Source organism: Vibrio sp. B181a (assembly GCF_030248375.1).
GTDB lineage: Bacteria > Pseudomonadota > Gammaproteobacteria > Enterobacterales > Vibrionaceae > Vibrio > Vibrio campbellii.
Genome location: NZ_JAHGAD010000081.1, coordinates 1 through 107,022, shown reverse-complemented (window position 1 = coordinate 107,022; position 107,022 = coordinate 1). Strand labels below are relative to the sequence as shown.

The window sequence follows — 107,022 nt, the reverse complement described above, 5'->3', positions numbered from 1 at the left end:
ATTCATGATCAATCATCAAAGGTTGATCCCATTGTGGGTTTACGTCACCAGATTCGCCGATGGTGCGACGCTTGAATTTCTCCGAGTTAATTTCACGTAGTGGGCGCGAGATGTTCAGTTGTGCACTATCACCACGTGCCGAGTTCCAAGTGATGTCCATGCCTAGGACAAAAACAGATTTAGACATTTGTTAGGTCTCCAATATGTGTGTCACCAACTTGCCGTAGGTATCGGGGAAGGTGAATTTGGTTCCATCACGGACGAGCGAGCCGACAACGGTTTCAATGTCGCCCTCATGGAATTCGATTAAAGAGTTCAGGATTTTCCCGTACTGGCGACGCATCCAGTGAGCCGAAGCCAACAGGTCTAGCGCCGCACGTTTAGTCGGGACAGGTTTTGTATTGAATTGTTTTGCAGTAGAAATCGACGCTGCGAAGTCGTTGATGGCCGCGAATGCGCCAGCAGGATTCAACAGCACATCGATGTTCCATTTTTTAAGTTCAACTTCTGAGCGGTACCAAACCAAACCCGTGTTCGCGAGTTTCTGCTCAAGAGCCTTGTTGTAGATACGCCAGTAGATGCGAGAAGTACGAGAGCCGACAGAGTATTGCTCTTTGGTGTAATCAGGACGGCCATCACGAAAGCCCGCAATCGTATGGTCAACATGCAGAACCGGATTACGGCCACGCTCAGCCGTACGGAAAGCATCATCATTCCAAGCTTTGCGCGCGTATTCACAATCAAAGATACCGTCGTAATCATCGTAAGCGAGATCGACACGCGCGAGTGTTTGAACACCAAGAACGTTAGTAAGCCAATCATGCAGCGACCAAGGCGCGCGACGAGCAAACACATGCTTACAACCAGTGCCATTAATTTGGAAATGCACCGTGTCATTGTTGCCACCAATACCCACGAAACCACAGAAGTCTTCACCGTCTGGTGAGGTCAACTTCATAGACTCAGAATAGAACTGAAAGCCAAGGCCACGAGGTGCAGAAAGCGACAAGCCAAGCACCTGATTGGTGAAGATGCGCAGGCAATCTTCTAGGTAATTGCGGTAACAGATATCAAAGGCGTTGTTGTACGCTTCAATCTCTTCAGCAGTGCCTGCGATGGTCGCATTAAACTGAGGTGGAGCAGGGAACTTAGGCGCCTTACAGTGACGTTGTAACAGAGATTTAGGCGCTAAACCTTTGTATTCCTCATGCTTGTGAAGACGTTGAATCGCGTTGTGACAATGGCGTAAGTCCTTGACTGCAAATGTAAAACATAGGTAGTCAATATGAACAGACTGCTCATCGAATTTCTTAAGGATGTTAGTTGCAGTAGTCATCGAAGACCCCTAAATCAACGCGTTCTTGGTAAGTAGTGTTGGTGATAGACACCAACTCATAAGAGACAAATTCAGACGAAGCCCAAGATTCGAGATGAGACATAGACTTAAGTAAATCCCATTCTTCACAGCCTTTGACCAACACAGAAACCGTGTAGTCAGGCAGCAAGTCGTAATAGATGGTTTGGGCTTCGTTCATGGGTTATGCCTTTGAACTATACTTAGTGACACCGTCACAGTTTTGATTGTTTTGGTTTTCAATCTGTGAGTTAACAGCGTGAATTAATCGACGAGTCATTTCGCAATCGGCCAGAGCTCGGTGCGCGGTTAAGTCAGACACATCAACTTGTTGTTGAGCACAGGCGTTAGTTAGAGATTGCCACTTGTAATCTTCATGGTGTTCATTCCAAACACCGAAGAACTCGGCGTACCAAAGCATTGCGCACTGAGGAACGCAGAACTTGAAAAACAAATCGTGAACAGTTTGGACGTAAGCAGCGTTACAGTGCTTATCCAAAGATTGGATGATTAAGCGCGTATCAAAATCTGAGTTGTAGATGATGATTGGACGACCATTAAGAAGCGGGAGAAAGTAATTTGAAAAGACTAAATGAAAGTCGGGCGCGTCTTTAACGTCTTCATTGGTGATGCCATGAATCGCTGTCGCGTCAGCAGGAATAGAACAAGTTGGTTTAACAAGTTCGTTCACGATGACTTTGCCAGAATCCGCACAGATAGCAGTGAACTCAACAATTTCTGCGTCAGAGCCTAAGCCAGTAGTTTCTGTATCGATAATGATCGCATTTTCAGTAGACAGTTTTTTCATAGCAACACCTTGACTGTTTAGAGTGACCACCAAGGCCAGACGAGAGCGTCAAGGGCAAACGCCCAAACCAAGGTAGTCAAATTCCGATTTAACGGAATCCTAATTCCGAATTTCCGGAAGTTCAAGATACGAAAAATCGGAACAGATGAGCTAGAATGTTGGAAACGGAGGAATTTAGATGTATCAAAGTGAACTGTTAGATGCCTACAAAAAGGCTCAAAACTACGTACAAGACAAACAAATAGCAGCTGATTTGAATGTGCAAGCGTCTAGAGTTAGTGAAATGCGCAAAGGAAAGCGCTATATCTCTGATTCAGAAGCAGTTTTTCTGGCGAAAGCATCAGGAATAGACCCAGAGATTGCATTGTTAGGTTGTCACGCTGATCGCAACGAGAATCCAGAGATTCGCGGCATGTGGGAAAACATCGCAAAAAAGTATAACGGGCTTGGATTAGCAGGAATTTCAATGGCTTGTGCAGGATTTGCCGTAGCGTTTTCAAGCCCAGTGGGATCCTCAATTCAGTGCGCATTATATGTGTTATGTTAAATGAAATATCAACGTACGCCAAATCTTCTCTAGATTGGTCTCCTATCCCTCTCAGATTTTAAAATACGGCGCTTTTTGATAGTGTCATTAAACATAATGGTGATTTACCATAAAATACTTAATATAGATCTTAATAATCTTACGATTGTTAAGATCTATATTAACGCGCTACGCGGTTTCAACTAACGATTGAATTGCTTCGTAGATCTCTTGCCGTCGAACTGGTTTTGAAACAAAACCGTCCATGCCGGCTTTCATGCATGTAGTTTTGTCACTTTCCAGTGCGTGAGCTGTTAACGCGATGATTGGAATATTAATGCCTTTCTGTCTGATTAGCCTCGTCGCTGTTATCCCATCCATAATTGGCATTGAGACGTCCATCAAAATGATGTCGATGTTTTGCCTTTGTTCTTCAAGAAATGCGATTGCTTCTGCGCCGTGGCTAGCAATAAAAACATTATGTCCTAACTTGTTTAAGATTAGTTTAATTACAAGTTGATTAGACTCTGTATCTTCGACAACAAGAAGGTTCACTGCTTTTGATGGATGATTGGGCTCTATCTTTACCGGTCTATCTTGATTATTTCTCGTTAACACAGGTATCTTAATTTCAAAGTGTGATCCAACATTCTCTTCACTTTTAACGCTGATTGTTCCTCGCATCATTTCAACCAAATGTTTGGTGATAGCAAGTCCAAGGCCTGTACCTCCAAACCTTCGAGTAATCGAACTGTCTCCTTGATGGAAAGCAGTGAAAAGATGTCCGATTTTTGATTTAGGGATTCCAATTCCGGTATCCACCACTGAGATTACAAGCTCACCATCACGTTCAATAACCGAGACGTTGATACCACCAAAATCAGTGAATTTGCTGGCGTTCCCAATTAAATTGAAAAGTACTTGAGACAACCGGGTCGAATCGATCCAATATTGCTTGTTATTATCCAAGTTACATTGGTATTCGAAACTCAGGTTTTTACTTATAGCTACCTGTTTTTGTTGGGAAATGATCAATGTTACCGCGTCACGCAAGTTTGTCCATTGTTCGCTTAGACGAAAGCTTCCCGACTCTATTTTGGACAAATCGAGGATATCGCTAATTATCGCTAATAACAGATCTGCTGAGCACTCCATTTGATTCAAAACTTCAGATTGGCTTTCTGTTAACGTCGACTGTCTTAATATGTCGAGCATACCCAAAACCGAGTTCAAAGGGGTTCGAATCTCATGACTCATCATAGCGAGAAATTCAGATTTTGATTGGTTAGCGCGTTCTGCTTCTTCTCTTGCTTTCGCAAGTTGCGAAGTACGCACCTCTACGATACGTTGTAACTTTTCTTTCGTTTCAATATCGATTACCGCCCTTTCTATCAAAGGTCGAAAGCGCCTGAGGGTTTCTTTGTTTTCGATACTAAAGTGCCCTTTTTGTGCGCCAACAAGTATGATGATAGTTTGCGTAACTTCAGAGCGAATACCAGTTAAAAGCATGGAACTTACCTGACTTTTAATAAAGGAGTTAAGCCCCTCAAACTCCTTTAACCGCATTGGTTCAAACAGCAAAATACATTCACCATTGAGCGCCCTCTCCGATGCGTTACCCGGTAACCAGCTAGCTCTATCAAAGACGCTATTTGTCGATAGAAGTGTTTTGAAATTTTGTTGATTGCAGTCACGGGTAATGACGATGAAGTCATCAAAGTCGATGTATTTCTTTAGAACGCTGTTGAGGCCGGAAAAAATTTCGTGGCGATTACGAGCCTCACTCATAGCAGAAATGGCTGATAAGATTGCTTTGTTTTCGTCAGCTAAGAGTTTCTCTCGCTGTCTTGCCTCTTTTAGTTCGACAAGTGCCTCTTGTAACGCTTCTTGTTGGTAAATCTCTAAATATTTATCTTTCATAAGGTTTATGGAAAATTGCCGATGATATCATCAAGTTTCCATGTCCATTTTCGCCACCTATAAATCTTCCTTGCTCACCAAAAGTAAACGGGCAAATAAAAGGTAGGTTCTCTAATTCCTGGTTAATTTGTTCACAAACGCTGTTTATGTCCTGCTTTAAGTGCAGCATAGGACCAGCACAAAAGATATTGATTACCCCTATTTTTCGAGACTCTTCTAACTTTTGATTAAATGCTGCGTTCACTACTCTTGCGGCTCTTGCGACAAGATGCTGACGACTTCCCTGCATCAACGTCAAAGATTCGCCTTCTTGGATACTTGTAAAGAGCTCGATACCACCTTGTTTGGTCTCTCTTATTGGATGTGAGAGTTTGTAGTAAGGTCTATCGTAAAGATGCCCAGCGATTCTCCCCAATGGATAAGCACTTGAGTTGGTAAATAGAAAGCTTTCTTTGTCGGATTGTGTCTCTTGGTGATTAGTCCACTCACGGTAGACATCGAGAGCGGGTTTATTATCTATCTCTAGTAAGATGCGATCTTTCGTTTTCGTCGCAATACCCGTTATCCCCGTTGGTGAATGCCCAGCACTAAAAGCGATATCAACGGGCTGTGATGAGTAAAATAGCGTCAGGCTAACACCGTTTTGCTGAGCGTCTTGAGAAGTAATAATCGACCAGTTACCTTCGATATTATTATCCGCAGCCGACCCTCCAATGATAGGGACTAGCGTCCCAAACCTTTCATCAATACATTCAATGATGGTTTCTTCATGGCCAGGGGTTGCGTGTAAAAGGATGAGATTCGGCACCTCTCCTATTCTATCTGCATGCACCAATGCCATGTTTAATGCAGCATCTACACTCGCTTCAACATTTGCTCCAAAAGTTGAGATACCCGTACCATATGCGTGCTGGCCCGAATCATAAATCGCGAGTATCGCAATCACCGGCCCTTGGTGATAACCATGATTTGTCATTATCGCTTGGCAGGAGCTAGCACCGTGAACGGTTGTCTCGGGGAACAGCTCAACAAAAGCGCTTTGGATTACTCTGAAATCGTACTCTTCGGTGTAATAACAGACGATATGCGAAAGGTTATCCTCAGTCAGCTCAGAGCGAAATCGTTTGATAGCTAAATATTCGTCGGTAATATGAGTAAATAATGATTGGCACTGCATACGATTTTATTATTGGTTATCACTTTACTGTTATACCACTGCGACAATTTAGTGCTAAGCATGACGGTATTAATTGCATAAGAAGATGTAATTATCTCGTGTCAGATCTGATTTATAAATGAACTTGGACAATGTTTTCGTTTAATTTGAAATTAATTGTCTTCTTCTCAGAAATACTATTCCAATCGATGTCACGAAATTCATCATCGATATTAATAAAATCCCCCGTTTGATTTAGATCAATTTTCAGACTGTCTGTTTTTGAGCTTTCGATCGAAAACCCTTTCGAAGTCTTATTTATGATTATTTTCTCAGCACCAATTGTTACATCACATCGTTGTTTTTGTGAACAATCTACCTCTCTGTTCGTCTCGTAAGTAAAGGTGCGCCAGAAAAAGGCACCAATTAAAAGACTGAGCATGATTAAGATTTGTGCAAGTCGTGCCTTTGTTAACTTTTGTGCGGCCATAATTCCTAATATCCTTGTTACAAACTTCAAACTTTTTAAATAAAAAATGATTTCCAGAGGCCTTGTAAGGTTACTACTCTGTCATTGAATTGTTAATTCAAGTATAGTGTCACGCTGAAAATGCCACTTTTTATTAAAGTCAGCAATGGAAATAAAGTGATGATAACACTTGAATTCTAGAGTTTACTTGGGTGGTGTTACGACGCAAGTCGTGTTGGAAGTAAAGTGTAGTTAATTAGAAATTGGAAGCATGCAAATGAGCCAAGTAAAGCAGCTAGAGCAAAGCTACAACTATACAGTCGTTCGTCAGTTTACCCTAGTCACTATTTTGTGGGGAATTGTCGGAATGGGTGTTGGTGTGTTTATAGCCGCTCAGTTAGTTTGGCCACAGCTAAACTTTGATACGCCGTGGTTAACGTTCAGTCGTTTACGCCCACTGCATACAAATGCGGTAATCTTTGCGTTTGGTACAAGTGCTCTGTTCGCAACATCTTATTATGTCGTACAGAGAACTTGTCAAACGCGTCTTTTTGGGGGGCCACTGGTCGCCTTTACGTTCTGGGGATGGCAAGCAATAATCGTCGCAGCCGCTATTACCCTACCACTTGGGTACACATCGTCAAAAGAATACGCAGAGCTTGAATGGCCAATAGATATCGCTATTGCTATCGTATGGGTAGCATATGCTGTCGTATTCTTCGGAACATTGGTCAAACGAAAGACCTCCCACATTTATGTGGCTAACTGGTTCTTCGGCGCCTTTATCCTCACAGTAGCGGTACTTCACATCGTTAATAGCATGGCTATTCCTGTATCACTTGGTAAATCTTACTCGATTTACTCCGGTGCTGTGGATGCTATGGTTCAATGGTGGTACGGACACAATGCGGTAGGTTTTCTACTGACCGCTGGTTTCCTAGGTATGATGTACTACTTTGTTCCTAAACAAGCTGAACGCCCTGTCTACTCTTACCGTTTATCTATCGTTCACTTCTGGGCTCTTATCTCTCTTTATATCTGGGCTGGCCCTCACCACTTACATTACACTGCGCTACCTGACTGGACTCAATCCCTCGGTATGGTGATGTCTCTGGTTCTATTTGCTCCATCTTGGGGTGGTATGATCAACGGTATCATGACGCTGTCTGGCGCGTGGCATAAACTTCGATACGATCCTATTCTGCGTTTCCTAATTGTTTCATTGTCTTTCTATGGTATGTCTACATTCGAAGGTCCAATGATGGCAATAAAAACAGTGAACGCACTATCGCACTACACAGACTGGACCATTGGACACGTTCACTCTGGAGCATTGGGTTGGGTAGCCATGGTTTCTATCGGTTCTGTATATCACCTTGTACCTAAGCTTTTCGGTCAGGAACGTATGTACTCAGTAAAACTGATCAATGTACATTTCTGGTTGGCGACTATCGGCACGGTTTTCTACATCGTTGCTATGTGGATCTCAGGCGTAATGCAAGGGCTAATGTGGCGAGCAGTTAACTCTGACGGCACACTGACTTATAGTTTTGTTGAATCCGTTGCAGCCTCTCATCCATTCTACTTTGTTCGCTTCCTAGGCGGTCTTATTTTCTTGTCGGGTATGTTCTTGATGGCATACAACACCTACAAGACGGTTAGTGCCCCGAAAGAGAGCTTAAAAGCAGTTCCACAACCGGCTTAGGGAGAATTGAGTGTGAGTAATAATTCTAATAACCGCCACGAAATCTTAGAGCGTAACGTAGGTTTATTGGCAATCTTTATCGTGTTTGCGATTAGCTGGGGGGCGCTTGTTGAAATTACGCCTCTCATCTATCAAAAGCAGACAACAGAGCCTGTTGACAACTTAAGAGCCTACAGTGCTTTAGAGATGGAAGGTCGTGACATCTACATTCGCGAAGGCTGTAATGTGTGTCACAGTCAGATGATTCGTCCTTTCCGCTCTGAAACAGAGCGCTACGGTCACTACTCTGTTGCTGGTGAAAGCGTTTGGGAACACCCATTCCTATGGGGTTCTAAGCGTACTGGTCCAGATTTGGCTCGTGTAGGCGGACGTTACTCTGATGAATGGCACCGTGTTCATCTGATCAACCCTCGCGAACTGGTGCCAGAGTCTATAATGCCAGGTTACCCGTGGTTAGCTGAAAACATTCTCGATGGGAAGCTTACTCCTAAGAAATTGACGCTTTTCAGAGACAATTTTGGTGTTCCGTACACTGATGAGCAAATCGCAAATGCGACTAAAGATGTACAAGGTAAATCTGAGATGGACGCAGTCATCGCATACCTTCAGTCTCTTGGTCATGCGATGAAATAAGGAGTCGATATGGATTTCGGTACAATTCACAGCATCTATACCGTTGTTCTCTTTGCTAGTTTCATTGGCATTGTATGGTGGGCATTTGGTAAAAAGCGTAAAGCACGATTTGAGGAAGATGCCAATCTAGTGTTTGCAGATGAAGAGCAAGTGAAACCAAATAATCAAGGAGTGGAGAAGTAATGACTACATTCTGGAGTCTCTGGGTTATCGTAATTACTGTCGGTACTCTAGTTGGATGTGCAATCCTCCTAACTTGGTGCGCTAAGGATAAAATGGGCGTCGAGGAAGGTGCAGATATGGGACACGAGTACGACGGTATTCGTGAGCTCAATAACCCTCTACCAAAGTGGTGGACCTATCTGTTTATCAGCACTTTTGTATTTTCTGCTGTTTACTTGGCGATGTACCCTGGACTAGGAAGCTTTAAAGGTTTGCTAAATTGGTCCAGTTCAAATCAAACGGTAACCAACGTAGAAGATTCAAAAAAAGCAATATCTGAGGCACAAGAACAAAAACGTCTCGATCAGTACGCGAAAGAATTGGGCAGTGCAGATGCTTACTTCGGTGAAGCATTCCGCGCGCTTGCTCATAACGCAGATGGTCTACGCCCTATCCCTGAGATTGCGCAAGATCCTGAAGCAATTAAAGTTGGTCAACGTTTGTTCCTGCAGAACTGTTCGCAATGTCACGGCTCTGATGCTCGCGGTCAGAAAGGTTTCCCCAACTTAACTGACGATGCATGGCTGTACGGCGGTGAGCCAGCAGCTATCGTGACTACTATCATGCAAGGCCGTATCGGTCAGATGCCAGCGTGGAAAGATGCACTTGGTGAACAAGGTGTTCAAGAAGTTGTAAGCTACACGCTAAGCTTATCTGGTCGTAAAGTGAACGCACGTGAAGCTGAGGCTGGCAAAGCTCGCTTTGTTGTGTGTGCAGCTTGTCACGGCACTGACGGTAAAGGTAACCCTGCTGTAGGCGCGCCTGACCTAACTGACCAAGATTGGTTATTCGGCGATTCACGCGCTGCAGTAACAGAAACAGTCATGAACGGTCGCTCTGGTGTGATGCCAGCTTGGAAGGACATTCTAGGCGAAGACAAAGTTCAACTTGTCGCGGCATACGTCTGGAGTTTAAGCAACTCTGACAATAAGTAACATTTCAATAACAGCCCCTTTCATAGGGGCTGTCTTTCCTTTAAATTTAAAGCCTTACATTTTTTCATTTAGCTGTTGAGAACTTTTTTATGGTAAAGCCTTGGTATAAACAATTTTGGCCGTGGTTCCTGATCATCCTGCCTTTAACTGTTGTGGTATGGACAATCGTTACAGTGGTCGTATTCGCCAACAATTCAGTTTCGTTGGTTGCAGAGGATTATTATAAAAAAGGCAAAGGGATCAATATCGATATTAGTAAAATGAATGTCGCTCGTGATCTTGGTCTTAACGCTACCGTTTCATCTGATGGCAACACCGTTGTCATCACTTTTAATAAAGGCGAATTACCGCACTTCCCTGCGCTAACTGCGACGTTCACGCACCGTACGTTATCAGACCATGATTTCTCGAAGCTGCTTACAGCAGATGCAAAAGGTAACTATCGCTTAACGCCAGAAGACTCCATTAAAGGTCCCTGGTTCGTCGAGCTTGAGCCACACAATCAAGAATGGATGATTCAAGGTCGAGTTGAATTCCCTGCGCAACCAACAACTTTGATGAAGTAAATCTATGTGTAAATCCTGTTATCACTGTGGTGAAGATGTACCAGCCAACACGGATTTCAAAGTAGAAATATTGGGTGAAATTCGCGATATGTGTTGTCCGGGCTGTGAAACTGTCGCTCAGACTATCGTCGATAGTGGTCTAGTCTCCTATTACCAATACCGAACGGCGCCAGCAGAAAAGGCGGATCTAGTCCCTGAGCAACTCCAAGCCCTCATCCATTATGATAACGAGGATGTTCAGTCAGAGTTTGTTCGTAACCATGAGAACACTTCTGAAGTCACGCTCTCTTTGGAGGGCGTCTCGTGTGCCGCTTGTGCTTGGTTGATTGAAAAACAAGTATCGGGTGTTAAAGGCTTGGTTTCCATTCGTGTTAACACCACAACCAACCGCGCTCTACTCGCTTGGGATAAAACTCAAGTTCGACTCAGTGAACTGCTGTCGGTCATTCATAAACTCGGTTACAAAGCCGCCCCTTTTGAGGCAGACAAGCAAGAAGCCACCTACCACAATACAATGAAACAATACCTTTATCGTCTAGGTATAGCGGGTCTTGCAACCATGCAAGTAATGATGCTTGCGGTAGCATTGTATTTAGAAGTCTTTGGCGATTTAGAGCCAGAGTTTAAAAACTACTTCCGCTGGGTAAGCTTAATCTTCGCGACACCTGTACTGCTCTATTCTGCTCTACCTTTTTACCTCAATGCATGGCGCAGCATTAAAGGGCGAACCCTTGGGATGGACGTTCCTGTATCCATTGCACTCATATTTGCTTATGTGGCGAGCTTAGTTGCAACGGTGACTGAACAAGGCGAAGTGTTCTTCGAATCGATCTCGATGTTTACCTTCTTCTTGTTGGTCGGTCGATTCTTAGAGATGCGAGCTCGTCGCAAAGCAGCAGCAGCTAGTGGCAACCTTCTCAAGTTAATCCCAGCGATTGCGACGACGCTAGACGGTGAACAAATCCCGGTAAGAACCTTAAAGGTTGGTGATCGCATTCGTGTCCTTCCTGGCGAACATATACCGGCAGATGGCAAAGTGATTTCCGGTCGTATCCATATCGATGAATCTATGCTGACCGGCGAGTCCGTTCACGTGGTTAAGAAAGCCGGAGATGCCGTTTACGCAGGTACATTAAATGGTGAGGAGTCTTTCGAGCTAGAAGTAACGAACTCGAAAGCAGACTCGATGATTTCGAATATAGTCCGTCTTCAAGATGAAGCACAGCACTCCAAACCAAAAATTGCTGAGATTGCAGACGTAGTCGCGCGCTATTTCGTTGGTGCGATTCTAATTATTTCTGCAGGAACTTGGTTGTACTGGCATCAAACTAAACCTGATGATGCATTCTGGATTATGTTGTCTGTTCTGGTCGCAACCTGCCCATGTGCTCTATCTTTAGCCACACCAACGGCATTAACTTGCGCAACTTCTCGTATGGGTAACTTTGGTATCTTGCTGCGTAAAGGCCATGTTTTCGAAACGCTGTGTAAGATTAATCACCTTGTGGTTGATAAAACAGGCACGTTGACCAAAGGCGACATCGAAATAAGTGAAACCCAAACCTTCTCTGATTTAAGCGAATCCGACACTCTGGCCATTGCTGCCGCACTCGAAGCTCATGCCAACCACCCTATTGCTCGCGCATTTTCAGGGTTTGGTCGTGAAGGTTTCACCGTCAGTGATGTTCAAAATATCATTGGCTCCGGTATCCAAGGTATTTGGAATACCAAGACAGTAAAAATCGGTAGTGCAAGCTTCGTTGTGGGTGAAAATCGCGATGAAGGTAACGCCGTATACCTTTCAGTCGATCATGAACATGTCGCAACCTTCTACTACCGCGATCCAATTCGTAAAGAAAGTAAAGCATTTATCCAACGTTTTGCGGATGCAGGCATTAAAACAACGTTGTTGACTGGCGATTCACTACGAAATGCACAGCCTGTTGCGGATGAAATGGGTATAGACCATGTGATCGCATCGGCAAAACCTGAAGACAAACTCGCGTATCTTAAAGGGTTAGATCAAGACGACATCACTATGATGGTTGGTGATGGTATTAACGATGCACCAACGCTGGCTGGGGCACACCTTTCTGTCGCGATGGGCGGTGGTACGGATGTTGCGAAAGCATCAGCAGATATGACGCTTCTAGGCGATAATTTAGAGAAATTATTAGAGGCAAGATTGCTTGCAATACGTACAAGAAAGATAATCCGAGAAAACTTGGCTTGGTCTTTGGGTTACAACCTGTTAATTTTGCCGCTGGCAGTTGCAGGCTTAGTCGCACCATATGTTGCAGTAGTGGGTATGTCGGCAAGTTCTATCATCGTCGTATCCAACTCGTTGCGACTGCTTAAAGAGAAGTAAGTGAGAGATCAAACATGGAAAGTCTATACATATTAATCCCTATCGCCATTGTATTGGTCTGTGTTGCCGTTGCTATCTTCCTTTGGGCTGTTCGTAGTGATCAGTTTGAAGATCTAGAGCGACAAGGACACAACATTCTTCTTGATGAAGACGAAAAACCAAACAACAAAAAACAATAGCGTTTCTCTATGAGCCCAGACTTTATTGGTGCATTTATGATCGGCCTCGTTGGGGCTGGTCATTGCATGGGAATGTGTGGCGGCATCGCCTCTCTCCTTTCCATGGGCGCACCGAACAACAAACCTTCTTCCTCTATTCCTCTTTTCTATAACTTTGGCAGACTTGCAAGCTACGCTTTAATTGGCGCAATGGTTGGAGGTGCGATATCAGGCCTTTCAGAGTTAAGCGGCCTTACCCAGTCTCTTGCGTGGCTTCGATTTGTCGCTGCACTTTTCATGATCTTAGTTGCACTCTACATTGCTAAATGGTGGCAAGGACTGCTTGTTGTTGAAAAAGCCGGGCAGTATATCTGGAAGTTTATTTCCCCTGCAGGAAAACGCCTACTTCCCTTGAAGCACCCCTCCCATGCATTCCCATTTGGTTTTGTTTGGGGTTGGCTGCCATGCGGATTGGTCTATTCAGCGCTCACTTGGTCTGCCGTTTCGGGCAGCGCATTGAATGGCGGATTAATCATGCTAGCATTTGGGCTGGGGACTCTACCTTCGATGCTCGCAATCGGGTATGGTGCGAGGCATTTTCAGAACCTGCAAAAATCGTTAATATTTAGAAACATCTCAGCATTAATTCTAATAAGCTATGGCATGTATACTGCCGCCGGAGCAATGAAAATGCTCGGTTTCATATAGTATGAAAGTCGATATCAGTCATTTTTTTACTACCCTTTAGAAGTAACCAGTGATAAAATATTGATGTATATCAAATAGTGAAAGGTTGTTATGATTTCTGAAAAACCTGCAACAAAGCGTATCCAATCAGGCGGTTGCGCGATTCATTGCCAAGATTGTAGCATTAGCCAACTGTGTATTCCGTTCACTCTGAACGAGTCTGAACTTGACCAGCTGGATCAAATCATCGAGCGTAAAAAGCCAATCCAAAAAGGCCAAGAGCTTTTTAAAGCAGGTGATGAGCTAAAATCTCTGTACGCTATCCGCTCTGGCACGATCAAGAGCTACACAATTACAGAACAAGGCGATGAGCAAATCACTGCGTTTCATTTAGCAGGTGACCTTGTAGGTTTCGACGCGATTACGGGTGACCTACACCCAAGTTTCGCTCAGGCACTCGAAACATCAATGGTTTGTGAGATCCCTTACGAAATCCTTGATGACCTGTCAGGAAAAATGCCTAAACTTCGTCAACAGATCATGCGTTTGATGAGTAACGAAATTAAAGGCGACCAAGAAATGATCCTTCTGCTTTCTAAAAAGAACGCGGAAGAACGTTTAGCTGCTTTCCTTTACAACCTATCAACGCGTTTCTCGCAACGTGGTTTTAGCCCTCGTGAGTTCCGTTTAACCATGACTCGTGGTGACATCGGTAACTACCTTGGCCTGACTGTTGAAACCATCAGTCGCCTACTTGGCCGCTTCCAGAAATCTGAGATTCTGAGCGTAAAAGGTAAGTACATCACCATCTTAGATCACGATGCATTGATGGAACTTGCTGGCGTTAGCAAAGACTAATCTGCCCTATCAATTGATGTAGCTCGAAAATGAGCTACATCATATTTCTTCTAAAATCCCTTCGAAAGTCCTCAAATTCTTCCTCAAACTGAGCTACAGTAAAAATGTACCTTGTGTACTCCAATATACTGATTTACCTTATATTCGGTATTTGGTTTTACAATAATAAGTGGGCTTAGATATGAGTATATACAGTAAGATCCTTGTTGTTGCTGACATCAATAACGATGAGCAGCCAGCACTTGCAAGAGCGGTTCAACTCGCTCGAAAAAGTGTATCCAGAAGCCGAATCACTTTCTTTCTGTCAATCTACGATTTTTCGTATGACATGACCTCAATGCTGTCGGTCGATGAAAGAGATGCTATGCGTCGCGGTGTTATCCACCAACGTGAACAATGGATGCGTAAGATAGCCCAACCGTATTTAGACGATAGCTTCGACTTTGATGTTTGTGTTGTTTGGCATAATCGCCCTTATGAAGCGATCATTGCTGAAGTCTTTGCTGGCGGTCACGACATCGTTATTAAGGGAACGCGCAAGCACGATGTTCTAGAATCCGTCATTTTCACACCTACAGATTGGCATTTGTTGCGTAAGTGCCCTATCCCTGTACTTTTAATTAAAAACGCTGATTGGCCTGAACATGCGAAGATTCTTGCGTCTGTTCATGTTGGTTCGGAAAATCCAACCCATATTGATCTGAATGATTCGATGGTCGAACGCCTTAAAGAAATCACCAATCGTCTCGATGCAGAACCTTATCTCGTCAATGCTTACCCGGTTACACCGGCGAATATCACGATTGAGTTGCCTGAGTTTGACCCAACGACGTACACAGACGCCGTCCGTGGCCATCACCTAACGGCAATGAAGGCACTTCGTCAGAAACACGGTTTGGATGAAGAGCAAACTATCGTTGAGCAAGGTCTACCAGAAGACATCATTCCAGCAACGGCTGAAAAGTTGAATGCCGCAATGGTTATTCTTGGTACGACAGGTCGTACGGGGCTTTCTGCGGTGTTTATTGGTAACACAGCGGAGCATGTGATTGATAAAATCAATTGCGACGTACTGGCATTAAAACCAAACGGTTACATCAGTCCGCTCGATCCAAATACAGCGACATAACAGCGCTGTTTTTAAAGTAATATAGAAATCAAAATCCCCCAATTGTTGGGGGATTTTTTTATTCTGTTTACTGCCCTGGAGGCACGCAAATTAAAAAGGAGGCTCATTTAGCCTCCTTTTTTCGAATTAGATGTTGGTCACATCGATAAACATTGATTCGTCGATGTTTGTCGAAGAAACTACAGCTTCACTGAATTCGTATTCTTCGCGGTTACCTTCACGGTCTAATGGAAGGTTTTCAAAGTCAAACAATTCACGGTCAGCAAGCTGGCTTGGGCTTACGTTTTGGATGGATTTAAAGATAGCCTCTACGCGACCCGGTGTCTTCTTATCCCAATCAATCAGCATTGCCTTGATTGATTGACGTTGTAAGTTCTCTTGTGAGCCACATAGGTTACAAGGAATGATTGGGAACTCTTTGTGCTCAGCGTACTTGATTAAGTCTTTCTCACGACAGTATGTCAGTGGACGAATCACAACGTTACGGCCATCATCTGAACGAAGCTTTGGAGGCATCGCTTTAAGACGAGAGCCATGGAACATGTTCAAGAACATCGTTTCTACGATATCATCCATGTGGTGGCCAAGCGCCAATTTAGTCGCGCCGATCTTCTCTGCGAATGAGTAAAGCGTACCACGACGAAGACGTGAACATAGACCACACGTTGTTTTGCCTTCTGGCACTTTCTCTTTAACAACTGAGTAAGTGTCCTTGTCTACGATGTAGTAAGGAATGTTCAGCGTTTCAAAGTAATCTGGGAGAATGTGCTCAGGGAAACCAGGTTGTTTCTGGTCAAGGTTAACTGCAACCACTTCAAACTTGATCGGTGCTGCCTTTTGTAGATTCAACAGGATATCAAGCATCGCAAATGAATCTTTACCACCACTAATACATGCCATTACAACATCGCCTTCTTCGATCATGTTGTAATCAGTAATGGCATTTCCAACATTTCTTCTTAGGCGTTTCTGAAGCTTGTTGAATTCTAGGGTTTCTTTTCTTGTATCTACTTGGTTCATTGCGGGCTCTCACATCGCCGATAAATCGACTAGGGCTTCCTAACATGGGTTTCTATGGGGCGTGGATTATACGAGCTTTTTACGCAGGATTAAATGTTTGTGTGACCGAGTCGTCAATAAATGCACTCTAAAACAGCGCGATGGGCAATAAAAACAAAAAAGAGCCGCCATGGCAGCTCTTTCAAAATCAAATCACGATTACTTTTTCGCGTTGGGTAGATAAGGCAGAACGCGAGTCGTTGGTTGAGGAAGCGTCATATGTCCGCCTTCACCAATATCACTCAGTGCGACTTGAACTTTACCATTCACTATGGCTTTTTCTGTGCCATTGGAGAATGTAATGGTGTCATTCAACTCGTCAGCAAATTCCATCGTCACGCCTTGAACCTCTGGAGTGAACCAACCTGCAAACATACCGCCTAAATCTTCAAGCAAAGCCTGCATTTGGGGCATCAAAGGCGTAAGTTGCTCGTAAGTTACGTTACCCTGTAATGGCTCTTTGGTCATCACAACTAAAGAGTAATCACATCGTGTGTCTTTCGGCGTTTGGACGAAGACAAGCGGGTTTGCTGACTTTAAGTTCTTGTCGATCGGAATAGGAAGTTCTTTAGAAGCCGGAATAACAAACTCTTCGTAATGCTCTTCTTTTTCCATCCATGCTTTTTCTATCTCACACAATTTCTTAGTGTCTGCGTCGACAAAAAAGACACCGACTTTAACGTCGTCATGCCCTTCTTTCGCATTGTTCTTCAATTGTGTGTAGAGCTTAGAATACGTAAACATGTATTCTTGCGCGTGAGTTGCAGGCGATGCTAAGACCAGTACCGCACTGCCTAGTAAACTTAGGCTTAACTTCTTCATCCGATCCGTTATTTCTTCTATTGTGTCCAGTAAGCGTTATTGTGACGAATCATCGCACGTAAGTCATTAACGTAAGCGATGCCACGTTCGGAATACGCGAGCAAACCATGAGTTAGCTCCGATGCCGTCGCCACAGATAACAAATCCTTGTGTTTCCCTGCTAAGTTAGCGCGAATGTCGCGTAAATCAGCGTAAGCACGGTTGCGATTCACATTCATAAAGTAGCCGTGCACCGACTCTTGTACTGTGTCGAATTTTTCTACTTCATGGGTTTTTCCTGCCCCACGATGTGCCGGGACAATTCCGCAGCCCTTCTTATAACACCATTGACCAAACAAGTTGTTTGCTTGAGTGGCAAAACGAGAGGTTCCCCACGCAGATTCATTGGCGGCTTGGGTTAAAACCAACGCTTCAGGTAACACGTTGACACGCTTGAGCATTTCATCCAACCAAGCTTGTGTGACTGTATCGTCCTTCAATGGATAGGAATAAAGTGCAGCCAAACGTTCAGCGTAAGAGGTTTGCTCAGCGCTCACCTCGCCGATTTTTAAAGACGTTAGGAATGCTCGCTCTTTTTCGATTCGTTGATTTTCTAACGCTATCTTCGGTCGAAGGAAGTCGAAGAACGCTGTCTTCTTATCTTTCGTGTCCTTAATCGAGTTGAAATCAGGAATGTCACCAATATAAGAGAGGTTGGACAAGTCTGGGTGTGTTACTGGGCCGTGCACTACCTGCGAGTCAATCGCATTGCGATATTCGCGGTCGTAGTGCAAATATGGTCCTACAGAAACAAAAGTGGCGGCTATTGTGATAGCCGCCACTCGTAAACTCATTGATTTTAAAGATTTAGGCATCAAACACCTGAGAGTTACCATCGTGATCGTTATCATTTTGCTGTGTTGCTACGATCTTCAACTTAATCCCAAACATTTCGCGGTACAGAATCCCCTTCAAATGGAAGAAGAACGGCAACACGAAGATCAAGCCAATTCCGTAGAACATTGCAGCAACAATAAACATCAACATCACACCTAAGTAAAGCCCTGCGACGACAAAAAGCTTCTTGTTGATGGCACGAAGTGACAAAAGAAGTGACTGCATAGGTGGCACTCTTTTCTCACAAATCAATAAGATAGAATGGCTAAATGCTAGAGAAAGGTACAGAGATAACAACGGGAAAATCATGCCTGCTATGCCCTGCATCATCAAGCTAAACAACGTAGCTAGAATCACAGGAACGGTAAACTGAAGACCTTTGCCCACATGGCGCACTTTCGTCTTAAGACCTGCTACGTGACTCATCGCCATTAGACTAATGCCAGCGTAAATAGGTGCACTGATCACTTCGTAACTGAAGTTAGCCACATAAATAGCGGATACGATGTCAGCAGTAAAAGACTCTGGAGTTTGGATGGCATCAAGAATGACTGCGGGATCACCCAATTGAAGCTGCAAAGCAATATAGAAAATGCCCAACTGAACGAAGAGCAATAGAATAATCGCTGGTGAGAAGGACAGAAACTGTTGAATGGTAGTGCGCCAAGCTTCACTAAAAACAGCACCTGCCTTCAGTTCATACTTGCCAGAAAGAGCTCGCTCTACACTCCCTCCAAGGTTGAAATCTTTCTCAAAATCGTTGTTCATATTTTATCCAAGGCTAACTTGTAAAATTTTTTCTGGAAAACCAGTTAATTAATAAGGGCGTCATTATAAAGAAATCTTGCCAAGTCTAAAATCAGATCTCGGCTTCAATACTTGCAATCTTTGCTATTTGGTCGATAATTAACCACTCGCAAATCCATGAAATTGAAAACATTTGCACAAGAAATCAATACCTCGCCTATATATAGCGGAAATGCAAATACCCCTATAAAAACAGTATGGTAAGGAATGTTTACTTTTGCCTGCAAAATTTTTTCTGTTTCAAGATAAGAAAATGCTTTGATTTCACAATTTTGGTGATTATGATGCGCGCCTCAAAAGTGAATGACTTATGTCACATCAATTGGATACACCCCAATTTGAACGTGGGAGAAATACAGACGTTGAACGCTAAACAGCAAGCAGGAAAGCCAGTAGTTCGTCTATCTGGTATTAGCAAAAGTTTCGATGGTAAGGAAATCATCGGTAATTTAAATCTGGATGTTAATCATGGTGAGTTTCTGACGATTCTTGGTCCTTCTGGTTGTGGTAAAACAACGGTTTTACGCATGATCGCAGGCTTTGAGACGGCAGATAACGGTCAAATCGTACTAGATGACCAAGATGTAACACAGGTTCCTGCAGAGCAAAGGCACGTCAACACGGTATTTCAGAGTTATGCACTCTTCCCTCATATGACCGTATTTGAAAACGTTGCATTTGGTCTTCGCATGCAGAAAACACCTGCTGCAGAGATCGAGCCACGAGTTATGGATGCACTACGCATGGTTCGCCTAGAAAAAATGGCACAGCGTAAGCCTCACCAGCTTTCAGGTGGTCAGCAACAACGTATCGCAATTGCACGTGCGGTTGTTAACAAACCAAAAGTACTGCTGCTAGATGAATCTCTGTCTGCACTTGATTACAAACTACGTAAGCAAATGCAAATCGAGCTTAAACAGCTTCAGCGTCAACTTGGTATTACCTTTATCTTCGTTACGCACGATCAGGAAGAAGCCCTATCGATGTCTGACCGCATTATTGTTATGCGCGACGGTGTTATCGAGCAAGACGGCTCTCCACGTGAGATTTACGAAGAACCTAAGAACCTATTTGTTGCTCGCTTTATCGGTGAGATCAACGTATTCAACGCAACCATGCTAGAGCGTATCGACGAGAAACGTATCCGTGCAGAAATTGAAGGCGTTGAGTCAGTTGTTTACTACGATCAAGAAGCTCAACCAGGTGACAAGCTACAAGTACTACTTCGCCCAGAAGACTTACGCATCGAAGAGATCAAAGAGTCTGAAGAAAAAGGCATCGTAGGTCACGTAACAGAGCGTACCTATAAAGGTATGACGCTTGATTCAGTTATCCAGTTGGATTCAGGCATGCGCGTGATGGTAAGCGAATTCTTTAACGAAGATGATCCAGATGTGGACCACTCCCTCGGCCAGAAAGTCGCTATTACTTGGGTTGAGAGCTGGGAGGTAGTACTAAATGATAAGCAAGAAGCTTAATCTTCAGAACGCGATCATTACCCTAATCGTTGGCTGGCTAACACTGTTTGTGTTAGTACCAAACCTAATGATTATCGGTACAAGTTTCTTGACGCGTGATGAAGCGAACCTAATTGAATTAACGTTTACTTTCGACAACTACCTTCGCCTACTCGATCCTCTGTATGCAAAAGTGTTGATGCACTCTTTCTACATGGCGATCATCGCAACTTTGTTGTGTTTGGTGATTGGTTATCCATTTGCTTACATCGTAGCGAAAATGCCTGAAAAATGGCGTCCGTTCATGTTGTTCTTGGTGATTGTACCGTTTTGGACTAACTCTCTGATCCGTACGTACGGCTTAAAGATTGTTCTAGGTACTCAAGGCATTTTGAACAAGTCTTTGATGGCAATGGAAATCATCGATAAGCCGATGCGTTTAATGTATACCGAAACAGCAGTAATGATTGGTCTTGTGTACATCTTGCTTCCATTTATGATTTTGCCGCTTTACTCGGCAATCGAGAAGCTAGACAACACATACATCGAGGCCGCAAAAGACCTTGGTGCGAACAAGTTCCAAACCATTACTAAAGTGATTCTACCTCTGACAATGCCTGGCATTATCGGTGGCTGTTTGTTGGTTCTGCTACCTGCACTAGGTATGTTCTACATCTCTGACCTTCTAGGCGGCGCGAAGAACCTACTGATTGGTAACGTGATTAAGAGCCAAGTACTGAACGCTCGTGACTGGCCATTTGGTGCTGCGACCAGTATCGCCCTCACCTTCGCAATGGCTGTGATGCTTTACGCTTACTACAGAGCAGGCAAACTATTGAACAAGAAAGTGGAGCTAGACTAATGGGACGCACAGTTAGATTTAGCTTTATGGCGCTGGTATATGCGTTTTTGTATCTGCCAATCATCGTCTTAATTGTTAACTCATTTAATGCCAACAAATTTGGTATGAAATGGGGCGGTTTCACCACGAAATGGTACGAAACCTTAGTTAATAACGACAGCCTAATGCAGGCTGCATGGCATTCATTGAACGTAGCGGTATTCTCTGCAACAGCGGCAACCATCATTGGTAGCTTAACGGCTGTTGCCCTATTCCGTTACTCGTTCAAAGGTAAAGGCGCGGTAAACGGCATGCTGTTTGTCGTAATGATGTCTCCAGATATTGTAATGGCGATTTCATTACTTGCTCTGTTCCTTGTATTAGGCGCACAGCTTGGCTTCTTTACTCTATTGATTGCTCACATCACCTTCTGTCTACCATTCGTTGTGGTAACAGTGTACAGCCGCTTAAATGGCTTTGATGTGAAAATGTTGGAAGCTGCAAAAGACCTTGGTGCAAGCGAATGGGTTATCTTGAAACAGATCATCCTTCCTCTTGCTAAACCAGCGGTTGCTGCAGGTTGGCTACTGAGCTTTACCCTGTCTCTGGACGACGTAATTATCAGCTCGTTTGTAACAGGTCCAACTTACGAAATCTTGCCATTGAAGATTTACTCAATGGTTAAGGTGGGCATTTCACCGGAAGTGAACGCCCTAGCAACGGTGATGTTGATTGTTTCTTTGGTCTTGGTAGTGATTTCTCAGTTGCTAGCAAGAGAAAAAGTAAAGTAGAATCCGCACCCGTTAACATCACGAAACAGAATGGTTACATGCCATTCTGTTTTTCTATCTATCGTCCAAAATTGGACAACGTTTGGTTTGGAGCTAACGTCAATGAAAAAATGGGCTACTCTATTAGCTGGTAGTGCATGTGCGCTTTCTCTGTTCTCTGGTACAGCGGCAGCGGATGATAAAGAATTAGTATTTATGAACTGGGGTCCTTACATCAACAGTAATATCCTAGAGCAATTTACTAAAGAAACTGGCATCAAAGTGATCTACTCGACTTACGAGTCGAACGAAACTTTGTATGCAAAGCTAAAAACTCATAACCAAGGTTATGACCTAGTAGTACCTTCGACGTACTTCGTAGCGAAGATGCGTGACGAAGGCATGCTACAAAAGATCGATAAGACTAAGCTGAAGAACTTCGGCAACCTAGACAAGAACTACCTAGACAAGCCTTATGATCCAAATAACGACTACTCTATTCCTCACGTTGTGGCGATTACAGGTCTAGCGGTGAACGCAGACATGTACGATCCAAACGATTTCCAAAGCTGGGCTGACCTATGGAAGCCAGAGCTTGAAGGTCAAGTAATGCTCATGGATGACACTCGTGAAGTGTTCCACATTGCACTACGCAAACTGGGTTACTCAGGTAACTCTACGGATCCAAAACAAATCGACGAAGCGTACGCAGAGCTACAAAAGCTAATGCCTAACGTTCTAGTATTCAACTCTGACAACCCAGGCGCACCATACATGTCTGGTGAAGTTGGCGTTGGTATGCTTTGGAACGGTAGCGCAGCAGCAGCTCAAAACGAAGGTATGAACCTGAAGCTTGTATTCCCTGAAGAAGGCGGTATCGGCTGGGTTGATAACTTCGCAATCTCTTCTGGTGCGAAGAACGTAGAAGCGGCTCATAAGATGATCGACTTCCTACTACGTCCAGAAATCGCAGAGCAAATCTCGGCTGACACGGGTTACCTAACAGCGGTTGCAGAATCTAACGCTAAGTTCAAAGACGTTGCGCCACTGTTCCCTTCTCAAGAAGATCTTGACCGCGTTGAATGGCAAGATTCTGTTGGCGACATGACTGTGAAGTACGAAGATTACTTCCTAAAGCTGAAAGCGGGTCAATAATCGCTTAATAAGCCATCTAGTAAATGAAAATAGGCAGCAATACGCTGCCTATTTTTGTAATTGACTGATATAATTACACGTTGCTAGGTTTATTTGCTGCGGCTATGAACATTATCGTCTTTCGAAGTCATAACGCTCATCATTCGTACTCCAAATAAACGGGATTGTGCTTATCGCAACTTGGCTCAAATCGATTTCTGTTACTAGTATTGATTTGTCCTATTGCTGAACAAAACGGAAATAAAATGAAAAGTAAATTCTACGCAAGCGCACTGTGTGCGGCGACGCTAATCGCTACCCCTGCAATGGCTGCTGATCAAGAACTGTATTTCTACAACTGGTCGGAATACATTCCAAACGAAGTTCTTGAAGACTTTACAAAAGAAACTGGCATCAAAGTTATCTACTCTACGTACGAGTCTAACGAAAGCATGTACGCGAAGTTGAAAACCCAAGGTTCTGGTTACGACTTGGTAGTACCGTCTACCTATTTCGTATCTAAAATGCGTAAAGAAGGCATGCTGCAAAAGATCGACAAAGAGAAACTGTCTCACTTTGCTGATCTAGACACCAACTTCCTGAACAAGCCGTTCGACCCGAACAACAACTACTCTATCCCATACATTTGGGGTGCGACCGGTATTGGTATCAATGCTGATATGCTAGATAAATCTTCTGTAACTAAATGGGATGACTTCTGGGATAGCAAATGGGAAGGTCAACTAATGCTGATGGATGATTCTCGCGAAGTATTCCACATTGCATTGACTAAGCTTGGTTACTCACCAAACACGACGAACCCAGACGAGATCAAAGCGGCTTACGAAGAACTGAAAAAGCTAATGCCAAACGTATTGGTATTCAACTCAGACTTCCCAGCGAACCCATACCTAGCAGGTGAAGTATCACTTGGTATGCTTTGGAACGGCTCAGCTTACATGGCTCGTCAAGAAGGTGCGAACATTGACATCATCTGGCCAGAAAAAGGCACTATCTTCTGGATGGACAGCCTAGCAATCCCAGCAGGCGCGAAGAACGTTGATGCAGCTCATAAGATGATCGACTTCCTACTACGTCCTGAGAACGCAGCTAAGATCGCACTAGAGATTGGTTACCCTACTCCAGTGAAAACAGCGCACGCTCTACTACCGAAAGAATTTGCTAACGATCCAAGCATCTTCCCACCACAAGAAGTGATGGACAGCGGTACATGGCAAGACGAAGTTGGTGAAGCTAGCGTGCTTTACGATGAGTACTTCCAAAAGCTAAAAGTAGACAACTAATCAGTCTGTCGAAATAGTTTAGAAAAGCGGCTTCGGTCGCTTTTCTTGTATCTGAAGGTCGCTGTTTGTATCTCAAGCTACAACGTTCAAATTACAGAGCGCCAGAATACAAAGTTTCAAAATACAAAGCACCAAAATACAAAAAAGCATCGAATCACTTCGATGCCTTTCTTATATGGATACTCTACCAACTTGTTTAAGCGCTAGCTTCGTTTTCCAGAGCAAGAATCTCATCTACCAGTTTTGGCACTTCGATGCTTGCCTTACCGTAACGCTTCTCTTCAAACTCACTCTCGACGGCACTTGGTTCTAAGTTGATCTCAATGGTATGCGCACCGTGCATCTTTGCGTCATGCACAAAGCCTGCGGCTGGATATACGACACCAGATGTACCAATAGAAATAAACAAGTCTGCTTCTTCCAATGCCGCGTAGATCTCTCCCATGCGCAGTGGCATTTCACCAAACCAAACAATATGTGGGCGCATTTGCGAAGGAATTTGGCAGCAATGGCACAACTCGCCAGTTTCAATGTCTTCTGAATGCTCGATGACTTGGTTGGATTCACTACAACGCGCTTTAAGCAATTCACCATGCATGTGAATAATATTGGCGCTGCCGCCTCTCTCGTGCAGGTTGTCGATGTTTTGAGTGATGATAGTTACTTTGCCTTCCAACTGCTCCTCTAAGCGTCCTAGCGCGATATGAGCAGCATTAGGCTTGATATCTTCGCCCTGTAGTTTTTTGCGACGTTGATTATAGAACGATTGAACAAGATCGGGATCGCGCGCAAACCCTTCTGGTGTCGCAACGTCCTCAATACGGTGATTCTCCCAAAGACCATCTTGAGCTCGAAATGTTTGAATACCAGACTCAGCCGAGATGCCTGCGCCAGTAAGTACGACAATATTTCTGTATGGGAAATTCATAACCGATCCTTGTTGCTCTTTTTTATTAAGCTTAACACCGATAGAAAAACAACAATAGCAATAAGGATTAGACCATGGTCGTAAGCCTGCTGATTTGCCTCTAATTTCTGTTTAAAAACTGATGGAGTCGTTCCGTCCTTCAGGCATAAAAAAGCCCCGCGATGGCGAGGCTTTTGAGCAAAGATTCCGTTTTACAGGTTTGGACCTGTAGACGGTCTGTGCGGCATATTGTTGCGCAGTTGGTTCATACCTTGGTACATACGTAGAAACCACACTAAAATCGCCAACACGGCGAACAGCATACCAATCCAAGGGATAAAGTACGCAACAGAGTCTAACAACGTACTGTGCATCCAATAATCACTCACACCAATTAACACACCATTTGATGTTGCTACCGTAACGATAAGTACAACAAAGAACGTTAGGTATAGGAAGAAAGTACGAATCAAGCCGTAGTAATGTGAGTTCACTACGTCGCTGTCTTCGCCTTTATCCAAACGGTACCCAGCGTAAATGATTGCGACAACGCCTGAGATCAAAAACGTAAACGGGGTCAAACAACTCAGGATGTACGCAACCCAAATCCCGTTATGAGGTTTGTTCATTCGCTTTCGCTCCTTTTGGTTCCGTGTTTGCCGTATCTGTTTCGCCCATCGCTTCTTTGGATTTCACTTCTTCATACCAAAGATCGTGGTGCTCTTTCGCCCATGTCTCATCAACTTCACCGGTAACCATACCTTCTAACGCACCTTCCATACCGAATAGACCGATATAGATGTGGAAGATGAAGCCACAGATTAGAATCAGTGCCGAAATTGCGTGAACAAGGTTAGACAATTCCATATCGCGACGAGTTTGGCCGAAAATTGGGAAATCCAGAATTAAGCCACTCACTGCAGCGATAGCACCGAAGAAGATCAACAACCAGTAGATCGCCTTTTCACCACCGTTCGAGAAACCAGCCGATGGGTGCGTACCTTTATGCTTACCAACCATGCCGCCCATTTTCATGAACCAACGGATGTCTGTCATGTTAGGGATAGATTTGCGCCACCACTTCAGTAGAACAAACATCAGCAAGATGAAGAACAGCGGACCCATGTAGTTATGGTACTGCTTCGCCAACATAACGATGAAGCCCCAGAACTCAGTGGGTACGTACGGCTTCAAGAAGTGCTTACCGTAAACCAGCATCAAACCACTGAATGCCAGCGTTAAGAAGGTAAACGCCATGCTCCAGTGTAGTGCGCGGTCTAGTCGAGACCAGCGTTTCATCTTCTTGCCAGTACGTGGCTTGCTTAGCATCAGAGGACCAACGAATACGTAAGCCATGATAACCATTGCGATACTGCCGAAAATCGCGACAGCGCCCGCAGGAGACATCCATTTCTCTTTAAGAATGTACCAAGTCTCACCCGGAGTACTGATCAGCACACCGTGTTCCGCTGATTTCGACGTGGTATAGCCTTCTTGCCCCTCTTTGACCTGACGCCAGAAGTCTGCACCTGCAAGTTGTGTCATCTCCTGTTGTACCACTGGAGATGTGTCTTCTTGCGCAGACGCTGGCATCGCAAAGGTCAGCAGTAATGCTGTCATCATCGACAGCATTACAAGAGACGCACGTTTAAGAGTATTTAACATGTGTCTCTCCTACTTAGCTTTTGGTTGCGTCGTAAGAAAGATCGTTACCGTCTGTCCAACCTGCGTTTTTCGCACCGCGCTCAACCACACGTTGACGGAAGATGTCAGATACTTTCTCTGCATCACCCGCTAGCAGTGCTTTTGTTGAACATAGTGACGCACACATAGGTAGCTTACCTTCAGCAATACGGTTCGCACCGTACTTCTCACGCTCTTCTAGAGAACCTGGTTCTGTGTTTGGACCACCTGCACAGAAAGTACATTTGTCCATTTTGCCACGCTCACCGAAAGATGCTTGTTTCGGGAACTGAGGCGCGCCGAATGGACAAGCGAACAGACAGTAACCACAACCGATACAAAGATCTTTGTTGTGAAGAACGATGCCGTCTTCTGTGTGCTCGAAACAGTCAGCTGGACAAACTGCCATACAAGGCGCGTCTGTACAGTGCATACAAGCAACAGAGATTGAGTTTTCACCTGGTTCACCGTCGTTCAGTGTTACCACGCGACGACGTTGAATACCCCACTCAAGTGCATCATCGTTTTCGTTCTTACATGCAGTAACACAGCCGTTACACTCGATACAGCGTTTGGTGTCACATAGGAATTTCATTCGTGCCATTGTCAGACTCCTTACGCTTTACGAATGTTACATAGGGTTACTTTAGTTTCCTGCATCAAAGTAACAGGGTCGTAACCGTAGGTGGTTGCCGTGTTGGCTGCTTCACCAACAACATAAGGATCCGTACCTTCAGGGTACTTAGGACGTAGGTCTTCACCTTCGAACTTACCGCCGAAGTGGAATGGAATGAACGCCAGACCCGGTTTAACACGACGAGTGACCATCGCTTTAACCTTGATGCGGCCTTTTTCTGCACCTTCAACCCAAACGTCATCGCCATCTTTGAAGCCAAGATCGTTTGCGTCTTTCGGGTTCACTTCAACGAACATTTCTTGTTGAAGTTCAGCAAGCCATGGGTTTGAACGTGTTTCTTCACCACCACCTTCGTACTCAACCAAGCGACCAGAAGTCAGGATGATTGGGTATTCGCCAGACTTGTCTTCTTTCTGGATAGACTTGTAAAGCGTTGGTACACGGAAGATTGCTTCTTTGTCGTCCCAAGTTGGGTAATCCGTTACAAGGTCACGACGAGGCGTGTATAGCGGCTCACGGTGTAGCGGTACGCGGTCTGGGAATGTCCAAACAATCGCGCGCGCTTTTGCGTTACCAAACGGGATACAACCGTGCTTGATTGCTACGCGTTGAATACCGCCAGACAGGTCAGTTTTCCAGTTTTTACCTTCCGCTGCTGCTTTTTCTTCAGCCGTTAGGTCGTCCCACCAACCAAGCTGTTTGATTAGCTTGTCAGAGAACTCTGGGTAACCGTCTTTGATTTCACAGCCTTTAGAGTAGCTGTCTTCAGCAAGTAGGCTTTGACCTTCAAACTCAACACCGAAACGCGTACGGAAGTTACCGCCACCCTCTGCAACTGTCTTTGACGTATCGTACAGAATGTGTGTACCTGGATGCTTCATCTCTGGCGTACCCCAACATGGCCAAGGTAGACCGTAAGTCTCACCATTCACAGGACCACCCTCTGCTTCCAGGGATGTCTTGTGGAATGTGTGCCAGTTTTGTTGGTGCGCTTTTAGACGCTCTGGGCTTTGACCTGTGTAACCGATGGTCCACATGCCTTTGTTGAATTCGCGAGTGATGTCTTCAATCACTGGCTGGCTGTTCTCTACGCGTATGTTTTTGAACAGCAGATCTTCATAACCTAGCTTCTTAGTTAGCAGGTACATGATTTCGTGGTCAGGTTTAGATTCGAACAATGGCTCGATAACCTGATCACGCCACTGAAGTGAGCGGTTAGATGCTGTCACACTGCCGTGCGTTTCAAACTGAGTCGTTGCAGGAAGCAGGTAAACGCCGTCAGTACGATCGTTCATTACCGCTGCGACTGTTGGGTATGGGTCAACAATAACCATCATATCCAGCTTTTGCATCGCTTTCTTCATCTCAGGACCACGAGTCTGAGAGTTTACTGCGTGACCCCAGTAGAACATTGCGCGGATGTTTTCACGTTGACGAATGTTGTCTTTGTTTTCAAGAACACCATCCACCCAACGAGATACAGGGATACCTGCACTGTTCATTGGTTTTTGACCGCCGTAAGCGTTGTCATCGAAACGACCTTTCACCCACTCGTAATCGATTTCCCACACTTTCGACCAGTGACGCCATGAACCTTCAGACAAGCCGTAGTAGCCTGGTAGCGTGTCAGATAGTACGCCAAGGTCAGTTGCGCCCTGTACGTTATCGTGGCCACGGAAGATGTTTGCACCGCCGCCCGATTTACCGATGTTACCTAGCGCAAGCTCAAGTACACAGTAAGCACGAGTGTTGTTGTTACCAGTCGTATGCTGAGTACCACCCATACACCAAACGATACAACCCGGACGGTTTTCAGAAAGCAGTTTCGCTGTTTGGTAAACTTCAGACTCAGGAACGCCAGTTACGCGCTCAACTTCTGCTGGTGTCCATTTCGCTACTTCTGCACGGATTTCATCCATACCGAATACGCGTTGACGGATGAACTCTTTATCTTCCCAGTTGTTCGCGAAGACATGCCATAGCACGCCCCAGATGAATGCAACGTCAGAACCCGGACGTAGCGATACGTAGTGATCCGATTTTGCAGCGGTACGAGTACGACGAGGATCCGCAACAACAATCTTACAGTTGTTCTTCTCTTTCGCGATAAGGATATGCTGCATCGCAACAGGGTGCGCTTCTGCAGGGTTTGAACCAATGAACAGCATCGACTTACAGTTGTGCATGTCATTGAAAGAGTTTGTCATCGCACCGTAACCCCAAGTGTTTGCTACACCTGCTACGGTTGTTGAGTGACAGATACGCGCTTGATGGTCAACGTTGTTGGTACCCCAAAGCGACGCCATCTTACGGAACATGTACGCTTGTTCGTTGTTGTGCTTTGCACTACCCAACCAGTAAACCGAATCTGGACCCGACTCTTTGCGGATATCCATCACCTTGTTACCGATTTCTTCGATCGCTTGATCCCAAGAAAGCTTCTTCCACTTACCGTTTTCAAGCTTCATTGGGTATTTCAGACGACGCTCACCGTGACCGTGTTCGCGCAGTGCTGCGCCTTTTGCACAGTGTCCACCAGCGTTGAATGGGTGGTCGAATGCAGGCTCTTGACCTGTCCATACGCCATTTTGAACTTCAGCGTAGATACCACAACCTACAGAACAGTGAGAACAGATGGTACGTTTCACTTCTGTTTTCGCTTCTGGATCCACCGATTTAGCTTGCGCTTTCTTCATCATGCCTGGTGCAAAAAGACTTGCACCTACAACCGCACCACCAGCAGCAAGCGAGGTGTTTTTCATGAATGCACGGCGAGAAACGCCAAGCTGATTGGTTTCTTTGCTCACACTGTCGGAGCGTTTGACAAGTTTCATCCGTTATCTCCTAAAGTGTGTCGTAGTAATCGCGAATGTGTTGAGTTTCACGATACCCTTTCTTCTTCACGTCTTTTTCAGAAGGCTCAACCGTTTCTGAAGCGCTTGCCACTTTTGTTGTTCCAGCGACAACCGCACCAGCTACGGCTGCAGTCGTTAAGCCTTTCAGGAGATCCCTACGGCTTGTGTTTATTTCTTTATTATCTTTCATCATTGCTTCCTTACCTTACGGTAGATCTTTGGAGGCTATTGCCCCTCTATCGATATGACCAAGTACTGCTCGATTACTCGTAATCAGTGACGTTTTTCACATCAATTTTTAATTTGTGCTTACTGCTTTTGGTGTTCACGCTAAAGCGCACTTGTTCCAGTGTTAAGAACGCCTCACACAGTTGAGCTGCTGGCTTATAAAAGCTCGCACTCTCTGCGTTTTCTAGTTGCTGAGTGAAAGAGTTAAACCAAGGTGCGATGTGTTTGTTAAACACCGCTTGTTGAAGAGCTTCTTCTTCACCCGTTAGCATCGACATCACTTCACAAAGTGCTGCGATGTGGTCTTCCGGCTCTTTCACATTTTCATCGCGCTCGAAACCAAGCAGTTCCAAATCGTGACGAATTTCAGCCAGTGGTTTTTCCATCATTGCACCCGTCATGTGCCATGAGCCAAACGGCATCACTTCACCACGACCGATACCAATGAAAAGATCTTGGTATTCATCTTCGAGCGCTTCGCGGTTGGAATCTTTCGCCGCTTGCTGAAGCGCAATCCACGCTTTTTGCATTGCGCTTTCTGATGGTTCAACTTCTAGAGAAGTTAGGAACTCGATCATCTCTTCACTTGGTGCGCTACGGAAAAGCGCAGACAAAACCAAGTAGATCTCTGTTCTCAGTGTTTGTTCTTGTTCTCGTTGTGTATCCACTGCGAGCTCCTAGTATTTCAGTTGTTTCATTGGGTCTTCTGCCATCGACTCAAACATATCGATCACACGGCAGTCTTCACACATCGCGATACGATTGATCGCCGCTTCATCAGAGAAATGAGAGTGACCGCGTAACTTGTTTTGTAGCATGTCGATCATAGACTGAGGTGCGAATGGCTTATGACAGCGAATACATTCCGCGGCTTTCTCTTCGTGAATCACAACCGCTTTTTGGCGCTCTTCTTTCACCCAGTTCATGCGTGGCGTTAGAGTCAGAACTTTCTCTGGACATGCCTTTTCACACAAACCACATTGAATACAATCTTGTTCAACGAATTTAAGTGATGGAGATTCGCCGTCGGTATGAAGTGCACGTGTTGGACAAACCGCCACACAGCTCATACACAACGTACAATCTTTGCTCTCACAAGAAACATTGCCGTAAGGCGCGTTCGCTGGCAGTTCAACAATGTTCTCAACCGGAATGCGAGAAGAAGACATTGCATCAAGCGCAGTAAACAGACGTTGACGCTTGTTACCTTGAAGGTCGCCAAGGGCAAGGTCGAATGAATCTGTACATAGTGTTGGAGGACCTTCACGAAGCGATTCCAAGTAAAGGATATCGATGGTCTCTTTTGCGATACCAAGTTGATCCAATAGCTCTTGCGCGATACCCACTTCGTTGTTCAAGATACGAATAATGGTCTGTGGCATAAAGCGAGAAGCCGCAAATAGCACTTGCGTCGCGCCATTAACTAGCGCGGCGAACCATGTATCGATACCGATAGAAGGCAGCTCTTCAACCACAATTGGAATCACGTTATCTGGTAGCGCTTTCAGTGCCATCACATTGTAAGTCTCGTGACGAGAGCTACAGATAAGAACGATAGGATCCAGACCGCCCGCTTGCTCGTAGTTCGCTAGCGTGCGTTCAATGAATTTTTGCGTATCTTCAGGATTAGGTAGCGCGTAATGAATCGCTTCTGTCGGACAAGCCGTTGCACAAGTGCCCACGCCCTGACATAGGTATGGGTTAATCTCGATGCGATGTCCGGTTTTATCGCTGCCTTCACTTGATAGTGCGCCAGCAGGACAAGCATCTACACAACGCTCACAACCTTTTACGCCACGAGAACTGTGCGCGCATAGATCAGTGTCCAGACGGAAGAACTTTGGCTTATCAAACGTCCCCATTAATGTTGGGATCTCTTCTAGCGCTTCTGCCAGTTTTGGATAACCGCGTCCTACTGGGTAGTAACCCGGAACCGGAACCTCTTCTGACATACAGCTGCTTAAACAAAGATCGAGAACAACATCGAAACAATCACTATTGATAGCGACTTTTGCTAGGTTGCTTGTTAGACCGTTATTTTCGATAAGCACTTCAAACGTACCTAGGAAACCAGAAACCTGAACTGAGTTTGCAAAGTACAGTTCTGGATTGGTACCTTTCTCTCCGTCTGTAGAAAGAAGTGTCAGGCTATTCATTTGAGATAGCTGCGCGGCTGCACTCTCAATGATGGCAGTCGGTCCAACAATCAGTGTATTACCGCCACTCTCGTAGCTCACCGTTGGTGGAATAAGATTGGTCAACTCTACGGTATTCTCAAACGCATACAGACGCGCCTTACCGTTGTTGGAAGTTGCTTGTTCTAATAGTTGTTTCAACATTGCTCAGTTCCATTTATCCGCATGGATAGTTTCTCCCATCTTTCATTGTAGTTAGCGCAGGCGATTCTGCTGATTAACTCGTCAGTAACTACCCCTTTTAGGTAGTCCAATACTTGTTATCGCTGCCTGTTAGGCAAATGATCTAACTTCAACAAGAATGGTAATGATCAACAAATAGCAAATGTCGTGCCAATTAAATATCAGCTAATTTTCAATAGGTTAGCTATTTATCTTAGAAATTGTAGGGATAAAAAAACCGACTGGGACATTTTGTCTCAGCCGGTTCATTGAGCGTTTAGTCAAAATGTACCTATTCTTTGTGTGGTATATTTTGTCCCACCTCTTCTGAGGCTAATTTTGTCTCTAGATTATCACTTTCACCAGAAACTGTATTTATATCCAGTTCCTTTTGTTCTTCGGGAATTTCGGCACCTTCAGCAAGTTCTACATCAGCCGATTCAATATCACTTTCTTCACGAGATTCAGTTGATTGTGTTGTTTCTTCTGCTGGTTCTTCTTCCGTTTTCTCTTTCACCCAATCACGAAGTGTTTCAGCCACCCCTTCAGAAAGGGACTTGAGGTTACTGTAATCATCATCGTAATCATCCAAGCCATCACGAACGTTAAACTCTTCTGATAAGAACATCTTACGCAATGCGGCTTTCTTAACGCTCTCTGATGCCTCAGACACTAATAGCTGCGCTACGGACATCTCTTCAGGATCAGTAGTTTCGCTTGATGCTTCTTGAGCCATTGCTCCTTTAGCTTCAGTCTCTGTCGCAGAAGCCTCAATAGCCAATGCTTGCGCTTCAGTGCTTAATTCTTCATGAGCTTGTGTGGTTTCTGGTTCAGTAGATTCAACAGACTCCACGACCTTAGCGTCTGTAGGCTCGGTTGTGGTTTCTTCTAATTTACGTTTCGACCAACGGCTAAAAAAACTAGTTGCCATTTGCTCTGCCCGCTCCTTTGCGTTTCTTGCGTCTTACTTCTAACAACTCACCGTGACGCCCAATAAAGGCTTCCATCCAAGCTTGAACGGCTAACGGCATATCATTTGATAATACTAGGTTATCGCCATCCATATATTGCGCAGCGACGGTTTGAGACGCCGTAAGCAATTGAATCGTCGGCGTATCACTAGAATCAAGATTGTCCATTACCAAGAAAAGCTTTGGCTGTTGCGAACTCAGGTTAAAGCGGTAATCGGTGCGCTCGTCTTTGTGCAGTTGCAACAAGCACACGTGTTGAGTGTCTTCGGTTGGGTTAATTTCAAATCCCGTCAGTTGCCATTGGGTTGTAACCCAAATACCAGTACTGATCTCATGTTGCACAAGATCCACGCCTATTGACCATGAATCTTCATTTTTCTCGAACTGTTTCTTATCCGACATAACTCACCCAATTTGTTCTATGTTGGCTTTAAGACAGAAAAGGACATTTTGTACTTTGCTTTCAACCATTTTAGCGGTACAAAGCAATAAACGCGCCAAATTGAGCCTAATCTTCACCAAGCTCTCAAGTTCAAAACTAGTAGAAATTCGAACTTGCACCTGTGTCATTGATGCGATATCGCAGAATTAACCCAGAATCGAATCAATGCCTCGCAATTTCCAACATAACAGCTATTTTGGAATGAGAATTGCTTTGTAAGCAGCGTTAAGACGAATAGACCCATTAATGAGAGCGTGCATTGGCTCTCTCATTCATTAGGACATGACTGTGGTAAAACCAAACATTATTAAAACCAGTGAAAATCCCCTACAGACCATCGAAGTAGAAGTGTTTGACGAATACGGCGAAAAGCTGACTAAGCAGATCGCCTGTGAGCGCCCTCTTACCGTGATGTTGAACTGGAAGGAAGTCGTTACGCTAATGACGCTTGGCTCTCGCCCTGAAGCACTTGTGTTGGGGTATTTGAAAAACCAGAGCTTCTTGTCTGATCCTGAAGCGATTGAATCAGTCATTATTGACTGGGAAACCCACTCAGCTGCGGTTATCACCAAAGAAAATACTGAGCACCTAGAAGGCGCGTTGAAGAAGAAGACGGTAACGTCTGGGTGTGGTCAAGGCACTATGTATGGCAACGTGATGAAGCAGCTTGAAGATTACCAAGTGCCACAAGTACCTTTGAAGCAATCTGAAATCTACGCGGCGCTTGAAGCATTGACGCATTACAACGATACCTACAAAAAAGCAGGTGCGGTGCATGGTTGTGCGGTATGTAAAGGCGATGAAGTGCTGTCTTTTGTGGAAGATGTTGGTCGTCACAACGCGGTTGATACGCTAGCGGGTGAAATGTGGCTTAACCAAGAAACCGGTGAAGATAAAATTTTCTACACAACGGGCCGCCTTACATCAGAGATGGTGATTAAAGTGGCGCAGATGGGTATCCCTGTTTTGCTTTCTCGCTCGGGCGTAACTCAAATGGGTTTGGATCTGGCGAAAAAGTTTGGCATCACCACCATCGCTCGTGCGAAAGGCTTACGCTTCGAAGTCTTTACTGGTGCAGAGAAGATTGATTTTGACGTGAAAGGGAATCAATAACCTCTCACTAAGTCATCAGATGAGGTAGATCTTAAACTATCATGTGGATTCACAAAGGATGTGAACTATGAACAACGATCAGCTGTGGAATTATCTACTCACCCCTAGCGGCATCATCGTTTCGATGATCATTACCTTCGGGCTCGTTGGGATTTATGCTTATCTAATGAGGCAATTTAAGGATTGAACGCCACAACCTAGCGCTAGCAAAGCATTAGCGCTCACAAAGAATAGACATAAAAAAAGACCTCGCGATGAGGTCTTTTTCTTTATTCGGAAGAAGGATTAACCTTCGATACCACGAGATTTTAGGAACTCAGAGTAAGTACCTTTAAAGTCTGTGATTTTACCATCGCGGATTTCGATGATACGTGTCGCTAGCGAGTCTACGAATACACGGTCGTGCGATACGAAGAACAATGTGCCTTTGTACTGCTCTAGTGCCGTGTTCAATGATTCGATCGATTCCATATCCATGTGGTTGGTTGGTTCGTCCATTAGCAGCATGTTTGGTTTGTGCATCATTAGCTTACCAAGCAGCATACGACCTTGCTCACCACCAGACAGTACTTTTACTGACTTCTTAATGTCGTCTTGGCCAAACAACATACGACCTAGGAAACTACGAACCACTTGCTCGTCATCGCCTTCTTGACGCCATTGACCCATCCAATCAGTTAGGTTTAGGTCTTCTTCGAAGTCGTGTGCGTGGTCTTGCGCGTAGTAACCGATGTTCGCGTTCTCAGACCATTTGAACTCACCAGTACGTGGTTCTAGTACACCAGCAAGTGTGTTCAGTAGAGTTGTTTTACCCACACCGTTCTCACCGATGATTGCAACACGCTCACCGACTTCAAAAATTGCATTGAAGTTAGCAAACAGGTCGTCTTCAAAACCTTGGCTTAGGTTTTCAACAATCAGAGCGTTACGGAATAGCTCTTTAGACTGTTCAAAACGGATGAATGGGTTTTGACGGCTAGACGCTTTCACTTCGTCCAGTTTGATCTTGTCGATTTGCTTCGCACGTGAAGTTGCTTGTTTTGCTTTCGATGCGTTTGCAGAGAAACGTGCAACGAACGTTTGCAGCTCAGCGATTTGTGCTTTCTTCTTCGCGTTGTCGTTTAGTAGACGTTCACGAGCTTGAGAAGCAGCAGTCATGTACTCGTCGTAGTTACCTGGGTAAACACGTAGCTCACCGTAATCCAAGTCAGCCATGTGCGTACATACTGAGTTTAGGAAGTGACGGTCGTGCGAAATGATGATCATTGTGCAGTTACGCGCGTTTAGCGTGTCTTCCAACCAACGGATAGTGTCCATATCCAAGTTGTTGGTTGGTTCGTCAAGAAGCATAACGTCTGGGTCTGCGAATAGAACCTGTGCTAGAAGCACACGAAGTTTCCAACCCGGTGCAACTTCGCTCATTAGACCGAAGTGTTGCTCCATTGGGATACCTACAGCAAGAAGAAGCTCACCCGCTTTCGCTTCTGCCATGTAACCGTCCATTTCCGCGAACTGAACTTCTAGGTCAGCCACTTTCATGCCGTCTTCTTCGCTCATTTCAGCAAGTGAGTAGATGCGGTCACGCTCTTGCTTCACTTCCCATAGCTCTTTATGACCCATGATTACTGTATCGATTACAGTGAATTCTTCGTACGCGAACTGGTCCTGGTTCAGCTTTGCAACGCGCTCGTTTGGATCGTAACTTACGTTACCGCTTGTTTGCTCAAGCTCACCACTCAGGATTTTCATAAAGGTTGATTTACCACAACCGTTAGCCCCGATTAAGCCGTAGCGGTTACCTTCGCCGAACTTAACTGAGATGTTTTCAAATAGCGGCTTAGCGCCAAATTGTTGAGTAATATTCGCTGTGGAAATCAAAACCTTTACCTTAGCAATTCAAGTTTATTAGGAAAAACCGCGCAACGTTACTGCTTAAGGCTACACACTTCAAGTTTTGTTTTTATTAATTAATGAGAAAAAGCACTCTTTCGCGGACGGATTTTTGAGATTTAGCCAACATAAACCTTGCTAAAAATAAGGTCACTTGCCCTAACTGACTCAAATTTGAGACAAAAATTCGTCATGACTAAGCATTGACATACCCCATGAAATTGGGTTTATAGTGCGCCCCCTTTTATTAGTTCCGTACGCTATGCTTTTATTAAACGTCAGTTTTCAAAACAAATCGCAACATTGCACACGGTTAATTGGTAAAACTCGCATATCGCGATAAAGCAACTACACTAACTCTAACCTTCTAAGTTTTAAGAGAATTTTATGCATTTCATGGCGCGCATTTTAATGCTAGTCGGTCTCGTGCTTTCTTTACCTGCTCACGCTGAGTGGGAGTACGAATTCCAACCTGAGCCTCAAATACTGCCAGTGGCAAAAGAGATCACTCAGGAGATCAATAAGCTGCCAGAGCCTTTGTTTATGTCTGACCAAGACAAACGTAAGGTCAACCAACTGCTCAATGCAGTAATGAATGAGCAGCGCAAACAGACCCTTATCTTTGATAAGCACTTACAGACTTATCGTGAGTCCGGTGAAGACAGCGAATGGTTTGAGACGCAATCCGGCTACCTGACACTGAACAGCCTTGGACAAAGTAAAGAGCGTTTGCTGGAACTTACTGATCCCATCACGCATGACAAACTGACCGGTTTTGGTCCGTACGGTGTGACTCAGTTTAAGCAAGAGTGGCGTCAAACACAGCTTAATGTTGAATACTTAGTGTTCTTCCAGATTCGTGCTTTCAAATCTCTGATCAAGGAGATTCTAATTTCGCCAATCCCGGTCGTTTGGGCTGGCGTCAAAGTGTTGTTCATCTACTTCGGTTTGGTGTGGTGGCTAACCAATAGTAAGCGCATCATCAATCTATTCCGCGAGACTCAACTGGATAACGTCGCTAAGCCGCCGATTTGGGTGCGTTTGATTTGGTATTTCAGCCGTGCGCATAGAGCCATTGCTTGGTTGATTGCCATTACGCTCTCTCTGCGCGTGCTATCAGAAATCCCAAGCTTGCAGCATTTAATCATTCTAGAAATCTTCACTTGGTGGGTTCTGGGTGGTTCAATCGCAATTAGCTTCATCCTCGAATTTGCTTACCGCAACAGTCGCAGTACCAGTAAGGAAGTCATTGCCCTACGCCTTTCGACCATTCGTCGTTACGTATGGAGCGCCATTGTTGCGGGTGTGATTCTGCAAATCTCCATTCGTACCTTGGGTAAAGGCACCATCTACTCTTGGATCTACAGTGCGCTTTTCTTCTGGTTTGTCTTGGTGACATTGTCTGTGTTGCGCCTATGGCGTAAAAAGGTGTTCGAAGTCACAGAGAAGCTTTCTGACCGTCCGGTTTGGGTAAACTGGTCTCTGCGCCGCAAAGACACTTTGTTCCTGAGTATCATTGGCACTGCGATTTGTGCAGTGTGGATCATGCTACACAGCTCCAAGCATCGTATCGTTGCAATGCTGTCTAATTACACCATGTTTAGCCAAGCGCTGGCGTACTTGTTCCGCATCGAAGTTGCCAAGCAAACGGGCAATAAAGGTGGCGACACCAATCTGGTGAGAATCAAAGGCGAACAAACGTTCGAGTATATCCTCCCTGGTAGCGAAGACAGTGAGTTGGTGGAATACGCTTCTGATGAAATCAAACTGCTGTCCAAATACCTTCTCACAGACAGCCCTGCGGTTTGCGTAGTTTCCGGTGAGCGAGGCGTTGGTACAACAACCTTCTTGCGCACTATGCTGAGCAAAGTAAAAAATGCTGAACCAATTTACTTGAACTGCCCTTACGCAGGCTACAGTGAACTACTGTCAGAGCTCGCTCTGCAATTAGGATTAGAAGAAGACGCATCTGAGATTCAAGTGCTTTCTGTCCTACGTAAAAGCGACACTTCTTACCTCATTGCAGTCGATAACGCTCAACGATTAGTTAAGCCAATGGTTGGCGGTTTGGGCGACTTGATTAAGTTGACGAACCTACTGCGTCGCTCTAAGAAGAACCATCGTGTTGTCATGGCGATTGAGAAAGCGAGCTGGCGTTTCGTCGACCGTGCTCGTGGCGAACGTTTGTTGTTTGACTGGGTGGCGTTTATGCCGCGCTGGAGCGAGAAACAACTCTCAGCTCTGTTTGATACACGTATTAACCAAGAGATTGAGAACCCAGTGACATTTGATGGCCTTGTTGTACCCAAACAATGGGATCAAGAAGACATCACCGAGGAAGAACGTGCGAAGCAAGGTTTCTACCGTATTCTGTGGCATTACTCAGATGGTAACCCAACGGTTGCGCTACGCTTCTTCCGCCTCTCTCTTCGTCAGAACAAAGAGACGCAACAAGTAGTGGTTCGATTGTTCCACGCACCAGAGTCTCAAGAGCTAGAGAAAATGCCGAAGCCAATGCTAGCCGTGCTGCGTTCAATTGTTCAGCTTGAGGTGGCATCGCCAGAAGAACTATCTGAATGTACGCAACTGAGTATTGCCGAAGTTATCGGTACGCTGCGCTACTTCCAAAGCCGCGGCTTTATTGAGTGGAGTGAAGACAAAGCTCGCGTGTCGGATCACTGGTTCCGTCACATTACCAACGTTCTCGACCGTCAACATTTATTGGTGAAATAACGATGAAGAAACTACTCACCGTATTAGCGTTATCGCTATTAAGCACCTCTGCATTGGCGACTGAAGAAATCGCGAGTGTGGATAATATCTCACAAATTGCCAGCCTAATTCGTTGGAGCGGCGTGTTCTTCTCCATTATTGTGATTGCCTCAACGTGGCTATTGCTTAAGTTCATGAACTCGATGGTAGAAAGTATTGGTAGCCAGTTCGTGCAATACCGAATGGTACTACAGAAGCTTCAATCTTTCTTGCAGTTCTTTATCTACTTAACCGCTGGCTCTGTCGTGTTTATGATGAGCTTCCGTATTAACGATCAAATCCTTGCTTTGATTGGTGGTACGTTAGCGGTTTCGGTTGGTTTCGCATTGAAAGACCTAGCCGCTTCCTTTATCGCGGGTATGACGGTTATGGTTGACCGTCCATTCCAAGTGGGTGACCGCGTCACGTTCGAAGGCAACTACGGCGATATTATTGCGATTGGTTTGCGCTCAGTGCGTATGCGTACCCTAACCGATGACATCATTACGATTCCAAACAACAAGTTCTTGAGTGAAGTTGTGGTCAGCGGTAACTACGGTGCGCTGGATATGCAGGTGGTGATTCCGTTCTATGTGGGCATGAATGAAGACATTACGTTAGCGCGTGACTTGATTCAGGAAGCGGCGTCTTCAAGTCGTTATATTCACCTACCTAAGCCGGTAACGGTTCTTGTCAAGCAGACCATTACGGATAACTACTTAGCAATTCAGTTAACATGTAAAGCTTATGTGGTAGATACTGCCTACGAGAAGCTGTTTGAAACCGACATTACTCTACGCGTAATGAAAGAGTTCAAAAAGCACGGTATCAATCCTCCGAAGATTGCAGTGCATACGGGTTAATTAGATGTATTCCTCTCGCGTTTAGAGAAGAACAGATACAAAAAGGGTCAGTGATTTACACTGACCCTTTTTCTTTGCGCGTTGGCTAATTTGAATCGCAGGTTAAGCGATATTCGTTACCTCAAGCAATAGTTCGGCTTTCTTTGGCAAGTAGATACTGAACGTACTGCCTTTGCCCCATTCCGATTCGGCTTTTAGCTCGCCGCCTGTTTGACTAAGAATACTTTGCGAAACAGAAAGCCCTAGCCCGGTGCCATCGCGCTTAGTGGTATAGAACGGAGAGAAGATACGGCTTAAGTTTTCTGGCTTGATACCGCAACCTTCATCAGTGACATGAATGGCTGCGCCTTTAAGTTCGCCGTCTTCAATCCAATCTTCACTCACAACGGTTAGCTTACCTTTGCCGTCCATCGCGTGAATGCCGTTCATCTGCAAGTTCACCAGAATCTGCAGCAAGTGATGGCGATTGATCTCGACCGAAGTATGGGCTTGTAGATCGGTGACAAACTCGATGTCGCGCTTTTTAGTGCCGGTTTTAACCAGCGTGATGCTCTCATCGATGATTGGATTCACGTGCTGCCACGTAATTTCGTCTTGTACACCACCCTGGCGGCTGTATTGCAGTAAGCTGCGCGTGATATTGCGAATGCGGTCGATCTGAGCGTGGATGGCATCTATTTCTTCCTGAACGCGGCTTGCTTCTTCACCTAGCTCAAACTGAATCAGCTCAACATTCCCCAAAATCACTGCGGTTGGGTTGTTAATCTCGTGGGCGATACCCGCGGTTAACTCACCCAGTGCAGCAAGCTTTTCGTTGACCACAAGCTTGTCACGGGTTTGGTTAAGCAATTGAATATGAAGTTCAAGCTCTTCAGTTTTGTCTTTCAAACTCGCCGTACGTTGTTGAACTTTACCCTCCAGCTGCATGGCAGAGTTCTTCAGCTCGACTTTACGATCTTCCAAAGCATCAAGCATGTTGTCGAACTGGCGCGCTAACTGAGCCAGCTCATGGTGTTCATCCAACCCTAATGGACCAATACGTTTTTCTTTGCCCAACTGGACTAATTTCACGACTTTATGGATGCGTTCAATTGGACGGAATAAGTCTCGTGACCCGCGATACACCATCACACCAGAAACTAAGAGCAGCATTAAAGTGATTAAGCTTATCTCGACGATATTGGTCATGTAGGCTTTTACAAATGGCCACATCAAGTAACCAGTGTAGAGCATACCAATGACATTATCGTACTGGTCTTTGATTGGTTGATAAGCGGTGATATACCAAGCATCGTAGACGAACGCGCGGTCGACCCATTGCTCGCCTTCCGCCAATACCTTGTTGTATACCTCAGAACTTACTCGCGTACCGATCGCGCGCCCCAAACGTTGGTCACTGTCTAAAGGAACGTTGGTGCTGACACGAAGATCATCCAAAAATACCGTCAAAGTCCCCACGGGGCGGAGGGTGTCGTTATCACTTAAATAGATTAGATCACGAATTTGATCGACCAATACCGTGCTATTGTTGAGCAGCAAACCGCCATCTAAGAAACCAATTAAGTCGTTATGCTGGCTGTAAACTGGGATCACGGTGCGGCTCACCAAGCCACGTGCTTCTACACCACCGCTTTTTAGAATCGGTACTTCAGCACGTTTGGCGAGTTCAGGGTCTAGCTTTTCCAGCTCTTTTCTGTCCAGAACATCGAAGAAAGATTCGCGCTTAGTTAAATCCATAAAGCGGAATTTGTTTTCCATCGAATTAACACGTTGGAAGGACAAAAAGTCCAAACCGTAGCGTTTTTTCTGCGCCGTCACCCACTTTTGCAACTCTGCCTGTGGGACATTTTGGTTCACTCGGGTACGGAAGTCATAAGAATCCGCGAACGATTTGACGTAGTTCGCCTGCTTTTGTTGCAGCAGCGTAATGCTGTTATTGGCGACACCCAAACGCTCCGAAACGTCTAATAATGCGTTTTGCCACGTATAGTGAATCGACCAATAGATCGTAATGCCAATAAGGGCTATCAGCGTTAAGAAGATTGGCGCAGATGTCAAAATCAACAGTCGATAACGCACCATGGTTTTGAATCGGTACGTCCATTTAGACAATCCTTTGTGTTGCTGCCAACTACTACTCGGCATAATCCTCGTCCTCAGAATCCCACTCTTTGTATTTGCGCTCTAGCGTTTTTCGTGCCACTCCTAAATCTCGAGCCGCCGCTGACTTGTTACCTTCGTGCAAATTAACCAATTGTTGGATATGCGCTTTTTCCACTTCTTTTAGTGTCCAAGTGTTTGGATAGCCTTCACCGGAGAACTCTTTGCCCTCTTTGAAGGTTGGCAATTCTTCACTGTGTGACACGGTAATGGAAACATTAGGTAAAGCATGACCGCCATTGAGTTCACGCCAGTGATGCGCCGGCGGTTTACCTAGCAGAATGCAACGCTCAATAAGGTTTTTAAGCTCACGAATGTTGCCCGGCCAATCGTATTCACTCATGGCTTCCATATCTTCATGCGCCCACTTCGGTGCTTGCATACCCAGTTCATTGGTCAGCATATTGCTGAAGTATGGAACCAGTTCAAACAAGTCAGTTTTACGCTCACGCAGAGGAGTAACTTCAATCTTCAATACGTTTAAACGATAGTAAAGGTCGCTACGGAAGTTACCTTTGTTGACCTCTTCTTGCAGGTTGCGGTTGGTCGCGGCGACAATACGAACATCAATGCTGATTTCACGCTCTGAACCTACCGGACGAATCGTACGTTGCTCTAACACACGCAGCAGTGATGCTTGCATGGATAAAGGCATCTCACCGATTTCATCAAGGAATAATGTGCCGCCATTGGCTACGCGAAAAAGACCTTCGCGAGATTTCTTAGCGCCTGTAAAAGCCCCCGAGGTATGCCCGAATAGCTCACTTTCTAAAAGCTCTGGTGCAATTGCGCCACAGTTAAGTGGGACGAATGGACCTGTTCGACCACTTGCTTGGTGAATCCCTCTCGCCACCAGTTCTTTACCGGTGCCCGACTCGCCTTCCACTAGGACAGATGCGCGAGACGGTGCAAATTGAGTGATCAACTGTTTGAGCTGACGAGTTTTTTCCGAGCCGCCAATAATTTCTGAGGTGTTGTGCCGCTGATAGTCTCGTTTCATCGCGTATTGCATGCGCTCGTTCAAACGGCGATCCATACAGCGGCTGACCGCTTTCAGCATCTGCTCTAGGTTAAAAGGCTTGAGGATAAAGTCCGACGCGCCAAGCTGTAGTGCTCGAATCGCAATTTCCAAATCCGCGTAGCCGGTCATAAAGATGACATCCGCACGTTTGTCGTCATCTTCAAACGCTTCTTCCCATTCAATCCCTGAACGCCCCGGCAAGTTGATATCCAACAGAATCAAATCGTAGTGGCGTGAGTTACGTAGCTCTTCCGCTTCTTCAATGCTGCCCGCTGTATCAACTTGCGAAAACAGTTTGCCCAGAGCCTTTTTAAGGATGGCCTGCATACCGAGTTCATCATCAACGACCAGTACTGAAAAAGCGTTGTATTGTTGGTTTGTACTAATATGGGATTGAGTAGACATATTTACCCCAGTTGGATTTGAATGGGACAGAGTGTACCAAGTTTAAACAGAGATACCCTACAAAAAGTGCGACATTTTGTACCAACGCAAATTTTTGTGCAAATAAGTCCATGAATTAGCGCATAAATCAAACATTTTTGGCTTGTAAAATGTTGGCATCTTGTTTGCTATATGGAGTGTCCAAGTGATCTCAGGATGTGGGAGACATCAATGCAATACCATCGCTTCTCACTCCCTTACCCTAAGGTAGCTTGTGATATGAGCGCGCTATGACGCTCTGGCGACTTCTTTAGTAACCCAAGACTTAAGAAGCCAAAGAATCATTGGAAAGGAAACAACTAAAATGAAAAAAATTGCGCTGACTCTAGCTGCAACGTCAATCACTCTTGTAAGCTACTCTGCTTTTTCAGCTCAAGAAGGCGAACACATTCGTCTGGCGACAACAACAAGTACTTACCACTCTGGCTTACTGGACTACCTACTTCCTCAATTTGAAAAAGACACTGGCTACAAAGTGGATATCATCGCTGCTGGTACAGGTAAAGCGCTGAAGATGGGTGAAAACGGCGACGTTGATTTGGTAATGACACACGCACCTAAAGCAGAAGGCGTGTTTGTTGAGAACGGCTACGGCGTCCTTCCACGTAAACTGATGTACAACGACTTCGTTATCGTTGGCCCTAAAGCTGACCCAGCACAAGTAAAAGACGATGCGTCAGTACTAGACGTATTCAAAGAGATCGCGAACAAAGACGCGACATTCATCTCTCGTGGCGATGATTCTGGTACACACAAAAAAGAACTGGGCATTTGGGCTCAAACTAAGATGGAACCAAACTTTGGTGGCTACCGCAGCGTAGGTCAAGGCATGGGCCCTACTCTAAACATGGCGTCAGAAATGCAAGGCTACACCATGACTGACCGTGGCACTTGGTTGGCTTACCAAAACAAATTGGATCTTGCGATTCTATTCCAAGGCGACGAAAAACTGTTTAACCCGTACCAAGTGATTTTGGTGAACCCCGAGCGTTACCCAACCATCAACTACCAAGGTGCGAAGGCTTTCAGTGACTGGTTGGTAAATCCACGCGGTCAAGAGCTGATCAACGGCTTCCGTCTGAATGGCAAACAATTGTTCGTTGCGAATGCTGAGAGCAAATAACGCAATATGAATCTTGCTGATACAACACTAGAAGCCCTGCGCTTACTGGTGAATTTTGATGCAGACCTATGGGAGATCGTTGCGGTCTCCTTTAGTGTTTCTATTACGGCAATATCTTTGGTGGTATTGCCGTCTATTTTGATGTCTTTTGTCCTAGCCTACACCGACTTCCGTGGTAAGTGGTTCTTGCTGTCCATTGTGAACACCTTACAGGCGGTGCCAACAGTCGTGATTGGTTTGCTACTGTACATGATGCTTTCAAGAGCTGGCCCTTTGGGTGATTGGCAAATGCTGTTTACGCAAAAAGCCATGATCTTAGGACAAATGATCGTCTGTTTTCCGGTTCTGGTTTCCATGATGCACGGTGCGCTTCAATCAAGTGACCGTCGCGCAGTTGAAACAGCGATTACGTTAGGTGCGTCAATCCCTCGTATCGCTGCTACTATGATCTGGGAGACACGTTTTCCTTTATTGGCGGCTATCATTGCGGGATTCTCACGAATCGTCACAGAGGTAGGCTGTTCAATGATGGTTGGTGGCAACATTATGGGTGTAACCCGTAATATTCCGACTGCCATTGCTATGGAAAGTAGTAAAGGTGCTTTTGCGCAAGGAGTTGCATTAGGAATTGTATTACTATCGTTAGCGTTAGCGCTCAACTTCCTCTTATCGAGCATGAGAGGCAAAGGCTATCTAAGAACATGAAGCAAGCAATCGACTCGCCATCGACCCAATGTAAGGGTGAATTATGACTATAAAAATTACCGCCGAGCAATTGTCCATGCGCTTTAAAGAGCGTGTGCTTTTCCACATCCCTGAATTGGCCATTGGTCCAAACGACGCGATTTACCTAAAAGGTGACAATGGCGTTGGTAAAACCACCCTACTCAAGATCCTTGCAGGTTTGCTCAAGCCTTCAACGGGTAAAGTGGTGGCTCCAAAAGATACTTGGTTGAAGAAGTGGACGCGTCGCAATGGTCGTGTTGACGTGATTTATCTCCATCAGTCTCCTTACCTTTTTGACGGCACTGTTTATGAAAACGTCGTTTATGGAGTTAAATATCAACAAGACACGGCAAAAGATAAGCGAGCTCAAGTTATTAGTGCGCTACGCATGGTAGGGTTAGAAACCTTAGCCGACGAACACATCTCTGTATTGTCCGGCGGTGAGAAGCAACGCGTAGCAATGGCACGAGCTTGGATCTTAAAACCATCGATTTTGTTGATGGACGAGCCAAGTGCCTCTCTCGACCAAGAGTCGATTGAACGTCTGGTTATCATGGCAAAAGATCTGCTTGATCGCGGTTCTAGTATTGTTGTGACGAGCCACCAAGCGAACGCGTTGACGGATTTATGTAAAAAACAGTGGTGGATTAAAGACAAGACTTTGGTAGAGTCTCCACTCTTGTATGTCATACTAAAAGAAACATCCCAAGAGAACGCATATGCTTCAGCCAACACAAACTAGTTGGGTCATTTTGGCTGGTGGTCAAGCCAGCCGCATGGGTGGAAAAGACAAAGGTCTGATCGAACTGAATCAGAAGCCACTCATCGAACACGTTATCGAACGTTTATCTCCGCAAACACCACGCATTCTAATCAATGCGAACCGAAACCAAGACGCCTACCGTGCGTTTGGTTTCGTCTTCAGCGATCAATTTAAAGATTTCCCAGGTCCGATGGGCGGTATCCACGCGGGCCTAGTTCATGCAGAAACCGATTGGGTTGGCTTCGTCCCTTGCGACAGCCCACAAATCAACACAGATCTTGTTGAACGTTTTTGCAATGCGGTAAAAGAAGACACCGATATTTTGGTTGCTCATGATGGCAACCACCAGCAGCCTGTCTTCACGCTTTATCACAAGCGCGTACTGCCAAAGCTGACCGCGTTTTTAGAGCGTGGCGATCGTAAGATCATCCTACTCTACAAAGAGTGCAACACCAGTTACGTTGACTTTAGCGACTCACCAAACTGTTTCGTCAACTTAAATACGCCTGAAGAATTGGCGCAATTTGGACAACTCGAATCATGAAACACACGCTAAACATCCCTATTCTTGGTTTTGCGGCCTACTCTGGTACGGGCAAAACTACGCTACTTGAAGCATTGCTACCAAAGTTGACCGAAGCAGGTTTACGCATCGGTATGCTAAAGCACGCACACCATAACTTCGATGTCGACCAGCCGGGCAAAGACAGCCATCGCCTACGTAAAGCAGGCGCATCGCAAATGCTGATCTCTTCTCGTAATCGCTTCGCGCTAATGACAGAAACGCCAGAGTCAGAATCGGAGTTTGATTACCTTCTGACGCGTTTCGACGAAGACAAACTAGACGTGGTTCTAGTGGAAGGCTGCAAAAACATTGCCTTTCCTAAGATCGAATTGCACCGTGAAGAAGTCGGCAAGCCTTGGCTTCATCCAAACGATGAAAACATCATTGCTATTGCTTCAGACAGTGGCGAATTAGACTCTGAACTGCCACAAATGAACATCAACGATCTTGAGGCGATTGCCCAGTTCGTTATTCAGTATGTTCAAGAAGCGAAAGCACCAAAGAGTAAAGAGAAAGAAGCCGCTTGCTGCGATACCCTTTCTCCAGCTTTCCTTTCTGTGGTTCAAGGACAAGAAAAGATCCTTTCTTTGGTGAACACGGTTGCTGAAACCGAAGCATGCAAGATTGAAGATGCATACGGTCGTGTGCTTGCAGATCATGTTGTGTCACCAGTGAATGTTCCGCAATACACCAACTCTGCGATGGACGGTTACGCGATTCGCGGTGATGACGTCGAGCGCAGTAGCTACCAAGTCGTTGCTGAAGTGATGGCGGGTCACGCTTACGATCAACCTTTAGAAGTTGGTCAAGCTGTGAAAATCATGACGGGCGCCCCAACACCTATCAATGGTGATACCGTTGTTATGCGTGAACAAGCTTCCCAAGACGGCGATACAGTCACGTTCAATGGTGCAAGCATCAAGACCGGTCAAAACGTTCGCCAAGCGGGTGAAGACTTAGCAATTGGTAGCGATGTGTTTACCGCAGGCACTCGCCTAGCCTCTCCCGAGATGGGCATGATTGCTTCTCTTGGTTTTGGCGAAGCGAACGTGTTCCGCAAGTTGAAAGTTGCTGTGTTCTCTACCGGTGACGAAGTTCAGGCGCCTGGTACAGAACAGAAAGCGAATTCAATCTACGATTCAAACCGTTTCACTATCATGGGCATGTTAGAGAAGCTAGGTTGCGAGATTTTGGATTTCGGTATTCTAGAAGATAACGAGCAGTTGATGATTGAAGCGCTCGAAAATGCTTCTGCGCAAGCCGACGTAGTGATGACTTCTGGCGGCGTATCCGTTGGCGATGCAGATTACATTAAGCTGGCATTGGATAAGCTGGGACAAATTGATTTCTGGCGTATCAACATGCGCCCTGGTCGTCCGCTTGCGTTCGGTCAAATCAACAATAAGCCTTTCTTTGGTTTGCCGGGTAACCCTGTGGCTGTAATGGTTTCATTCATTAACTTTGTTGAGCCTGCGCTGCGTAAGATGCAAGGTGAACAAGGTTGGAAGCCACTTAAAGTCAGTGCCATTGCGACAGAAAATCTGCGCTCTCGCCAAGGTCGTACCGAGTTTAGCCGTGGTATCTACGAGCTAGACGAAACAGGTCGTCTAACCGTTCGCACAACGGGTAAACAAGGCTCTGGCATTCTGCGTTCAATGAGTGAGGCAAACTGTTTGATCGAAATCTCACCTGCTGTTGATACAGTAAAAACGGGAGAAAGCGTGACAATTATCCCACTTCAAGGCAGAATCTAGGCCGATTCAGAATTCAAAGGTCAGCGTGTCTGACCTTTTTATTGATAACAGAAAATTTTCAGAGAGACAGCTATGGCTCGCACCATTCTTTACACTTACAAAGACCAAGACAAAGAACTGACGTTCTCGTACCAGCAACACCGCAACATTCAAGAAGCAGTTGCAGAGGCGGAAGGTATCGATATCACTGAGTACCTAAAGATGGAGCAGCAAATCGAAGCAGTATCTGACACCAAGGCAGTGCGTAACTACCGCGACAATCATTTCAGAAAACTTGGCTTTAGCAAAATCACCCTAGCTCAAAAAGAAAACTTGGGCGTAGGTAAAAAGAAAAAATAGGCCAAGCTACACAGCTTAAAACTAAAACTCGCGATTCGTCGCGAGTTTTTTTATCCATGCAATCTAAAGGCAACACACTATAGCTGAGGCTCTACAATCACAAACTGATTGGTTCCTGCAATTGCCGCATACCAGTCACTGCCTTGAACGTAGAAAGTCGCCCCATTAACGGTCACCGTGGTTGCTTCATTCGGCAACACATCGACTATCTTACCTGTCATTCCCTTATTTGTTACGACAGTGGTACTCGCTGTATTCACTTCACTCTGTACAGATACCGGAGGTTGCTCCACGTAAATATACTGATCGCCACTTCGCTTGTAATAGACATTATCAACGACGGCATAAGTGATCCCCGCAATCACTAGGTAAGTCGCGGTTCTCGGAATTTTATTGTAATGGTAAACGCGATGAACTGGAGCTTTATAAACGGGACGGTAGACAGGCTTTACCACAACAACCTTCTTGCCATGCTTTGGTGGCTTAGGTGCGGGAGGCTTGGCAAACGTCGGTGAAACCAGACCAACTAAGGCGATGCTAAGAACGCCGTAGCGTAATTTTGATGAGTTGAACATCTTCATTCCTACTGTTCGTGGAAGCAATACAGACAGCTTATCAATCGAGAGTTCAAGGGACGTAAACGAAGCGTAAAGCTGGGAAAAGATGACGCCTCAGTTGTACAAAGCCGCAGTATGGAGCGACAAAATAAAAAGCCTCGTTTCACCTTAAAGGGAAAACGAGGCTTTCAATGTAGGTCTATGTGTTTTCGCTTACCGAAAACTCAGACGATTATTTGATGTTTAGGAACGCTGCACCACGTACGCCGCCTGAATCACCGTGTTTTGCTTTGATGATCTTTGGACATTTCGCCACAGAAAGCAGGTACTTAGGAATGCGTTTTGGCATCTCTTCGTAAATCAGTTCGAAGTTAGATAGACCGCCGCCTAGTACAACAACGTGTGGGTCAGTCGCAGTAAACAGGTTAGCGAAGCAGATTGCTAGAAGCTCCATAAAGCGCTCAACGTGTTCAACCGCTTTTGCTTCGCCTTCTGCGTGCGACTTAATGATGTCGATCGCTTTTTTCTCTTCGCCGTAGTAATGCGCGTAAAGAAGCTCGAAACCACGACCAGATAGGTAGCTATCTAGACAACCTTTCTTTTCACAACCACAACCTAGTAGAGGTGCGTTGTCGCCTAGGTGGAACCATGCGTCGATAGGAAGACGTGTATGACCTACCTCACCCGCTACGTGGTTACGACCAGAGAATACTTTACCTTCGTAGATAAAGCCGCCGCCAAAACCCGTACCAAGGATCAAGCCGAGTACAGATGGTTCGTCTTGAAGGTCTTCATCCCATGCTTCAGAAAGCGCGAAACAGTTTGCATCGTTTTCAATTTTTACGCTGCGACCGATTTTAGCTTCAAGATCAGCACGAAGTGGTTTGCCTTTTGCTGCAGGTACGTTAACCGTTAGTACAGTTGCATCATCAGCATCTTCCATCCCAGGAAGACCAAGACCAATCGTACCTTCACAACCAAATTCCGCATCGTATTTGTTTACCAGACCTGCGATGGTTTCTACCAGCAAATCGTAGTTGTCTGTTGGTGTTGGTACACGTTCAGTTGCTACACGCTCAAGTTTTTCGTTAAACGCACCAAACTCGATTTTAGTGCCACCGACATCAAAGCCGTAATACATGCAATTCTCTCCTAAAAAGCTCAAACGACTCCCAAAAAATGCTGGAGTCAAAAAAGATAAACTCCGAGCATTATCCATATCTGTACGCCTGCAAACCGTGACCGAATGCAGATTTATCCCCTCATTGAAGCCAGTTGAACAACAAGCCATCAACAAAAGTTCATTCCTTAGAGTTAGCTCTCGATTTTAGCCCACTCTTTGAAACGTTTCAGATGCGGTCGAGACCAGTCAGTTTTTACGCGAGTTTTCGTCAGCATGTAGGTTTCACGGAAGGCTTCAAACCACAATTGCAGACACTTCGAAGCTTGCTCTTCACCTGCCTGTTTGAATACTAACGTCGCGACTTCTGCAGTAGACAAATGCTGCTCATTGTCCGAGCGGCGCATGATGTATTCAGACAATGATTCCGGTTCAATAGAAAGCACAGGCAAAGACTTCAAGAACTCGGAACGGCGGAAGATCTTACGCGCTTCACGCCAACTGCCATCAATGAAGATCAGTAACCATTTTTTGTCTGAACCATCGGATGCCTTCAAACGCTCTGGATTCAAACCATCCAATAAACGCTCAGGCTCATCCACGTAATCTGCTGGGAAGACAACCACAGGTTGATACGCATCGTTTTCTAGTAGTGCGAGCATCTCTTGAGAAGGCTCGGTACGATTCCATTGATACACGTAGGTCTCTTGAATCGTATCAGCAATTAGACGCCCGGTATTACTCGGCTTGAACACTTCGTTTTCCGATACGATCAGCATACAGGCAATATTGGATTCGATGTTAGGCTGAATGTCGCACAAACAATATTGCTCAGAAACCTGACAATATGGACAGCGAACCACTTTACAGCCACGAGCGTTAAACGGCTTCGTTGAGATAGATTGACGGTGCTGGTATAAACGATGGAAAGCGTGGATTCTCATGGATAGAAAGTGCCAGTTAGAATAAGTGCATGTATGAAGTAGAGCGCGATTCTACTTGCATCGCCAGTGAGTCTCAAGAAATGCTCGTAAACGAACTGATATTCACATTCTTTTCTTCTCGGTGAAAGATACGGTGGAGTCTTAAGGTCCTAACAAGTGAGCGAATCAATCAAGGAAATTAGCGTGACCGAAACTGCATTTAACGACCCTTCTTCGCTACGACTCAGCATCTTTATTGGTGTTTTGTTGCTTTGTACTCTGTGGGAAAACAAGCTTCCGAGAAAGCAGTTGAGTGTCAACCGTTCATTTCGCTGGTTTAACAACCTCACACTGGTCGCACTAAACAGCATCGTTATTGCCGTTGTCATGCCTATTGCCGCTTTCCAAGCAGCCATCATCGCTTATGAAAACCAATGGGGTCTACTCAATGCTCTTGCCTTCCCGACTTGGTTACATGTGCTGATAGCCGTAGTGTTACTCGACCTCATCATTTATCTACAGCATTTAGTTTTCCACCGCGTTAAACCGCTGTGGAAGCTTCACCGCATGCATCATGCTGACTTGGATATCGATGTCACAACCGGGACACGATTCCACCCGATAGAAATCATTCTCTCAATGATTGTAAAAATCGCTGCTGTTTTCGCTTTGGGCGTGTCTCCTATCGCCATCGTGGTGTTTGAAATCGTATTGAATGCCAGCGCGATGTTTAATCATAGCAATGCAAAGCTACCACTACCTTGGGATGCGAAGTTACGCAAATTGGTTGTGACGCCGGACATGCACCGAGTGCACCACTCTGTCATCGTGCGCGAGACACATTCAAACTTTGGTTTCTTCTTGTCGATATGGGATCGTTTGTTTGGCACTTACCGCGCTCAACCGGAATTAGGTCATGATGATGTTGTGATTGGTGTTCCAGAGATTCGCGACAAAGACGAGCAAAGATTAGATAAACTGATTACCCAGCCATTTCGTTACAAGGAAAAGTCTTCCTCATGAGCAGTTCAATGAAAGTGAATGTGTTTGGAAAGATCATGCTTGCTGAATGCAAAAGTGGGATTTGGGCGCTTTATATCGATTCGGAAACTTCGATAAAGCGCCCAATAAGAGACTTTGTAGTGCCGCCCTTTCTCGATGAGGACGAGTTATTGACCTACCTAGATGATATGTATCACGAACATGCGACCGCAACTCATCCATGTGTGTTTCGGGTTGAATAAACCAGCTTAACTTCTGTTGCAGAGTTACCATTAGTTAATGAGAATAACGTCGACTCCTCACTTTGCAGCACTTCAAAACCGAGTGCTTTGAACACCTCGACATTCCCCGTTTCTTCCACACACCAGACGCTCAAAGTTTTCGCCGAGTTATATAACTCACAAGTAGCCGTAATTAATCGACGAGCGAATCCCTGTTTACGATATGCTCTGTCGACGGCTAACCCCGATAATTGCAGTTCGCTATTTGTTGATTTGACTTTGATGCAAGCAACAGCTTTGGCATCAACAAAATAGGCATAAGTGACCCACTCGTCGTTGCTCGAAGTCGGCTTTGCGGTTTTGTTTGGGAAGTAGATTGCTCTCAATTCTTGAAAGCAATCTTTAGTAAGGGATACTACCGAAGGGTTTTCACTCGAAACGCGTTTAAGCATTTTCTATTTTAATGAGCTTAAGCTTTAATCAAATCGCGTTTTTTATTTGACTGGGTCACGCCAACAAACAAGCCGATAATACCCAAGATAATCGACGAAATGGCGAGTACACTCACGTCTTGTTGTTTGTTGATGGCCGAATATACAAATGCGATCCCAAAAAAGATGGCGCCAAAACTAAAGCCTGATAACGCTGCAAAAATGCCGAAGCTTGCTAGCTCCCTAAAATTATCCATAACACTTCCCTGTTGAAAAATACGTAACGTCTAAAAAATTAACGGAATATCTGACGTGATCGGCGCTGCTTTTGCGAATTCCACAGCCAGATAGATACTCCAATAGAAAATCCTAACAACAACGTTTGCCACTGTAGTTGTCCACTGCTCTCTAGTACGCCTAATCCATAGTGCGCATAAGAGTTGAAGCCGACGCTGCTCAACATGATCAATAACAGTAAAACCAGCCCTGTTCGGCGATGCTTGATCAACAAATACACGGCAAGCAAATCAAGGAGGCCAAGCGCACTCCAATACATATTTAACCAGCCTGGGGCAAAATCGTAAGGCAAAAAGCCATCGACAATATTGTCGTAAATGTGGATGACACCACCCACTGTCAGGCAAAGGCATAGGAGAAACAGTACGAATTTATCCATTATCGTTTCCTTTCCTTATCTGAATGAATGCGCAAAGCATATAGAAATCAGCTAAATAATTGTAATTTCGACGCCATTTTTGAGAGCGACAGTGCCTTTAAACAGTACGTGAGGGGTACGAAAGAATAACAATGGCACTTTTTCCTTAACTATTCGCTCCTGATAAAAGCATAGCGTTTTGCTCGGAAGTTCGCTGAGTTGTGAAAGCTCGGTCTCTCTGTAAGGCATAAAATCCTCTTTTGATTCATTCCAATCACCAAATTCTTGATTGGGCGACCAGAAAATCAAGGTATTGGTTTGATCAAAGCCGAGCTCTCTCACATCGAATCGAAACCAACGACCTAGCATTGTCGTCTCAAGGCCGCACTTTCTAAATCCCTCTAATACCTTAACCGGATGAATCGGCGTAAAGTGAAGCACGTCATTCCAATAGCAATCTAATCCATGAACACGACGCTGTAGAGCTTGCGGTCGATACTCGTACTTCTGGACATGTTGTTGATACAAGTTCGGGTGTGATGCTTTCAAGCAGTTAAGAGGTTTTAATCGGTCTCCCGTCAAGTTGCTTGGTACGCGATGGTAAACGTAGGTCAAGGTTATCCCTCTTGTGGTGCTTTTAAGTCAATGAACACAAACTTCATTGAAGGCGGAAAAATAAAATCATCATCACATCGGTAGCCTCTTAGCCACAAACCATCATCCCGCTTACGCAGATACAAACCTCTAGGATAGGTCTCCTCTTTAGCTAGAGGCAAAGAAGCGAGCGTTATGTATTCATCTTTTGTGAGCAAAATACCTTGAAGTAACAAGTATGGTGCGACGGCGAGCGGACAAGGCTCTAGATATCTCTGAGCTGCATGCTCAAGAAGCTCAGCCAGCGTTGCGCCAAAAGGTGCCCCCAATTCCAAAGGCGTTATTACCAACACAGATAATGTCTGGGCACTTTGTTTGGTTTGTATCATTTTGTCTTCAAACAGCTGCAAGGCAAACGGATTGAATTGAATGCGTTGTTCTTTGAGTTCTTGAAGCAACTCTGCATTCGTGTGATTACCAATTTCAACGTTCACTTCATTGCTCCAAGGCGGATAAACTCACGAACCTGCTCTAAAGCACGCTGAAAAACAGGGTGCGCACGGGAGGAAATATCTTTCGTAACTTCATGCCAAAAGAATTCAAAATCATGCCCACCATCGTCTTGAGTGTGGAAGCCCCAATGTTCCGGCAGCGCTTCACACTCACACAAAACGAAATGCCAACGTTGCTCTTGAAACCCACTCTCCCAAGCCCCTAGGTAGGTTGTTTGATTGACCAGTTCGATGCCCGACTCTTCTGCCAATTCTCTTTTTGCCGCACTTAAGAAGTCGCAATCGAAGAGTTCAACAGTGCCTTTAACCAACTGAACGCCCGCAAGAGGATGTTTGAAAAGAAGTATCTCGCGGTTTTGTTTTCGTAACACCAGAGGACACACTTTATCGACCACAGAGTACCTCCTCGCTCTGAAGGCATATTTGTTTCGCTTCGACTGGAAAGAGAGGCAACATGGCTAGTTCAGTAAAACTCACCCATCTTAGAATATATTGATTGGAAGCCGATCGCCTTTGTTGCTCGGGGCCATAACCTAGCACTGGGGTAGCTGAGCCGATATGTGATAAGAAGTAATACTCCATTCGGCCTTGATTTTGAATCTGAAACACAGGTGTGAGCGATTTCAGCTCTATAGAGGTCTCTTCTAGAGCTTCGCGTTTCACCGCTTCAGGAAGACTCTCACCATCCTCTACACTACCGCCAGGAAACACCCAATAGTGTCTATCGCTCTTCACTCGTTCAATCAATAAAACCTCCCTATGGTCGTTTATTAATATCAGACTTGCTCGCTCTGGCATTTATCTCACTCCCTTGATTTAGCGGAATATTCTAACAACCCTGAAGCGATAACAAAGCATTAACAAATGCTGGTAACACATTTCTCTTGTGCCGTTAATCAATTTGCGATTTGGGTCACTCACTCTTGGAGTCGAAAAATAAAAGGCAGAGCGATTGCCCTGCCTTTGGTCGTATTGGAAGTTTGTTTGGTCTCACCTAATACTGGATCAACTCATCTGATGCAGCTCGTATTTGTGCAGCATTGCTTGTTGATGTCCCGCGATGTCTGAAACTTGTTCTGAGCTTTCGACCATGGATTCTAATTGGAGTTTGGTGTGTTCACCTTGGTCAGAAATATGTGTAATGGCTTGCGACACATCCGCCGTTGCTCGCTCTTGCTCTTCTGTCGCAACAGAGATCTGGTCGACACGGTGCTGAATCAGTTGTACCGCTTCATTGATATCGGTAAATGCTGATTTCACTTGTTGACTTGATTGCAACGCACATGACATTTCTTCTCGCGAATCACTCACCGCTTTACGAGAACGTTCTGCCGCCGCAACTAACTCATTCATAATTTTGCGAATGTTGGTCGTTTGCTGCGAGGTATCTCTGGCTAACTTACGAACTTCATCCGCAACGACCGCAAATCCTCGACCTTGGTCTCCTGCCCGAGCGGCCTCGATCGCCGCGTTTAATGCAAGTAAGTTAGTGTTATCAGCAATGCCGCTGATCATGTCCACCATTTCACGAATCTGTTTGACGCGCTCATCGAGTTCTAACATCGATTGTTCATTTACATTGAGTGAATTCTCTAACGACTCCAAACGCTGGCGATTTTTCTCAACCACGCCCACGCCTTTGACCGTATGTTTCGTCGCTAAGTGTGAAACTTCGGAAGAGGCATTGGTCACCATCGCAATCTCTCGAATCGAAGCCTCTAGTTGCGTAACCGTCGTTACCATACTCGCCAGCGCCGAATTTTGCACAGTTAGGCTTTGATTTGTTTGCTCTGCCGCTTCATGGCTAATCTCCGCGGTCTGGTACAAGGTTTCGCAGTTACGCGTGACGGTAGAAATAGAATCATGCGTTGAGTCGATAACTTGGTTCAGTTTGCGCGCGACTTCTTTTAACTCAAACGGTCCAACCTCTTGCGCTTTATCTCGGAAATCATGCTCTGTCAGTGCAGACAAACGGCCCAGGATATTCTTGAGGCCCCGGTTGATCCACGTTCTTAGACCAAACCACGTCACTAAGACCACTAGAGAGATAACACCAGCGGATATAACTGACGTCAAACTCACGTTTTGAATTGTACTGTGAACTACGGACTTACGATCATCAATAAGATCAGACGCGGAATCAGATACTTGGTCGAGCAAATACATGGTTTCGTTTGCGAGCTGCGAGGCACGTTGAAACTCCGCTTTCTGCTGTTCGCTCTGCTCTAGCTTGGTCAGTATTAAACGCAAGACGCCGTCATCGTTAAAGCCAGCTTGCACCATGTCATAAGGGGCGATCAAGCTGGTAAACTCATTAACCTCCGGATGCCACTCTTTGAAATCATCAAAAGCGAGATTGATACCAGCAATTCGATTGCGCATTTCCCTATACTCTTGCTCGGCTTTCTCTAACTCGGTCTGGGTCATCATAAGCAAGAAAGTACTCTCCATTGAGCTTGCTGAGGCGATAAAGCGGTTCGCTGCGTCACTAGACTCAGGGTTATCCTCACTCAGGAACGAACTAATTCGGTTCATCTCCGGTCCGATAGAGCTCAAGCCATAGCGAAAGCCACCCACTGCGGCGTTAATATCGCTTTGCATCTGAATCACCGCAGACTGTTTCGATAAGATGGAATTGGTGACTTGATGAAGCTCTGCAAGGTTTTCTCTCAGCATACTTGAGAGATGTTCTGCCACAGTGGATGTTTGTTCGATTAGCCCATCACTCTGCTTTGCTAACGCCTCAATTTGTGAAATGGTAAGAGGTAGTTCAGTGGGATCAGTAATTTGCATCCCATCGTTAAGTAGCTTGATCTGTTCTAACACATTGCGAGTGAGTGTCGCATTTGCCATTGCCATGGGTAACGCTTTTTGAGACAACTCTTCAAATTGTTCCCCAACCTGCTCCATTCCTTTGAAACTTGCGGTAGAAAGGGCTATAACAAGTGCGATGATAGTTAAAAATGTTGCACTGATAGTCTGAATCAGTGAAAAAGAAAAGCGTAAACGTTTGCGCGTCGTCATAATTAATTTATGTTCTTTCTTGGGTTTGAATCAACTTTCCGTTTGTTCGTCACATAAGTGAGACAATAACGTGATTTGCTGCCCATACTAGGTATTGGTTATGACGTTAATATTTCAGTTTTAAGTCGTAGGGATGACAGATGGGTGATGTGCGTCGTATTTATTTTCCTTTGATAATCAGTGTGCTACTTAGTGCTTGTTCATCTGGCCCAGATCCAGAAACGCAAGTAGAGCACTCCCTCCCTGTAACTCAGCTCCTCTCAGATAATCAAAGTTTGTTCGACTTTTATGATGAATGGGAAGGTACACCTTATCGATTAGGTGGAACGAAAAAGTCCGGCATTGACTGCTCTGCATTCGTGCAAAAAGCATTTGTTGAAGCATACCAAATGTCGCTACCTCGAACGACACGCCAACAATCGAAGCAAGGCGTTGAAATGAGTTGGTCAGACGCGCAACAAGGTGACTTGGTATTTTTTAAAACGAGAAGAAGCACCTACCACGTAGGTATCTATCTAGGGAATAAACAGTTTATGCACGCTTCTACATCAAAAGGCGTGATCATTTCTAGAATCGATAACCCTTACTGGGCGTCGAAATTTTGGCAAGTAAGAAGAGTTACCATGTAACTCTCCTTTAGATTGAAATGACGAAAGATTAAAATCAGTCGTAAGTCGCGACAGCGGTATCAAATAAGTTTTTCACCAACGCAATGTACTCATCTAGGAAAGCGATCTGTTCATTGGTCGCTTTCTTCGTCCATACACCCGCAAGCACTTCACCCAAATCTTCCACTACCGCATCAGCTTCTTTTAGTAACTTAAAGCGCACACTTGAATGCAATTCTGGGTTTTGTTCGAATATCGCCATGATGTTCGACGCAACCATGTCCGTTACGACATCTTCAATGCTTTCTGATCCTGTGTCACCAATTTCAGACGTGAAAATGTCTAAGTTGAGTGACAAGTGCTCGATTAGAGCGAGATATCCATCGGTTTCTACAACCACTGTTTTTCTCCGTTTTGTGCAAGCCTTCGAAGCTGAAAGCGAATTAGTTTCAATAGTAAGACATGCCGAGAAAATTTCATTAACTTATTTCATATTAATAAGCATTGATGCACTAACTGCATGGTTTTTATCCAATTAGCTTAAGCATCCTCATGATTGCAGGTTTGATTTCTTCCACTTTCTTTAGCGCGATATAACGCTGCATCGGCACTCTTTAGCCATTGTGTATGACTCTCAAAATACGATTTATACTCGCAAACGCCGATACTTATCGTGTAGTTAATCAAAAACTCTTCAACTTTCACGATTTCTTGCTCAATTCGCTTTCGCAATCGTTCAGCAAAGTAATTGGCTTGTTCTTGATTGGTGTGCGGCAGCAATACCGTAAACTCTTCCCCTCCGAAGCGACCACAAATATCACTACTACGCGCTGTTTTACGCAACAGGCTTGATGTACGACGAATTACCTCATCTCCCGTGTGGTGTCCGTAGGTATCGTTGACCTTCTTAAAGTGGTCGATATCGAAAATAACCAGTGAACTCGCCCCTTCGATGACTTTAAGTTGAGCGAACTCCTCTTTCAACGACTGCTCCCAATACGCTCGGTTAAACAACCCCGTGAGGCCGTCTTTACGACTGATTTCCGACAGGTGTTGGTTAGTCTCTCGCAAATGAATACGGTTACGCGCCGTTTCGGAAACGTCATTAATCTGAATGGCAATGTGGCTAACATCACCTGACAACGAGCGCAGAGGTGTGATCACAATATCTTGGAACATCAGGTTACTGCTGTTGGAAACCGGAGAGAAGTTGTTGAACTTAAAAAGGTATGGTCGGTTTTCCCAACTAGAGAATGAACGCGTTTCTAAATCTGCAGATGTCTTAAGCTTGGTTTCTAGCCACGTTCTGGGCAGCTCTTCAAAGTGATCGAACAAGCACTCACCAAGAATATTCTGGGACAAAATACCACTATACGACTGCATAAAGCTGTTCCAAACACAGACTTTATAGTCTTGATCGAGAACAATAAGCCCAGAGTCCATGGTATCCAGTATTTGAGTGACCCAGTGAAAGTCTGCTATGTCCAGCGTAATTTCGGACATTAGATTAGCTCCATAATTTCATAGATGATGTCTACGGATGATTTATCTATCAGGAACAGAACTTCACACTCAAAGTCGAGTGATTCTGCCATATAGGTGTATTCAATGGTAAAGAGTTCGCCAGATTCTTCTTTTTCTTCGCAGTAAGGTGTGATGGTTTCAATAATGCCAGGTTGGCGCAGGGAAAACTGCTTATCTAGCTGGTTTCCCAAAGAAGTTAAGAATGATGAAACCAGCAGGTTCGATACGTTTAGAATGATTTCATTATGTGGCGTGAATTCCAACAGATACCCTAGGCGCTCACCAATTTGGTTAATGTCTTTACCACGTAAGCAGACCAGCGCTTCACCATGAATGCCACCGCCTACAAAGCGCTGCGCAACCGCCACGGAGCCATCTCTTCCAATAACGTCAACCAGCGTCATATGGAGTTCACCATAAGACAAAGGGCCAACATGAGGAACTGGAAGCTGAATGAATTCTCGTAAGTGGTCAGCCATGATCGCGGCACCTTTACCCAAAGCGATATTCGCGACTTCGCGGAACTTCGATAAGGGAGAGACCTCAGCAACAGGTAAAGGTTCTGCATTAGTATAGGCACTGAAGGCATAATGTAACCCCAGCTTTTCGTAGAGAGGAATGATCTCTTCTTCAGCCAGAGGCTTGGCGATAAAATCCATTGCACCAAGCTCTAAACATCGTTGCTTAGCTTCGTGTTGGACATCACCCGAAATAATGACAATCTTGGTTGGATATTGACTAACGGGTAACGACTCTAGTACTTCGAACCCATCCATGACAGGCATGGTCAAATCGAGGAACAAAACGTCAATATTTTGTTCCGCTAGGATTTTCAAAGCCTCATGGCCGTCTTGGGCCTCAAGTAGGTGTAATGATGTATCTTGTACGATGGAGCGGGTAATCAACTTTCGTGCGACTGCCGAATCATCACAAATTAGTATTTTCATGCCACCAATGGAACTAAAGTCAAAAAAATTATAATACTAGCTGTGCTGTTATAGCTCCATATGTTAAGCCGATAAATCATAGGGTTATAGGCGACGTGATTCACACTTATAAACATTTTTCACTATAGGCGGAAAAATTATTGTCGAAGTTTGCTTCACTCCGCGTCAATGTTCCGCCGTTTATCCTAAACTATTGTTGGTCAAATAGATAAGCGAGGTTTTGTATGTGGCAAGCAATATCGCAGCAGCTTTCTGATACCTTGATGTTCGAATATCAAGTAACTGAGAAGGTAAAACTCTCGGGTGGGGACATCAGTGAAAGCTATATGATCAATGACGGAGAGCAGCGCTATTTCGTCAAACTCAACGATCGGGATTTCTTAGCCAACTTCGAAGTCGAGGCGGAAAGCCTGCACTTATTACGCGAAACCTCTACTCTATTTGTCCCAGAGGTTGTTTTGGTCGGTAAAACCAAGACGCACTCCTTTATTATTCTCAATTATCTGCCAACGAAACCGCTTGAAGATGCCGATAACAGCTTTAAATTTGGCGAACAATTAGCGCGTCTCCATTTGTCGGGAGAACAGAAAGAATTTGGTTTCGATACCGATAATTATATTGGTTCGACGCTGCAGCCTAACCAGTGGCATAAAAAATGGTGTGTGTTCTTTGCTGAACAACGTATAGGCTGGCAGCTTCAATTGCTGAAAGAAAAAGGCGTTTCTTTGGTCGATATCGATGACTTTATTGACGTCGTGAAACAGCTTTTGTCTCATCACGCCCCGCAACCTTCTCTGTTGCATGGTGACCTATGGAACGGGAATGTGGCGCTAACACCTGCTGGCCCTATCTGTTATGACCCATCCTGTTACTGGGGAGACCGTGAGTGCGACCTCGCCATGACTGAGTTATTTGGGGGCTTCCAACCTGAGTTTTATCAAGGATATGAATCAGTTGCACCACTTCCTGCTGGATATGAAGAACGGAAAGACATTTATAATCTTTACCATGTTCTCAACCACTGTAACCTGTTCGGAGGGCATTACCTCGAGCAAGCACAATCGATAATTAAGAAGATAATTTCTTATTGATTTGGAAGGGAAAGATCATTACTGAGTGTAAAACTTCGACGCACATCACCCAAGATAATGACCCCAAGCCCAACGTTGGGTTTGGGGTCAACTTTTGCACTTATTTCGACTCAATTAGCAACAAGAGCACCTAATATTCAAAGTAACTCGGCTTACGTTGTATCTCTAACTCTAAGAGATAAGCGAGTAACTAAGGGCTGTATTTTCTCTACAACAAAGTATTAAAAGCCCTGCAATACTAGGAGTTTTTGTATGCAAAATTACACTGAAAGACATGTGAAATGTCCCCACTGCGGGCACTCAATCGGCATCACTCTCGATGCAAGTAATGGTAACCAAGAGTTCTATGATGACTGTCCGGCCTGTTGTCATGCGATTCACCTCAACATGAAAGTTGATGAGTTGCAGCAGAAAGTCGAATTGTTCATCGACGACAACTACGAGTAACAACTTATCCCCCCAATAGAAATAAGAAAAGGAGCCTCGAGTGCTCCTTTGTTATTTTTACTCTGTTACTTTTACCTGGTTAGGCAAAGCCAACTATTGCTCGGAGATCTAAAGCTGCTTCGCGGCCAATACACGTTCTACCGTATCAACAATCGCTTGCGTTTGCGGGTCGAATTCCACATTGATCTTTTCTCCGGCTTGGCGACGACCAAATAGTGTTCTTTCTAGTGTTTCCGGAATTAAATGAACAGAGAAACGATTGTCTTCAACTTCACCAATCGTCAGTGAACATCCGTCGAGGCCGATATAACCTTTAGCAAGTACATACTTCATGGATTCTTGCGGTAGCGTAAACCAAATCGTACGGTTGTTTGGTGTATCAATCACTTCCGAGATTTCAGCCATCAAACTGATGTGGCCCGACATGCTATGACCACCAATCTCATCGCCAAACTTAGCCGCGCGCTCAATATTTACGCTGTCGCCTTCCTCTAACTCACCAAGGTTGGTCAGCGCTAACGTCGCTTGCATTAGGTCAAAGCTGATTTGAGTCCCTTCGACTTTGGTTACAGTGAGACAACATCCGTTGTGCGCGACAGATGCGCCAATTTCTAGCCCTTCATTTAATGCTCCTTCAAGCACCAAAACGTGAGTTTGAAAACGATCTTTCTTGTCGATATGAACGACTTTAGCCGTACCTTGAACAATTCCTGTAAACATTCTTTTTACCTATTTGTTATACGCAATTGATAGCCAAGACAAACGTCCACAGCTGATTTTTACAATCGCCTACCAATTAACCAAAATTCCACATGTTGTAGGTATGGCATCGGAGCATACAATTGTTTATCATCTGCGCGGAGTTCCTTCGAGGCATTTTTTCACCTTATAGTGACTAAAATCAACCATCAGATCAGTTCATCACATCTTTTGTCCTCAAGTACTCCCTATCTTTTCAAATAATTTCTTTTACAACCTATTGTTCCGCTCTGGAGTATTTCGTGCATCGCTATAAAGAAGAAGCATCGAGTCTTATAAAATTAGCAACCCCTGTGTTGATCGCTTCTGTCGCGCAAACGGGGATGGGCTTTGTAGATACCGTAATGGCAGGTGGCGTAAGTGCGACCGACATGGCAGCGGTTTCTGTGGCAGCAAGTATTTGGCTTCCATCAATTTTATTTGGTGTGGGCTTATTAATGGCACTTGTGCCGGTAGTCGCTCAGCTTAATGGCTCAGGTCGTCGCGTTAAGATTCCATTTGAGATCCAACAAGGCATTGTCCTTGCGCTACTGATCAGCATTCCAATCATCGGAGTGTTATTCCAGACCCAATTCATTCTTGAGTTAATGGATGTCGAAACAGCAATGACAGAGAAGACCATTGGCTATATCCATGCGGTTATTTTCGCGGTTCCAGCCTTCTTGTTGTTCCAAACCTTGCGCAGCTTTACTGATGGTATGTCTCTCACTAAGCCTGCAATGTTTATCGGCTTTATTGGTTTGATGCTGAACATTCCACTTAACTGGATTTTCGTTTACGGCAAATTCGGTGCTCCAGCACTCGGTGGTGTTGGCTGTGGCGTTGCAACAGCCATCGTGTACTGGGTGATGTTTGGCTTACTACTACTTTACGTGACAACTTCAGCTCGCCTAAAGAGCATCAATCTATTTGGTGAGTTCCACAAACCTCAACTTAAAGCGCAAATTCGTCTGTTCAAACTGGGCTTTCCTGTGGCCGCGGCGTTGTTCTTTGAAGTTACCCTGTTTGCTGTGGTAGCACTCTTGGTTTCACCACTAGGGTCAATTATTGTTGCCGCGCACCAAGTTGCGATTAACTTCTCTTCGCTTGTGTTCATGCTACCAATGAGTGTGGGCGCGGCAGTAAGTATTCGCGTAGGTCACCGCTTGGGTGAAGAAAACGTAGACGGTGCACGAGTCGCTTCTCGCGTGGGCGTCATGGTCGGTCTGGCGCTTGCAATGATGACCGCTATCCTAACGGTGTTGTTCCGTGAGCAAATTGCCCTGCTCTACACTAATAACCCAGAAGTAGTTGAACTTGCGATGGTGTTATTGTTGTTCGCTGCAATCTACCAATGTACAGATGCGGTTCAAGTTATCGCAGCTGGTGCACTGCGCGGCTACAAAGATATGCGTGCTATCTTCAACCGTACTTTCATTGCCTACTGGTTGCTTGGTTTGCCTATCGGCTACGTGCTTGGCCGTACAGATTGGATTGTTGAGCCTATGGGTGCACAGGGTTTCTGGCTAGGTTTCATCATCGGTCTTTCTTCTGCTGCATTCCTATTGGGTATCCGCCTGCGTTGGATGCATCGCCAAGAGCCAGAAGTGCAGTTAAACTTCTCTCAGCAATAATTCAAATTAAAGCGTGACTCGATTTGAACGCATCATTTTAAAGCCAGCATCCGCTGGCTTTTTTGATCTCTCACGGCCGTCTGAAGGTATACTTATCTGAGTGATTAAAAAGGAAATGCTGTGAGAACTTCACTTATCGCAACAACGCTTTCGCTATCAATAACCTTGCTAAGTGGGTGTAACGAGTGGTTCAACCCGGAGAAAGCAGTGTTTGAGAAATACAACCAACGCCTGGCGAATGTATTAGACGTGTCGGAATCTGCGCTTGAACCTTCACCTGCGATTACCATTCCTGATAAACGGGAGCTGTTCCAAGAGCTCCCTCGCCTGTCGCTTGGGTTACTAGAAAGTTATCAACTACGTCAATGTGGATTGTTCAATTTGATTGCGGAAAAAAACTCGCAGCTCGGGAAAGTGCAAGACGCTTTTTACGATTTTGATTATCAAACCAGTTTACTTAGAACATTGAATGGCTGCTTGAGTGAGTACCCATTGAGTGATGAAGAAAGCACAAAGCTCAGCGGATTGTACGATCAGAAATGGCATCACCTGACAGTACACCTCGACAACATGCTGCTCACCAGTGACGCAATGCGCAAACAACTTACTGGCTCCGCGTGGCTCCCCTTGGAAAGCAAAGAACAGGTCGCTCACGTACGGGATGCTTTCTTCGTGTTGAATGCCATGTACCAAACCCCTTATCGCACGCTTTCTCGACTACCTGAAACCACCATCGTGAACTACCAAGAAGAGCTAGAAAAAACGCGTCTCATTGGCCGACTCTATTACACATTAATTGATGCGACTCACTGGTTAAATCACACCACACAGATGCTCGAAGCAAACCAAGACAAAATTATTTGCGGTGCTAACCGTGATACCACTCAGTTTCGGTATTTAAGAAATGTGTTTCAATCCATCTATGTTGCAGAAGTGCAACCTTACATGGCCTTTGTTGATGGCACTTATCAGCAGTTAGAGGGTGGGATTAACTTAGTTGAGCGTAGAATGGCAGCGCACGGTGCGGGTTATGGTATTGAAGAAGCACATGAACAATTTCGCAGAGAGACTTTAGAGCACGTTCAATTCTGGAAAGGCTTATTCAAACGTTGCGGGGTAACGGTTGGTAATCAGTGAAGAGACAACACACCAAACTTTGTCATTGAGAAATTCGTTCTCGTAAGAATCGCGCGAACCGAGGCTTCCCGTTATGGGTATATCCGTTGTATCGAAACGTGATTGTCGAGCCAATCTTTGGCGGTGATTTCCTCACATCATCGGTAAAGCCACTGCCTATATAAAACTCAGTCCCGTCCGTCAATCGAACTAGCACCGCTCCCATCATTCCCAGTAGCCGTCCCGTGCCGGGCTTGTACCCTATCACAGTCGCTTCTGCATCTGCAAAACGTTTTAATTTGAGTAAATCACTTCCCCTGCCTGCTTGATAACGGCTTGACACTTTTCTAAGCATCACTCCTTCGCCATCAGATTGCGAAATGTGATCTAACTGTTCAAACAAATGTTTCTCATCTTGAATGGCACGATGCTCAACGTACTTAATATGCGGTGCATCCATTGCAAGCACTAAATGCTGAATATTGTAGTAGCGCTTTCTGTAATCTCCTGCCGAATAAGGCATGTCAAACACCATAAAGTCGATACGCTGCCAAGCGCTTTCAATGGGCGTCTTATCCAATACCGTTTGTTGCACAAGATGAAAGTTACCTCGCCCTGCCCACAACTCCCCATCCAATGGGTAATCGGGCAATACGCGAATGAACCATTCCGGTGCGTATATGCGATTTCCATTACGAGTAACCAGATGCTGGCCTGTCCAATAAGCTCTAATACCGTCCAACTTCTCGCTGTACCAATATTGGGAAATATCGATTCCGTCTCGATAAGAATCCGCGAGTGAAACCGGAGGATGTAAATGTGGACCCGCTTGCGGCTGTGCGGACGCAATCACGGCAAGTGCAATCAATGTCATTCTTAATGGCATGAGGAAACCTTTTTAATAAAGCTTACCTATTGAACCGCATCTATTCATAAACGCCTAACCACAATTGACGTTCTTCGATCAATCGCAACTCCAACTCGCAATTAAATGCAACAACATACATAAAGTTCAGACAGATCTGGCACTTTAAAACAGGGGGATTTTTACGTTTATTTGATTCTCAAATTGAGAACACAAGTATTCTCAAAATGAAACCCTTCTCGCTATTAGTTTAAACCTCTGTTTTTAAAGACATTCACAATTGGCACACTCTCTGCTCTATTGAACCCAAGAAATCTTCAAACGGAGAGTGAAGCATGGAATTACGCAAGCAAGAAACGGCACCAAATACCTTAACCATTGAGTTTTTTGGCGATTTAGACGCAAAAGGCTGCCGTCAAGCACAGCATCAAATTGATGAAGTGATTCACAGTGATCATCACAAGGAAGTAGAAATAAACCTGCAACACGTCCAATTTCTTGATTCTTCAGGTATTGGTGCCATTGTTTATTTATATAAGCGCCTAGTTGAACGTGAACGCAGTATGATCATCGAAAACGTATCGGGACAACCATTGGAAATTATGAGCCTGCTACGTATCAATCACGCGATTCCGGTCAATTCAAAAGGTCACTAAAAAACCGGTTAATACGGAGGTTGGCATGGTGAAACTCTTACGACAAAGCGTGTTGTGCAGTCTTGTAGTTGGCACGTTTGGTTGCTCGACATTTGACTACCCTGATAATGGCAAGGGTGGCATGGCGGAAAATTACCAAGACATCTCCATCGAGAACTATCAGTTTTCACCTGTGATGCCAGACGAACCTCTTGGCCCTGAACATGGTTTGCGTTTCGACTGGCAACTAACCAAGTTGCATTTAGATGCTTTGATCCAAGAAGGTGCTCGTTGGTGCTTCCCTGCAGCGGTCGTTCAAGCACTTGAGAAACAAAATCGCATTGCTCGTGAACTTGAAGGTGGATTGTTATTGGATGCCGCCAACGACATCGTAATTCAACGTCGTCGTCTCAACCAACTTGAGCTCCAATTGGACTACGTGCTATCTCAAACCACTTGTAAGCCACCGCAAGACATCGAAGCGCTACGCAGCGACCTCAACATCGTCGCCAACATTTATGATCTACTGAACGTGGATAACCAGTTCGCCATCGATTCTGCAGAGATTAACCCTAAATACATGGGGCACCTTGCAGAAGCAGCTTACATCCTACGTGACCACCCTTCTCTTTCATTGGTTGTAACCGGACACGCTGACGCAACCGGCACGCCAGAATACAATCAAAAGCTAGCGCAAGATCGAGCAGAACAAGTGAAACGCTATTTAAACGTATTTGGCATTACCTCTGACCGTGTGCAAACAAAATCCGTGGGTGAAACGCTGCCTCTGTACGACGGACAAACACCCGCAGTGCGGTTAACCAATCGCCGTGTCAGCATTGAAGTTCTCAATGCGAAATCTGACACCAGCGCAGACATGGACATGGGAGGCACATTATGAGAATCCTCAAAGCAACCATCTCCCTGATTATGCTGTGTATCATCACCACGATGAGCTCTGCATGGGCTGATGAAGATGACGTGGTTAGAGTCGGTGATTTAGTGCAAATCAACCTACCCGGTGAAGCTTCTCTTAACAAAGGCTTCCAAGTCGACAAACGTGGCCGAATCAATTTGCCGGAGATTGGGCCGATATTTGTAGCTGGTTACAACGAAGCCCAGCTACAAAATGTGATTACAGATAACCTCAAAACGGCTTTTAGGGATGTGGACAACGTGCGTGTCTTCGTTAAGGAGCAACAGTTACTCATATCCGTGCAAGGTTATGTGGTCAAACCAGGAGAATACACACTCCCTTCTGGCTCCAACATTCAAATGTTCCTCTATGAAGCAGGAGGTCTGCGGGCCGGGGCTCAATTGGACAAAATCATCGTCAAGCGCGGTAACAAGAACATAGAATTCGACTATAAACTTTTTCTCGATACTGGCGATGATTCCAAACTACCAGCTCTAGAATCTTTAGATGTGCTTTTCGTCCCTGCATCCCCTCTAGTTGGGAATATCGAGCAAGAATTCGATGCAGCGAAATTCGCAAACTCTGGTGACAGTGCCGATTCCGCCCGTGCCATTAAAGTGTTTGGTGAAGTGAATGCACCCGGTTCATTCACTTACAAACCCAATACGACGCTCGTTGACGTGATCATGCGTGCCGGCGGTGTTACTCGTTACGCCAGTGTGGAACAGATCCGCGTGATCACTAATAACACGCCCGTCATGTTTAATCTTAAGCGCTATTTAGACTCGGGCGACCAAAGCTTACTACCTGAAGTTCTGCCCGGCACGACCATTTTTGTACCAAAACAAGAAGAAGAAATTAAAGCTGGTGCAAACGTGGTTTATGTCATGGGTGAAGTTGCTCATCCAGGCGCTTATGAAGGTAAAAAAGGCGCGAGTTTTATGGACATTCTCGCCAATGCAGGCGGTCCGACACGTTTTGCTGAATCTCGCCAAATCCGCGTCATTAAAGCCGACGGTGGCGTGATCAGTTTCGATCTAACTTCGCATACCGAAGGGCTGTCGAATCAGCGCGTACCCGCAGTAGGTCCGGGCGATGCGATATTTGTCCCAGAGAAGACAGATATGAACGAAAAATCTTGGCTCAAAGTCGCGCCGAGTCGCGCCGTTGCGGTGATGGGTGAAGTTGTTCGTCCCGGGCGCATCGAATGGTCGGACGAAATGGATTTAATAGACCTGATCGCTCATGTTGGCGGCCCTACTCGCCGCGCAGACACCAGCAAAGTGGAAGTATCCAACAACGGCAAAGTCACCAAATTCGATTTAGACAAATACATACTTCAGGGGTCACCGCATTCTAAACTGCCAAGGGTGTCCGCTGGTACTGTGGTTCGTGTACACGCGCTTCCCGACGATCCATCCGACAACAAATCGCAGTGGGTGAGTCAAAGCTCTGATGCTTCAATCTACGTCTTTGGCCAGATCAATGCACCAGGTCGATACCGCTTTACGACTGAGATGCACTTCCTTGACATTCTCTCAGCAGCGGATGGACCGACAAAGGATGCTGACATTCACAATATTAGAGTGACACACCGTGGATTGGGCTACGCCAAAGTCAGCAAGCTCAACCTATCACTTTATTTTGAAACGGGTGATGAGTCCATTCTCCCAGATGTTCGCCCAGGCGATACGATTTACATCCCAGAAAAAGATAGGAACTGGTTAGACCGTTCGAAAGAGTCCACTGTTCGCGTATTAGGGGAAGTTCACTCACCGGGTCGTTATGTTTTTAATGACAACATGACGATTCTCGACATACTCGCCGAAGCTGGTGGACCCAGTGACAGCGCTTATGTCGAGAAAATCAGTGTGGTTAACATGTCTTGCTGCCAAGGTCAGGCTCGAGTCTTTAACTTGGCTGAATTCAGCAAGACTGCAAACATCTACGATCTACCTGTGATACGAGCTGGCGATACAATTTACGTTCCGCATAAAGATGAAAGCTTTACCGAAAAAGCTCGTGCTGGTTTGCGTGATTTGCTGCAAATCACCACCACCATCGTACTGATAGGAGCGTTGTAATGACCATTCCCGCAACACATGCCGAGATTGAGCAAATCTATCTACAAAGTGAGCTCAAAGGTTATAAGTCTATTTGTGTGGTTGCTTGCCAATCTGAAGACGGCGTAACCTCTGTCGCTTCCGCCTTGGCGGAACGTTTAATTCTAGCCGGACATAGAACCCTGTATGTAGACTTGAACCTATTTAAGCCCGCTTATAGTACGGTACATGCCTTCGATGAAGACAGTGAAGAAGTGGGACAATTGATCGCTCGTAAAGGAGATCATCAAACATTAGTAGGATTAACAGTCCCAGCTTTGGCAAGTACACAGCTTGCTTACCGAGATCCGACAATGCTACGCAACGCCGTCGAGGCTTGGCTAAAACAATACGATCGAGTGGTGATTGACACCTCTCCTCTGCTTAGCATGAACCGAAGCAATATTCCGGCACAAGTAGTTGCCGGAGTCTGCAATGCATGTGTATTAGTTGCTTGCTATGGTTCGACTACCACCAGCCAAATTGATCAAGCCAAAGCACTATTAGAGACAAGTAATGCCAATCTCTTGGGCGCGGTGCTTAACATGAAACACAACGCTGACCTCAAAGACGAGCTCCTTCGCCAGATCAAAAAGCTACGATTTGTGCCAGAAAAGCTCAAAGCAAAAATATCTGAACAAATCAAAAACAGTGAATTGTTTACCCTATAGGGAGCGCACACTATGAATACTCAAACAGGCACAGCATTAGAGGCAGAGTTGGTCGACGAGTTGATTCTCCAACAAATGATCAAAGACACATGTGCAGAGGTCATGCCCACGTTGATAGAGCACTACATTGAAGAGTCCCGAGAGCGCGTTGAAAAAATCCAGCAAGCATTAAGCAACCAAGATAAAGAAATGATAGAGTTTGAGGTGCATACGTTAGGCAGCTCGGCCCTCGCGCTGGGTAACCGCACTCTGTCACGACACGCTCGTACCATAGAAAAACATTGTGTCGAAGGCGACACCGATCTCGCTTTTGAGCTCTGCCAATCATTACCAGAACTTGCAGAACTATCATTTCTCGCGTTAAACCAAAGAAAAGAGCAAGGTTTTGAAGACTAAGCAGGAAGAAAACGAATTTAATCCACTAAAAATAGAGAACTTTCAGCAATCCTCACTGTGTGTGCTAATACTTAAATATAAAGATTCTCAAAATGAGAAGCGCGAACAAGCCATTTGCTTGAGGTAATAAATTGAATTCATCATCACTGCATGAATCTCAAGCCGACTTAACGGATTAAAACAACAATTTATACAAGTTGGGAAAGGATTATGAGACCAAGGGTGTTACTGGTAGAGGACTCTACTTCACTAGCCATACTTTATAAGCAGTACGTCAAAGATGAACCGTACGACATTTTTCACGTTGAAACTGGCCGTGAGGCGATTCAATTCATTGAGAGCAACAAACCACAACTTATTATTCTCGACCTAAAACTTCCAGACATGTCCGGTGAAGACGTTCTTGATTGGATTAATGAGAATGAGATTCCAACCTCTGTCATCATCGCAACGGCGCATGGTAGCGTTGATCTAGCCGTCAACCTGATCCAGAAAGGAGCAGAAGATTTCCTAGAAAAGCCCATCAACGCAGATCGTTTGAAAACCTCCGTTGCCTTGCATTTAAAACGCGCCAAACTAGAAAATCTCGTCGAGAACATTCAATCGACTTTCGATCGTCACAACTATCACGGATTTATTGGCTCTAGTCTTCCAATGCAGGCGGTTTACAAAACCATTGATGCAGTTGCCCCGACCTCAGCTAGCGTATTTATCGTTGGTGAAAGTGGTACAGGTAAAGAAGTGTGTGCCGAAGCGGTTCACCGACAAAGTGATCGCAGAGACAAGCCATTCATTGCAATTAACTGCGGCGCTATCCCTCGTGATTTGATGGAAAGCGAAATATTTGGCCATGTAAAGGGGGCTTTCACTGGCGCTACCATCGATCGTAAAGGTGCAGCGACCCTTGCTCATGGTGGCACACTATTCTTGGACGAACTGTGTGAAATGGAGCTAGAGATGCAGAAAAAGTTATTACGCTTTCTGCAAACGGGAACCTACACGCCTCTCGGGGGCACCAAAGAGATGAAAGTCGATGTTCGTATTATCTGTGCAACCAACCGAGACCCTCTGAAAGAGGTAGAAGAAGGTCGTTTTCGTGAAGACTTGTATTATCGCGTTCATGTCGTCCCCATCGACATGCCGCCGCTAAGAGAAAGAGGCAGTGACATTGTCATGCTAGCGAAGCACTTTTTGCTCACTTATGCCAAACAAGATAAGAAGAAGTTCAAACACATCGGTAACGACGTTCAGCATGTCATTAAGAGCTACGACTGGCCAGGGAATGTTCGACAGCTACAAAACATCATTCGTACCATTGTTGTATTAAATGATGACGATAAGGTAACGCTAACGCACTTGCCTGTTCAACTGACTCGTAAGCCGAAAAAGACGCCTTCTGTATCGCCTGCGAATGCTGAGAGCGCAGAGGAAACAAGCATCATTACCGAACAAACCTACTCCGTGCAGAATGAAGCCTTCCCAACCTCAGAGCCAACAAGCGCCGCCTATTCTTTCTCTGAGCCTGAAAGCCAACCAACTATCTCTGGAGTACAAAGGGCTTCAGTCTATTTCAATTCAGACGGCAGCATTCGTCCGATGTGGAAAGTCGAGCGAGAGGCGATTCAAAACGCAATTGCTTACTGTGATGGAAACGTACTTAACGCTGCGGTGATGTTGGAACTCAGCCCCTCAACGGTCTATCGCAAAAAACAAGCTTGGGAAGCGGATGAAGCTAATCTCAAACAATCTTGAGGTCCCCATTGCGGGTGAAGTCTGGATACTATTGGATAGTGGTGTGTTTGGAGGGATCGAAAGTCACGTTATCGAACTCAGCAAAGGACTACAAGCGTCGCATGTTCATGTAAGAGTGGTGTTGGTGTCAGAATACTCACCACCCACACCCCTGGTTGGAAAACTCGAACATGCCAACATTCCCTTCAGTTACCTCTGGCACCTCTGTCCAAAATCGGAACGTTCCAAGAATATCCCAATTAAACAAATGACCAGTGCGATAGCCGAACACCAACCTAGCGTTATACACACTCACGGATACAAATCAGCGTTACTAGCCAGAGGTGCGAAGCTCTTTACGCGTACCTTCCCCCGCCTTATCTCTACTTTTCATGCAGGCGAGACGCCCAAAGGGAGAGTCTGGCTGTACGACTGGCTTGACCGACACTCAGCTCGTCTTTCCGATCATTGCTTTGCGGTTAGCCAAGCGATACAACACAAGCTCCCTGCTCAATCAGAATTACTTAATAATTTTGTCTCCATTCCCAACCACCACTGCCGCTATAAAGAAATCGCTTTTGTAGGCCGCTTGAGTCACGAGAAAGGCGCAGATCGTTTTATGGAAGTCGCGCGACACATTCCCGACCACCCCTTTTCTATCTACGGAGATGGCCCTGAAAAGAGCTCATTGGTTGAAAATACACCTTCTAATGTCATATTTCACGGATACCAAAGCGACATGGATGCTATTTGGAGCAACATCAGCGTCCTCGTGATTTCATCCCGTTATGAAGGGTTACCAATGGCAGCATTGGAGGCTATGGCTCGTGGCATTGTCGTGATAAGCCTGGAAGTTGGTCGACTGCCCGATCTCATCGAAGATGGAAGAAATGGATTCCTCGCTCACAACATCGTCTCACTTATCGGCAAAATCAATCAATGGTTAGGCATGAGCCACAGCGAACAGTATTCACTGCGTCATAACGCAATTGAGACCATCAAAGCTCATTACTCCTCTAGCTGCATCATTCCTGTTCTTATTGAACGCTACCAAATTGCGAACCCTACTTGACGCATATCCATTCTCAAATTGAGAAGTCTTCACCTTAGATTCTCTTTCTTCCCCACTTCCCACGCAGAAACAGAGGTTTAAACCAATAGCATATTTTGGCATTTCGGTTGCAATGGTTAATTAAAACAGATTGGCTGACCGAGGTAACACATATGACTAACCCAAAACGCATTCTCTATGTGCATTACGGGGACAATTGGATTCGCGGCAGCGAAAGAGTGCTGTTAAACCTTGTCTCAAACATCGACAGCAACCAGTACCAGCCTTTCGTTTGGTCAAACTGCGCGCCACTCATCGAGAGGTGCCAATCATTAGGTATCGTGACAAAGTATTCCGATTTCAGTCTAGTTGGCGGATGGAACACGCCACGATGGGATATCAGTGGCTGGAACGATTTGATCAAACAAGGCACAACCTTGATCGAAAACCACAACATTGACCTTGTCCACGTAAACAGCGGCGGCCCATGCCAATGGATGTGCCTAGCTGCTCGAATGAATCACATCCCTTTGGTAACGCAACTTCATTGCCACTACACCTTGCTTGACCGCTTCTCACTGGGTCTGCACCTTTCTCCAAAATTGATTTGTGTGAGTAAAGACGTGGGTCACGAGATTCTCAAAGATGGCTACCCAGAAGAACATCTCCATGTCGTTCATAACGGCGTGTCATTGGAGAGTCACGATGCACCTATCGATGTCAGAGATCGTCTGGGCATTCCGCACCAAGCATTTACCTTTATTTCAGTTGGATCTCTCATTAAACGCAAAGGCTTTGACCGCTTAATCCAAGCCATGCGTATGCACAACTACTATCAACATAATCCACACTTGGTAATTGTTGGTGACGGTGAAGAAAGTATCTCGCTGAAGCAGTTAGCCGTTGATTTGGGTGTGAAGGAGCGTGTGCATTTTGTTGGGGAACAACATAACGCCGGAGACTGGATGAGAGGTAATGTAGATGCCTTCATCAGTGGAGCTTACGAAGAGGCATTTGGTCTCGTTCTTGGTGAGGCGGCACTCGCGAAGTTACCAATCATCGCACCAAAAACAGGTGGCATCCCGGAATTGTTTGAGCACAACCACAGTGCTCTATTGTTCGCTAATCATGGTATGGCAAGTCTGTTAAATGCAATTCAGCAAATGATTCAAGATGCGCCGCTACGAAATAAGCTAGCCGAAAATGCGCATCAACACGCGAATCAGCATCTGACGGTTTCTGCCTCAGTCAAAGCAATTGAAGACATTTACCGCGATGAACTGACGCAGAAAGAACTGACATCCACGCCTGTCAGCCACTGCATGAAACCAATTTCGCGCTGGTTAAACATCAACTAAGGAGCTAGCCATGAAACGTGTTTTGATGTTTGACGCAATTCCAATGCAAGGCGGCTCTAAAATTGCCAACGCTGAATTGATTAAACAGTGCGACCAGCGTGACGTCATTAGCTATCTCGCAACAACGCACCCAGAGCATTGGACCGCTGCTTTTCGCTCCAATCCTCGCGTTCAGGTGCTTAAGATCAAATGTTCACCCATCACGTCACATCATGGTATCGCTTATTGGTTGATGAACTGTTTCTACTTAATCCAGCTCTTCTTGGTTACGCTGAAGCTACCCAAGCTTGATTGGTTTATGGGTCTATCTTCGCCAAACAACGACATGCCTTTGTACCTGCTTCGTTTACTTTCTCGCAAACCTATCGTTCAAATGGTTCACGGACCAGTCGGCGTTTCACGTACTTCAGGCTATTGCTTGGTAAAAGCCCATTCGATTCATTACCTAGCCAATACCCGCGATTCAATGATTAATGCGCTTATGGCTTACCTAAAAGTGCCGAGACCTGCCGTAGAGCGCTACTGGACAACGCTAAATGCAAGTTCCTTCGTGAATGGGCTTTCTTCGCAGCGTACACCGAAGCAAGCGAATCCAATTTCCAAGCGTGTGTTTTGGGCAGCAAGTTTGTTGAAATGGAAGAATGTTGATTTACTGCTCGAAGCAATGCAGCAAGACGAAGCGACTTACCTTAATGCAATCATTTGCTATATCAAGCCCAACATAGCAGGCGTGGATTGCTCTGAGCCTGATTTTACTCACCCAAACGTCGAATGGCACGAGTCACCAAACAACTTAGATGAGCTTCGCGCACAGTGTGGGGTGTTTGTATCAACCAGCATCAATGAACCGTTTGGTCTATCTATACTAGAAGCCTTAGCTGCTGGCATGTGCGTTGTTATTCCTCAGGATGACAGTTACTGGGATCGCGTGCTAACACACGGTAAAAACTGCATTAAATACATACCGAATGATGCAGCGTCGCTGCACAACGCGATCGTTCTTTTGAATGAATCACCATGGCTGAAAGTCACCATGGGACTTGAAGCCTTGAATGTTGCGAGCCTATATACCGCTGAACGTTGCTATTTCTCGGTCACTCAACAGCTTTGCAAAGACCCTTCTAGTAAAGAACCACAAAGCGTAAAGAAGCGTGACAAAGCTAAATGGTACGACCATGCTTAAAGCTATGACGAATATGTCACTTTTTGCCGTTGCGTTGGTGATCAATAAGAGCATTAGCCTCATTATGCTGCCTGTACTTCCGCAATTTTTGGCACCAGAGCAAATGGGCAAACTGGAGTTACTCACTTCTTTCGGCGTGGTTACAGCCCTACTTGTAAGCATGGCAATGCATGAAGCGTTGTATCGTTTCGCCGGAGTGGAAAAAGACAAAGAAAAACAAGTGGCCATGCTTAACCACCTTTATTCGTTGTCCATTACGATTGCTGCAGTGATTGGTTTGATATTGCTGTTTATCATCTTAGTCGCGCCGATCCCTAGCCCATTTTCTCAGTTAGAGTTCATCGTGCTGATGCTCACAATTATTCTGGAAGGCGCCATTGGTATCGGTACAGCTTGGCTACGCATGCAAGATGACAAAGCCAAAACATTATTGTATGTGATGGTAACAACCACTGCTCTTCAGGTGGTGTTCATTGTTGCTGCTTTGATAATTTATCCTCACGTCATTTCTGTCTTGCTCGGTGGCTTATTGGCTGCCGTGATTCAATTCATCTGGTTACACATCGTCAATAAGTACAAGGTCGTTATACCTGACCTGACGTTGGCGATACAACACCTGCATTACTGCATTCCGGTCATGATGTCGGCGCTAGTCGCTTTCTGTATTAACGGTGCTGAGCGTTGGTTTATTGGTGCTAATGCATCACTGGCTACGCTTGGTGTTTATGCGATCGCGGTGAAGTTTGCTATTGGCATGTGTATATTGGTTCAACCTTTTTGCATGTGGTGGATGCCGCGACGCTTCGCTTACTTGAAGCGGAGCCGTGGTGTGGAAGCGGTGAGAATTTCCCATCTCGGTATAATCTACATTGCAGTACTGAGTGTGCTTGCCGCGACACTTGCCTTCATTGTGATCAATCATTTTTTGCCTGATACGTATCAGCAAGCTGCACTTTACACCCTCTTCCTCTTGCCGATAGCCATGCTTAAAGAATGGAGTGAACTACTGAATATCGCCATTTTATACAAACGCAGAACGCGTTGGTTATTAGGCATCAATATTACCGCTGCAGGTATCGCTATAACGTTACTCTTTGTACTTTCTTCCCTAGGTATTTATGGCGTATTTATTGCGCTTTACTATGCACAATTGGCCAAGCTGGTCATGACGTTCATCATTGGGCAGCAATGCATACACTTACCATTCCAACTCAGTTTAATGGTCGCGTTACAGATCATCTCTGGTCTGGCACTGTTCCTGCTCCACTCTGCTCAATCCATCGGGGGAGCAATCGCCATTTGCGTTTTGACGTGCGTACTGTTTGCAGGTGTCGCATTCAGATTCATCCGCAGGAGTACACGCACCAATCTTGTAAATAAACTAAGGGCTGAAGCAAAAAGAGTGTCGTTATGAATACCAAGGATGTGAGACCCTCACAAATCGCAGCTGCAACCACCATCACTGCGGTTATTGCAGCGGCATGGTTAGTGGTGCCTCATCCAATATTCATCGTCGCCATCTGCTTCGCTCCGCTTGCGATCTTGTTCGTTCTCAACCAAACCTTTTGGCTGGTCACCTTGTTCGTGATCTTTTCCTTCTTTCGGATTCACGAAGCCTTCCCCGCTATCTATAACTTTAAAATTCCTCTGCTACTTTCAATCGGTGCGCTAGGAGCGCTCTCTTTTCACCTATTGATCAGCCGTCAGCTTACTGTGTACTGGCATCCTTCATTAAAATGGCTATTTATCTTCTGGGCTCTCGTCATTCTCAGCATTGCATTCGCGTCATCTCGGGATATCGCAATCACCGCATTCAAGAATACCTATTGGAAGATAATCGTGATGACCTTGGCGATTACTTGGCTCATCACAACCCCTAAACAACTAGCACAAATGTCTAAAGCCATCATGGTTGCAGGCTTATTAGTGGGGTTAGTCGCACTATATAATGCGAGCAATGGCATCGATCTGGTCGAGGGCACTCGCGTGTCGATTGGCCGTTCATTCGGTTCTATGCTTGGCGATCCAAATGACTTGGCTTTAGTGTTAATGTTCCCTCTCGCCTTTACGGTTAGTCAGCTGGTAGAGCAACGCTCATCAATATGGATAAGAGGGTTTGCGTTACTGACTTGTCTTATTCTATTTCTGTCGATTCTGGAAACACAAAGCCGAGGAGGCCTGCTAGGTGCCCTTTCTGTTTTTGGTTACTTTGCGTCCAAACATATTAAATGCAAAACATTAGTATTTATTCTCGCAGTAGTGGCGGCAATATCACTGTATATAATTGCTGGTATTAATGGTCGTGTCTCTGGCGGTGCAGCAGAAGCTGGTATTGATGCCTCTGCAATGGGGCGCTTGTACGCATGGGAAGCCGCGTTCAAAATGGCACTCGACAATCCATTAACCGGCGTAGGGTTGGATAATTTCTACTATAACTACTTTTTCTATAGCTCCTATTGGGACGGCATGAATCACACAGTCCATAGTACTTGGTTTGGTGTACTAGCGGAAACCGGGTTTATTGGTCTAATTGTTTTCATTATTTTAATCGTGTCTTTGATTAAAACATCCTTACGCTCCATCTCGCTTCTAACTAAACAGTCAGACATTACTCTGTCTGTTGGCGCAAATGCCGTACTAAGCGGCCTTATCGGTACCATCGTATCCGGCACTTTCCTTACTCAAGGCTTTGTTTGGCCAATTTACATCCTTGCAGCGCTCAACATAGTGATAAATCGCATCGTTCAAACTGACTGTCAAAATGAGAAAGCGGAATATTCTCAAATTCAAAAATAACATAACCGATTGGTTTTTATAGATTTAAACCATTGGCATACATCGTGATACGACTTGGGTTACAACAACACAATTGGCTCACGGAGAGAACGATGACAGATATCGTAGTATTTGGAGAAGATTTCGGTGGCTTACCCTCTTCCACTCAACATCTGATAAAGCACTTAGCAAAGAACCATCGTATTCTTTGGGTTAATTCTATTGGCCTACGACAACCGACACCGACCACAAAAGACGCCAAACGTTTAGTTGCCAAACTGTCTGGCTCAGTAAAGCAAAAAGACGACGAAGCACAAACCGCGTTTAGTCACCACGATGACTCAGATATTCACACCATAACCTTGCTTACCATCCCCGCTCCCCGCTCGGCATGGGCACGTAAAGTTGCAACTCAAATGATGAAATGCCAACTAAACAAAAAACTCCATGAGCTTGGCTTTCAAAACACCGTTTTCTGGACGTCACTTCCGACTGCCGTGGATATTTGTAAAGAAATGAGTGCGAAAGGCATTGTCTACTACTGCGGTGATGATTTTGGTGCATTGGCAGGAGTAGACCATCAGACTGTATTGGAGCATGAAACAGAACTCATTGATTGTGCGGACATTATTCTTGCGGCCAGTGAAAGGTTGGCGGCTAACTTTCCTCACGAAAAAACCGTCACCATACCTCATGGTGTCGATTTCAGACTATTCTCAAAATCGGTAGACAAAGCAGAAGACATGCCTAATAACGGCCGAAAAGTGCTCGGCTTTTACGGCAGCTTGTCGGAGTGGTTAGATTATCAATTGGTTGAGCAAGTGGCAAAGCAAGCGCAAGATTGGGATTTGGTGTTCATTGGCCCTAATGAGCTTCCTCACAACCCTTTACCACAACGAAGCAATGTTCATTACCTAGGGGCGAGAGCTCATCATGACTTACCACGTTATTCCCAGCATTGGGATGCAAGCTGGTTACCTTTTGTAGATAACGCCCAAATTCAAGCTTGTAATCCACTCAAACTACTGGAATACCTTGCGACTGGCACTCCTGTGATCAGTACGCCTTTCCCCGCCCTTAAGCCATACCAACACATGCTGCATGTCGTGACGGATGTTGAAGATGTGTGTGCGAGCTTGAATCACCTTCTTCCACCACCCGAAGGATCACTCTCGCTCATTCAACAACAAAGCTGGGAATCAAGAGCGCGCCAAATTGAGCGATTAGTGAGGGCGTTATGAGCGATTTAAGGGACAACCTCACTCTTTTACTGCACGGGGCATGGCGACGCCGTTACCTGCTCGTCATCCCTATGATAGTGCTACCTATTTTGGGCTTTCTTATCAGCAAAGCAGTGCCGACTAAGTATGTGGCTCACACCAGCATGCTGATCCAAGAAACGGCCAAAATGAACCCATTCCTTGAAGACCTTGCCGTTTCAACCATGTTGAAAGACCGCTTGAGTGCTTTGAGTACCCTACTTAAAAGCCGCCATGTGCTGTATTCCGTTGCAAAAGAGCAAGGCTTGATCGACGATACTATGGACGCGAACGAACAAGAGTTCATCATAAAAGACCTTGCCAATCGCTTAACGGTTCAACAACTCGGTAAGGACTTCATTCAAATCCAACTCACGAGCAGCCAATCAGAAGGGATGGAAGCGGTGTTAGGCTCTGTCAGCAATCACTTTGTCGAACAGCTCTTAGCGCCAGAGCGCTCATCAATAAAGGATTCTAGCCACTTCTTGACTATTCACATTGATAAACGCCGTGAAGAATTGGACAAAGCGGAACAAGCTTTTGCTGAATACAAAAACGCGTATTCTCATGCAACACCAGCGATGCAAGCACAGAGCTTGACGCGTCTCGCCAGCTTAAAACAAACGTTGGCAGAGAAGGAAGCCGAGTTAGCGGGTGTCAAGCGTAGCCTTGGTAGTTTAGACCAGCAACTTTCAAAGACCAATCCGGTGATTGGTAAGATTGAAGAGCAAATTATCGAGATTCGAAGTGAGCTCACTCTATTGCGTGCACGATACACAGAAGCACACAGTTTAGTGCAAGGTAAGCTACGTGAGTTGAACCGTCTGGAACAGGAGCGCTCAGTGCTACTCAACTCAAAACAGCCGGAAATGAACAGTGACCAACTTTGGGATATTGCAAGTACAGCGACCATAAGCACGATTGGTGATGCTCAACCGCTGCTTGTATCTCAACTCCACCAACTGCAAATCATGCGCGGCCGTTACGAATCTTTGGAAGAAGAAACGGTTAGTCTAAGAAACATGATCCAAGAGCTGGAAAGCGACGCCAATCGCTTTGGTAGCACAGCAACAGAAATCAATCGACTTGCTCGTGATGTCGCTGTAAAGCGTGAACTTTATGATGATCTGGTTGAACGTTACGAGATGGCGCAATTGACAGGATCTTTAGGTGTTTTTGAAGAAAACAAACGCGTGAAAGTTATCGATGAGCCTTACACGCCAACCTTGCCAGCTAACTTACCTGCTATTATCTTTGTTCTTCTTGGATTAATTGGGGGGGCAGGTTTAGGCATTGGCCTTGCCACCATTGCAGAACTGGCAGATAACTCTATTCGCTCTCGCAAAGCATTGGAAAAACACCTTGGCGCTCCTGTCATCACCACCATCCCTAAAGTCATATTCTGACCTTGTTTTTTGACTAACCCTAGGACACTCTCTTCAGAGTGTTCTTTGAGCATTTTCACCTCAAACTCACCTCTATCAATTTTGAATCTCAAATTAGGAATATCGATTTTCCAATTTGAACCTTTATAACAATTAAATATAAGCCATTGTTTAGTCGATACTTAAATTCTGGCATGCCCCCTGCAACGTTTAAGCGATAGCGATACGTCGAGGGCTCAGGAATGGAAAACTCAGGTACACAAGAATCACCATTACACGGCAACGTGATTGTTCACGTCGTTCAACACCTAGCTCCCGGAGGCTTAGAAACGTTGGTATTGGAGATGCTTCGCTTTGCGAAACCCGAAGATTCAGTTTTTGTTATCAGCTTGGAAGGAAGTAAAACAACAGCACTAAACCATTGGGAGAAACTAGAGAGCTTCGAAGCTCGACTGTACTTTTTGAACAAGCCTGCTGGTTTCAATCTCACTACGATTCGAGCTTTGAGCGCCAAGTTGAAGGCATTAAATGCGAATGTTGTTCACACACATCACATTGGCCCGCTTTTATACGGCGGTATCGCCGCACGGCTTAATGGTGTGAAAACCTTAATCCATACGGAACACGATGCCTGGCACTTAAACAATAAAAAAGCAGCACGATTACAGTCAATTCTGTTGAATGCGCTTAAGCCACAAGTGGCAGCCGATGCCGACTTTGTTGCAAAACAAATCATCAATAAATTGGGCTATCGCAATGTAAACACCATCCACAATGGCATAGATTGTAACAAGTTTACTGATGGCGATAGAAATGCCGCTCGAGTATTTTTCTCTCTACCCAAAGACAAAGTTATCATCGGCACAGCTGGGCGCTTAGAAGCAGTAAAAGGCCAAGAAATACTTATCAAAGCTTTTTCCCATCTCCCCAAAGATACCCACCTTGCAATTGCAGGTTGCGGAAGCCAAAAATCGTTGCTTGAAGCGCAAGCACAGTACTTGGGCATCCGAGACAGAGTGACTTTTCTTGGCTTGGTCGATGATATGCCGCGTTTCTACCAAAGCCTCAACCTCTTTTGCTTGCCGTCACTTCAAGAGGGCTTTCCTCTTTCCACACTTGAAGCGCAGGCGTGTGGCGTGCCTTGTATAGCCAGTGATGTTGGTGCGGTTAGAGAAACCCTTTCTCCTCACACAGGAACACTCGTAGAACCAAACAAAGTGCCAATGTTGACCAACGCCCTATCGCAACAACTCGCGTCACCACCTCGCTCTCCTAGGGAGCACATTCTCAAACACTTTGACATTAGAACTATGGTTAATCGCTATGCAGCTCTGGCTCAAGGAGAGAACTTATGATCGATCTACTTTGGACAATCGGCTTCGTTTTGTCTGCGCTACTGATCATCTATCATCACGTCGGTTACCCGTTGGTTTTGAATTGGCTATCCGCTCGTCGCAAGCAACGTCAAACGTCAAAAAACATGGGGAAAGAACGTTGTTATAAAGCTTCGAAAGCCGATTGTACACTTCCTACGATGACGGTGATCGTCCCAGCATACAATGAAGAGCAATGGATTGCAGAAAAGATTCGTAACCTCTCGAGCTTAGACTACCCCAGAGATAAGCTGACCATCATCGTCGCCTGTGATGGTTGTTCCGATAACACCGCAGAGATCGCACAAGACACCATCCAAGAAGCGATTTGCGCAGATACCTTGTTCATCGTGCACGACCATAAAAACAACCGCGGTAAAGTGAACTTGATCAACACTGAGATGGAAAATGTTACTTCTGAGATCACTGCTCTGAGTGATGTTTCTGCTCTTGTATCTTGCGATTCGCTCTTGCTTGCCAGCCAGCACTATCAAAACGAGAACGTTGGTGTGGTCAATGCCACTTACCAAATTATGTCTACCCAAAATCAAGGTGAAGCAGCTTACTGGCGTTATCAATCTAAAGTGAAACTCAAAGAGTCATTGATCGGCTCGACCATCGGTTCTCACGGCGCGTTTTACACATTTAGAACTGACCTATTCACACCTTTAGAGCCAGAGGTAATCAACGATGACTTTATCTTACCAATGCGTATCGTGCTTCAGGGCTATGCCTCTGTCTATGAACCAAAGATGCTCGCGATTGAGTTAGAAGAGAGCTCCGATGATTCTGACTTCAAACGTCGCCTACGTATCTCCGCAGGCAATATGCAGCAGTTCTTGAAGCTGAAAAGGTTGCTACTACCTCGTTACCGTGGGACCGCATTTGCGTTTTTGTCAGGAAAGGTTTTGCGACTCGCGACCCCTTACTTAATGATTATGTGCCTGACGAGTTCTATTTTGCTCATTGAGCACCCCACTTTCCAACTTCTGTTAGCCGGACAGTTAGTCGTCTACTTAGTGGCGTTTATCACTTACTTAATACCAGCATTCAATTTGTTTAAGCCGTTCAAGTTGATCAACTACATGGTGGTTGGACACATAGCAAACTTTGCAGGCGGACTGAGTTACCTACTTGGTATGGGAAATGGTCGCTGGAAGCGCGTTAATCATTAAGGAAAACACAATGAAAATCTCACGCTACGACTCAAATATTCATTTAGCAAAACGCGCTTTCGACGTCGTTATCTCACTACTCATCTTGCTGGCGACGATGCCAATAATGCCTATGATTGCACTTGTTATTGTGGTCAATTCAAAAGGCCCAGTCATTTATCGTCAACTTCGTGTTGGTCGCTGCACACCAGAGAAAATGGACTTGTTCGAAATTATGAAGTTTCGCACCATGTACATCGATGCTGAACAGTGCTCAGGAGCGGTGTGGGCCAGCGAAAATGACCCTCGAATAACCCCTGTTGGCCGATTCCTACGCAAGACGCGTCTGGATGAACTACCGCAATTGTTCAATGTTCTTAAAGGGGAAATGTCTCTGATTGGCCCTCGCCCAGAGCGACCTGCTTTCTATCAAAAACTAGAAGATGAAATTCCTTATTTTGTTGAACGTACCTACGGCGTATTACCGGGTATCACTGGCCTAGCGCAAGTCAACCAAGGTTATGACTCGTCTATTGAGGACGTTCGCCGCAAAGTGGGCTTCGACCACAGCTATGCATTAAGTCTAAGTTCTTTTAATTCTTGGATTTCGATGGATATTTCGATCATGAGCAAAACGCTCGTCGTCATGATCAATGGTCGAGGACAGTAAGGTTAGCGAGATAGAACGGAAGTCAAAAAGGAAGACATAGGTGAAACGTTACTCTTGCCACTGCCGACGCATATTTTCAATCGTCGCCAGTGGCACATCATGAATACTTTGATATTCTTCGCGACACACCTTTATTTCCACTTCAATGCCCTTTTTCTCGCAATACTGAAGATAACGCTTCATCTCCCAGTGACGTACAAACGTGTTACTAACAATCACTGTGTTTCCCTTACCTAACCACTTGCGCGTTTGTTGAAAACACCATTCATGGGCATCAGTCAGCTTTGTACCATCAAATACGTATTCACCACTTTCATTCTCAAAGTACATGTCAGCTTCAAAATGTTTTGCTTTGAGCTGCTTGGACAACTTCTTGGCAAGCGTCGTCTTACCAGAGCCCGGTAAGCCACGAATTAGGATAAGTTTTGCGTTGGGCATAATGGTGTGATTTTAGTGAAAAACCAGCAAACTGTACGCTATTTTTATAGAAAAGAAAGCGAAAGCAACCACAAGGTTTTGCCATTCTCGGAATCCTGCTCCCATTTGCGTAAATAATCGCGATGCGCCATTAATTTTTGTTCCCTCCTGCCGCATTTGAAACTAGAATGCGCGCGCATTTATTGAGCCCTAAAAAGTCACTAAAAGTTAGGCACTTATAAATCAAAACTTAATATTTTTGAGCTTTTAGATAAAGTTAATCTCAACCAACTCGCCATCCAGACGACGATGGCATTTCATAAGGGTTTAGTCTTTGAAAAGAAGTCTTCTTTCAATCCTTGTCGCTTCGCTGCTGTTTGGCTGCGGAGGCGATGAAAACAAACACTCAACAAGCACCACGCCTCCAACGGTCGAACCAGATTTACCGCCTGATCAACCAGATATTGGCGTGACTACCTACCAAGGTAAGCTGTTCATTAACGGTAAACAGATCACTGGTGATATTCAGTGTGATGGCCAAGACATCAGTGAGTCTGGCTACTTCACCTACGCTGCTTCAGAAGGCCAGTTTGATTGTCAATTTGGTGGTGTGGCTTTAGGTAAGTTCAGTTACCAGATCCCTGAGCAAACTCGTATGGGTTCACAGCCAGCTGAATTAACGCAAGCCTATGACCTAAAAGACGTACTCGGCCAACACGCAAACAACGCCAACAAGCTGTTAAACAAGATCGACACGTGCCCTACTCAGGACGCACAAGTGTGTTTGGATGAAATCAACAGTTATGACATCCAAGACTTATACGAAAGTGACGATCAAGCTGCGATTGATGAGTTCCTCAATCCAAGTGTCGCAAATGAAGGTGAACAACCAAGCGCGCACGTTGACCCAGAACTTCAACCAGAAGTCACTCCGGGCGCTAGCAACAACTTAACAGGCTCGTTCGTATCTGCTAATGCAGAGGCGACTTACGAATACAAACCAAGTGCAGCCAACAAACCGTTGACCAAAAGCCGTTTGACCGACTCGCAAGGAAATACGCTTGCTGGCGTCGAGTTCTTTAGCCAATCCGCACGCGGAATCACGGATGCCAACGGTGAATTTGAATACCTTTGGGGTGAGAACCTGATCTTTGGTATCGACACCTTTACTCTAGGCCAAGTGAAAGGCAATAAGGTCAATTACCAACTTGCAGATTTAAGCGACAACCCATTGGTGAAACAGAACCTTGATGCGTTCGTTCATCGCTATGGTGTGTCTTCTGGCAACCATATTGAAATCAGCGATACCGTTCGTCAGGTGTTTGCTCAATATCCGAACGTTATTAACGAGCTGATCAATCTGAGCCTACCAAACGGTGCAAAAATTGAAGGCACGAACTTCACCACACCAAATGAGTTCGAAGCGCAATTCAGCCAGGGTTTAACACAAATCATTGATGGTCAACTAAAACAAACGCCTCAATGGTCGGGCTTTGCTGCACCGATGCTACGCACAGTTCGTGCTTCTGGTAGCAATTATGTCACGCAGTCTCTGCACCAGATTTATGCTGGCGTGGATAGCGTCCACATCTTCCATGATAACCATGGTTGGGGCGGCTCTGGTTACACACGTGCGATGCGTAACTTCAACCTGACGAATGAAGCCTTCCCTGTTCTTATGCCACGTAACGACAACAGTTACTGGCTTGGATTTGGTGAAGAAGCTGCGTGGACACGTGGATCCGGCAAAGATCAAAAAGCATACATCGTGGATGCTACAACCATTGATGAGAACTCAACGGTCGTAATGCAGCGCCCAGAAGTGATTTCCAAACAAACCGCGACCTTTAATCTACCAACCATGACGGCAGGTATGATTGGCTCGGGTAAAGTCGTTTTCTTGGGTAACGCAATGTACACCTCGATCTTCTCTTGTCCAGAAAACTACTGGGCAGGTACAGATTTAGGTATCGATAGCGCAGTACAACAATGTCGTTACAGCACGCCTCACAACCAAGAAGCCCAAGATGCGGATACCCGTACTGACAACGGCAGCATGCAGGTCATGTTCGGCAACTTGATTGATTGGTTAGTTCCTAATGCGACGCAAAACTCTGTCGCGATTGCCACCAACATCAATAAAGGTCACGCATTCCGTTGGGATCGTAAAGAAGGTCAAATCTACGATTTCTTTGTCAACCCAAGCTATAAATTGGGTGAAATGGACGTATTAAGCAGCGGCCAGTTTGATTCATTAGATCCAACATCTACACCACTGCTTTTGCTTCAGTCTTACGAAATCAAAACCGATGGCTACGCGACAAAATCCGTCGTCTCTGACATCAACCAACCTAAGCTAGATGCTGATGACGTTACTGCTCTGATCGAATACGTAAACAACGGCGGCAACATCATCTTCTTTGACGCGTTAGAAGAGAGCAACCCAGAACCGATTGCTCGTTTAGCTGATGCCGCTGGGGTTTCTGTTGGTGGTGCGAACGTTGCGAAGACATTCCAATCTCTGTGTACTGATAGCTATTGGTGCCACAGCACATCTGGCCCGAACGTACCTAACCTGCATACTGTCGCAGAGCACGATCTCGTGGTTTATGAGCGTTATGCAGACACGACTAAGATTGAGATTAACGACAACGGTACAGTGACATGGCCGGGCAATATCGACATGCCAACGCTAGAAATTCCGTTGTACAAAGTCTCAATTGATGGACAAGAGCATCAACGTTATGCCTTCCACATGGTGAAGTCAGAACAAGAGAAGCAAGCAGCCGTCGCAGAGCTTCAACGCGAGTTTCCTGGCGTTCCGGTTTGTAAAGACGATTACCAATACGAAGTAAACTGTATTGAAGTGCGCGAAGGTCATGGCATTCCAAGCCGCGGTAACCACCATCGCCCAGACTTTACCCGTTACGAAATGAGCCCAGAAGTCGTGGATAGCATGGTAAAGGCAGCGAACTTAGGTGCAAATATTGATCGCCTGCTTTCTCACGAGCTTTACTACCGCAGTAAAGGGGAAATTGGAGAGCGCTTATCACAAGCCGAGCTGACATCAACCTACGATAACCTATCCGTTTGGCTTTGGAATGACGAGCAATACGAATTCAATCCAAACGCACAAGATGAGCTTGGCTTCGAACGTGCGGTCGAAATACTGAACTGCTACACCGACAATGCACACCAAGGTGGCAATGTTTGTGGTCAAGAGACGCAAGAGCAACTTGCTAAATGGTCAATGATTACCGAATCAGGCGAGCTGAACCCGTCTTACCCTCTGAACTGGATGGAAAAGCCGTTAACCCGCATGATGCTGGGTCGCTCTTATTGGGATTTGGATATCAGTGTCGACACGACGAGCTACCCAGGTCGACCAAGCCAATCAGGCAGTGCAGCGAACATTGCGATTCATACTGACAACAAAACCGTGATAGGTACAGCAGGCAGTATGCAATCGACGGGCCTGTGGGCGCCGCAACTGCAAGAAGTCACCATTTCAGGGGGCGTGAAAGCATCTATCAACGTTGCTTTGGTTGATGATCTAACGGGCCGTGCAAACCACGAGCTGAGTTTGAAACGCCCGCCACGCGTGCAAAAGACCTTCCAATATGACGGTTCCTCTTTGAGCTTCAAAGTACCTTACGGTGGTTTGATTTACATTCAACCGTTAGAGGTGGATTCTCGTGACGTTGTGACGTTTAACTTCACTGGCGTGCTTCGTGCATCTTGGTGGAAAAACGGCTCTTGGCTAAACCCAATCAACACAGACGTACCACTGGCAGAAATCGACTCCGGTCATTTCATCTACACCACGCCAACGAATAACGTGCTGGATACAGACGTACCTAAGTTTGTCGATGAACTGAATGCATTCGCGAATCATGCCAGTGATTTTTACGGACGTGACCAGGTTATTGAACAAGGTCAACATCGTCGATTTACTTATGATGCCCTACTCGCCAACCGTCACCGCTTTGTGAATGACGTGCAAATCTCGATTGGTGCGGCGCACTCAGGCTACCCAGTACAAAGCAACAGCTACTGGCCGACATGGACAGTGGTGCCAACGAACCCAACCAATGACTGGTTGTTATGGCATGAAGTTGGCCACAACCTTGCTTCAGCGCCGTTTATGATGGCAGGTTCGACTGAGGTTACTAACAACATTCTTGCCCTTTACATGCAAGAGCAGCGTGAAGAGAAACCGTATATGGACCGCATCGCAAGCGACCTATCTAAATCGCCGCTATGGCTTGATCGTTTTGAAGGTCATCCATGGAGTGAAGCGGATGTTGGCATGCGTTTAGCCATGTTCGGTCAGTTAAAACTGTGGGCAGAAGATCATTTCAACATTGATGACTGGTATTCGAACCAAGCAGAGAAACCAAGCATCTTTGGCGAAGATCAGGGCTGGAACTTCTTCAAACTCGCGCACCGTAAAGCGCGTGGTGACAGCATTGGCGACCAAGGCATTAACTACTGTTCAACACAAAGCAGCCAGTTAAGCCAAGGGGATCTCATGATGGCATGTACCTCATACCTGACCGGATACGATCTGACAGATTACTTCCGCATGTGGAACCCATCAGAAACCAAATCCAACCTACCAAATGGCACTGTTGATTACTCCGGTGGTTTAACGCCTGCCGGTTTCAACGCGGTAGCAGCAATGGGCTTACCTAAGCCAGAGAAATCTCCATTTGAGTATTTGTCTGTTAAGTAACCCGTAAGACGATAAAAGCCGACAGAATTCGATTCTGTCGGCTTTTTCGTATCACTCTGTTTGCTTTGGCGAAATGCCGAAGAGGCAAACTACAAGGCCATCAACTCTCGCTGAGTTTGCTTATCCAGTTTTTCTATCGCATATCGAAACGCCGTTCTCGGCATTCTGCTGTGGCTGCATTTCAAATAATCTATCACACGTTCCGGTTCTTTTTGTGCCAATACTTTGAGCATCCAGCCATAGCCCTTTTGCACCAAGTAATGGTCATCTTCTAACAATAAGTCCACTATTTGAAAAGGCTCAGTGCCTCCATGCAGACCTTTATTTATCGGATAAATAAGTACAACTGCTGCGGCACGCCTGACGGCAAAGTTGTCACTCTTACACCAACTGAGTGTTCGCTGAAACAACTGGTTATCTTGAGCAATGAGCGCACCGAAAGCGTGGGTGCAGAAATCATCACAATCATTCCAGTCGGTAATGTACTGATAAAGCCAAGACTCAAACCGAGCATACGTCACCTCATCATAATGCTTTCTCATTCTGTAGGCCCAATCAAACGCAATCACACTCAAAGCCCAATCGCGCTCAGCTAATAATCTCTCACATTGTTCGAAAACTAAGTCTGGCTGTTTGCTATCCAATTGACGGAAGCTCTTGGAGGACAAGCTTCTAACCAAACCTGTCCGAACTCGCTCGTTGGGGTATCCAATCTCACTCAACTGTTCAGATAACGTTTCTACAATATTCATTTTTCTTCTTTCTACACTTCCTTGGTGATACGTTTGGCGTGAATCAACCACCAAGGTCGCCCGTCAAACAAACGAGAGCCAACTTGTTCAACTTCCAACATCAAGCCGTCGACAACTTCGCTAGGCAATACTTCCCTTAATTGAACTTCATTACTCACCCATTCTTGATAAATGGCATGCCAAAATTCAGAAACACCCTTTCTCTCAATCGCTTCAACTAATTCAAATCCGTTTCTTTCTAGAGCCGAACGCCATGCACAGCCCAGCTTTTTCGATTTAGGCGAGCCCTCTAGTGGCTCCCGTGTTGTGAAAATCAGTTGGCCATCCATATTTAGTAAGCGATGAACATCTAACAGCAATTGGTCTTCGTCTTTTGCAAATGGTAAAGCGTCGATGCTGACAACACAGTCAAACCTATTGTAAAGGCGGGATAAATTTTCAAATTCCACGACAGAAAACTCGACGCTTGAGCCCTCCTGTGTATGGTGCTTAGCGTACTCAATTGCGAATTCAGAACGATCTACGCCTAACACGTCGCAATCTAACGCTTGGTTAAGCCAGCGACTAAAGCCACCAGCTCCACAACCTAAATCCAATACAACCTTAGGTTTTTTGTTAATGAGTTTTCCTTGAATTTGCTCGAGTAACTCGACAGTACAACTGCTGTAAGGCTGCAAGTTCGAGGGGTAGATCTCACCTGCCGCTTTTGTCCATAATGAATTAAAGAAATCGTTGTTTAAACGGTATTGATAGCTATCCATAAATTACTTTGCTTCCTGTCTGCGTAACCATTCTTGTGCGGCTTCCCCCATGGTTATGCCCTCTGCTTGGTTCATCCATTGCATGAAGCCGCGATCAAACGCGAAATTATCTCCACACTTCGCTTTGAAGTAGCGACGTACATTCTGAGTACTCTTATAAGAGGAAGTCACTAACGTGTTGTCTTCTATCTGGTCTTTATGCCAATCCACTTTATTCATCTCACGTTCCTTGCCTGACTTTAATACGCAACGTCTTGCTTAAAAGAGAGAGTGACATCTTTTATTACCCACATCTACTTGGTGCTACTGAATACTTCATTTTTGCTGATAGGCTCATATTCCAACCATTTATGGGTTGCACGGGGAAAACAAAATGGGGACGAGACTCAAATATTTACCGATCGCATTGTAATCAGAGCTTCGCTAAGGCGGTCTGCAATTAGGGTCTCCCACTATTTATTGAAGGAATGAAAATGAAACAAACGCTTCACCCGAAAGTTCAACAGCAGTTAGGAATAGCTTTACTGGCATTGCGACTCAGTATCGCACTGGTGTTTATCATGTGGGCGCTGGATAAAGTGCTGGTGCCCGAACATGCTATGAAAGTATTTTCTGGCTTCTATGGCTTAGATATTTCGAGTGGCTTTTCTGTCGCGCTGGGTATTGCCCAGTTAGTTTTCATCGGAGTCTTTCTGGCTGGGCTTTGGAAGAACCTAACTTACCTTGCGATTCTGGTATTGCACGCCGGCTCGACGTTCTCTTCGTTCGCGAAGTACCTAGATCCATTCAACAACCTACTATTCTTCGCGGCATGGCCAATGCTTGCGGCGTGTTTCGCTCTCTACCTGTTGCGCGAGCATGACATTTATGTCCTGAGAAAACAGCCTCAAGCGGTTTCTATTTAACTCACATCCAAAAGCAAAGCGCATTAAAAAGGGAGGCTTCTCGCCTCCCTCTTCACTCATTGAATATCGGTACTTCTATCATCGAAGCGTGATAAAACGCATATCGCCCTTTGCCTAATTGCTTGGCTCGATACACTGCCATATCAGAACAGTGCAATAAGGTCTCGATGTCTCTTCCTGCATTATCTGTCATGACAACACCAATGGATGCGGTTAAGTTGATATCGAGACCTAAACGGTCAGCGGTGCTCTGTAGCTTTTCAAGAAATCTATCTAGCTTGAGTTCCAGATCCCGCTTGTTTCTAAACTCTTTCGTCAATACCACAAATTCGTCGCCGCCAAATCGACCTACAATGTCACGCTTATGGCCAAAGCTCTCTCTCAATACCGCCACAAATAATGCGAGGACTTTATCACCCGCGAGGTGACCGTAGGTATCGTTGATATATTTGAGGTTATCCATATCAAAGAAAATACAGGCTCTTGGCGTGTTGCCAAGAGCTAGTGATTTCTCTGCACCTCGCAAGAAGTATTCGCGTGTTAGCAATCCACTACGTGAACAAAAGACACCATTGCGACTGGCTTGAATAACTTGCTCGAAATGCTCTTTTAATTCCATAGAAGCGTCATTAAACACGACCTTACTCTCTTCCAAGAATCGGTCAAGCGGCTGCGTTAGACCCACCACTTGCTTACCCATTAAACGTGCGATCACGATGTAGATAGCGATAATCAACAACACGTTTACACCAAACATCAATGTACCTTCGCCAAGTAACGCGCTAAATTTCGCTTTGGAAAGCAAAATCCAAGGCGTACCTTCTACCCTAGTAAATTCAACGTATGATAAATCCAGAGGATAACTGTAAGTAAAGAAGCCACCTCTCTCGGAGCCCGTTAGTGCTTTTAAATTCTCTTCACGGTCAAACAGTTTTTCATAACCGTAGTTGAACAAGTTGACACCAATGTAATGCTCGTCTTGAGAGTGGCTGATGATGTTAAGATCTTCATCTAATAGCACGCTGTAAATGTCACTCTCTCCCTCTGTATCCAGTGCTTTTTGAATCTCAGAGAAATGAATGGACGCAGATATCGTACCTTGTAAATCGCCACCCTCATCAAACATTGGGCGACACAATACATACACCGTTTGCCCGTTAGACACATCGGTGAGGACATTGGTCATGACTGTTTTTTTGGTGCGAATAACCTGATGGAAGTACTTTCGGTGAGCAATAGAGTGGACTTTGTCATTATGAGTACTCACCATGTTTCCTACACCATCACTGAAACCAATGCCCGCAAGATCAAACGCTTGTTTATAAGGCATTGCTCTCTGTGCACGCTCATGTAAGGAGATATCGGGTTCAGTGAAATGTTGGTCGGAACTCATTGCTCGCAATAAATCACGGTAGCCACCAATGATCGTACCGAGATTAATTTCTGCCGATTTGACGTGATATTTGGAGAGGTTTTGAGCTTCACCGACTTGCTGATACGCCCAGTAAGTAAAGTTTGTGAATAATGCAATGAGGAATATCGGGACGGTATACCGCAGTGTGACCGATTGAAGACTTCTGGATACGTTCATGATTTAGTTATTGTTATTAATAGCCGTACAAAACTTTTCGTTTGCATAATAATGATTTCCCCGCCCTGAGCTTGTGACCCTATGAAATTCAAATCACAAAAATTTCAAGTACGTTCTGCACACAGTCTCAATCACAAGAAAATCCGGCAATTATACCCATGCCTTGGTATCTAAACAGCCATTTTCAGGCCTTATTCGACAAAATATTTTACTCACTCAACAAAAGGAATTTGTTTATAAATATCATCACGTCAAATAAACCATAATTATGCATAAAGACCGACCTATACTGATAGATTAAAAAACCTATCCACTTAAATAATCTATCTTTTTTCGTAGAAGTCACAGTTTTCACGCCGTACAAGTATGAATTTTTCTACCCCATTTCTAACAATTGAGATAGTTAGCCTACACTTTTATATCAACCAATTGGATATGGGTGTGTACTGTGGTCAGATCGCTTTCATGGAATAACCTATCTGTTAAGCACAAGTTATTTAGCTTAGTTGTTTTACCCATTGTCCTGCTCCTCTTTCTCGCGGGACAACAAGTTCATCGACTCTCTACACAAGCGCAAGATCTAGAGAGGGCTCAGTTATTTTCTGACTATATGGATAACGTTTCTTTTCTGTATAACTTGCCAAACAACAGTGACGTTTCAGACAGGGAATTAGAGATCAAATCCATCACCCACTCACTTAACAATGAAGCAAGGCGCATCTTTGCAGACAAAGGTTTAGAAATGGCCGATCTGCTTTCCAGCTTAGAAGAAGCGAGCTTATCTCTGGCGACCACAACAGACATGAATGAGCGTCTAGACATTGCAGAATGGCGAGCAGACACCTACAAGCAGATCCTACTCGCATTAGAAAAAGTGCCGTTTAATGACGCCACCTATGAAATCCAAGCGCACCTCTCTGCGCTAATACAAATCGAGTGGTTGATGTTTTGGTCTAAAGAAGAGAACCGCCTGAGCCAATATCTGATTTACTCCGGTGAGCACAACCAATTTTATGATGCCGACATCAGCAGCGAAATTGAATCTCTGGTCAAAAACCAACAATTGTTCCTTGAACGCTTCGTCACTCTCAACGCCAACCAACAACAAGTTGAACTGTTAATCGACACATTCACCAATGAAGTGTTCGTCCTTAGCCAAGAGTTCAGAAGCTTTCTGTTCAACGAAGAAGCGCTCAGCACCCTGCCAGAAGCTGAAGTTGCAGCAGGATTAACCGCACTAAATGGACGCTTAGCCTTGCTCAAAAACGTCGATAACGACATATCCAATCAACTCAAAGCGGATGTTGGTCAAGCGATCACCATAGCCAATCAGCAGCGTTTGATGTTCATTGGCGTTATGTCTTTCATTACCATCGCGGTGATTAGCTTAGCGCTACGCCTCGTACGTAAAGTAACCAACAACCTTCAATTGGTTCTCGAATTTCTCCGTCGTGATAGCTACAGCGAAGAATCTCCACTAAGAGAGTTAATCAAAGGCAAAGATGAGTTAAGTAAATTTGCGCAAGAAGTTGAGCGGTTGAGTTACGAACGCGAGCAAGCCAAGGTCAAACTCACCCAAGCTAAGGAAGACGCGGAACAAGCAAAAGATGATGCGATTAAAGCCAGTAAAGCAAAAAGCAGTTTCCTTGCCAATATGTCACATGAAATACGTACCCCGTTGAATGGTGTTATCGGCATTTCAGAAGTGCTGTCCGATACCTCTCTTACCGCTACGCAAAAAGACTACGTCGACACCATTGAGACGTCATCACAGCTACTACTGAGCTTGATTAATGACATTTTGGACTTTTCCAAAATTGAATCTGGCATGCTACTTATCAGCCCTCATTCCACATGCGTGCGCGAATCCATTTACGACATCGCATCTATTGTCTCGCCGAAAGCAAAAGAAAAAGGCATCGACCTTAAAGTGAGCATTAGCCGTAATACCCCTTATCGATTGATGATTGATGATCACCGTCTACGCCAAGTTATCATGAACTTTATGTCTAATGCGGTGAAGTTCACCGAAAAAGGCAGCGTGCATCTCTCTGTTACCACACACGGCGTCTCAGGCGCCAACGCTGTCATGGAGTTTTCTGTTCAGGATTCAGGTATTGGGATCGACGAGCAACAACAAAAGAACATCTTCGAACCATTCGCGCAAGAAGATAACTCTACAACCCGCCAGTTTGGTGGTACTGGTCTTGGCTTAGCAATAAGTACACAGCTCGTCGAGTTAATGGGAGGCAAGATCCAACTAGAATCTGAAAAAGGACACGGCAGTCGATTTTTCTTCCAAATATCCCCTGCAATCGTTTATTTGGGCTTTGATCCCAAGCATGCTGCCAGCGAAAGCCAAATTTGGTTAGTTTGCGAAGATGCAGACATGGAACGGATACTGTGCGATGAACTGAGCTTCTACCAGATTGCGGTTCATCAATCGATAACACACTTAGACGCCCTTCCTGCTTGGATTAGCGATAAGGAACGCGTCATCGTGATTTACAACGAGACACGACCAAATTCAGCGATGAAAAACGAAGCAACATTCCAACGACTAGCAGCTCAAAATGTGCATATTTGTCTCGTTAGACACCTTCATAGCGACCAGTTTGACTTTGGTGAAAATGTCAGTGCTATCATTACTCAGCCACTTCTGGGGCAACGCCTAGTCAAGGCGATTGAAAGCTGTCAGGCAAGATTCAGTCAAACCGCTCTAGAGGCAGATGCAAGCGAAACATCGAATACTAACAACAAAATCTTGGTGGTCGATGACAACACGGTAAACCAAAAAATCGCAGGGTTACATGTGACAAAGGCTGGCTATGAATTTGACTTAGCGGCCAATGGCCAAGAAGCGGTCGAGATGTTCGCTAAAAATCAATACGCATTGATCCTGATGGATTGCATGATGCCCGTGATGGATGGGTTTGAAGCAACAAAAAGAATTCGCCAATTGGAAAAAGAGGTCCGTAGAGGCTATCGAATCCCAATCATTGCCTTAACAGCAAGCGTAGTGGATGACGATATACAGAAATGTTTCGATGTCGGTATGGATGACTACGTGCCTAAACCATTCAAAGCAGCGGTATTAAAAGATAAATTGTCAAAAGCCGTTGAGGCTAGCAAATCGAACGTAGCAATAACTCCCGCGGTATCTTCAACTATAAGCAGCCGAATCAACACTCAACCAAAAGAAAGGCCGGAAGAACCGATGACAACGCCATTACCCAGCCGATCTGAGCGTATTCTTTTGGTTGAAGACAATACGGTCAACCAAAAAGTCGCCTCTCTACTTCTGAGTAAGGCGGGGTATCAATTTGAAATCGCTGAAAATGGTCAGATCGCCTTGGACATGTTCCAACAAGATAATAGCTTCGACATCATCTTAATGGACTGCATGATGCCGGTGATGGATGGCTTCGAAGCAACTAAAGAGATTCGTGCATACGAAAAAGTTTCTGGTCTGCCTAAGACCCCTATCATCGCGCTCACAGCAAGTGTCGTAGACGACGATATTCAGCGCTGTTATGACTCTGGCATGGATGCCTATGTACCGAAACCAGTGAGAAAAGAAAAGCTTCTCCATCAAATTGAAAGTGTGATTTAAAGAGCAAGGTAATGGTCATGGATACCCATTTCTTAAAAAACAAGGTGCTGAGCGTTGTCTCTACCGCAATGATTGCTTTTGCATTGCTGATCTCCTTCGATAGTGAAGCCTTGGCGGCAGATAGCTATGCTATTTTTTCTCTCGATTCAGATTTTGATGAACTCAACATCACCAAAGCACGAAAGCTCTATCGAGGGAAAACCAAACGACTGCAGGGTAAACGAATTGAGCTATCTGATTGGCCTGATACCTCCTCGGAACGCTCTGAGTTCTACCGATACCTCCTCAACAAAAATGTCGCGCAAATGAATGCGCATTGGGCAAGCTTGTCATTCTCAGGTAAAGCGCGCCCACCCAAAGTTATCGACAATTCCGATATGGATGCCCTTTTGACATGGATGAAAGAAAAGCCAAATCGCATTGGCTATGCACCGGTGAGTAGCCTTCCGTCAAATGCACAGATCCTCTACGTAGTAAGCTCGGAGAAATAATATGAAGAAAACACTCATCGCATCAGTGATAGCAACAGCGCTTAGCAGTGTGGCCTTACCGAGCTTAGCGGCAATAGAGATCACCGATAATTTATCGTTGAGCGGCTTTGGCTCTACCTCATGGGCAACAACTGACAACGAAACACCAGTGCTCGTTAATCGATTCATCGACGATGAAAACTGCTACGACTGTGATACCACGTTTGGTGTTCAACTCGACTTCTATTACGACGCTTTTAAAGCTTCTGCTCAAATGGTCAAAAGACCACAGGACCACTGGAGCGATCCTCAGCTAGAATGGGCCTACCTTGCCTACAGCTATGGCAATATTGAGTTTCGCGCTGGTCGCCTACGAATGCCTGTATTCCTCGCCTCCGAGTATTACTATGTCGGGCACGCCTTTACGCCAGCAAGGCCACCAAACGAAGTCTATGACAGTATTCTGGGAATTACGGCGTTCAATGGGGTTTCATTTCTATGGAACTATGACATCAGCGACAGCATGACGTTAACCACGACACCTTTCATTGGTTTTCATGATGAAAGTACCGTCGACTTTAACGCCAATACCGAGCTGACGTTTAAAACTAACGATATGTATGGCGTGAACTTCATCTTGAGTGGTGATTATTATCGTTGGAACTTGACCTATTTAGATTCGAATTACGACCAAGAAACGAAACTGCGCAACCTCACTACCACTATTCCTGGTGTTGGTGTTGTTCCCATTCCAGATCAAACCATCAAAGCAAAAGGCCAAGATATTCAGCTTATCTCGTTAGGCGCAGAATATGAGTTTGATGCCCTGACTTTAACTTTGGAAGGTCAAACCAACGACATTGCATCTGCATGGTATGCACAAGGCAGCTATAACTTAAACAAGTTCACACCGTATGCTATTTATGGCCAGCAGTTTGATGATCATGAACATCGAGTTGGCGATAGCTACCTCTTCGGTGTGAGATACGATCTTCACTACAATGTGTCACTCAATGCAGAGTGGCAACACTTCAAGGCTTATCGTGACGCCTCAGGTGCATTTGTTTCTCCCCCTTCAGATGACAGCGCAGATATGTACACCATTATGGCTAACTTTGTGTTCTAAACCTTTGGCAGGTCAATGCTTATCGACCTGCCTCCCCTCTATCACCGTCCCCGTTCTTCGTCTTCTGTAATAGAGTACTCATGACTTAAACCGGTTGATCATCACAACCGAAACAACGGTCAGCATCATCCCCAAGGCATGAAACCAAGTAAATGATTCATTCAATATAAAAATGGCGCACAACGCCGTCATCGCAGGACCAATATTGCTCACCAAACTCAGGTGTGCAGGGTCGAGCCGCGCCATTGCGGCTGCTATCAAATACGAGGGAATCACAGTGCAGAAGATGCCAAGCAATACCCCAATGGTGATGAGTTCTTCACTCATAGTATTTAACTGTAGCGAGCTAAAAGACAGATGAATAAGAATTGCAATCCCAGCACTCCCCATTCCAATACTGGTGAACAGCTTACTTCCGAGTTTTGCGATACTGGCTTTACTCATGACCAAATACACGGCAAATACAAATGCCGACGCAATCGCTAATCCACCACCGAGCCAAATCTTCTCTCCATAGTGAGAAAGATCGTGCGCCACAATGAGACCAACCCCAAGATACCCAACCAAAACGGCAAATAATACCGAACGCTTGGGTGATTGCCCCTCTTTAAACCACATGATCAGCACAACAAAAGTAGGAAAAAGGAAAAGTAATAAGCGCTCAAGTTGGGCGGAAATGTAATTAAGTGCCGTAATGTCTAAATAACTGGCCAAGTAATAACCCAGCACGCCAATGGACGCCGCTTTAAGTCCATGCTTTCTCACTTTCCCGCGATATTCAGAGTTACGCAACGTCCAAAACAAAATGCCAAGGTAAACTGGTAATGAACTCATCGCTCGTAGCGTCATGATACTGACCGCATCACCACCATGCTGGTAAGCGAGTTTGACAAAGACAGGTTTAATCGAAAACAGCAGTGTTCCGGCAAGTGCAAGCATGACACCTATTGTCACTGCACTCACTGGCTTCTTTTTGATCTGGCTTTCTGATTGGTCGTTGGAATCGGATGCCGTATTCATTTTCTCTCCTTGATGATTGATAACATTCAAACAAGGCTACGAGATAGAATACGATTCTGGCTGCATCTACTCGCAGCCAGGCACAACTCAACCTACCGACTGCTTGGCATTGGAAGGAGGAGCCACCAGAGGTTGGTTGTGCGGATGATCATTTTACTTTCCTATTCGGGTAGAACGTTCAGACTAACCATTGAACATATTTTGTTCAAGCTTACGGTCTTTAAAATAGTACTCTTTGTCGTGTTGTCCGACCTCTCTCAGCACACGACATGGATTACCAACCGCAACAACGTTGGCAGGAATGTCCTTGGTTACTATGCTGCCAGCGCCAATCACTGAATTTTCTCCAATCGTCACACCCGGTAATACCACCGAGTTTGCACCAATCCATACGTTATCTCCGATTCGAACTGGTATGTTGAACTGAGCGACATCTCGTCTCAAATCAGGTTCGATTGGGTGCCCTGCCGTCGCTATAGTCACATTCGGTCCAATCATTACGCTATTCCCAATGTAGATGTAGGTATCGTCGACCAAAGTGAGATTGAAGTTCGCGTAAACATTGTCGCCAAGGTAAGTGTGGCATCCCCAGTTCGCCCTTAAAGGCGGTTCGATGTAGCAATTCTCACCTACCGACGCGAGAAGACGCCCGAGTATCTCGCCCCGCTTTTCTGACTCTGAAGGACGGGTGTGATTGTAATCGTATAAGGTTTCAAGACATTCAATTTGCATTGCCGCCAGCTCTTCATCATTGCAAAAATACACTTTTTGGCTGTGCAGCATGGTTTTCTTATCCATTTTTATTCCTGTTTAGGGGATGTTCTTGGTTGGAATTTAACAAAGTAGCGGTAACAATGGCTTGCCAATAGTCATGAAATTCACCTTTCGCCCTAAAAAGAAAGTAAGCAATTATTAGCGAAGAAAAATGGACGAGGGTGAAGGTATCGTGCCCAAAGTTGAAATATGAACAGAAATCAAAAATGCCGCAAATTTCGAATCTTGCGGCATTTGTTCTAAGTAGGCTTATTTCTTTTTTTACGAGCTTTCAGGCGCGCTTTAAATTTCTTATCTCGACGCTTTAATGCTCGAAAAAACTTCGATTCTTCGTGATACCAACCGATAACACTGACAGGAAACCCCACCAGCATCATGATAAAAATATCGGCGGGAAACTGCTCCGTAATGTCTTTCAATGAATGCAGTTTACCAAAAACAAATAAACCGATTATCTTGCCAACCAACAACGCACAGCAAATCATCAAGAAAGACTTCATAATGTAGTTCCATTTGCCTTTCTTGCGCTCTTCTCGCCAATACACGTATTTGTGCTCGCGGTTGTACATTTCCCCCTCCGCTTAAGTGACATTGTCACCATCATTTTCGAAATGGAATGTTAATGCGAGACGGCAAGCTCGCACTACTTTAATCATAGTGCGATTGGGGGGAGTTGCTTATTAGACCAATAAGAAATGACGGGGATTTTACTGAGCGGTCCATATTTGTTTGTAAGACCGCAGTTCTCGGTTGGACTCATCCAAACCAAACATGCCTGCTAGAGCCTCTAGTTTTTGCTTGTAACGTCCTAATGCGCTTTCATCATCAGTCATGATCGCGAATTCTGCGAAATAACCAATGCCTTCAAGGTGATCGAGCGTAATATGGAATTCACCGACAAAGTAGACGCTGCGAACCTTCTTAGTATGAAGAATCACCTCATATCCCATGTTCTCCAACATGCTTTTGGCTGCGTGGGACTTGGTGATGTCTGTCGCTTCGCAACGATCTTCTTCCGGTCCTTTCACAATCCAAAGCTTAATCCCAGACGGTTCAATTTCACGAATCACCAAGCTTTTGTTTTCGTTGGTTAGTTTGCGCTCGGGGGTATCGTAAAACCAATCTGATTCTTGGTTATCTTCGAACATCACCTCGTGCTGTAGGCTGCTCAGCGCGGTTAAAAACGCTCGCTTGTCTTTCACTCTGTATTTCAATTCAACTTCAAACTGCCCCAGAAAATGATCTTGTGCACTCACGCGACTACCTCACTACAACTGTTCGCTTCGACTTTTTTGTTGTTCTTTGCAACGTTAAAGGACTTCTAAAACCAGCGAGATGGTAACATAGGTTAGTAATTCGAAATGCTGCACAAGATAACTTTGTGCAAACGCGTCGTTAAAATCAAAACGCAAGAGAAAGCATATAAATACAGCTTGTCACGCCCACAATAACGACAAAGGTTCGGCCAATAGCGATATCTGCGATGTACATAACCGGATGCGCCATTCGCGTTATAGCAAATATAATGGCTGACATAGACAAGTCAGACCAAGGAACGCCACTCAAGCTCACCGCTAAAATTGTGGCTGTGTAGAAAGCCAGCGCTTCCCAAGCATTGGATTGAGCAGCAATAATTCTCGCCGCACGCCCACTAAGTTTCCTCTCCTGCAAGCGTGGATGATGATTATCAAGATGACCGAGTTGCTGAACCTTGGCATATCCACCAAAACCAGCAAGTACATAAGGAATGACGCTAACAAAAACTAAAACAAACAGAGCGGTAGGCATAATAGATCTCGATAAAAATGGGAACTACCTAGAGTCTAGCAACTCCTTATTCCCATAACTTCTTGCTCATCTCATTAATGCTTACGAAACACCCAAATAGGACCAATCAGTAAAAACTGAACGTCTTCAAAAAACGATGGTTTCTTCCCTTCGATTTTGTGCCCGATAAACTGGAAAATCCAAAGCACACCAAAAAGTAGCATCGAAATCTGTAAGACTGGCCAACCTAGTATGTCCATCGACCAGATCAGGCCGATACACGCAACGGTGTAGCCAATCATCATAATAAATACGCTTAAAGAAAGGCGGTAGTAAAAGATCCACGCGGGTAGCGCAACAACCCACACCCAGTTGAGATTGAACCCAAATAAAGGAATCTGCGGAATGGACCAAATCAAGCCAACCACCGATAAAAAGATGCCGGGTACCGCCACCTTGTGAATCTTTTGGTTGATTGGGTTTTGATGGCTTTCACCGTAGGCTTCTAACCATTCAGAAAGTGCACGCATAACTTCACCTTTAACATCGCTATAACATTTATATAGTCGGTGCGAGTTAAAGGTGCGAGTTTTTGCCCGAAGATATTGATAATAAACAAAGTATCTGTGACCAAGTACAAAGTATGTTACTGATATCCCGATGAAATACGCTGCCCTTTAGTCAGTTTCAAATCCACAAGGTTATCGATTACTCATACTGAGGCAATAAGAGCTTTAACGCCTGATTAACCTGCCCTTTTTCTGCACTGCTCAAAGACCCCATCAACTCATGTTGCGCTTGAAGGTGCTGCTCTATCAGTGAATCAATCAGCTCGAAACCTTTTTCTGTGAGTTCGACAGTGACGCTACGGCGATCTTCTTTACTGTGCTCACGCGCGATCAAATCTTTCTTCTCTAGCTTATCAAGCCTATTTGTCATGGCACCGGATGTCAGCATCATGGATGAAATCAGCTCTGATGGCGTTAAACGATATGGCTGACCACTGCGTCGCAGCGTTGCTAAAACATCAAACTCGCCCATTTTGAGATCGTAACGTTTGTGCAGTTCGGCGACGTGGTTTTCCATGTGCTTTGCGATTCTCATCAAGCGCCCCATGATCGCCATCGGTTCGGTGTCGAGCTCCGGCTTTTCCTTAGCCCATTGGCTTACCACTCTGTCAATTGCGTCCATTACCCTTTCATCTCCAAAGACATTCTGATTTACAAATTAATCTTAACATAAAGATACTTTACAAAAAGTCATTTCAAACGTATCGTTACAATAAATTATCTCAACATGAAGATATTTAATGTGAACATTTTACTCGCAATGATTCCGGCGTTCTTTTGGGGCACCACCTACGCCGTGACACAATTTACTTTGCCAGACTGGCCGCCAGTGTTGCTTGGCGCACTGCGAGCTTTGCCGGCTGGCCTTTTATTACTTGCTATTAAACCATCACTACCTAAGAAACAAGATTGGAAGATCTTACTGGTACTAGGCACAATCAATATCGCCCTCTTCTTCGGACTCATCTTTGTTATGGCGTTGACCTTGCCTTCTGCCATTTCTGGCGTCGGTATGATTTCTGTCCCTGTGTTTGCGATGCTATTTGGCTGGGTTGTATACAAACGACAACCAAGCTTGATTCAAGGGATAAGTGGCGCAGCGCTGATTGCACTGGCGTGGTTCCTATTTGATCCTAGTTCGATCACACTCAACCCAATTGGCTTAATCGCTATGCTATCTGCAATCATGTGTATCGTTATCGGCAGTAGTGTCACTAAGTCTCTTGGTGCAAGAATGCACTGGTGGACGGTGCTAACGTGGCAGCTCATCTTAGGCGGTGTCATTCTTTCTATCGCCGCAGCCATCTTTGCGAGCTTTAATCCTGAGCCGTATGTGAGCGCCCTACAAAACGCATCATTGAGAAACGTCGCTGGTTTATTGTGGGTTATCGTACTTAACACTGCGCTTGGCTACGGCATGTACGTGTGGCTATTGCAACGCATGTCGGTGGTGGACTTTACCTTCGGTGGTATCGCCAACCCAGTAGCTGGCATTGTTTCTGGCTTAGTCTTGATGGGCGAAAGCTTCACTCCCCTTCAATACAGCCTGATGCTAGGCATGATCCTGATGTCGCTCGTTCCACAACTGGTGATGTCCTTTAAACAAAAACGCAGCATCAATCACGCAAAACCTTGTGAGTCGTAACACTCTACAAAGCGAAAAACAAAAAGCCCGAGTTTGTGCTCTAATGCCGATCG

Annotated in this window: 105 protein-coding genes; 53 read left to right on the top strand and 52 right to left on the bottom strand. The window is 45.2% G+C overall.

From position 1 onward, the window contains the following. From KIO97_RS24255 to KIO97_RS24240, 4 genes are all read right to left on the bottom strand, one after another. Positions 1–187 (bottom strand): DUF1293 family protein (locus KIO97_RS24255; protein ID WP_285384176.1); only part of this gene is annotated, 187 nt, incomplete at its 3' end. A gap of 3 nt (positions 188–190) precedes the next feature. Then, positions 191–1,336, bottom strand: a complete 1,146-nt coding sequence (locus tag KIO97_RS24250; RefSeq protein WP_285384175.1) for a replication initiation factor domain-containing protein — start codon at positions 1,334–1,336, stop codon at positions 191–193. Continuing rightward, a complete protein-coding gene (locus KIO97_RS24245) occupies positions 1,320–1,535 on the bottom strand; it encodes a hypothetical protein (RefSeq protein ID WP_005531344.1) in 216 nt (71 codons plus the stop codon). The genes KIO97_RS24250 and KIO97_RS24245 overlap by 17 nt, the downstream gene beginning before the upstream one ends. 3 nt (positions 1,536–1,538) lie before the next feature. Continuing rightward, positions 1,539–2,162, bottom strand: coding sequence for a 3'-5' exonuclease (locus KIO97_RS24240; RefSeq protein WP_182053307.1), 624 nt, complete (start codon positions 2,160–2,162; stop codon positions 1,539–1,541). 178 nt (positions 2,163–2,340) lie between these two features. Here KIO97_RS24240 and KIO97_RS24235 point away from each other — a divergent pair, with 178 nt between their 5' ends. Further along, entirely contained in the window at positions 2,341–2,709 is a 369-nt protein-coding gene (locus KIO97_RS24235) for a DUF3693 domain-containing protein (RefSeq protein WP_285384174.1), read from the top strand. Positions 2,710–2,877: 168 nt separating this feature from the next. Here the strand turns inward: KIO97_RS24235 and KIO97_RS24230 are convergent, their stop codons facing one another. The 3 genes from KIO97_RS24230 to KIO97_RS24220 all read right to left on the bottom strand — a co-directional run bounded on the left by KIO97_RS24230 (position 2,878) and on the right by KIO97_RS24220 (position 6,254). Next, a complete protein-coding gene (locus tag KIO97_RS24230) occupies positions 2,878–4,608 on the bottom strand; it encodes a response regulator (RefSeq protein WP_285384173.1) in 1,731 nt (576 codons plus the stop codon). Next, on the bottom strand, positions 4,598–5,785 hold the full coding sequence (locus tag KIO97_RS24225; protein WP_285384172.1) for an FIST signal transduction protein: 1,188 nt from the start codon (positions 5,783–5,785) through the stop codon (positions 4,598–4,600). The genes KIO97_RS24230 and KIO97_RS24225 overlap by 11 nt, the downstream gene beginning before the upstream one ends. A 112-nt stretch (positions 5,786–5,897) precedes the next feature. Further along, positions 5,898–6,254, bottom strand: coding sequence for a hypothetical protein (locus KIO97_RS24220; protein ID WP_043883267.1), 357 nt, complete (start codon positions 6,252–6,254; stop codon positions 5,898–5,900). Positions 6,255–6,510: 256 nt separating this feature from the next. Here KIO97_RS24220 and ccoN point away from each other — a divergent pair, with 256 nt between their 5' ends. The 10 genes from ccoN (at position 6,511) to uspE (ending at position 15,494) form a co-directional block, all read left to right on the top strand. Beyond that, positions 6,511–7,938 (top strand): cytochrome-c oxidase, cbb3-type subunit I, encoded by a 1,428-nt coding sequence (gene ccoN / locus KIO97_RS24215; RefSeq protein WP_285384171.1) that lies wholly within the window; start codon positions 6,511–6,513, stop codon positions 7,936–7,938. A gap of 12 nt (positions 7,939–7,950) precedes the next feature. Beyond that, complete coding sequence (gene ccoO / locus KIO97_RS24210) at positions 7,951–8,571, top strand: cytochrome-c oxidase, cbb3-type subunit II (RefSeq protein WP_005528475.1); 621 nt, start codon at positions 7,951–7,953, stop codon at positions 8,569–8,571. 9 nt (positions 8,572–8,580) lie between these two features. Continuing rightward, positions 8,581–8,754, top strand: a complete 174-nt coding sequence (locus KIO97_RS24205) for a CcoQ/FixQ family Cbb3-type cytochrome c oxidase assembly chaperone (protein WP_005528472.1) — start codon at positions 8,581–8,583, stop codon at positions 8,752–8,754. Continuing rightward, entirely contained in the window at positions 8,754–9,728 is a 975-nt protein-coding gene (gene ccoP / locus KIO97_RS24200) for a cytochrome-c oxidase, cbb3-type subunit III (RefSeq protein WP_005528470.1), read from the top strand. The genes KIO97_RS24205 and ccoP overlap by 1 nt, the downstream gene beginning before the upstream one ends. Before the next feature lie 89 nt (positions 9,729–9,817). Then, complete coding sequence (locus KIO97_RS24195; RefSeq protein ID WP_285384170.1) at positions 9,818–10,294, top strand: FixH family protein; 477 nt, start codon at positions 9,818–9,820, stop codon at positions 10,292–10,294. A gap of 4 nt (positions 10,295–10,298) precedes the next feature. Continuing rightward, positions 10,299–12,662: a heavy metal translocating P-type ATPase metal-binding domain-containing protein gene (locus KIO97_RS24190; protein WP_285384169.1), complete on the top strand. Its 2,364-nt coding sequence runs from the start codon at positions 10,299–10,301 to the stop codon at positions 12,660–12,662. A gap of 14 nt (positions 12,663–12,676) precedes the next feature. Next, entirely contained in the window at positions 12,677–12,841 is a 165-nt protein-coding gene (gene ccoS, locus KIO97_RS24185; RefSeq protein ID WP_005429857.1) for a cbb3-type cytochrome oxidase assembly protein CcoS, read from the top strand. Between the two features lie 9 nt (positions 12,842–12,850). After that, entirely contained in the window at positions 12,851–13,528 is a 678-nt protein-coding gene (locus tag KIO97_RS24180; protein WP_045398634.1) for a sulfite exporter TauE/SafE family protein, read from the top strand. A gap of 90 nt (positions 13,529–13,618) precedes the next feature. Further along, on the top strand, positions 13,619–14,365 hold the full coding sequence (locus KIO97_RS24175; protein WP_005429849.1) for an FNR family transcription factor: 747 nt from the start codon (positions 13,619–13,621) through the stop codon (positions 14,363–14,365). Positions 14,366–14,546: 181 nt separating this feature from the next. Continuing rightward, on the top strand, positions 14,547–15,494 hold the full coding sequence (gene uspE, locus KIO97_RS24170) for a universal stress protein UspE (protein ID WP_045452357.1): 948 nt from the start codon (positions 14,547–14,549) through the stop codon (positions 15,492–15,494). Positions 15,495–15,620: 126 nt separating this feature from the next. Here the strand turns inward: uspE and ttcA are convergent, their stop codons facing one another. From ttcA to KIO97_RS24150, 4 genes are all read right to left on the bottom strand, one after another. Further along, on the bottom strand, positions 15,621–16,514 hold the full coding sequence (gene ttcA / locus KIO97_RS24165; protein ID WP_005441601.1) for a tRNA 2-thiocytidine(32) synthetase TtcA: 894 nt from the start codon (positions 16,512–16,514) through the stop codon (positions 15,621–15,623). 198 nt (positions 16,515–16,712) lie between these two features. Continuing rightward, the gene (locus KIO97_RS24160) at positions 16,713–17,375 is read right to left on the bottom strand and encodes a DUF2987 domain-containing protein (protein ID WP_285384168.1); all 663 of its coding nucleotides are present in this window, start codon (positions 17,373–17,375) and stop codon (positions 16,713–16,715) included. Positions 17,376–17,392: 17 nt separating this feature from the next. Beyond that, positions 17,393–18,229, bottom strand: a complete 837-nt coding sequence (locus KIO97_RS24155) for a glucosaminidase domain-containing protein (RefSeq protein WP_285384167.1) — start codon at positions 18,227–18,229, stop codon at positions 17,393–17,395. Continuing rightward, a complete protein-coding gene (locus tag KIO97_RS24150; protein ID WP_045452364.1) occupies positions 18,222–19,019 on the bottom strand; it encodes a hypothetical protein in 798 nt (265 codons plus the stop codon). The genes KIO97_RS24155 and KIO97_RS24150 overlap by 8 nt, the downstream gene beginning before the upstream one ends. 323 nt (positions 19,020–19,342) lie before the next feature. Between KIO97_RS24150 and potA the strand changes: the two genes are divergently transcribed. The 5 genes from potA to KIO97_RS24125 all read left to right on the top strand — a co-directional run bounded on the left by potA (position 19,343) and on the right by KIO97_RS24125 (position 24,564). Then, on the top strand, positions 19,343–20,536 hold the full coding sequence (gene potA, locus KIO97_RS24145; RefSeq protein WP_237714186.1) for a spermidine/putrescine ABC transporter ATP-binding protein PotA: 1,194 nt from the start codon (positions 19,343–19,345) through the stop codon (positions 20,534–20,536). Further along, positions 20,517–21,377: a spermidine/putrescine ABC transporter permease PotB gene (gene potB / locus KIO97_RS24140; RefSeq protein ID WP_010447924.1), complete on the top strand. Its 861-nt coding sequence runs from the start codon at positions 20,517–20,519 to the stop codon at positions 21,375–21,377. The genes potA and potB overlap by 20 nt, the downstream gene beginning before the upstream one ends. After that, positions 21,377–22,147: a spermidine/putrescine ABC transporter permease PotC gene (potC, locus tag KIO97_RS24135; protein WP_005389180.1), complete on the top strand. Its 771-nt coding sequence runs from the start codon at positions 21,377–21,379 to the stop codon at positions 22,145–22,147. Before potB ends, potC begins: the two co-directional genes overlap by 1 nt. A gap of 102 nt (positions 22,148–22,249) precedes the next feature. Continuing rightward, positions 22,250–23,281, top strand: a complete 1,032-nt coding sequence (locus KIO97_RS24130) for an extracellular solute-binding protein (RefSeq protein ID WP_285384166.1) — start codon at positions 22,250–22,252, stop codon at positions 23,279–23,281. Between the two features lie 245 nt (positions 23,282–23,526). After that, positions 23,527–24,564 carry an extracellular solute-binding protein gene (locus KIO97_RS24125; protein ID WP_045380477.1) on the top strand — a complete coding sequence of 346 codons (1,038 nt, stop codon included), beginning with the start codon at positions 23,527–23,529 and terminating at the stop codon, positions 24,562–24,564. Between the two features lie 196 nt (positions 24,565–24,760). Here the strand turns inward: KIO97_RS24125 and cobB are convergent, their stop codons facing one another. The 10 genes from cobB to KIO97_RS24075 all read right to left on the bottom strand — a co-directional run bounded on the left by cobB (position 24,761) and on the right by KIO97_RS24075 (position 34,604). Continuing rightward, the gene (gene cobB, locus KIO97_RS24120) at positions 24,761–25,492 is read right to left on the bottom strand and encodes a Sir2 family NAD+-dependent deacetylase (protein ID WP_045380475.1); all 732 of its coding nucleotides are present in this window, start codon (positions 25,490–25,492) and stop codon (positions 24,761–24,763) included. Between the two features lie 191 nt (positions 25,493–25,683). Beyond that, on the bottom strand, positions 25,684–26,100 hold the full coding sequence (locus KIO97_RS24115; protein WP_285384165.1) for a hypothetical protein: 417 nt from the start codon (positions 26,098–26,100) through the stop codon (positions 25,684–25,686). Next, entirely contained in the window at positions 26,084–27,136 is a 1,053-nt protein-coding gene (locus tag KIO97_RS24110) for a formate dehydrogenase subunit gamma (protein ID WP_009706095.1), read from the bottom strand. Before KIO97_RS24110 ends, KIO97_RS24115 begins: the two co-directional genes overlap by 17 nt. A gap of 13 nt (positions 27,137–27,149) precedes the next feature. Continuing rightward, positions 27,150–27,758, bottom strand: a complete 609-nt coding sequence (fdh3B, locus tag KIO97_RS24105) for a formate dehydrogenase FDH3 subunit beta (protein WP_005427693.1) — start codon at positions 27,756–27,758, stop codon at positions 27,150–27,152. 11 nt (positions 27,759–27,769) lie between these two features. Beyond that, complete coding sequence (locus KIO97_RS24100) at positions 27,770–30,625, bottom strand: formate dehydrogenase subunit alpha (RefSeq protein ID WP_285384164.1); 2,856 nt, start codon at positions 30,623–30,625, stop codon at positions 27,770–27,772. 10 nt (positions 30,626–30,635) lie between these two features. Beyond that, positions 30,636–30,836, bottom strand: coding sequence for a twin-arginine translocation signal domain-containing protein (locus KIO97_RS24095; RefSeq protein ID WP_005427585.1), 201 nt, complete (start codon positions 30,834–30,836; stop codon positions 30,636–30,638). Between the two features lie 73 nt (positions 30,837–30,909). Then, the gene (locus KIO97_RS24090; RefSeq protein WP_285384163.1) at positions 30,910–31,542 is read right to left on the bottom strand and encodes a molecular chaperone; all 633 of its coding nucleotides are present in this window, start codon (positions 31,540–31,542) and stop codon (positions 30,910–30,912) included. 9 nt (positions 31,543–31,551) lie between these two features. Further along, positions 31,552–33,213 (bottom strand): 4Fe-4S dicluster domain-containing protein, encoded by a 1,662-nt coding sequence (locus KIO97_RS24085; RefSeq protein ID WP_285384162.1) that lies wholly within the window; start codon positions 33,211–33,213, stop codon positions 31,552–31,554. Positions 33,214–33,523: 310 nt separating this feature from the next. After that, a complete protein-coding gene (locus tag KIO97_RS24080; RefSeq protein WP_285384161.1) occupies positions 33,524–34,162 on the bottom strand; it encodes a DUF3306 domain-containing protein in 639 nt (212 codons plus the stop codon). Beyond that, positions 34,152–34,604 (bottom strand): DUF3305 domain-containing protein, encoded by a 453-nt coding sequence (locus KIO97_RS24075; RefSeq protein WP_081233517.1) that lies wholly within the window; start codon positions 34,602–34,604, stop codon positions 34,152–34,154. Before KIO97_RS24075 ends, KIO97_RS24080 begins: the two co-directional genes overlap by 11 nt. Before the next feature lie 328 nt (positions 34,605–34,932). Between KIO97_RS24075 and KIO97_RS24070 the strand changes: the two genes are divergently transcribed. Continuing rightward, a complete protein-coding gene (locus tag KIO97_RS24070) occupies positions 34,933–35,757 on the top strand; it encodes a formate dehydrogenase accessory sulfurtransferase FdhD (RefSeq protein WP_285384159.1) in 825 nt (274 codons plus the stop codon). Between the two features lie 285 nt (positions 35,758–36,042). Here the strand turns inward: KIO97_RS24070 and KIO97_RS24065 are convergent, their stop codons facing one another. Then, the gene (locus KIO97_RS24065; RefSeq protein ID WP_005427581.1) at positions 36,043–37,635 is read right to left on the bottom strand and encodes an ABC-F family ATPase; all 1,593 of its coding nucleotides are present in this window, start codon (positions 37,633–37,635) and stop codon (positions 36,043–36,045) included. 399 nt (positions 37,636–38,034) lie between these two features. Here KIO97_RS24065 and KIO97_RS24060 point away from each other — a divergent pair, with 399 nt between their 5' ends. Both KIO97_RS24060 and KIO97_RS24055 read left to right on the top strand, forming a co-directional pair. Then, positions 38,035–40,380 (top strand): AAA family ATPase, encoded by a 2,346-nt coding sequence (locus KIO97_RS24060; protein WP_285384158.1) that lies wholly within the window; start codon positions 38,035–38,037, stop codon positions 40,378–40,380. Between the two features lie 2 nt (positions 40,381–40,382). Beyond that, positions 40,383–41,261 carry a mechanosensitive ion channel family protein gene (locus KIO97_RS24055; protein WP_005427576.1) on the top strand — a complete coding sequence of 293 codons (879 nt, stop codon included), beginning with the start codon at positions 40,383–40,385 and terminating at the stop codon, positions 41,259–41,261. A 102-nt stretch (positions 41,262–41,363) separates the two neighbouring features. Here the strand turns inward: KIO97_RS24055 and KIO97_RS24050 are convergent, their stop codons facing one another. After that, a complete protein-coding gene (locus KIO97_RS24050; RefSeq protein WP_045380450.1) occupies positions 41,364–43,406 on the bottom strand; it encodes a cache domain-containing protein in 2,043 nt (680 codons plus the stop codon). Further along, on the bottom strand, positions 43,396–44,847 hold the full coding sequence (locus tag KIO97_RS24045) for a sigma-54 dependent transcriptional regulator (protein ID WP_285384157.1): 1,452 nt from the start codon (positions 44,845–44,847) through the stop codon (positions 43,396–43,398). Before KIO97_RS24045 ends, KIO97_RS24050 begins: the two co-directional genes overlap by 11 nt. A 343-nt stretch (positions 44,848–45,190) precedes the next feature. On the opposite strand from KIO97_RS24045, the gene KIO97_RS24040 reads away from it, so the two are divergent. The 6 genes from KIO97_RS24040 (at position 45,191) to KIO97_RS24015 (ending at position 50,156) form a co-directional block, all read left to right on the top strand. Further along, positions 45,191–46,009 carry a substrate-binding domain-containing protein gene (locus KIO97_RS24040; RefSeq protein ID WP_010448262.1) on the top strand — a complete coding sequence of 273 codons (819 nt, stop codon included), beginning with the start codon at positions 45,191–45,193 and terminating at the stop codon, positions 46,007–46,009. 6 nt (positions 46,010–46,015) lie between these two features. Beyond that, positions 46,016–46,714, top strand: coding sequence for an ABC transporter permease (locus KIO97_RS24035; RefSeq protein ID WP_005427748.1), 699 nt, complete (start codon positions 46,016–46,018; stop codon positions 46,712–46,714). 43 nt (positions 46,715–46,757) lie between these two features. Further along, the gene (locus KIO97_RS24030; protein ID WP_285384156.1) at positions 46,758–47,477 is read left to right on the top strand and encodes an energy-coupling factor ABC transporter ATP-binding protein; all 720 of its coding nucleotides are present in this window, start codon (positions 46,758–46,760) and stop codon (positions 47,475–47,477) included. Further along, complete coding sequence (gene mobA / locus KIO97_RS24025; RefSeq protein ID WP_285384154.1) at positions 47,455–48,042, top strand: molybdenum cofactor guanylyltransferase MobA; 588 nt, start codon at positions 47,455–47,457, stop codon at positions 48,040–48,042. Before KIO97_RS24030 ends, mobA begins: the two co-directional genes overlap by 23 nt. Next, positions 48,039–49,817 carry a bifunctional molybdopterin-guanine dinucleotide biosynthesis adaptor protein MobB/molybdopterin molybdotransferase MoeA gene (locus tag KIO97_RS24020; RefSeq protein WP_285384153.1) on the top strand — a complete coding sequence of 593 codons (1,779 nt, stop codon included), beginning with the start codon at positions 48,039–48,041 and terminating at the stop codon, positions 49,815–49,817. The genes mobA and KIO97_RS24020 overlap by 4 nt, the downstream gene beginning before the upstream one ends. Positions 49,818–49,889: 72 nt before the next feature. Next, complete coding sequence (locus KIO97_RS24015) at positions 49,890–50,156, top strand: DUF2960 domain-containing protein (protein ID WP_005441547.1); 267 nt, start codon at positions 49,890–49,892, stop codon at positions 50,154–50,156. A 77-nt stretch (positions 50,157–50,233) separates the two neighbouring features. Here KIO97_RS24015 and KIO97_RS24010 read toward each other — a convergent pair whose 3' ends face one another. The 3 genes from KIO97_RS24010 to KIO97_RS24000 form a co-directional block, all read right to left on the bottom strand. After that, entirely contained in the window at positions 50,234–50,731 is a 498-nt protein-coding gene (locus KIO97_RS24010; RefSeq protein WP_285384152.1) for a hypothetical protein, read from the bottom strand. 214 nt (positions 50,732–50,945) lie between these two features. Then, positions 50,946–51,854 (bottom strand): N-acetylglucosamine kinase, encoded by a 909-nt coding sequence (gene nagK / locus KIO97_RS24005; RefSeq protein WP_009706081.1) that lies wholly within the window; start codon positions 51,852–51,854, stop codon positions 50,946–50,948. 173 nt (positions 51,855–52,027) lie between these two features. Next, positions 52,028–52,777, bottom strand: coding sequence for a tRNA-uridine aminocarboxypropyltransferase (locus KIO97_RS24000; RefSeq protein ID WP_285384151.1), 750 nt, complete (start codon positions 52,775–52,777; stop codon positions 52,028–52,030). A gap of 183 nt (positions 52,778–52,960) precedes the next feature. On the opposite strand from KIO97_RS24000, the gene KIO97_RS23995 reads away from it, so the two are divergent. Then, positions 52,961–53,779, top strand: coding sequence for a sterol desaturase family protein (locus KIO97_RS23995; RefSeq protein WP_285384150.1), 819 nt, complete (start codon positions 52,961–52,963; stop codon positions 53,777–53,779). A 193-nt stretch (positions 53,780–53,972) separates the two neighbouring features. On the opposite strand, the gene KIO97_RS23990 is transcribed toward KIO97_RS23995, so the two are convergent. The 8 genes from KIO97_RS23990 to KIO97_RS23955 form a co-directional block, all read right to left on the bottom strand. Next, positions 53,973–54,431: a GNAT family N-acetyltransferase gene (locus KIO97_RS23990; RefSeq protein ID WP_005528409.1), complete on the bottom strand. Its 459-nt coding sequence runs from the start codon at positions 54,429–54,431 to the stop codon at positions 53,973–53,975. Positions 54,432–54,448: 17 nt separating this feature from the next. After that, on the bottom strand, positions 54,449–54,667 hold the full coding sequence (locus KIO97_RS23985; protein WP_285384149.1) for a hypothetical protein: 219 nt from the start codon (positions 54,665–54,667) through the stop codon (positions 54,449–54,451). 38 nt (positions 54,668–54,705) lie between these two features. Beyond that, positions 54,706–55,086: a hypothetical protein gene (locus KIO97_RS23980; protein WP_005427791.1), complete on the bottom strand. Its 381-nt coding sequence runs from the start codon at positions 55,084–55,086 to the stop codon at positions 54,706–54,708. Positions 55,087–55,137: 51 nt separating this feature from the next. Next, the gene (locus KIO97_RS23975) at positions 55,138–55,680 is read right to left on the bottom strand and encodes a hypothetical protein (RefSeq protein WP_285384148.1); all 543 of its coding nucleotides are present in this window, start codon (positions 55,678–55,680) and stop codon (positions 55,138–55,140) included. Between the two features lie 2 nt (positions 55,681–55,682). Beyond that, the gene (locus KIO97_RS23970) at positions 55,683–56,153 is read right to left on the bottom strand and encodes a hypothetical protein (protein WP_285384147.1); all 471 of its coding nucleotides are present in this window, start codon (positions 56,151–56,153) and stop codon (positions 55,683–55,685) included. Beyond that, on the bottom strand, positions 56,150–56,566 hold the full coding sequence (locus KIO97_RS23965) for an NUDIX domain-containing protein (RefSeq protein WP_285384146.1): 417 nt from the start codon (positions 56,564–56,566) through the stop codon (positions 56,150–56,152). The genes KIO97_RS23970 and KIO97_RS23965 overlap by 4 nt, the downstream gene beginning before the upstream one ends. Then, on the bottom strand, positions 56,556–56,969 hold the full coding sequence (locus KIO97_RS23960) for an NUDIX domain-containing protein (protein WP_122019556.1): 414 nt from the start codon (positions 56,967–56,969) through the stop codon (positions 56,556–56,558). Before KIO97_RS23960 ends, KIO97_RS23965 begins: the two co-directional genes overlap by 11 nt. A 207-nt stretch (positions 56,970–57,176) precedes the next feature. After that, positions 57,177–59,195 carry a methyl-accepting chemotaxis protein gene (locus KIO97_RS23955; RefSeq protein WP_285384145.1) on the bottom strand — a complete coding sequence of 673 codons (2,019 nt, stop codon included), beginning with the start codon at positions 59,193–59,195 and terminating at the stop codon, positions 57,177–57,179. A 140-nt stretch (positions 59,196–59,335) separates the two neighbouring features. Between KIO97_RS23955 and KIO97_RS23950 the strand changes: the two genes are divergently transcribed. Beyond that, positions 59,336–59,824, top strand: a complete 489-nt coding sequence (locus KIO97_RS23950) for a C40 family peptidase (protein ID WP_199768269.1) — start codon at positions 59,336–59,338, stop codon at positions 59,822–59,824. A gap of 34 nt (positions 59,825–59,858) precedes the next feature. Here the strand turns inward: KIO97_RS23950 and KIO97_RS23945 are convergent, their stop codons facing one another. The 3 genes from KIO97_RS23945 to KIO97_RS23935 form a co-directional block, all read right to left on the bottom strand. Further along, a complete protein-coding gene (locus tag KIO97_RS23945; protein WP_005427720.1) occupies positions 59,859–60,203 on the bottom strand; it encodes a DUF3802 family protein in 345 nt (114 codons plus the stop codon). A 140-nt stretch (positions 60,204–60,343) separates the two neighbouring features. Then, the gene (locus KIO97_RS23940; protein WP_005427771.1) at positions 60,344–61,306 is read right to left on the bottom strand and encodes a GGDEF domain-containing protein; all 963 of its coding nucleotides are present in this window, start codon (positions 61,304–61,306) and stop codon (positions 60,344–60,346) included. After that, positions 61,306–62,274 carry a response regulator gene (locus tag KIO97_RS23935; RefSeq protein ID WP_285384144.1) on the bottom strand — a complete coding sequence of 323 codons (969 nt, stop codon included), beginning with the start codon at positions 62,272–62,274 and terminating at the stop codon, positions 61,306–61,308. The genes KIO97_RS23940 and KIO97_RS23935 overlap by 1 nt, the downstream gene beginning before the upstream one ends. A 224-nt stretch (positions 62,275–62,498) precedes the next feature. On the opposite strand from KIO97_RS23935, the gene KIO97_RS23930 reads away from it, so the two are divergent. Both KIO97_RS23930 and KIO97_RS23925 read left to right on the top strand, forming a co-directional pair. Next, a complete protein-coding gene (locus KIO97_RS23930) occupies positions 62,499–63,365 on the top strand; it encodes a fructosamine kinase family protein (protein ID WP_285384143.1) in 867 nt (288 codons plus the stop codon). A gap of 252 nt (positions 63,366–63,617) precedes the next feature. After that, the gene (locus KIO97_RS23925) at positions 63,618–63,812 is read left to right on the top strand and encodes a CPXCG motif-containing cysteine-rich protein (RefSeq protein ID WP_005427574.1); all 195 of its coding nucleotides are present in this window, start codon (positions 63,618–63,620) and stop codon (positions 63,810–63,812) included. A 108-nt stretch (positions 63,813–63,920) separates the two neighbouring features. On the opposite strand, the gene KIO97_RS23920 is transcribed toward KIO97_RS23925, so the two are convergent. Beyond that, positions 63,921–64,532 (bottom strand): riboflavin synthase subunit alpha, encoded by a 612-nt coding sequence (locus KIO97_RS23920; protein WP_228173969.1) that lies wholly within the window; start codon positions 64,530–64,532, stop codon positions 63,921–63,923. A 281-nt stretch (positions 64,533–64,813) separates the two neighbouring features. Here KIO97_RS23920 and KIO97_RS23915 point away from each other — a divergent pair, with 281 nt between their 5' ends. Together KIO97_RS23915 and KIO97_RS23910 are read left to right on the top strand one after the other, a co-directional pair. Continuing rightward, the gene (locus KIO97_RS23915) at positions 64,814–66,184 is read left to right on the top strand and encodes an MATE family efflux transporter (protein ID WP_228173970.1); all 1,371 of its coding nucleotides are present in this window, start codon (positions 64,814–64,816) and stop codon (positions 66,182–66,184) included. A 120-nt stretch (positions 66,185–66,304) separates the two neighbouring features. Further along, positions 66,305–67,321 carry a DUF3080 domain-containing protein gene (locus KIO97_RS23910; RefSeq protein ID WP_134976928.1) on the top strand — a complete coding sequence of 339 codons (1,017 nt, stop codon included), beginning with the start codon at positions 66,305–66,307 and terminating at the stop codon, positions 67,319–67,321. A gap of 22 nt (positions 67,322–67,343) precedes the next feature. Here KIO97_RS23910 and KIO97_RS23905 read toward each other — a convergent pair whose 3' ends face one another. Further along, positions 67,344–68,186, bottom strand: coding sequence for a DNA ligase (locus KIO97_RS23905; protein WP_134976926.1), 843 nt, complete (start codon positions 68,184–68,186; stop codon positions 67,344–67,346). A 314-nt stretch (positions 68,187–68,500) separates the two neighbouring features. Here KIO97_RS23905 and KIO97_RS23900 point away from each other — a divergent pair, with 314 nt between their 5' ends. From KIO97_RS23900 to KIO97_RS23825, 16 genes are all read left to right on the top strand, one after another. Next, positions 68,501–68,821, top strand: a complete 321-nt coding sequence (locus tag KIO97_RS23900) for an STAS domain-containing protein (RefSeq protein ID WP_005528376.1) — start codon at positions 68,501–68,503, stop codon at positions 68,819–68,821. Positions 68,822–68,846: 25 nt separating this feature from the next. After that, on the top strand, positions 68,847–69,701 hold the full coding sequence (locus tag KIO97_RS23895; RefSeq protein ID WP_285384142.1) for an OmpA family protein: 855 nt from the start codon (positions 68,847–68,849) through the stop codon (positions 69,699–69,701). Further along, a complete protein-coding gene (locus KIO97_RS23890) occupies positions 69,698–71,800 on the top strand; it encodes an SLBB domain-containing protein (RefSeq protein WP_285384141.1) in 2,103 nt (700 codons plus the stop codon). Before KIO97_RS23895 ends, KIO97_RS23890 begins: the two co-directional genes overlap by 4 nt. Continuing rightward, positions 71,800–72,489 carry an AAA family ATPase gene (locus tag KIO97_RS23885; protein ID WP_285384140.1) on the top strand — a complete coding sequence of 230 codons (690 nt, stop codon included), beginning with the start codon at positions 71,800–71,802 and terminating at the stop codon, positions 72,487–72,489. Before KIO97_RS23890 ends, KIO97_RS23885 begins: the two co-directional genes overlap by 1 nt. A gap of 12 nt (positions 72,490–72,501) precedes the next feature. Then, positions 72,502–72,885, top strand: a complete 384-nt coding sequence (locus KIO97_RS23880) for an Hpt domain-containing protein (protein ID WP_050904803.1) — start codon at positions 72,502–72,504, stop codon at positions 72,883–72,885. A 210-nt stretch (positions 72,886–73,095) separates the two neighbouring features. Continuing rightward, positions 73,096–74,637 (top strand): sigma-54 dependent transcriptional regulator, encoded by a 1,542-nt coding sequence (locus KIO97_RS23875; RefSeq protein WP_285384138.1) that lies wholly within the window; start codon positions 73,096–73,098, stop codon positions 74,635–74,637. Further along, entirely contained in the window at positions 74,612–75,688 is a 1,077-nt protein-coding gene (locus tag KIO97_RS23870; RefSeq protein WP_285384137.1) for a glycosyltransferase, read from the top strand. Before KIO97_RS23875 ends, KIO97_RS23870 begins: the two co-directional genes overlap by 26 nt. Positions 75,689–75,840: 152 nt before the next feature. Continuing rightward, positions 75,841–77,025, top strand: coding sequence for a glycosyltransferase (locus KIO97_RS23865; RefSeq protein WP_285384135.1), 1,185 nt, complete (start codon positions 75,841–75,843; stop codon positions 77,023–77,025). Between the two features lie 10 nt (positions 77,026–77,035). Then, positions 77,036–78,208, top strand: a complete 1,173-nt coding sequence (locus KIO97_RS23860) for a glycosyltransferase family 4 protein (RefSeq protein ID WP_285384134.1) — start codon at positions 77,036–77,038, stop codon at positions 78,206–78,208. Beyond that, positions 78,201–79,622, top strand: a complete 1,422-nt coding sequence (locus tag KIO97_RS23855) for a lipopolysaccharide biosynthesis protein (RefSeq protein WP_285384177.1) — start codon at positions 78,201–78,203, stop codon at positions 79,620–79,622. Before KIO97_RS23860 ends, KIO97_RS23855 begins: the two co-directional genes overlap by 8 nt. Then, complete coding sequence (locus KIO97_RS23850; RefSeq protein ID WP_285384133.1) at positions 79,619–81,004, top strand: O-antigen ligase family protein; 1,386 nt, start codon at positions 79,619–79,621, stop codon at positions 81,002–81,004. Before KIO97_RS23855 ends, KIO97_RS23850 begins: the two co-directional genes overlap by 4 nt. A gap of 92 nt (positions 81,005–81,096) precedes the next feature. Next, a complete protein-coding gene (locus tag KIO97_RS23845) occupies positions 81,097–82,224 on the top strand; it encodes a glycosyltransferase (RefSeq protein ID WP_285384132.1) in 1,128 nt (375 codons plus the stop codon). Then, positions 82,221–83,648 carry a chain-length determining protein gene (locus KIO97_RS23840; protein WP_285384131.1) on the top strand — a complete coding sequence of 476 codons (1,428 nt, stop codon included), beginning with the start codon at positions 82,221–82,223 and terminating at the stop codon, positions 83,646–83,648. Before KIO97_RS23845 ends, KIO97_RS23840 begins: the two co-directional genes overlap by 4 nt. A 221-nt stretch (positions 83,649–83,869) precedes the next feature. Further along, positions 83,870–84,982 carry a glycosyltransferase gene (locus KIO97_RS23835; RefSeq protein WP_285384130.1) on the top strand — a complete coding sequence of 371 codons (1,113 nt, stop codon included), beginning with the start codon at positions 83,870–83,872 and terminating at the stop codon, positions 84,980–84,982. Then, positions 84,979–86,175 (top strand): glycosyltransferase family 2 protein, encoded by a 1,197-nt coding sequence (locus tag KIO97_RS23830; RefSeq protein WP_285384129.1) that lies wholly within the window; start codon positions 84,979–84,981, stop codon positions 86,173–86,175. The genes KIO97_RS23835 and KIO97_RS23830 overlap by 4 nt, the downstream gene beginning before the upstream one ends. Positions 86,176–86,185: 10 nt before the next feature. Continuing rightward, a complete protein-coding gene (locus KIO97_RS23825; protein ID WP_010647694.1) occupies positions 86,186–86,824 on the top strand; it encodes a sugar transferase in 639 nt (212 codons plus the stop codon). 48 nt (positions 86,825–86,872) lie between these two features. Here KIO97_RS23825 and KIO97_RS23820 read toward each other — a convergent pair whose 3' ends face one another. After that, the gene (locus tag KIO97_RS23820; RefSeq protein WP_255958092.1) at positions 86,873–87,262 is read right to left on the bottom strand and encodes an ATP-binding protein; all 390 of its coding nucleotides are present in this window, start codon (positions 87,260–87,262) and stop codon (positions 86,873–86,875) included. A gap of 313 nt (positions 87,263–87,575) precedes the next feature. Here KIO97_RS23820 and KIO97_RS23815 point away from each other — a divergent pair, with 313 nt between their 5' ends. Further along, positions 87,576–91,976, top strand: coding sequence for an SslE/AcfD family lipoprotein zinc metalloprotease (locus KIO97_RS23815; RefSeq protein ID WP_285384128.1), 4,401 nt, complete (start codon positions 87,576–87,578; stop codon positions 91,974–91,976). A gap of 89 nt (positions 91,977–92,065) precedes the next feature. On the opposite strand, the gene KIO97_RS23810 is transcribed toward KIO97_RS23815, so the two are convergent. Genes KIO97_RS23810 through KIO97_RS23800 form a run of 3 tightly spaced genes read right to left on the bottom strand, consistent with a single transcriptional unit; the run spans position 92,066 to position 93,708 of the window. Further along, positions 92,066–92,728 carry a DNA alkylation repair protein gene (locus KIO97_RS23810; RefSeq protein ID WP_285384127.1) on the bottom strand — a complete coding sequence of 221 codons (663 nt, stop codon included), beginning with the start codon at positions 92,726–92,728 and terminating at the stop codon, positions 92,066–92,068. A gap of 11 nt (positions 92,729–92,739) precedes the next feature. Beyond that, positions 92,740–93,489 (bottom strand): bifunctional 2-polyprenyl-6-hydroxyphenol methylase/3-demethylubiquinol 3-O-methyltransferase UbiG, encoded by a 750-nt coding sequence (locus KIO97_RS23805; protein WP_285384126.1) that lies wholly within the window; start codon positions 93,487–93,489, stop codon positions 92,740–92,742. Between the two features lie 3 nt (positions 93,490–93,492). Continuing rightward, positions 93,493–93,708 carry a DUF6434 domain-containing protein gene (locus tag KIO97_RS23800; RefSeq protein WP_285384125.1) on the bottom strand — a complete coding sequence of 72 codons (216 nt, stop codon included), beginning with the start codon at positions 93,706–93,708 and terminating at the stop codon, positions 93,493–93,495. Positions 93,709–93,962: 254 nt separating this feature from the next. On the opposite strand from KIO97_RS23800, the gene KIO97_RS23795 reads away from it, so the two are divergent. After that, positions 93,963–94,394 (top strand): hypothetical protein, encoded by a 432-nt coding sequence (locus KIO97_RS23795; protein WP_122019518.1) that lies wholly within the window; start codon positions 93,963–93,965, stop codon positions 94,392–94,394. A gap of 52 nt (positions 94,395–94,446) precedes the next feature. On the opposite strand, the gene KIO97_RS23790 is transcribed toward KIO97_RS23795, so the two are convergent. Next, positions 94,447–95,985 carry a sensor domain-containing diguanylate cyclase gene (locus KIO97_RS23790; RefSeq protein ID WP_285384124.1) on the bottom strand — a complete coding sequence of 513 codons (1,539 nt, stop codon included), beginning with the start codon at positions 95,983–95,985 and terminating at the stop codon, positions 94,447–94,449. A gap of 448 nt (positions 95,986–96,433) precedes the next feature. Here KIO97_RS23790 and KIO97_RS23785 point away from each other — a divergent pair, with 448 nt between their 5' ends. The 3 genes from KIO97_RS23785 to KIO97_RS23775 are packed head-to-tail and all read left to right on the top strand — an operon-like array spanning position 96,434 to position 101,194. Then, the gene (locus KIO97_RS23785; RefSeq protein WP_285384123.1) at positions 96,434–99,598 is read left to right on the top strand and encodes a response regulator; all 3,165 of its coding nucleotides are present in this window, start codon (positions 96,434–96,436) and stop codon (positions 99,596–99,598) included. Positions 99,599–99,615: 17 nt separating this feature from the next. Then, on the top strand, positions 99,616–100,089 hold the full coding sequence (locus KIO97_RS23780; protein ID WP_005427818.1) for a hypothetical protein: 474 nt from the start codon (positions 99,616–99,618) through the stop codon (positions 100,087–100,089). Between the two features lies 1 nt (position 100,090). After that, positions 100,091–101,194 (top strand): porin, encoded by a 1,104-nt coding sequence (locus KIO97_RS23775; RefSeq protein ID WP_285384122.1) that lies wholly within the window; start codon positions 100,091–100,093, stop codon positions 101,192–101,194. Between the two features lie 78 nt (positions 101,195–101,272). On the opposite strand, the gene KIO97_RS23770 is transcribed toward KIO97_RS23775, so the two are convergent. From KIO97_RS23770 to KIO97_RS23740, 7 genes are all read right to left on the bottom strand, one after another. Continuing rightward, positions 101,273–102,214 carry a DMT family transporter gene (locus KIO97_RS23770; RefSeq protein ID WP_005528302.1) on the bottom strand — a complete coding sequence of 314 codons (942 nt, stop codon included), beginning with the start codon at positions 102,212–102,214 and terminating at the stop codon, positions 101,273–101,275. 183 nt (positions 102,215–102,397) lie between these two features. After that, positions 102,398–103,012: a sugar O-acetyltransferase gene (locus KIO97_RS23765; RefSeq protein WP_285384121.1), complete on the bottom strand. Its 615-nt coding sequence runs from the start codon at positions 103,010–103,012 to the stop codon at positions 102,398–102,400. 215 nt (positions 103,013–103,227) lie between these two features. Next, positions 103,228–103,557: a hypothetical protein gene (locus KIO97_RS23760; protein WP_285384120.1), complete on the bottom strand. Its 330-nt coding sequence runs from the start codon at positions 103,555–103,557 to the stop codon at positions 103,228–103,230. Positions 103,558–103,695: 138 nt separating this feature from the next. Beyond that, positions 103,696–104,244 (bottom strand): class IV adenylate cyclase, encoded by a 549-nt coding sequence (cyaB, locus tag KIO97_RS23755; RefSeq protein ID WP_285384119.1) that lies wholly within the window; start codon positions 104,242–104,244, stop codon positions 103,696–103,698. A gap of 145 nt (positions 104,245–104,389) precedes the next feature. Further along, entirely contained in the window at positions 104,390–104,776 is a 387-nt protein-coding gene (locus tag KIO97_RS23750) for an MAPEG family protein (protein ID WP_285384118.1), read from the bottom strand. A gap of 74 nt (positions 104,777–104,850) precedes the next feature. Continuing rightward, on the bottom strand, positions 104,851–105,285 hold the full coding sequence (locus KIO97_RS23745) for a DUF962 domain-containing protein (RefSeq protein ID WP_005427632.1): 435 nt from the start codon (positions 105,283–105,285) through the stop codon (positions 104,851–104,853). Between the two features lie 178 nt (positions 105,286–105,463). Then, positions 105,464–105,946 carry a MarR family winged helix-turn-helix transcriptional regulator gene (locus tag KIO97_RS23740; protein WP_051117076.1) on the bottom strand — a complete coding sequence of 161 codons (483 nt, stop codon included), beginning with the start codon at positions 105,944–105,946 and terminating at the stop codon, positions 105,464–105,466. Positions 105,947–106,066: 120 nt separating this feature from the next. Between KIO97_RS23740 and KIO97_RS23735 the strand changes: the two genes are divergently transcribed. Next, positions 106,067–106,969, top strand: a complete 903-nt coding sequence (locus tag KIO97_RS23735; protein ID WP_122019504.1) for a DMT family transporter — start codon at positions 106,067–106,069, stop codon at positions 106,967–106,969. Positions 106,970–107,022 lie beyond the last annotated feature (53 nt).

What these genes read in the sequence shown, in the direction of transcription:
- KIO97_RS24250 (WP_285384175.1), bottom strand. Translation starts at nt 1,336, where the DNA reads ATGACTACTGCAACTAACATCCTTAAGAAATTCGATGAGCAGTCTGTT.
- KIO97_RS24245 (WP_005531344.1), bottom strand. Translation starts at nt 1,535, where the DNA reads ATGAACGAAGCCCAAACCATCTATTACGACTTGCTGCCTGACTACACG.
- KIO97_RS24240 (WP_182053307.1), bottom strand. Translation starts at nt 2,162, where the DNA reads ATGAAAAAACTGTCTACTGAAAATGCGATCATTATCGATACAGAAACT.
- KIO97_RS24235 (WP_285384174.1), top strand. Translation starts at nt 2,341, where the DNA reads ATGTATCAAAGTGAACTGTTAGATGCCTACAAAAAGGCTCAAAACTAC.
- KIO97_RS24230 (WP_285384173.1), bottom strand. Translation starts at nt 4,608, where the DNA reads ATGAAAGATAAATATTTAGAGATTTACCAACAAGAAGCGTTACAAGAG.
- KIO97_RS24225 (WP_285384172.1), bottom strand. Translation starts at nt 5,785, where the DNA reads ATGCAGTGCCAATCATTATTTACTCATATTACCGACGAATATTTAGCT.
- KIO97_RS24220 (WP_043883267.1), bottom strand. Translation starts at nt 6,254, where the DNA reads ATGGCCGCACAAAAGTTAACAAAGGCACGACTTGCACAAATCTTAATC.
- ccoN (WP_285384171.1), top strand. Translation starts at nt 6,511, where the DNA reads ATGAGCCAAGTAAAGCAGCTAGAGCAAAGCTACAACTATACAGTCGTT.
- KIO97_RS24205 (WP_005528472.1), top strand. Translation starts at nt 8,581, where the DNA reads ATGGATTTCGGTACAATTCACAGCATCTATACCGTTGTTCTCTTTGCT.
- ccoP (WP_005528470.1), top strand. Translation starts at nt 8,754, where the DNA reads ATGACTACATTCTGGAGTCTCTGGGTTATCGTAATTACTGTCGGTACT.
- KIO97_RS24195 (WP_285384170.1), top strand. Translation starts at nt 9,818, where the DNA reads ATGGTAAAGCCTTGGTATAAACAATTTTGGCCGTGGTTCCTGATCATC.
- KIO97_RS24190 (WP_285384169.1), top strand. Translation starts at nt 10,299, where the DNA reads ATGTGTAAATCCTGTTATCACTGTGGTGAAGATGTACCAGCCAACACG.
- ccoS (WP_005429857.1), top strand. Translation starts at nt 12,677, where the DNA reads ATGGAAAGTCTATACATATTAATCCCTATCGCCATTGTATTGGTCTGT.
- KIO97_RS24180 (WP_045398634.1), top strand. Translation starts at nt 12,851, where the DNA reads ATGAGCCCAGACTTTATTGGTGCATTTATGATCGGCCTCGTTGGGGCT.
- KIO97_RS24175 (WP_005429849.1), top strand. Translation starts at nt 13,619, where the DNA reads ATGATTTCTGAAAAACCTGCAACAAAGCGTATCCAATCAGGCGGTTGC.
- uspE (WP_045452357.1), top strand. Translation starts at nt 14,547, where the DNA reads ATGAGTATATACAGTAAGATCCTTGTTGTTGCTGACATCAATAACGAT.
- ttcA (WP_005441601.1), bottom strand. Translation starts at nt 16,514, where the DNA reads ATGAACCAAGTAGATACAAGAAAAGAAACCCTAGAATTCAACAAGCTT.
- KIO97_RS24160 (WP_285384168.1), bottom strand. Translation starts at nt 17,375, where the DNA reads ATGAAGAAGTTAAGCCTAAGTTTACTAGGCAGTGCGGTACTGGTCTTA.
- KIO97_RS24155 (WP_285384167.1), bottom strand. Translation starts at nt 18,229, where the DNA reads ATGCCTAAATCTTTAAAATCAATGAGTTTACGAGTGGCGGCTATCACA.
- KIO97_RS24150 (WP_045452364.1), bottom strand. Translation starts at nt 19,019, where the DNA reads ATGAACAACGATTTTGAGAAAGATTTCAACCTTGGAGGGAGTGTAGAG.
- potA (WP_237714186.1), top strand. Translation starts at nt 19,343, where the DNA reads ATGCGCGCCTCAAAAGTGAATGACTTATGTCACATCAATTGGATACAC.
- potB (WP_010447924.1), top strand. Translation starts at nt 20,517, where the DNA reads ATGATAAGCAAGAAGCTTAATCTTCAGAACGCGATCATTACCCTAATC.
- potC (WP_005389180.1), top strand. Translation starts at nt 21,377, where the DNA reads ATGGGACGCACAGTTAGATTTAGCTTTATGGCGCTGGTATATGCGTTT.
- KIO97_RS24130 (WP_285384166.1), top strand. Translation starts at nt 22,250, where the DNA reads ATGAAAAAATGGGCTACTCTATTAGCTGGTAGTGCATGTGCGCTTTCT.
- KIO97_RS24125 (WP_045380477.1), top strand. Translation starts at nt 23,527, where the DNA reads ATGAAAAGTAAATTCTACGCAAGCGCACTGTGTGCGGCGACGCTAATC.
- cobB (WP_045380475.1), bottom strand. Translation starts at nt 25,492, where the DNA reads ATGAATTTCCCATACAGAAATATTGTCGTACTTACTGGCGCAGGCATC.
- KIO97_RS24115 (WP_285384165.1), bottom strand. Translation starts at nt 26,100, where the DNA reads ATGAACAAACCTCATAACGGGATTTGGGTTGCGTACATCCTGAGTTGT.
- KIO97_RS24110 (WP_009706095.1), bottom strand. Translation starts at nt 27,136, where the DNA reads ATGTTAAATACTCTTAAACGTGCGTCTCTTGTAATGCTGTCGATGATG.
- fdh3B (WP_005427693.1), bottom strand. Translation starts at nt 27,758, where the DNA reads ATGGCACGAATGAAATTCCTATGTGACACCAAACGCTGTATCGAGTGT.
- KIO97_RS24100 (WP_285384164.1), bottom strand. Translation starts at nt 30,625, where the DNA reads ATGAAACTTGTCAAACGCTCCGACAGTGTGAGCAAAGAAACCAATCAG.
- KIO97_RS24095 (WP_005427585.1), bottom strand. Translation starts at nt 30,836, where the DNA reads ATGAAAGATAATAAAGAAATAAACACAAGCCGTAGGGATCTCCTGAAA.
- KIO97_RS24085 (WP_285384162.1), bottom strand. Translation starts at nt 33,213, where the DNA reads ATGTTGAAACAACTATTAGAACAAGCAACTTCCAACAACGGTAAGGCG.
- KIO97_RS24080 (WP_285384161.1), bottom strand. Translation starts at nt 34,162, where the DNA reads ATGGCAACTAGTTTTTTTAGCCGTTGGTCGAAACGTAAATTAGAAGAA.
- KIO97_RS24075 (WP_081233517.1), bottom strand. Translation starts at nt 34,604, where the DNA reads ATGTCGGATAAGAAACAGTTCGAGAAAAATGAAGATTCATGGTCAATA.
- KIO97_RS24060 (WP_285384158.1), top strand. Translation starts at nt 38,035, where the DNA reads ATGCATTTCATGGCGCGCATTTTAATGCTAGTCGGTCTCGTGCTTTCT.
- KIO97_RS24055 (WP_005427576.1), top strand. Translation starts at nt 40,383, where the DNA reads ATGAAGAAACTACTCACCGTATTAGCGTTATCGCTATTAAGCACCTCT.
- KIO97_RS24050 (WP_045380450.1), bottom strand. Translation starts at nt 43,406, where the DNA reads ATGCCGAGTAGTAGTTGGCAGCAACACAAAGGATTGTCTAAATGGACG.
- KIO97_RS24045 (WP_285384157.1), bottom strand. Translation starts at nt 44,847, where the DNA reads ATGTCTACTCAATCCCATATTAGTACAAACCAACAATACAACGCTTTT.
- KIO97_RS24040 (WP_010448262.1), top strand. Translation starts at nt 45,191, where the DNA reads ATGAAAAAAATTGCGCTGACTCTAGCTGCAACGTCAATCACTCTTGTA.
- KIO97_RS24035 (WP_005427748.1), top strand. Translation starts at nt 46,016, where the DNA reads ATGAATCTTGCTGATACAACACTAGAAGCCCTGCGCTTACTGGTGAAT.
- KIO97_RS24030 (WP_285384156.1), top strand. Translation starts at nt 46,758, where the DNA reads ATGACTATAAAAATTACCGCCGAGCAATTGTCCATGCGCTTTAAAGAG.
- mobA (WP_285384154.1), top strand. Translation starts at nt 47,455, where the DNA reads ATGCTTCAGCCAACACAAACTAGTTGGGTCATTTTGGCTGGTGGTCAA.
- KIO97_RS24020 (WP_285384153.1), top strand. Translation starts at nt 48,039, where the DNA reads ATGAAACACACGCTAAACATCCCTATTCTTGGTTTTGCGGCCTACTCT.
- KIO97_RS24015 (WP_005441547.1), top strand. Translation starts at nt 49,890, where the DNA reads ATGGCTCGCACCATTCTTTACACTTACAAAGACCAAGACAAAGAACTG.
- KIO97_RS24010 (WP_285384152.1), bottom strand. Translation starts at nt 50,731, where the DNA reads ATGTTCAACTCATCAAAATTACGCTACGGCGTTCTTAGCATCGCCTTA.
- nagK (WP_009706081.1), bottom strand. Translation starts at nt 51,854, where the DNA reads ATGTATTACGGCTTTGATGTCGGTGGCACTAAAATCGAGTTTGGTGCG.
- KIO97_RS24000 (WP_285384151.1), bottom strand. Translation starts at nt 52,777, where the DNA reads ATGAGAATCCACGCTTTCCATCGTTTATACCAGCACCGTCAATCTATC.
- KIO97_RS23990 (WP_005528409.1), bottom strand. Translation starts at nt 54,431, where the DNA reads ATGCTTAAACGCGTTTCGAGTGAAAACCCTTCGGTAGTATCCCTTACT.
- KIO97_RS23985 (WP_285384149.1), bottom strand. Translation starts at nt 54,667, where the DNA reads ATGGATAATTTTAGGGAGCTAGCAAGCTTCGGCATTTTTGCAGCGTTA.
- KIO97_RS23980 (WP_005427791.1), bottom strand. Translation starts at nt 55,086, where the DNA reads ATGGATAAATTCGTACTGTTTCTCCTATGCCTTTGCCTGACAGTGGGT.
- KIO97_RS23960 (WP_122019556.1), bottom strand. Translation starts at nt 56,969, where the DNA reads ATGCCAGAGCGAGCAAGTCTGATATTAATAAACGACCATAGGGAGGTT.
- KIO97_RS23955 (WP_285384145.1), bottom strand. Translation starts at nt 59,195, where the DNA reads ATGACGACGCGCAAACGTTTACGCTTTTCTTTTTCACTGATTCAGACT.
- KIO97_RS23950 (WP_199768269.1), top strand. Translation starts at nt 59,336, where the DNA reads ATGGGTGATGTGCGTCGTATTTATTTTCCTTTGATAATCAGTGTGCTA.
- KIO97_RS23940 (WP_005427771.1), bottom strand. Translation starts at nt 61,306, where the DNA reads ATGTCCGAAATTACGCTGGACATAGCAGACTTTCACTGGGTCACTCAA.
- KIO97_RS23935 (WP_285384144.1), bottom strand. Translation starts at nt 62,274, where the DNA reads ATGAAAATACTAATTTGTGATGATTCGGCAGTCGCACGAAAGTTGATT.
- KIO97_RS23930 (WP_285384143.1), top strand. Translation starts at nt 62,499, where the DNA reads ATGTGGCAAGCAATATCGCAGCAGCTTTCTGATACCTTGATGTTCGAA.
- KIO97_RS23925 (WP_005427574.1), top strand. Translation starts at nt 63,618, where the DNA reads ATGCAAAATTACACTGAAAGACATGTGAAATGTCCCCACTGCGGGCAC.
- KIO97_RS23920 (WP_228173969.1), bottom strand. Translation starts at nt 64,532, where the DNA reads ATGTTTACAGGAATTGTTCAAGGTACGGCTAAAGTCGTTCATATCGAC.
- KIO97_RS23905 (WP_134976926.1), bottom strand. Translation starts at nt 68,186, where the DNA reads ATGCCATTAAGAATGACATTGATTGCACTTGCCGTGATTGCGTCCGCA.
- KIO97_RS23900 (WP_005528376.1), top strand. Translation starts at nt 68,501, where the DNA reads ATGGAATTACGCAAGCAAGAAACGGCACCAAATACCTTAACCATTGAG.
- KIO97_RS23895 (WP_285384142.1), top strand. Translation starts at nt 68,847, where the DNA reads ATGGTGAAACTCTTACGACAAAGCGTGTTGTGCAGTCTTGTAGTTGGC.
- KIO97_RS23890 (WP_285384141.1), top strand. Translation starts at nt 69,698, where the DNA reads ATGAGAATCCTCAAAGCAACCATCTCCCTGATTATGCTGTGTATCATC.
- KIO97_RS23885 (WP_285384140.1), top strand. Translation starts at nt 71,800, where the DNA reads ATGACCATTCCCGCAACACATGCCGAGATTGAGCAAATCTATCTACAA.
- KIO97_RS23880 (WP_050904803.1), top strand. Translation starts at nt 72,502, where the DNA reads ATGAATACTCAAACAGGCACAGCATTAGAGGCAGAGTTGGTCGACGAG.
- KIO97_RS23875 (WP_285384138.1), top strand. Translation starts at nt 73,096, where the DNA reads ATGAGACCAAGGGTGTTACTGGTAGAGGACTCTACTTCACTAGCCATA.
- KIO97_RS23870 (WP_285384137.1), top strand. Translation starts at nt 74,612, where the DNA reads ATGAAGCTAATCTCAAACAATCTTGAGGTCCCCATTGCGGGTGAAGTC.
- KIO97_RS23865 (WP_285384135.1), top strand. Translation starts at nt 75,841, where the DNA reads ATGACTAACCCAAAACGCATTCTCTATGTGCATTACGGGGACAATTGG.
- KIO97_RS23860 (WP_285384134.1), top strand. Translation starts at nt 77,036, where the DNA reads ATGAAACGTGTTTTGATGTTTGACGCAATTCCAATGCAAGGCGGCTCT.
- KIO97_RS23855 (WP_285384177.1), top strand. Translation starts at nt 78,201, where the DNA reads ATGCTTAAAGCTATGACGAATATGTCACTTTTTGCCGTTGCGTTGGTG.
- KIO97_RS23850 (WP_285384133.1), top strand. Translation starts at nt 79,619, where the DNA reads ATGAATACCAAGGATGTGAGACCCTCACAAATCGCAGCTGCAACCACC.
- KIO97_RS23845 (WP_285384132.1), top strand. Translation starts at nt 81,097, where the DNA reads ATGACAGATATCGTAGTATTTGGAGAAGATTTCGGTGGCTTACCCTCT.
- KIO97_RS23840 (WP_285384131.1), top strand. Translation starts at nt 82,221, where the DNA reads ATGAGCGATTTAAGGGACAACCTCACTCTTTTACTGCACGGGGCATGG.
- KIO97_RS23835 (WP_285384130.1), top strand. Translation starts at nt 83,870, where the DNA reads ATGGAAAACTCAGGTACACAAGAATCACCATTACACGGCAACGTGATT.
- KIO97_RS23830 (WP_285384129.1), top strand. Translation starts at nt 84,979, where the DNA reads ATGATCGATCTACTTTGGACAATCGGCTTCGTTTTGTCTGCGCTACTG.
- KIO97_RS23825 (WP_010647694.1), top strand. Translation starts at nt 86,186, where the DNA reads ATGAAAATCTCACGCTACGACTCAAATATTCATTTAGCAAAACGCGCT.
- KIO97_RS23820 (WP_255958092.1), bottom strand. Translation starts at nt 87,262, where the DNA reads ATGCCCAACGCAAAACTTATCCTAATTCGTGGCTTACCGGGCTCTGGT.
- KIO97_RS23810 (WP_285384127.1), bottom strand. Translation starts at nt 92,728, where the DNA reads ATGAATATTGTAGAAACGTTATCTGAACAGTTGAGTGAGATTGGATAC.
- KIO97_RS23805 (WP_285384126.1), bottom strand. Translation starts at nt 93,489, where the DNA reads ATGGATAGCTATCAATACCGTTTAAACAACGATTTCTTTAATTCATTA.
- KIO97_RS23800 (WP_285384125.1), bottom strand. Translation starts at nt 93,708, where the DNA reads ATGAATAAAGTGGATTGGCATAAAGACCAGATAGAAGACAACACGTTA.
- KIO97_RS23795 (WP_122019518.1), top strand. Translation starts at nt 93,963, where the DNA reads ATGAAACAAACGCTTCACCCGAAAGTTCAACAGCAGTTAGGAATAGCT.
- KIO97_RS23790 (WP_285384124.1), bottom strand. Translation starts at nt 95,985, where the DNA reads ATGAACGTATCCAGAAGTCTTCAATCGGTCACACTGCGGTATACCGTC.
- KIO97_RS23780 (WP_005427818.1), top strand. Translation starts at nt 99,616, where the DNA reads ATGGATACCCATTTCTTAAAAAACAAGGTGCTGAGCGTTGTCTCTACC.
- KIO97_RS23775 (WP_285384122.1), top strand. Translation starts at nt 100,091, where the DNA reads ATGAAGAAAACACTCATCGCATCAGTGATAGCAACAGCGCTTAGCAGT.
- KIO97_RS23770 (WP_005528302.1), bottom strand. Translation starts at nt 102,214, where the DNA reads ATGAATACGGCATCCGATTCCAACGACCAATCAGAAAGCCAGATCAAA.
- KIO97_RS23765 (WP_285384121.1), bottom strand. Translation starts at nt 103,012, where the DNA reads ATGGATAAGAAAACCATGCTGCACAGCCAAAAAGTGTATTTTTGCAAT.
- KIO97_RS23760 (WP_285384120.1), bottom strand. Translation starts at nt 103,557, where the DNA reads ATGTACAACCGCGAGCACAAATACGTGTATTGGCGAGAAGAGCGCAAG.
- KIO97_RS23750 (WP_285384118.1), bottom strand. Translation starts at nt 104,776, where the DNA reads ATGCCTACCGCTCTGTTTGTTTTAGTTTTTGTTAGCGTCATTCCTTAT.
- KIO97_RS23745 (WP_005427632.1), bottom strand. Translation starts at nt 105,285, where the DNA reads ATGCGTGCACTTTCTGAATGGTTAGAAGCCTACGGTGAAAGCCATCAA.
- KIO97_RS23740 (WP_051117076.1), bottom strand. Translation starts at nt 105,946, where the DNA reads ATGGACGCAATTGACAGAGTGGTAAGCCAATGGGCTAAGGAAAAGCCG.